113 protein-coding genes and 1 pseudogene (2 of these 114 running past the window's edge) are annotated in these 114,939 nt (G+C 58.7%); 67 read left to right on the top strand and 47 right to left on the bottom strand.

Annotation, left to right across the window (positions count from 1 at the left end):
* From D109_RS0113260 to mtnA, 14 genes are all read right to left on the bottom strand, one after another.
* Positions 1–328, bottom strand: the start of a protein-coding gene (locus tag D109_RS0113260; RefSeq protein WP_017477324.1) for a mannose-1-phosphate guanylyltransferase/mannose-6-phosphate isomerase. 1,121 nt of this gene lie to the left of the window's left edge; the window shows 328 of its 1,449 coding nt (coding positions 1–328); it begins with the start codon at positions 326–328; its stop codon lies off the left edge, out of view.
* On the bottom strand, positions 325–1,590 hold the full coding sequence (gene wecC / locus D109_RS0113255) for a UDP-N-acetyl-D-mannosamine dehydrogenase (RefSeq protein ID WP_017477323.1): 1,266 nt from the start codon (positions 1,588–1,590) through the stop codon (positions 325–327). The genes D109_RS0113260 and wecC overlap by 4 nt, the downstream gene beginning before the upstream one ends.
* Before the next feature lie 9 nt (positions 1,591–1,599).
* Complete coding sequence (gene wecB / locus D109_RS0113250) at positions 1,600–2,730, bottom strand: non-hydrolyzing UDP-N-acetylglucosamine 2-epimerase (protein ID WP_017477322.1); 1,131 nt, start codon at positions 2,728–2,730, stop codon at positions 1,600–1,602.
* 783 nt (positions 2,731–3,513) lie between these two features.
* Positions 3,514–4,887, bottom strand: a complete 1,374-nt coding sequence (locus D109_RS01000000131905) for a Wzz/FepE/Etk N-terminal domain-containing protein (protein WP_177325517.1) — start codon at positions 4,885–4,887, stop codon at positions 3,514–3,516.
* Between the two features lie 395 nt (positions 4,888–5,282).
* Positions 5,283–5,528 carry a LapA family protein gene (locus D109_RS0113240; protein WP_017477320.1) on the bottom strand — a complete coding sequence of 82 codons (246 nt, stop codon included), beginning with the start codon at positions 5,526–5,528 and terminating at the stop codon, positions 5,283–5,285.
* 24 nt (positions 5,529–5,552) lie between these two features.
* Positions 5,553–5,849, bottom strand: a complete 297-nt coding sequence (ihfB, locus tag D109_RS0113235; RefSeq protein ID WP_003218804.1) for an integration host factor subunit beta — start codon at positions 5,847–5,849, stop codon at positions 5,553–5,555.
* A gap of 339 nt (positions 5,850–6,188) precedes the next feature.
* Positions 6,189–7,883 carry a 30S ribosomal protein S1 gene (gene rpsA, locus D109_RS0113230; protein ID WP_003218806.1) on the bottom strand — a complete coding sequence of 565 codons (1,695 nt, stop codon included), beginning with the start codon at positions 7,881–7,883 and terminating at the stop codon, positions 6,189–6,191.
* A gap of 119 nt (positions 7,884–8,002) precedes the next feature.
* Positions 8,003–8,692 carry a (d)CMP kinase gene (cmk, locus tag D109_RS0113225; protein WP_003172653.1) on the bottom strand — a complete coding sequence of 230 codons (690 nt, stop codon included), beginning with the start codon at positions 8,690–8,692 and terminating at the stop codon, positions 8,003–8,005.
* Complete coding sequence (locus tag D109_RS0113220) at positions 8,689–10,899, bottom strand: bifunctional prephenate dehydrogenase/3-phosphoshikimate 1-carboxyvinyltransferase (protein ID WP_017477319.1); 2,211 nt, start codon at positions 10,897–10,899, stop codon at positions 8,689–8,691. Before D109_RS0113220 ends, cmk begins: the two co-directional genes overlap by 4 nt.
* A gap of 28 nt (positions 10,900–10,927) precedes the next feature.
* Positions 10,928–12,040, bottom strand: coding sequence for a histidinol-phosphate transaminase (hisC, locus tag D109_RS0113215; protein ID WP_017477318.1), 1,113 nt, complete (start codon positions 12,038–12,040; stop codon positions 10,928–10,930).
* Between the two features lie 9 nt (positions 12,041–12,049).
* Positions 12,050–13,144: a prephenate dehydratase gene (pheA, locus tag D109_RS0113210; protein WP_017477317.1), complete on the bottom strand. Its 1,095-nt coding sequence runs from the start codon at positions 13,142–13,144 to the stop codon at positions 12,050–12,052.
* Positions 13,144–14,229, bottom strand: a complete 1,086-nt coding sequence (gene serC, locus D109_RS0113205) for a 3-phosphoserine/phosphohydroxythreonine transaminase (RefSeq protein WP_026077939.1) — start codon at positions 14,227–14,229, stop codon at positions 13,144–13,146. The genes pheA and serC overlap by 1 nt, the downstream gene beginning before the upstream one ends.
* Positions 14,230–14,339: 110 nt before the next feature.
* Positions 14,340–17,003, bottom strand: a complete 2,664-nt coding sequence (gyrA, locus tag D109_RS0113200) for a DNA gyrase subunit A (RefSeq protein ID WP_017477315.1) — start codon at positions 17,001–17,003, stop codon at positions 14,340–14,342.
* 302 nt (positions 17,004–17,305) lie between these two features.
* Entirely contained in the window at positions 17,306–18,382 is a 1,077-nt protein-coding gene (gene mtnA / locus D109_RS0113195; RefSeq protein ID WP_017477314.1) for an S-methyl-5-thioribose-1-phosphate isomerase, read from the bottom strand.
* Between the two features lie 108 nt (positions 18,383–18,490).
* Here mtnA and D109_RS0113190 point away from each other — a divergent pair, with 108 nt between their 5' ends.
* From D109_RS0113190 to D109_RS0113175, 4 genes are all read left to right on the top strand, one after another.
* On the top strand, positions 18,491–19,822 hold the full coding sequence (locus D109_RS0113190) for a TRZ/ATZ family hydrolase (RefSeq protein WP_017477313.1): 1,332 nt from the start codon (positions 18,491–18,493) through the stop codon (positions 19,820–19,822).
* Between the two features lie 63 nt (positions 19,823–19,885).
* Positions 19,886–20,584: a bifunctional 2-polyprenyl-6-hydroxyphenol methylase/3-demethylubiquinol 3-O-methyltransferase UbiG gene (gene ubiG, locus D109_RS0113185; protein WP_017477312.1), complete on the top strand. Its 699-nt coding sequence runs from the start codon at positions 19,886–19,888 to the stop codon at positions 20,582–20,584.
* A gap of 4 nt (positions 20,585–20,588) precedes the next feature.
* On the top strand, positions 20,589–21,260 hold the full coding sequence (gene mupP / locus D109_RS0113180) for an N-acetylmuramic acid 6-phosphate phosphatase MupP (protein ID WP_026077938.1): 672 nt from the start codon (positions 20,589–20,591) through the stop codon (positions 21,258–21,260).
* Between the two features lie 199 nt (positions 21,261–21,459).
* Positions 21,460–22,200, top strand: coding sequence for a YciK family oxidoreductase (locus tag D109_RS0113175; protein ID WP_003218829.1), 741 nt, complete (start codon positions 21,460–21,462; stop codon positions 22,198–22,200).
* Positions 22,201–22,340: 140 nt separating this feature from the next.
* On the opposite strand, the gene D109_RS0113170 is transcribed toward D109_RS0113175, so the two are convergent.
* From D109_RS0113170 to D109_RS0113145, 6 genes are read right to left on the bottom strand one after another with little or no spacing between them, the layout of a single operon-like run.
* On the bottom strand, positions 22,341–23,855 hold the full coding sequence (locus tag D109_RS0113170) for an ABC transporter substrate-binding protein (RefSeq protein WP_017477310.1): 1,515 nt from the start codon (positions 23,853–23,855) through the stop codon (positions 22,341–22,343).
* A gap of 51 nt (positions 23,856–23,906) precedes the next feature.
* Positions 23,907–24,878 carry an ABC transporter ATP-binding protein gene (locus D109_RS0113165; RefSeq protein ID WP_017477309.1) on the bottom strand — a complete coding sequence of 324 codons (972 nt, stop codon included), beginning with the start codon at positions 24,876–24,878 and terminating at the stop codon, positions 23,907–23,909.
* On the bottom strand, positions 24,875–25,831 hold the full coding sequence (locus tag D109_RS0113160) for an ABC transporter ATP-binding protein (RefSeq protein WP_026077937.1): 957 nt from the start codon (positions 25,829–25,831) through the stop codon (positions 24,875–24,877). Before D109_RS0113160 ends, D109_RS0113165 begins: the two co-directional genes overlap by 4 nt.
* Positions 25,828–26,685 carry an ABC transporter permease gene (locus D109_RS0113155; protein ID WP_017477307.1) on the bottom strand — a complete coding sequence of 286 codons (858 nt, stop codon included), beginning with the start codon at positions 26,683–26,685 and terminating at the stop codon, positions 25,828–25,830. Before D109_RS0113155 ends, D109_RS0113160 begins: the two co-directional genes overlap by 4 nt.
* Positions 26,682–27,629, bottom strand: a complete 948-nt coding sequence (locus D109_RS0113150; RefSeq protein ID WP_010176243.1) for an ABC transporter permease — start codon at positions 27,627–27,629, stop codon at positions 26,682–26,684. The genes D109_RS0113155 and D109_RS0113150 overlap by 4 nt, the downstream gene beginning before the upstream one ends.
* A 3-nt stretch (positions 27,630–27,632) precedes the next feature.
* Positions 27,633–28,520: a proline iminopeptidase-family hydrolase gene (locus D109_RS0113145; RefSeq protein ID WP_017477306.1), complete on the bottom strand. Its 888-nt coding sequence runs from the start codon at positions 28,518–28,520 to the stop codon at positions 27,633–27,635.
* Between the two features lie 182 nt (positions 28,521–28,702).
* Between D109_RS0113145 and D109_RS0113140 the strand changes: the two genes are divergently transcribed.
* Positions 28,703–29,467 carry a LuxR family transcriptional regulator gene (locus tag D109_RS0113140; protein WP_026077936.1) on the top strand — a complete coding sequence of 255 codons (765 nt, stop codon included), beginning with the start codon at positions 28,703–28,705 and terminating at the stop codon, positions 29,465–29,467.
* 94 nt (positions 29,468–29,561) lie between these two features.
* Positions 29,562–30,494, top strand: a complete 933-nt coding sequence (locus D109_RS0113135; protein ID WP_017477304.1) for a proline iminopeptidase-family hydrolase — start codon at positions 29,562–29,564, stop codon at positions 30,492–30,494.
* A 116-nt stretch (positions 30,495–30,610) separates the two neighbouring features.
* On the opposite strand, the gene D109_RS0113130 is transcribed toward D109_RS0113135, so the two are convergent.
* Positions 30,611–32,122 carry a nucleobase:cation symporter-2 family protein gene (locus tag D109_RS0113130; RefSeq protein WP_017477303.1) on the bottom strand — a complete coding sequence of 504 codons (1,512 nt, stop codon included), beginning with the start codon at positions 32,120–32,122 and terminating at the stop codon, positions 30,611–30,613.
* Positions 32,123–32,294: 172 nt separating this feature from the next.
* Here D109_RS0113130 and D109_RS0113125 point away from each other — a divergent pair, with 172 nt between their 5' ends.
* Together D109_RS0113125 and D109_RS0113120 are read left to right on the top strand one after the other, a co-directional pair.
* Positions 32,295–33,245 (top strand): LysR family transcriptional regulator, encoded by a 951-nt coding sequence (locus D109_RS0113125; RefSeq protein ID WP_017477302.1) that lies wholly within the window; start codon positions 32,295–32,297, stop codon positions 33,243–33,245.
* A gap of 144 nt (positions 33,246–33,389) precedes the next feature.
* Positions 33,390–34,223, top strand: a complete 834-nt coding sequence (locus tag D109_RS0113120) for a hypothetical protein (protein WP_017477301.1) — start codon at positions 33,390–33,392, stop codon at positions 34,221–34,223.
* Here D109_RS0113120 and punC read toward each other — a convergent pair.
* Positions 34,220–35,413, bottom strand: a complete 1,194-nt coding sequence (gene punC / locus D109_RS0113115; protein WP_017477300.1) for a purine nucleoside transporter PunC — start codon at positions 35,411–35,413, stop codon at positions 34,220–34,222. The genes D109_RS0113120 and punC overlap by 4 nt on opposite strands.
* Before the next feature lie 122 nt (positions 35,414–35,535).
* Between punC and punR the strand changes: the two genes are divergently transcribed.
* Positions 35,536–36,468 carry a DNA-binding transcriptional activator PunR gene (gene punR / locus D109_RS0113110; protein ID WP_017477299.1) on the top strand — a complete coding sequence of 311 codons (933 nt, stop codon included), beginning with the start codon at positions 35,536–35,538 and terminating at the stop codon, positions 36,466–36,468.
* A 64-nt stretch (positions 36,469–36,532) separates the two neighbouring features.
* Here the strand turns inward: punR and D109_RS0113105 are convergent, their stop codons facing one another.
* A complete protein-coding gene (locus tag D109_RS0113105; protein WP_017477298.1) occupies positions 36,533–37,702 on the bottom strand; it encodes an aspartate aminotransferase family protein in 1,170 nt (389 codons plus the stop codon).
* Between the two features lie 103 nt (positions 37,703–37,805).
* Here D109_RS0113105 and D109_RS0113100 point away from each other — a divergent pair, with 103 nt between their 5' ends.
* Positions 37,806–38,711 (top strand): LysR family transcriptional regulator, encoded by a 906-nt coding sequence (locus tag D109_RS0113100; protein WP_017477297.1) that lies wholly within the window; start codon positions 37,806–37,808, stop codon positions 38,709–38,711.
* On the opposite strand, the gene D109_RS0113095 is transcribed toward D109_RS0113100, so the two are convergent.
* Positions 38,708–39,331 carry an HAD family phosphatase gene (locus D109_RS0113095; protein ID WP_017477296.1) on the bottom strand — a complete coding sequence of 208 codons (624 nt, stop codon included), beginning with the start codon at positions 39,329–39,331 and terminating at the stop codon, positions 38,708–38,710. The two genes, D109_RS0113100 and D109_RS0113095, sit on opposite strands and share 4 nt — an antisense overlap.
* 100 nt (positions 39,332–39,431) lie before the next feature.
* A complete protein-coding gene (gene fabV / locus D109_RS0113090) occupies positions 39,432–40,625 on the bottom strand; it encodes an enoyl-ACP reductase FabV (RefSeq protein ID WP_017477295.1) in 1,194 nt (397 codons plus the stop codon).
* Between the two features lie 384 nt (positions 40,626–41,009).
* On the opposite strand from fabV, the gene D109_RS0113085 reads away from it, so the two are divergent.
* Together D109_RS0113085 and ppnN are read left to right on the top strand one after the other, a co-directional pair.
* On the top strand, positions 41,010–41,834 hold the full coding sequence (locus D109_RS0113085) for an aspartyl/asparaginyl beta-hydroxylase domain-containing protein (RefSeq protein ID WP_017477294.1): 825 nt from the start codon (positions 41,010–41,012) through the stop codon (positions 41,832–41,834).
* 147 nt (positions 41,835–41,981) lie between these two features.
* Positions 41,982–43,355: a nucleotide 5'-monophosphate nucleosidase PpnN gene (gene ppnN, locus D109_RS0113080; protein WP_017477293.1), complete on the top strand. Its 1,374-nt coding sequence runs from the start codon at positions 41,982–41,984 to the stop codon at positions 43,353–43,355.
* 1 nt (position 43,356) lies between these two features.
* On the opposite strand, the gene D109_RS0113075 is transcribed toward ppnN, so the two are convergent.
* Positions 43,357–43,749, bottom strand: a complete 393-nt coding sequence (locus D109_RS0113075; protein WP_017477292.1) for a RidA family protein — start codon at positions 43,747–43,749, stop codon at positions 43,357–43,359.
* 217 nt (positions 43,750–43,966) lie between these two features.
* On the opposite strand from D109_RS0113075, the gene D109_RS0113070 reads away from it, so the two are divergent.
* Entirely contained in the window at positions 43,967–44,308 is a 342-nt protein-coding gene (locus D109_RS0113070) for a hypothetical protein (protein ID WP_032868549.1), read from the top strand.
* A gap of 15 nt (positions 44,309–44,323) precedes the next feature.
* Here the strand turns inward: D109_RS0113070 and D109_RS1000000132840 are convergent, their stop codons facing one another.
* Entirely contained in the window at positions 44,324–44,653 is a 330-nt protein-coding gene (locus tag D109_RS1000000132840) for a YXWGXW repeat-containing protein (RefSeq protein ID WP_026077934.1), read from the bottom strand.
* Positions 44,654–44,814: 161 nt separating this feature from the next.
* Positions 44,815–45,711 (bottom strand): LysR family transcriptional regulator, encoded by an 897-nt coding sequence (locus D109_RS0113060; RefSeq protein WP_177325516.1) that lies wholly within the window; start codon positions 45,709–45,711, stop codon positions 44,815–44,817.
* Between the two features lie 97 nt (positions 45,712–45,808).
* Here D109_RS0113060 and D109_RS0113055 point away from each other — a divergent pair, with 97 nt between their 5' ends.
* On the top strand, positions 45,809–46,462 hold the full coding sequence (locus D109_RS0113055; protein WP_017477288.1) for an NADPH-dependent F420 reductase: 654 nt from the start codon (positions 45,809–45,811) through the stop codon (positions 46,460–46,462).
* Between the two features lie 86 nt (positions 46,463–46,548).
* On the opposite strand, the gene mqo is transcribed toward D109_RS0113055, so the two are convergent.
* Positions 46,549–48,195, bottom strand: a complete 1,647-nt coding sequence (gene mqo / locus D109_RS0113050; protein ID WP_017477287.1) for a malate dehydrogenase (quinone) — start codon at positions 48,193–48,195, stop codon at positions 46,549–46,551.
* A 437-nt stretch (positions 48,196–48,632) separates the two neighbouring features.
* Between mqo and D109_RS0113045 the strand changes: the two genes are divergently transcribed.
* From D109_RS0113045 to D109_RS0113020, 6 genes are all read left to right on the top strand, one after another.
* Positions 48,633–49,211: a fimbrial protein gene (locus D109_RS0113045; protein WP_003218890.1), complete on the top strand. Its 579-nt coding sequence runs from the start codon at positions 48,633–48,635 to the stop codon at positions 49,209–49,211.
* Positions 49,212–49,277: 66 nt separating this feature from the next.
* Complete coding sequence (locus tag D109_RS0113040) at positions 49,278–49,973, top strand: molecular chaperone (protein WP_017477286.1); 696 nt, start codon at positions 49,278–49,280, stop codon at positions 49,971–49,973.
* Between the two features lie 41 nt (positions 49,974–50,014).
* On the top strand, positions 50,015–52,591 hold the full coding sequence (locus D109_RS0113035; protein WP_026077933.1) for a fimbria/pilus outer membrane usher protein: 2,577 nt from the start codon (positions 50,015–50,017) through the stop codon (positions 52,589–52,591).
* Between the two features lie 274 nt (positions 52,592–52,865).
* Positions 52,866–53,504: a fimbrial protein gene (locus D109_RS0113030; RefSeq protein ID WP_256219496.1), complete on the top strand. Its 639-nt coding sequence runs from the start codon at positions 52,866–52,868 to the stop codon at positions 53,502–53,504.
* Between the two features lie 10 nt (positions 53,505–53,514).
* Positions 53,515–53,982 (top strand): fimbrial protein, encoded by a 468-nt coding sequence (locus tag D109_RS0113025; RefSeq protein ID WP_017477283.1) that lies wholly within the window; start codon positions 53,515–53,517, stop codon positions 53,980–53,982.
* Positions 53,979–54,473, top strand: a complete 495-nt coding sequence (locus tag D109_RS0113020; protein WP_017477282.1) for a fimbrial protein — start codon at positions 53,979–53,981, stop codon at positions 54,471–54,473. Before D109_RS0113025 ends, D109_RS0113020 begins: the two co-directional genes overlap by 4 nt.
* Here D109_RS0113020 and D109_RS0113015 read toward each other — a convergent pair whose 3' ends face one another.
* The 4 genes from D109_RS0113015 to D109_RS0113000 form a co-directional block, all read right to left on the bottom strand.
* On the bottom strand, positions 54,474–55,121 hold the full coding sequence (locus D109_RS0113015) for a response regulator (protein ID WP_017477281.1): 648 nt from the start codon (positions 55,119–55,121) through the stop codon (positions 54,474–54,476). It lies immediately after the preceding gene.
* Positions 55,122–55,149: 28 nt separating this feature from the next.
* Entirely contained in the window at positions 55,150–58,047 is a 2,898-nt protein-coding gene (locus D109_RS0113010; protein WP_026077932.1) for an ATP-binding protein, read from the bottom strand.
* Between the two features lie 124 nt (positions 58,048–58,171).
* A complete protein-coding gene (locus tag D109_RS0113005) occupies positions 58,172–59,371 on the bottom strand; it encodes an EAL domain-containing protein (protein WP_017477279.1) in 1,200 nt (399 codons plus the stop codon).
* Complete coding sequence (locus D109_RS0113000; protein WP_017477278.1) at positions 59,368–62,175, bottom strand: ATP-binding protein; 2,808 nt, start codon at positions 62,173–62,175, stop codon at positions 59,368–59,370. Before D109_RS0113000 ends, D109_RS0113005 begins: the two co-directional genes overlap by 4 nt.
* Positions 62,176–62,346: 171 nt before the next feature.
* Between D109_RS0113000 and D109_RS0112995 the strand changes: the two genes are divergently transcribed.
* Entirely contained in the window at positions 62,347–63,534 is a 1,188-nt protein-coding gene (locus D109_RS0112995) for an MFS transporter (RefSeq protein WP_026077931.1), read from the top strand.
* 87 nt (positions 63,535–63,621) lie between these two features.
* Here the strand turns inward: D109_RS0112995 and D109_RS1000000134950 are convergent, their stop codons facing one another.
* The 4 genes from D109_RS1000000134950 to D109_RS1000000132835 form a co-directional block, all read right to left on the bottom strand.
* Positions 63,622–63,843, bottom strand: coding sequence for a hypothetical protein (locus D109_RS1000000134950; protein WP_017477276.1), 222 nt, complete (start codon positions 63,841–63,843; stop codon positions 63,622–63,624).
* A 145-nt stretch (positions 63,844–63,988) separates the two neighbouring features.
* Positions 63,989–64,354 carry a DUF6124 family protein gene (locus D109_RS0112985; protein ID WP_017477275.1) on the bottom strand — a complete coding sequence of 122 codons (366 nt, stop codon included), beginning with the start codon at positions 64,352–64,354 and terminating at the stop codon, positions 63,989–63,991.
* An 821-nt stretch (positions 64,355–65,175) separates the two neighbouring features.
* Complete coding sequence (locus D109_RS0112975) at positions 65,176–65,646, bottom strand: hypothetical protein (RefSeq protein ID WP_081585345.1); 471 nt, start codon at positions 65,644–65,646, stop codon at positions 65,176–65,178.
* Positions 65,647–65,659: 13 nt separating this feature from the next.
* Complete coding sequence (locus D109_RS1000000132835) at positions 65,660–66,418, bottom strand: winged helix-turn-helix domain-containing protein (protein WP_177325515.1); 759 nt, start codon at positions 66,416–66,418, stop codon at positions 65,660–65,662.
* A gap of 2,350 nt (positions 66,419–68,768) precedes the next feature.
* Here D109_RS1000000132835 and D109_RS0112970 point away from each other — a divergent pair.
* The 5 genes from D109_RS0112970 to D109_RS0112950 all read left to right on the top strand — a co-directional run bounded on the left by D109_RS0112970 (position 68,769) and on the right by D109_RS0112950 (position 73,306).
* Entirely contained in the window at positions 68,769–69,263 is a 495-nt protein-coding gene (locus tag D109_RS0112970) for a hypothetical protein (protein ID WP_256219495.1), read from the top strand.
* Between the two features lie 89 nt (positions 69,264–69,352).
* The gene (locus D109_RS0112965) at positions 69,353–69,847 is read left to right on the top strand and encodes a hypothetical protein (RefSeq protein ID WP_152416361.1); all 495 of its coding nucleotides are present in this window, start codon (positions 69,353–69,355) and stop codon (positions 69,845–69,847) included.
* A gap of 328 nt (positions 69,848–70,175) precedes the next feature.
* A complete protein-coding gene (locus D109_RS0112960) occupies positions 70,176–71,414 on the top strand; it encodes a hypothetical protein (RefSeq protein ID WP_017477270.1) in 1,239 nt (412 codons plus the stop codon).
* An 844-nt stretch (positions 71,415–72,258) separates the two neighbouring features.
* Positions 72,259–72,597, top strand: coding sequence for a hypothetical protein (locus D109_RS0112955; protein WP_026077930.1), 339 nt, complete (start codon positions 72,259–72,261; stop codon positions 72,595–72,597).
* A 28-nt stretch (positions 72,598–72,625) separates the two neighbouring features.
* Entirely contained in the window at positions 72,626–73,306 is a 681-nt protein-coding gene (locus tag D109_RS0112950; protein ID WP_017477268.1) for an SOS response-associated peptidase family protein, read from the top strand.
* Between the two features lie 132 nt (positions 73,307–73,438).
* On the opposite strand, the gene D109_RS0112945 is transcribed toward D109_RS0112950, so the two are convergent.
* From D109_RS0112945 to D109_RS0112930, 4 genes are all read right to left on the bottom strand, one after another.
* Complete coding sequence (locus tag D109_RS0112945; RefSeq protein WP_152416360.1) at positions 73,439–74,266, bottom strand: hypothetical protein; 828 nt, start codon at positions 74,264–74,266, stop codon at positions 73,439–73,441.
* Between the two features lie 110 nt (positions 74,267–74,376).
* On the bottom strand, positions 74,377–75,171 hold the full coding sequence (locus tag D109_RS0112940; RefSeq protein ID WP_017477266.1) for a DNA adenine methylase: 795 nt from the start codon (positions 75,169–75,171) through the stop codon (positions 74,377–74,379).
* 156 nt (positions 75,172–75,327) lie between these two features.
* Complete coding sequence (locus D109_RS0112935; RefSeq protein WP_017477265.1) at positions 75,328–76,380, bottom strand: phage portal protein; 1,053 nt, start codon at positions 76,378–76,380, stop codon at positions 75,328–75,330.
* Entirely contained in the window at positions 76,380–78,137 is a 1,758-nt protein-coding gene (locus tag D109_RS0112930; RefSeq protein WP_017477264.1) for a terminase ATPase subunit family protein, read from the bottom strand. Before D109_RS0112930 ends, D109_RS0112935 begins: the two co-directional genes overlap by 1 nt.
* Positions 78,138–78,288: 151 nt before the next feature.
* On the opposite strand from D109_RS0112930, the gene D109_RS0112925 reads away from it, so the two are divergent.
* The 27 genes and pseudogenes from D109_RS0112925 (at position 78,289) to D109_RS0112800 (ending at position 98,345) form a co-directional block, all read left to right on the top strand.
* Positions 78,289–79,167 carry a GPO family capsid scaffolding protein gene (locus D109_RS0112925; RefSeq protein ID WP_017477263.1) on the top strand — a complete coding sequence of 293 codons (879 nt, stop codon included), beginning with the start codon at positions 78,289–78,291 and terminating at the stop codon, positions 79,165–79,167.
* 45 nt (positions 79,168–79,212) lie between these two features.
* Positions 79,213–80,220 carry a phage major capsid protein, P2 family gene (locus D109_RS0112920; protein WP_017477262.1) on the top strand — a complete coding sequence of 336 codons (1,008 nt, stop codon included), beginning with the start codon at positions 79,213–79,215 and terminating at the stop codon, positions 80,218–80,220.
* An 11-nt stretch (positions 80,221–80,231) separates the two neighbouring features.
* Positions 80,232–80,948 (top strand): phage terminase small subunit, encoded by a 717-nt coding sequence (gene gpM, locus D109_RS0112915; RefSeq protein WP_017477261.1) that lies wholly within the window; start codon positions 80,232–80,234, stop codon positions 80,946–80,948.
* Between the two features lie 104 nt (positions 80,949–81,052).
* Complete coding sequence (locus D109_RS0112910) at positions 81,053–81,514, top strand: head completion/stabilization protein (protein ID WP_017477260.1); 462 nt, start codon at positions 81,053–81,055, stop codon at positions 81,512–81,514.
* On the top strand, positions 81,514–81,726 hold the full coding sequence (locus D109_RS0112905; RefSeq protein ID WP_017477259.1) for a tail protein X: 213 nt from the start codon (positions 81,514–81,516) through the stop codon (positions 81,724–81,726). Before D109_RS0112910 ends, D109_RS0112905 begins: the two co-directional genes overlap by 1 nt.
* 45 nt (positions 81,727–81,771) lie before the next feature.
* Positions 81,772–82,095, top strand: coding sequence for a phage holin, lambda family (locus tag D109_RS0112900; protein ID WP_017477258.1), 324 nt, complete (start codon positions 81,772–81,774; stop codon positions 82,093–82,095).
* The gene (locus D109_RS0112895; RefSeq protein ID WP_017477257.1) at positions 82,092–82,934 is read left to right on the top strand and encodes an N-acetylmuramidase family protein; all 843 of its coding nucleotides are present in this window, start codon (positions 82,092–82,094) and stop codon (positions 82,932–82,934) included. Before D109_RS0112900 ends, D109_RS0112895 begins: the two co-directional genes overlap by 4 nt.
* Positions 82,931–83,134 carry a hypothetical protein gene (locus D109_RS0112890; RefSeq protein ID WP_017477256.1) on the top strand — a complete coding sequence of 68 codons (204 nt, stop codon included), beginning with the start codon at positions 82,931–82,933 and terminating at the stop codon, positions 83,132–83,134. Before D109_RS0112895 ends, D109_RS0112890 begins: the two co-directional genes overlap by 4 nt.
* The gene (lysB, locus tag D109_RS1000000134945) at positions 83,131–83,574 is read left to right on the top strand and encodes an Rz-like lysis system protein LysB (protein WP_017477255.1); all 444 of its coding nucleotides are present in this window, start codon (positions 83,131–83,133) and stop codon (positions 83,572–83,574) included. The genes D109_RS0112890 and lysB overlap by 4 nt, the downstream gene beginning before the upstream one ends.
* Positions 83,489–83,674, top strand: a pseudogene (gene lysC / locus D109_RS1000000134740) (Rz1-like lysis system protein LysC); the annotation flags it as partial. The gene lysB and the pseudogene lysC, both read left to right, overlap by 86 nt.
* Positions 83,671–84,153 (top strand): phage tail protein, encoded by a 483-nt coding sequence (locus D109_RS0112880; RefSeq protein ID WP_017477254.1) that lies wholly within the window; start codon positions 83,671–83,673, stop codon positions 84,151–84,153. The pseudogene lysC and the gene D109_RS0112880, both read left to right, overlap by 4 nt.
* Positions 84,143–84,619, top strand: a complete 477-nt coding sequence (locus D109_RS0112875) for a phage virion morphogenesis protein (protein ID WP_017477253.1) — start codon at positions 84,143–84,145, stop codon at positions 84,617–84,619. The genes D109_RS0112880 and D109_RS0112875 overlap by 11 nt, the downstream gene beginning before the upstream one ends.
* A gap of 51 nt (positions 84,620–84,670) precedes the next feature.
* Positions 84,671–85,561 (top strand): hypothetical protein, encoded by an 891-nt coding sequence (locus D109_RS0112870; protein ID WP_017477252.1) that lies wholly within the window; start codon positions 84,671–84,673, stop codon positions 85,559–85,561.
* Between the two features lie 97 nt (positions 85,562–85,658).
* On the top strand, positions 85,659–86,231 hold the full coding sequence (locus D109_RS0112865; protein WP_026077928.1) for a phage baseplate assembly protein V: 573 nt from the start codon (positions 85,659–85,661) through the stop codon (positions 86,229–86,231).
* A complete protein-coding gene (locus tag D109_RS0112860) occupies positions 86,228–86,572 on the top strand; it encodes a GPW/gp25 family protein (RefSeq protein ID WP_017477250.1) in 345 nt (114 codons plus the stop codon). The genes D109_RS0112865 and D109_RS0112860 overlap by 4 nt, the downstream gene beginning before the upstream one ends.
* Positions 86,569–87,480 (top strand): baseplate J/gp47 family protein, encoded by a 912-nt coding sequence (locus D109_RS0112855; protein WP_017477249.1) that lies wholly within the window; start codon positions 86,569–86,571, stop codon positions 87,478–87,480. Before D109_RS0112860 ends, D109_RS0112855 begins: the two co-directional genes overlap by 4 nt.
* Positions 87,480–88,097, top strand: coding sequence for a phage tail protein I (locus D109_RS0112850; RefSeq protein WP_017477248.1), 618 nt, complete (start codon positions 87,480–87,482; stop codon positions 88,095–88,097). The genes D109_RS0112855 and D109_RS0112850 overlap by 1 nt, the downstream gene beginning before the upstream one ends.
* The gene (locus tag D109_RS1000000134940) at positions 88,094–90,043 is read left to right on the top strand and encodes a phage tail protein (protein WP_017477247.1); all 1,950 of its coding nucleotides are present in this window, start codon (positions 88,094–88,096) and stop codon (positions 90,041–90,043) included. The genes D109_RS0112850 and D109_RS1000000134940 overlap by 4 nt, the downstream gene beginning before the upstream one ends.
* Before the next feature lie 12 nt (positions 90,044–90,055).
* A complete protein-coding gene (locus tag D109_RS1000000134055; RefSeq protein ID WP_017477246.1) occupies positions 90,056–90,490 on the top strand; it encodes a phage tail assembly chaperone in 435 nt (144 codons plus the stop codon).
* Between the two features lie 120 nt (positions 90,491–90,610).
* Positions 90,611–91,786 (top strand): phage tail sheath protein, encoded by a 1,176-nt coding sequence (locus D109_RS0112835; RefSeq protein WP_017477245.1) that lies wholly within the window; start codon positions 90,611–90,613, stop codon positions 91,784–91,786.
* A 57-nt stretch (positions 91,787–91,843) separates the two neighbouring features.
* Entirely contained in the window at positions 91,844–92,359 is a 516-nt protein-coding gene (locus tag D109_RS0112830; RefSeq protein ID WP_017477244.1) for a phage major tail tube protein, read from the top strand.
* A 46-nt stretch (positions 92,360–92,405) separates the two neighbouring features.
* Positions 92,406–92,741: a phage tail assembly protein gene (locus tag D109_RS0112825; protein ID WP_017477243.1), complete on the top strand. Its 336-nt coding sequence runs from the start codon at positions 92,406–92,408 to the stop codon at positions 92,739–92,741.
* A gap of 8 nt (positions 92,742–92,749) precedes the next feature.
* Positions 92,750–92,869 (top strand): GpE family phage tail protein, encoded by a 120-nt coding sequence (locus D109_RS1000000132830; RefSeq protein WP_017477242.1) that lies wholly within the window; start codon positions 92,750–92,752, stop codon positions 92,867–92,869.
* On the top strand, positions 92,859–95,480 hold the full coding sequence (locus D109_RS0112815; RefSeq protein ID WP_017477241.1) for a phage tail tape measure protein: 2,622 nt from the start codon (positions 92,859–92,861) through the stop codon (positions 95,478–95,480). The genes D109_RS1000000132830 and D109_RS0112815 overlap by 11 nt, the downstream gene beginning before the upstream one ends.
* 5 nt (positions 95,481–95,485) lie before the next feature.
* Positions 95,486–95,926: a phage tail protein gene (locus D109_RS0112810; RefSeq protein WP_017477240.1), complete on the top strand. Its 441-nt coding sequence runs from the start codon at positions 95,486–95,488 to the stop codon at positions 95,924–95,926.
* Positions 95,923–97,194 (top strand): phage late control D family protein, encoded by a 1,272-nt coding sequence (locus D109_RS0112805; RefSeq protein WP_017477239.1) that lies wholly within the window; start codon positions 95,923–95,925, stop codon positions 97,192–97,194. Before D109_RS0112810 ends, D109_RS0112805 begins: the two co-directional genes overlap by 4 nt.
* A 128-nt stretch (positions 97,195–97,322) precedes the next feature.
* Positions 97,323–98,345: a DUF6161 domain-containing protein gene (locus D109_RS0112800; RefSeq protein ID WP_256219494.1), complete on the top strand. Its 1,023-nt coding sequence runs from the start codon at positions 97,323–97,325 to the stop codon at positions 98,343–98,345.
* A gap of 727 nt (positions 98,346–99,072) precedes the next feature.
* Here D109_RS0112800 and D109_RS0112785 read toward each other — a convergent pair.
* On the bottom strand, positions 99,073–99,483 hold the full coding sequence (locus tag D109_RS0112785) for an XRE family transcriptional regulator (protein ID WP_371103570.1): 411 nt from the start codon (positions 99,481–99,483) through the stop codon (positions 99,073–99,075).
* 21 nt (positions 99,484–99,504) lie between these two features.
* Here D109_RS0112785 and D109_RS0112780 point away from each other — a divergent pair, with 21 nt between their 5' ends.
* The 10 genes from D109_RS0112780 to D109_RS0112735 all read left to right on the top strand — a co-directional run bounded on the left by D109_RS0112780 (position 99,505) and on the right by D109_RS0112735 (position 107,101).
* Complete coding sequence (locus D109_RS0112780) at positions 99,505–99,705, top strand: DNA-binding protein (protein WP_017477234.1); 201 nt, start codon at positions 99,505–99,507, stop codon at positions 99,703–99,705.
* A gap of 29 nt (positions 99,706–99,734) precedes the next feature.
* Entirely contained in the window at positions 99,735–100,208 is a 474-nt protein-coding gene (locus D109_RS0112775) for a YmfL family putative regulatory protein (protein WP_017477233.1), read from the top strand.
* Complete coding sequence (locus D109_RS0112770) at positions 100,205–100,492, top strand: ogr/Delta-like zinc finger family protein (protein WP_026077925.1); 288 nt, start codon at positions 100,205–100,207, stop codon at positions 100,490–100,492. Before D109_RS0112775 ends, D109_RS0112770 begins: the two co-directional genes overlap by 4 nt.
* Positions 100,492–100,863, top strand: coding sequence for a hypothetical protein (locus D109_RS0112765; protein ID WP_017477231.1), 372 nt, complete (start codon positions 100,492–100,494; stop codon positions 100,861–100,863). The genes D109_RS0112770 and D109_RS0112765 overlap by 1 nt, the downstream gene beginning before the upstream one ends.
* Before the next feature lie 72 nt (positions 100,864–100,935).
* A complete protein-coding gene (locus D109_RS0112760; RefSeq protein WP_017477230.1) occupies positions 100,936–101,169 on the top strand; it encodes a hypothetical protein in 234 nt (77 codons plus the stop codon).
* Between the two features lie 12 nt (positions 101,170–101,181).
* Positions 101,182–103,899, top strand: a complete 2,718-nt coding sequence (locus D109_RS0112755; protein ID WP_017477229.1) for a toprim domain-containing protein — start codon at positions 101,182–101,184, stop codon at positions 103,897–103,899.
* A gap of 43 nt (positions 103,900–103,942) precedes the next feature.
* Complete coding sequence (locus D109_RS0112750; RefSeq protein WP_017477228.1) at positions 103,943–104,254, top strand: hypothetical protein; 312 nt, start codon at positions 103,943–103,945, stop codon at positions 104,252–104,254.
* Positions 104,255–104,312: 58 nt separating this feature from the next.
* Positions 104,313–104,579: a hypothetical protein gene (locus D109_RS0112745; RefSeq protein ID WP_017477227.1), complete on the top strand. Its 267-nt coding sequence runs from the start codon at positions 104,313–104,315 to the stop codon at positions 104,577–104,579.
* Entirely contained in the window at positions 104,576–106,567 is a 1,992-nt protein-coding gene (locus D109_RS0112740; RefSeq protein WP_017477226.1) for a DNA cytosine methyltransferase, read from the top strand. The genes D109_RS0112745 and D109_RS0112740 overlap by 4 nt, the downstream gene beginning before the upstream one ends.
* A 258-nt stretch (positions 106,568–106,825) precedes the next feature.
* Positions 106,826–107,101: a pyocin activator PrtN family protein gene (locus tag D109_RS0112735; protein WP_017477225.1), complete on the top strand. Its 276-nt coding sequence runs from the start codon at positions 106,826–106,828 to the stop codon at positions 107,099–107,101.
* On the opposite strand, the gene D109_RS0112730 is transcribed toward D109_RS0112735, so the two are convergent.
* Complete coding sequence (locus D109_RS0112730) at positions 107,076–108,227, bottom strand: site-specific integrase (RefSeq protein WP_026077924.1); 1,152 nt, start codon at positions 108,225–108,227, stop codon at positions 107,076–107,078. The two genes, D109_RS0112735 and D109_RS0112730, sit on opposite strands and share 26 nt — an antisense overlap.
* Positions 108,228–108,330: 103 nt before the next feature.
* Here D109_RS0112730 and dusA point away from each other — a divergent pair, with 103 nt between their 5' ends.
* Both dusA and tal read left to right on the top strand, forming a co-directional pair.
* Complete coding sequence (dusA, locus tag D109_RS0112725; RefSeq protein ID WP_026077923.1) at positions 108,331–109,341, top strand: tRNA dihydrouridine(20/20a) synthase DusA; 1,011 nt, start codon at positions 108,331–108,333, stop codon at positions 109,339–109,341.
* A gap of 302 nt (positions 109,342–109,643) precedes the next feature.
* The gene (gene tal / locus D109_RS0112720) at positions 109,644–110,570 is read left to right on the top strand and encodes a transaldolase (RefSeq protein WP_017477222.1); all 927 of its coding nucleotides are present in this window, start codon (positions 109,644–109,646) and stop codon (positions 110,568–110,570) included.
* 199 nt (positions 110,571–110,769) lie between these two features.
* Here the strand turns inward: tal and rssC are convergent, their stop codons facing one another.
* The 3 genes from rssC to D109_RS0112705 form a co-directional block, all read right to left on the bottom strand.
* Entirely contained in the window at positions 110,770–111,252 is a 483-nt protein-coding gene (gene rssC / locus D109_RS0112715; RefSeq protein WP_003218919.1) for an anti-sigma factor antagonist RssC, read from the bottom strand.
* Entirely contained in the window at positions 111,252–112,433 is a 1,182-nt protein-coding gene (rssB, locus tag D109_RS0112710; RefSeq protein ID WP_017477221.1) for a two-component system response regulator RssB, read from the bottom strand. Before rssB ends, rssC begins: the two co-directional genes overlap by 1 nt.
* Before the next feature lie 346 nt (positions 112,434–112,779).
* Entirely contained in the window at positions 112,780–113,469 is a 690-nt protein-coding gene (locus D109_RS0112705) for a VacJ family lipoprotein (RefSeq protein ID WP_026077922.1), read from the bottom strand.
* Between the two features lie 195 nt (positions 113,470–113,664).
* Between D109_RS0112705 and D109_RS0112700 the strand changes: the two genes are divergently transcribed.
* Complete coding sequence (locus D109_RS0112700) at positions 113,665–114,276, top strand: hypothetical protein (protein ID WP_017477219.1); 612 nt, start codon at positions 113,665–113,667, stop codon at positions 114,274–114,276.
* Between the two features lie 110 nt (positions 114,277–114,386).
* Complete coding sequence (locus D109_RS0112695) at positions 114,387–114,653, top strand: DUF4404 family protein (RefSeq protein WP_017477218.1); 267 nt, start codon at positions 114,387–114,389, stop codon at positions 114,651–114,653.
* A gap of 126 nt (positions 114,654–114,779) precedes the next feature.
* Here D109_RS0112695 and queF read toward each other — a convergent pair whose 3' ends face one another.
* Positions 114,780–114,939, bottom strand: the 3' end of a protein-coding gene (gene queF, locus D109_RS0112690; RefSeq protein ID WP_017477217.1) for an NADPH-dependent 7-cyano-7-deazaguanine reductase QueF. It continues 671 nt past the right edge of the window; 160 of the gene's 831 nt are visible here — the last part of the coding sequence; its start codon lies off the right edge, out of view — the gene reads right to left on this strand; it ends in the stop codon at positions 114,780–114,782.

The following is a 114,939-nucleotide window of genomic DNA, read 5'->3' as shown; positions in this document are numbered from 1 at the left end:
GACCCACTTCATCACGCGCATAAAGCGCCGCCAACGTCAGCGCAGGGGCCGTATTGCGTCCTACCGGTTCAAGAATGACAACAGCTTTAGAGACACTCATTTCCCGGATCTGGTCGAGGCACAGGAAACGATGTTCATCGTTGGCAACGATGCAGGGTGCCAGTAAATCCGAGCCTTGACCGTCGATCTTCAACAGTCGGGCAATAGCCTGCTGAAACAATGTCTCCCGCCCTGAAATTGCCAGAAACTGCTTCGGGTAAAGAGTTCTGCTAAGCGGCCAGAGTCTCGTTCCCGAGCCTCCAGACATAATAACCGGAAGAATTTTCATACAAACCAGATTCCCCGAGTATCAACAATCTGACGCCCTTGGAGAAGTGAAGAAGGCACGCTCTTGAATGGTTTGTGATCCACTAACAACAACAAGACATCCGCGCGCTCGAACGCTTCTTCAATTGAGCATAACTCAACGTTCGGCAACGTCGCAGGGAGAGAATCAATGTTAGGTTCTACGACAATAACTTTCCCGGCGTGACGGTTTGAGATATTTTTCGTAATTTCCAGCGACGGACTTTCACGCAGGTCATCAATATCGGGTTTGAACGCCAGACCGAAGCACGCAATAACAATGTCTTTTTCCGACTTCTCGGGGTGACTCGACAGATGATCGGCCACCGCAGCATCAACTTTTTCAATAACCCATGACGGTTTCGAGTCGTTGACTTCACGTGCAGTTTTTATCAGTTTCGCCTGGCCATCAGCCTGACTGACAATGAACCAAGGGTCGACGGCGATGCAATGCCCACCTACGCCAGGTCCTGGCTGGAGGATATTAACGCGGGGGTGCCGGTTGGCGAGTTTGATAAGCTCCCAGACATCGACATCAAACTTATCGCATATCATCGACAATTCGTTCGCGAAGGCGATGTTGACATCGCGAAAGCTGTTCTCAGTCAACTTGCACATTTCTGCAGTTCGGGCATTGGTGATAATACACTCGCCCTCTACAAACAACTTGTAGAGACGTGTCGCCGCTTCCGAGCACTTGGGGGTCATCCCGCCAATGACGCGATCGTTCTGTACCAACTCACGCAGCACATGACCGGGAAGTACGCGCTCAGGGCAGTGCGCAACGCGAATGTCCGACGCCTCGCCATGGGTCTGCGGGAACGTCAGGTCAGGGCGTGCGTCAGCCAGCCATGAGGCCATCTTTTCGGTCGCCCCCACCGGTGAGGTGGACTCGAGAATGACCAAGTCACCCTTTTTCAGTACTGGCGCAATAGATTTGCTTGCTGACTCGATGTAAGAAAGATCTGGAGCATGGCCATCCTTGAACGGAGTCGGCACGGCAATCAGGAAAGCATCCGCCGGCTCTGGTCGAGTACTTGCGCGCAGATACCCCTCGGTCACGGCCGCATGCACGACTATGTCCAAATCAGGCTCAACGATATGAATCTGTCCGCCGTTGATCGTGTCGACGGCCTTTTGATTAACGTCGACACCTATGACCTTTAACTTTCGCGCAGCAAAAACGGCTGCGGTTGGCAAACCAATATAGCCCAAACCAATGACAGAAATAGTGGAAAAATCCATGACCAAACCTTAATTTTTGAAAGTGGCTAGAGCATTAACAATGCGCACGCAGGCGTTACCATCACCATAAGGATTATGAGCAAAGCTCATTTCCTCGTAAGCCTTTTTATCAAGTAAAAGCTCACGCAAATGGTGAACTATCTTGTCCTTCTCTGTACCGACCAACCTGACGGTACCGGCCTCAATTGCCTCGGGCCGCTCAGTAGTGTCCCGCATTACCAAGACAGGCTTACCCAAAGAAGGCGCCTCTTCCTGAACACCACCGGAATCTGTCAGAATCAAATACGACCGATTCATCAAATATACGAAAGGCAGATAATCCAATGGCTCTATGAGATGAATATTTTTAATGCCTGCCAACAAACGATTAACCGGTTCACGGACATTTGGATTTAAATGAACAGGGTATACGATCTCCACATCATCAAACTCATGGGCAATCGAAGCCAGTGAACTGCAGATCCTTTCGAATCCGTCGCCGAAGCTTTCACGCCGATGCCCTGTCACAAGGATGACGCGGCGCTGAGTTGGCAAAAATGCGAACTGTTGAGAAAACTTCTGTTTTAACTGCTCGTCAGACTCGAGTTTCTGTACGACCTCAAGCAGAGCGTCAATGACAGTATTTCCCGTCACATGAATTGCGCTAGGCGCCACCCCTTCACGTAGTAAATTCTGCTCGGATCTTTCAGTCGGGGCGAAGTGAAGACGCGCGAGCGCTCCCGTCAACTTTCGATTGGCCTCTTCAGGCCAGGGAGAGTATAGATTTCCGGTGCGAAGCCCTGCTTCGATATGAGCCACAGGAATTTGCTGATAGTACGACGCCAGTGTAGTTGCAAAGGTCGTGGCGGTATCACCATGCACCAATACAATATCCGGCCGATAAGTCCGAAAGATCTCCTTCATTCCCTGAAGAATACCTGTTGTCACATCGGTAAGGTCTTGCCCTGACTTCATGATATTAAGATCAAAGTCAGGTTCAAGTTTAAATAACTCTAACACTTGATCCAGCATTTCACGGTGTTGACCCGTGACGCAGATTTTGGCCTCAAAACGCTCATCTGCATTCAACGCTAAAGCTAATGGAGCCATTTTTATAGCTTCCGGTCGCGTACCGAAAACACTCAAGATCTTTAAAGTCATTAGATTACCAACGATTCCATATCATTATTTAGTCAGAGAATCAGTCTGGAAACCAGCAATGTTGCCATGCTCCTGCCTGACCTACCGATTACGCGTAAGCGAGCTCTCGCCGCTCCAGCTGCAACCGCTTCTGCTTTGCAGCATATCATCAACAAGCATGCCAACATAACGCCAAGCTGGGTCAACCATACGCCGTATGAGACCCCACCATCCCCTACTCAGTTCAGGGCAGGACCACGTTTTACCCAACATTTACGGTGAGTCGTTTCACCGCAACGGCGCGTCGCAACCACTCATCGAAATTAGGCTTTTGGTCTTTACCCCATAAGAATGCCGACCTATCTGAATATTCACGCGGCGGCGACTAAACCAACGCTCGATTGTGCCACGCTGCTCACTGGTCATCGCCAAGCGCACTCCGCACATCCAGCCTGACCGAACGGTACACCCTATCCAAATCCAAACGAATAGTGGCCACAAGCTATTAATCTGAACATCACACGCAAAACAGCAAATTTATTAGCCGGCACAACCATCAACTATTAATCCAACAATACAAACCTGTGCAGGACGCTCGACCGCACGCACAAGCAAATACAGATAGAATATCGAAACATCATGAAGATCCGACGCAAAGTCTTAGTAACTTCCGATAGCCGAGAAGCCACCCTAGAGTGGCCCTCGGAGGTTCGCAGCCGGGCAACGCAAGTTCCGTATGAAAAACAAGAAATACGGCCCAGGGGGAGGGGAACACGTGAAGCTAAAAGCTTCACGACCTTGGAATTATTTTTGGAGCGACTTATTGCCGGACTCTTGTTGCCGATCCAACTGAGCGACCGACTGCAGAAGTGTCGACCCTGCCGGGTCATGCTTGTCGCCCTCCGCATTAACACGAGCAGCACGTAACGCCTCCCTGACCAGCGCAATACATATCGCGACAACAGCACCGAAGAGCAGGCCAAGTAAAATGATCAATGGGCGATTAGGACTTGATGGAACCAACGGCTCAAGGGCTTGCTGGTCAATGCTCACCAGCCTCAGCTTCGACATGTCGATATTCAGGCCACCCAAACGAAAAATCTCTGTCCGCAACGGTTGAACACCCGCAAGAAAGATATCTTCATTTTTTCGAGCATCCAGCACTTCAATCTCGCGGTTGGATGCGAGCAACTGAAGCTCCTTGGCGATTTGAGCGATGCGCGATTCGGTAAAATCATCCGATCTACGCGACTGCAATGCAGCAAGTTCGGCCTTAAGTGCATCCACCCCCATAAAATAAAGCGGGATCTGCTGGTTGTTCACCTCAGTACGCATCACGCTACCAGCACTCGTTACGGCCGATTCGCCGAGCGAAGAAGGCGTAGCTGGCTTCTGAATACCCAATGAACGAGCAATCCCTATAGCCTCATTCAGTTGAGCAATACGGTCGCTACGCAAGTTCTTCAGCTGAGAACGCAGCGCCTTCAACTCATCCTGCAATTGCGCCCGCTTCAATGAGTCAGCCTCTCGCAATGACGCTATTTTGGCTTCTTTTTCAATATCGTAGTTCGAGCGAGCCGAATCGAGCTTGCCGTTAAGCTCCCTCAAACGGTTTTTGACGATCACATTCAAATCAGCCGTGATGCGCTCGCGCTCAGTTGCGATAGCGTAGTCGACAAAGCCATTAAGAATAGAGACGCCGTCGACGCCTTTCGGATACATCATCTCGAGCTTGATGTAGGCACTCAGCGAATTTTTCTTATCTGCTTCGGGAAGAATCAACCGAATCGAGTCATGATTGAACTCTTGAAAACTCTGCTCCAGAGTCTGCCCAGGACGAACAAACTTTTCGAAGAGTTTCTGGTTTTTCCTGAAATAGCTTAGACGGGTATCATAGGAGTCAAGCGCGGCGCCTACTTTGAGGAGCGCTTCAGCTGGAGGAAGCTGATAAATCTCTGATCGATTTAGCGCATCCAAATCATTAATAGCAGCAGGACGCAAAACACTGCTGACTTTATATACAGGAGCAGCTAAAAATGCGTAGGACGCAGCAATCAGTCCCGCCCCGAGAGTAACAATAAACAGAAGTTTTTTTTGTTGCCAGACAGATGCAAAAAGCCGCACAAAATCAATTTCGTCGGACGATCGAACCGGGGGAGCACGGAAGCTACTACTCACAACAAAAACCTGCCTTCAAAGAGAAACTGCGGGCTCGTTATGCAGACAAGATTGTGTAATTTTTATTCTAGTTATGTGACCGAAAAAAACCAGCGTCGCTGCCGAGTTTTGAGCGCACAAAATGCCTGTTATCGAGAACAGATTCCATTTTGCCATCTCGCTGACATATTACAAGTCTTGACATATCTGTAGGGTGCTTCCTAGACAGCTGGGGGCAACCCCGATAATGGTCGTCCGAGAAGGACAATAAAGAAAATTTCGTAGCAACGAGACAATATAATTCAGTGGTATTACCGGATTTACCACCCGTTAGACCACTCCACGCAACTGATACATACCGCACAAGAAACGTCCGACGAACGGTTAACAAGCTCACTGCGATGCAGATGAAAGCTCTACCCGCGCCTTGCGGGTATCGACTTTTTTCGCCAACTCCAACCAGCGATAACACTTAATAGCGGCCCCAGCAGCATTCCGATTATCAGAGCCAGCACCACAAACACCGACACCGGCATCTGCCCGGTCACCAACCCCAGAAACGAAAGAGACACGCCCTGCTGGTTTTCCAGCACGAATCCCAACACCACCAGCACAACAATCAGCATAGCCAGAATCAGCACAACGCGCTTAACCCCACGCATAACCTTCTCCTACCCCAAAAACACTCAGACGCCTTCTTCCTCGTCTTCGTTCACCCGGTCACGCAATTCCTTGCCCGGCTTGAAGTGAGGCACGAACTTGCCATCGAGGCTAACGGATTGGCCAGTCTTCGGATTACGCCCCACACGCGGCGCCCGATAATGCAGCGAAAAGCTACCAAACCCACGAATCTCAATCCGATCGCCGGTGGCCAGGCACTGTGACATCTGTTCAAGCATGGTCTTGATGGCCAGCTCCACATCTTTGGATGAGAGCAGCCCTTGATGGGTGACAATTCGTTCGATCAACTCCGACTTCGTCATATTTTTCCCTTCTTTTTCAAGCAGCTAGGAAAAGCGCTTCGAAGGTTTTAGCATGACCGGAGGAATTTGAACAGCCCATGTATTGACTTATATTCAAAGACTTGGGGTGTAACTCGAAGAGAGTTGTCACTGTGCCCCACGACAGCCAGCTCTCGCTCAGCCTCACTGGAGCCACTCCAGCGCGGTCACTGCCAGATAGAGCCTACAATCGCGAATGCGCTGCCAGCGCGACGACAGCGCTCCTGCCGCAGAACGCCAAGGAGACGCTGCGCACAGCACCAAATCCCAGGCACAAAAAAGGGCGACCGAAGTCGCCCTTTTTCTATGGTCTGACAGAACTTAGTTCTGCTTTTCCATTTGTGCACGCAGCAGGTCGCCCAGAGTGGTAGGACCAGCAGAAGGCTCAGAGGTAGCTGGCTTGTCGCGCAGGCTCTGGATGGCTTCTTTCTCTTCAGCATCGTCTTTCGACTTGATGGAGAGCTGGATTACGCGGCTCTTGCGGTCAACGCTGATGATCTTGGCTTCTACTTCTTCGCCTTCTTTCAGAACGTTGCGCGCGTCTTCAACGCGGTCACGGCTGATTTCGGAGGCTTTCAGAGTCGCTTCGATATCGTCGGCCAGAGTGATGATGGCGCCTTTAGCGTCAACTTCCTTCACGATGCCTTTAACGATTGCGCCTTTGTCGTTCTCTTGAACGTACTCGGAGAACGGATCGCTTTCCAGTTGCTTGATACCCAGGGAGATGCGCTCGCGCTCTGGGTCAACCGACAGGATAACGGTGTCCAGCTCATCGCCCTTCTTGAAACGACGAACAGCTTCTTCGCCAACTTCGTTCCAGGAGATGTCGGACAGGTGAACCAGGCCGTCGATGCCGCCGTCCAGACCAATGAAGATACCGAAATCGGTGATCGACTTGATGGTGCCGGAGATTTTATCGCCCTTGTTGAACTGGCCAGAGAAATCTTCCCATGGGTTAGATTTGCACTGCTTGATGCCGAGGGAGATACGACGACGCTCTTCGTCGATGTCCAGAACCATAACTTCCACTTCGTCGCCGACTTGTACGACTTTCGAAGGGTGGATGTTCTTGTTGGTCCAGTCCATTTCGGAAACGTGTACCAGGCCTTCCACGCCTTCTTCCAGCTCTGCGAAGCAGCCGTAGTCGGTCAGGTTGGTAACACGCGCGGTGACGCGAGTGCTTTCTGGGTAACGAGCTTTGATAGCGACCCATGGATCTTCGCCCAGCTGCTTCAAGCCCAGGGAGACACGGTTGCGCTCACGATCGTACTTCAGAACCTTGACATCGATCTCGTCGCCAACGTTGACGATTTCCGATGGATGCTTGATACGCTTCCAAGCCATGTCGGTAATGTGCAGCAGGCCATCGACGCCACCCAGATCGACGAATGCGCCGTAATCGGTGAGGTTCTTAACGATACCTTTGACTTGTTGGCCTTCCTGCAGGGATTCCAGCAGAGCTTCACGCTCGGCGGAGTTCTCTGCTTCCAGGACGCTGCGACGGGAAACGACAACGTTGTTGCGCTTCTGGTCGAGCTTGATGACCTTGAATTCGAGTTCTTTGCCTTCCAGGTGCGTGGTGTCGCGCACAGGACGAACGTCGACCAAAGAACCTGGCAGGAACGCACGGATGCCGTTAACGTCGACAGTGAAGCCGCCTTTAACCTTACCGTTGATAACGCCCTTGACCACTTCTTCAGCTGCGAAGGCTGCTTCGAGAACAATCCAGCATTCAGCGCGCTTGGCTTTTTCACGGGACAGCTTGGTTTCACCGAAACCGTCTTCAACCGAGTCCAGAGCAACGTGAACTTCGTCACCGACATTGATAGTCAGGTCACCAGCATCGTTGTAGAACTGTTCCAGCGGGATCAGAGCTTCAGACTTCAGACCAGCGTGAACGGTTACCCAGCGAGCTTGGTAATCGATATCAACGATAACACCGGTGATGATGGAGCCTGCCTGAAGGTTCAGGGTTTTTAGGCTTTCTTCAAAGAGTTCCGCAAAGCTTTCGCTCATTTTAATTCCTGTTGATAAGGGCGAAGAATACGCCCATCTCCACACCCCAGACGGTGTGGGTCAGTTTCAATTAAAAGAAGCACCACAGGACTATGACTGGTCCCCTGCGGCCTTCTTGGTCACCCGGCGATATCGCGAATGGCGATCTCACTCAAGATGCGTTCCAGCACCTGCTCGATGGACAACTCCGTGGAATCCAGCTGTATAGCGTCAGCCGCCGGCTTGAGCGGGGCTACCGCACGCTGGGTATCACGCTCATCGCGTGCACGGATCTCATCTAGCAGACTCGACAGACTAACACCATCGACTTTGCCCTTCAACTGCAAGTAACGGCGGCGGGCTCGCTCCTCGGCGCTGGCCGTGAGGAAAATCTTCAGCGGCGCCTCGGGGAAGACCACCGTGCCCATGTCGCGGCCATCGGCCACCAGACCCGGCGGCTCCTGGAAAGCCCGCTGGCGCTGCAGCAAAGCGTCGCGCACCGCCGGCAATGCGGCGACCTGGGAAGCCCAGGAACCGACCTGTTCGTTACGCAGGTCATCGGTCACATCGTCCCCTTCCAGGATGATGCGCTGGGGATGACCTTCCGTCGCCCCGACGAACTGCACGTCGAGATGCGCAGCCAGCAGCTTCAGCGACTCTTCGTTGGTCAGGTCGACGCCATGGTTGCGTGCAGCAAAGGCCAGCAAGCGGTACAACGCCCCGGAGTCCAGCAGGCACCAGCCCAGGCGCTTGGCCAGGATGCCGGCGATCGTGCCTTTGCCCGAGCCACTTGGCCCGTCGATGGTAATCACCGGTGCTTTGATATTCACAATTGAGCCTCTTGGGCAACACGGATGCCGACTTGGGCACACAGTGTAAGAAAATTCGGAAAAGACGTAGCCACGTTGGCACAGTCATGGATACGAATCGGCGCAGCCGCTCGCAAGGAGGCCACGCTGAAGGCCATGGCAATCCGGTGATCGCCATGGACATGGACTTCGCCGCCGCCTATCACGCCACCGTCGATGATAATCCCATCAGGTGTCGGTTCACACTTCACGCCCAGGGCGAGCAGACCGTCGGCCATGACCTGGATCCGGTCGGACTCCTTGACCCGCAACTCCTGCGCCCCGCGCAATACCGTCCGGCCTTCGGCGCACGCCGCAGCCACGAACAGCACCGGGAACTCATCGATAGCCAGCGGAACCAGAGCTTCAGGGATCTCGATCCCCTTCAACGGCGCCGCGCGAACACGCAAATCAGCAACCGGCTCGCCACCCACTTCCCGCTGGTTTTCCAGGGTGATATCCGCACCCATCAGCCGCAGGATATCGATCACCCCGGTACGGGTCGGATTGACGCCCACATGCTCAAGCAATAGCTCGGAGCCTTCGGCAATCGACGCCGCCACAAGGAAGAACGCCGAAGAGGAAATATCCCCCGGCACTTCGATATGCGTTGCGGTCAGCGCGTGACCGGACTCGACCGAAGCCGTAGCACCCGCCACCTCCACCGGATAACCAAACCCACGCAACATCCGCTCGGTATGGTCACGGGTCGGCGCCGGCTCGGTAATCGAGGTTTTACCGTCGGCGTACAACCCAGCCAGCAACAGGCAGGATTTAACCTGAGCACTGGCCATCGGCAATGCGTAGGTCAGCCCTTTAAGCTTCTGGCCACCGCGAATCGTAAGCGGTGGGCGCCCTTCCGGCCCGGTCTCGATCACCGCGCCCATTTCGCGCAATGGCTTAGCCACGCGATTCATCGGGCGCTTGGACAACGAGGCATCCCCCGTCAACACACTGTCAAAGCTCTGGGCTGCCAGCAAACCGGACAACAGCCGCATGGAGGTGCCGGAGTTACCGAGATAGATCGGACCTGGCGCCGACTTCAAGCCATGCAGACCAACCCCGTGAATGGTGACGCGCCCATGATGCGGGCCTTCAATCACTACACCCATGTCGCGAAACGCCTGCAAGGTCGCCAGGGCATCTTCACCCTCCAGGAAACCCTCTACCTCGGTGACACCGTCCGCCAGGGAGCCGAGCATGATTGAGCGATGGGAGATCGACTTATCCCCAGGCACCCGAATCTGCCCGTTCAAGCGGCCACCGGGGTTGGCGAGAAACACCAGGTCATCCGCACTTGCAGCCGCATCCATGTAAGCCCGACGCGCCAGAATCTTGCTGAAATGCTCCCGCGCCACCCGCGCACGGGTGAACACGCCCAACAACTGGTGCCCGTCGCCCGCATCCACCGCGTCGCGCAAGGCGTCGAGGTCGCTGCGGAAGGTATCCAGGGTGCGCAACACTGCATCGCGGTTGGCGAGGAAGATGTCGTGCCACATCACCGGGTCACTGCCGGCGATCCGGGTAAAGTCGCGAAAACCACCGGCGGCGTAACGGAAAATCTCGAGGTTCTCGTTGCGCTTGGCCAGCGAATCCACCAGGCCAAACGCCAGCAAATGCGGCAGGTGACTGGTCGCCGCCAACACTTCATCGTGGCGCTCGACCTGCATATGCTCGACATCCGCCCCCAGCTCGCGCCAGAGCCGATCCACCACGGCCAATGCCGCAGGATCAGTCTCCTCCAGCGGCGTCAGAATCACTTTATGGCGACGGAACAGCTGCGCATTGGACGCCTCTACCCCACTCTGCTCGGACCCGGCAATCGGGTGCCCGGGCACAAAGCGCGCGGGCATGCCACCAAAGGCCAACCGCGCCGCACGCACCACATTGCCCTTGGCACTGCCCACGTCGGTCAGGATCGCCTGCCCCAGATCCATACCAGCCAACAGCGCCAGCAACTTCTCCATGGCCAGGATCGGCACCGCCAACTGAATGACATCCGCCCCCTGACAGGCAACGGCGAGGTCCGCCTCACAGCGGTCCACCACACCCAACTCCACCGCCAACTTGCGCGACTGCGGGTCCAGGTCCACACCGACCACTTCGCCACACAGGCCGCTTTCCCGCAGACCCTTGGCGAAGGAGCCGCCGATCAATCCCAGACCGACCACCACCAGGCGACCGATCATAGGCACAGCAGGTTGCAATGCAGTGACATCAACCACGAGCCAGAACCTTGGCCAGCGCCTCGAGGAAGCGGCTGTTTTCAGCAGGCAGACCGATGGTGATGCGCAGGTGGTTCGGCATGCCGTAATTGGCCACCGGACGCACGATCACACCTTCACGCAACAGGCCTTGGAACACAGGAGCGGCCACTTGACCCAGGTCGACGCAAATGAAGTTGCCCTTGGAAGGAATCCAGCCCAGACCCAACTCACGGAAGCCTTCCTGCAACTGCAGCATGCCGCTTTCGTTGAGGCGACGACCTTCTTCCAGGTACTCAGCGTCCTGCACCGCGGCGCAAGCCGCCGCCAGCGCGAGGCTGTTGACATTGAATGGCTGGCGGACGCGGTTCAGCACATCGGCCACCACCGGGGTGGACAGGCCATAGCCGACCCGCAGCGAAGCCAGGCCGTAGGCCTTGGAGAACGTACGCGAGACCAGCAGGTTTGGATAAGCCGCGAGGAAGTCCAGGCCATCCGGCAGGTCGCTGCCTTCGGCGTACTCGATGTAAGCCTCGTCCAGCACTACCAGCACGTGCTCCGGCACGTCTTGCAGGAAGTTGTCCAGCACCTCGGCGCTGAACCAGGTACCGGTCGGATTGTTCGGGTTGGCGATAAACACGACGCGGGTCTGCTCATCGATGGCCGCCAGCATGGCCTGCAGGTCATGGCCCCAGTCTTTCGCAGGAATCACGCGCGCCTCGGCACCAACGGCCTGAGTGACGATCGGATAGACCGCAAACGCATGCTCGCTGAACACGGCGTTCAGGCCCGGCGCCAGATAGGCACGGCCGACCAGCTCCAGAATGTCGTTGGAGCCGTTACCCAAGGTCACCTGACTCAGCTCAACGCGGCACTTTTCCGCCAACAAGGACTTGAGTTCAAAACCGTTCCCATCCGGATACCGTGTCAGTTCAGCCAGCGCATCACGAATCGCAGCCAAAACCTTGGGGCTTGGGCCCATCGGATTTTCGTTACTGGCCAGCTTTACGATCTTCGACGGATCCAGATTCAACTCACGCGCCAGCTCGTCCACAGGCTTGCCCGGAACGTAAGGCGACAGTTGTTGCACGCCCGGCTGTGCCAGGGCGAGGAAGTTGCCACTCATGTTAAAGCCTCACAAAACCGCTTTCGGGTAAGAGCCCAGCACCTTGAGTGCCACGGCTTCCTGACTGATTTTCTCGAGCACACCCTTGACCAGTGGGTCGCGGTGATGGCCGACGAAGTCGATAAAGAACACATAAGTCCATTTACCGCTGCGCGAAGGACGAGTCTCGATTCGCGTCAGGTCAATCCCGTTGTCGTGGAACGGCACCAGCAGCTCATGCAGCGCGCCAGGCTTGTTGCTCATGGAAACGATGATCGACGTCTTGTCGTCGCCGGTCGGCGGCACTTCCTGGCTGCCGATCATCAGGAAGCGCGTGGAGTTATCCGGGCGGTCCTCGATTTTCTCGGCCAGGCGCGTCAGGCCATACAGGCCAGCGGCCATGTCGCCGGCAATGGCCGCCGAATTCCACTCACCCTTGACCCGCTTCGCCGCTTCGGCGTTGCTGGACACCGCCACGCGCTCCACATTCGGGTAGTGCGCGTCCAGCCACTTGCGGCACTGGGCCAGGGACTGGGCGTGGGAATAGATGCGGCTGATGCTGTCGGTCTTGGTGCTTTCGCCCACCAACAGGTGGTGGTGGATACGCAGCTCAACTTCGCCGCAGATCACCATGTCGTGTTCAAGGAAGCTGTCGAGGGTGTGGTTGACGGCACCTTCGGTGGAGTTTTCCACCGGCACCACGCCAAAATTCACCGCCCCCGCAGCCACTTCACGGAACACTTCGTCAATCGCCGCCATCGGCTTGCTGATCACCGCGTGGCCGAAATGCTTCATGGCTGCCGCTTGGGTGAAGGTGCCTTCAGGGCCCAGGTAAGCCACTTTCAGCGGCTGTTCCAGCGCCAGGCACGAAGACATGATTTCACGGAACAACCGCGCCATCTCTTCGTTGCCCAACGGGCCCTTGTTGCGTTCCATCACGCGCTTGAGCACCTGGGCTTCACGCTCCGGACGGTAGAAAACCGGCACTTCGCCTTCAGCCAGGGACGCCATTTTCACCCGCGCAACTTCCTGGGCGCACCGCGCGCGCTCACTGATCAGCTCCAGGACTTTCTCGTCCAGGCTGTCAATGCGTACGCGCAGGGCCTTGAGTTCTTGCTCAGACATTAGCCGTGTTCCTTTTCGAACTCTGCCATGTAAGCCACCAGCGCCTTGACGGCGTGGATATCGACAGCGTTATAGATGGAGGCGCGCATGCCACCTACCGAACGGTGGCCCTTGAGGTTCAACAGGCCGCGCTCGTCGGCGCCGGCCAGGAATGGCTTGTCCAGCCGGTCGTCAGCCAGACGGAACGGTACGTTCATCCACGAGCGGTCGGTCAGGTTGATCGGGTTGCTGTACAGGTCGCTGGCGTCGATGAAGTCGTACAGGGTACGTTTCTTCTCTTCGTTGAGCTTGCCCATGGCAGCCACGCCGCCCTGCTCTTTCAGCCATTCGAACACCAGGCCCGACAGGTACCAGGCGAAGGCCGGCGGGGTGTTGTACATCGAGCCGTTATCGGCCGCGACCTTGTAGTTGAGCATGGTCGGGCACAGCGAACGTGCACGACCCAGCAGGTCTTCACGGACGATGTTGACCAGGATGCCGCTCGGGCCGATGTTCTTCTGCGCGCCGGCGTAGATCATGCCGTACTTGGACACATCGATCGGGCGCGAGAGGATGTCCGAGGACATGTCGCACACCAGCGGAACATCACCCACTTCCGGCACCCAGTCGAACTCCAGGCCGCCGATGGTTTCGTTCGCTACGTAGTGAACGTAGGCCGCATCCTTCGACAGCTTCCATTCGTTCTGACCAGGAATGGCGAAGTAGTCGTAAGGCTTGGCAGTGCCCGCCACATTGACGCGACCGTAACGGGAGGCCTCTTCGATGGCCTTCTGCCCCCAGATACCGGTATCGATATAGTCGGCAGTGCCACTTTCCGGCAGCAGGTTCAGCGGGATCTGGGCGAACTGCTGGCTCGCGCCGCCTTGCAGGAACAACACTTTGTAGTCAGACGGGATGTCCAGCAAGTCGCGCATATCCTGCTCGGCCTTGGTGGCGATGGACACGAACTCATCGCTGCGATGGCTCATTTCCATCACGGAGAGGCCTTTTCCATGCCAGTCGAGGAGTTCACCCTGCGCGCGCTGCAGGACTGCTTCAGGAAGCGCCGCGGGACCGGCACAGAAGTTATAGGCTCTCTTGCTCACATCCAATCTCACTCTGATCTGGTGGGGTGGTGCAATAAATCGGGGTTTCAATATTTCAAAAGGGACAAACAACAAGGGGGCGAATCTTCATCCGCCCCCTGTGTGTCCGCTTATTCCTGCGGTTCTTCTTCGTCTGCGGCAGCGTCGAGTGTTGGCTCGTCGACGCCGTCATCGGCATCGCCGATCACTTGCCCCTCGAGCGCAATCCCCTCTTCGCCTTCCAGCTCCTCGCCTTCGACTTCCGATGGCTCCTGGACACGCTCAAGGCCGACCAGTTTTTCGTCCTTGGCCAGCTTGATCAAGGTCACGCCCTGGGTGTTACGCCCCAGGCTCGACACTTCATCAACCCGAGTACGTACCAGGGTGCCCTGGTCGGAAATCAGCATGATTTCCTCGCCGTCGAGCACCTGGACCGCGCCGACCAGGCGGCCATTGCGGTCGTTGCTGACCATGGCGATAACGCCCTGGCCACCACGCTTGTACTCCGGGAACTCGCTGATAGCGGTGCGCTTGCCATAACCACGCTCGGAAGCGGTGAGGATCTCGCTGCCTTCTTCCGGAATCAGCATCGAAATCAGCTTCTGCCCTTCCGGCAGACGCATGCCGCGCACACCGCGGGCGGTACGGCCCATGGCGCGAACGTCGGATTCCTTGAAGCGCGTGACCTTGCCGCCGTCGGAGAACAGCATGACTTCACGCTCGCCGTCGGTGATGGCCGCGCTGATCAATACGTCGCCTTCGTCCAGTTCGAGGGCGATCAGGCCCACGCTGCGTTGACGGCTGAAGGATTCCAGCGGGGTCTTCTTCACGGTGCCCTTGGCGGTGGCCATGAAGATGAAGTGACCTTCGGTGTATTCGTCCACCGGCAACATGGTGGTGATGTATTCATCACTGTCCAGCGGCAGCAGGTTGACCAACGGACGACCACGGGCGGCGCGAGACGCTTCCGGAATTTCGTAGGTTTTCAGCCAGTACACCTTGCCCTTGCTGGAGAACAGCAGCAGCGTGGTGTGGCTGTTGGCAACCAGCAGGTGAGCGATGTAGTCCTCATCCTTGACGCCGGTAGCCGACTTGCCTTTACCGCCACGACGCTGGGCCTGGTACGCAGCCAACGGCTGGGTCTTGGCATAGCCGCCGTGGGAGATGGTCACGACGCGATCTTCTTCCGGGATCATGTCACCCAGGGTCAAGTCGAGACGGGCATCGAGAATCTCGGTGCGGCGCACATCGCCGTATTCGGCGCGGATCACTTCCAGTTCTTCGCGGATCACTTCCATCAGGCGCACGGCGCTGTTGAGGATGCGGATCAGCTCGCCGATCTGGTTGAGAATCTCCTGGTACTCGGCCAGCAGCTTCTCGTGCTCCAGGCCGGTCAGACGGTGCAGACGCAGTTCCAGAATGGCCTGGGCCTGTTCCGGGGACAGGAAATACTTGCCGTCGCGCAGGCCGTACTGTGGATCCAGGGTCTCCGGACGGCACGAATCGGCACCGGCACGTTCAACCATCGCCACTACGGCGCTGGATTCCCACGGCATCTTGATCAGGGCTTCCTTGGCTTCCGACGGGGTCGGCGAGGCCTTGATCAGGGCGATAACCGGGTCGATGTTCGACAACGCAACCGCCTGGCCTTCCAGGATGTGGCCGCGTTCACGGGCCTTGCGCAGTTCGAACACGGTACGGCGGGTCACCACTTCGCGGCGGTGACGCACGAAGGCTTCCAGCAGATCCTTGAGGTTCAGGATGCGCGGGCGGCCGTCGATCAGCGCAACCACGTTGATACCAAACACGCTTTGCAGCTGGGTCTGGGCGTAGAGGTTGTTGAGGATCACCTCAGGTACTTCGCCACGACGCAGCTCGATCACCACGCGCATACCGTCTTTGTCAGACTCGTCGCGCAGTTCGGTGATGCCTTCCAGTTTCTTCTCTTTAACCAGCTCGGCGATCTTCTCGATCAGACGCGCCTTGTTCAGCTGGTAAGGCAGTTCGGTGATGACGATCTGCTGACGGCCACCGACCTTGTCGATGTCTTCAATGATCGAGCGAGCGCGCATGTAAATGCGGCCACGACCGGTGCGGTAGGCTTCGATGATGCCGGCACGACCGTTGATGATCGCGGCAGTCGGGAAGTCCGGACCGGGGATGTATTGCATAAGCTCATCGACGGTCAGCTCAGGGTTGTCGATGAGGGCCAGGCAACCGTCGATCACTTCACCGAGGTTGTGTGGCGGGATGTTGGTGGCCATGCCCACGGCGATACCGCTGGAGCCGTTGACCAACAGGTTGGGAATACGGGTCGGCATGACCGCAGGGATCATTTCGGTGCCGTCGTAGTTCGGCACCCAGTCCACGGTTTCCTTGTGCAGGTCAGCCAGCAGCTCGTGCGCCAGCTTGGTCATGCGCACTTCGGTGTATCGCATGGCCGCAGCGTTGTCGCCGTCGACCGAACCGAAGTTGCCCTGGCCGTCTACCAGCAGGTAGCGCAGGGAAAACGGCTGGGCCATCCGAACGATGGTGTCGTACACCGCAGTGTCGCCGTGAGGGTGATACTTACCGATCACGTCACCGACAACACGGGCAGATTTCTTGTACGGCTTGTTCCAGTCGTTACCCAGCTCGCTCATCGCGAACAGCACACGCCTGTGCACGGGCTTCAAGCCATCGCGCGCATCAGGCAGTGCCCGACCGACAATTACGCTCATCGCGTAGTCGAGGTAGGACTGTTTCAGCTCGTCTTCGATATTGACCGGGAGGATTTCTTTGGCCAGTTCGCCCATGAGAAGCCTGATTCCTTTTTCGGGTGAAACCTCGTCACATCCTATGGGACGAACGAAGCTCGCCGCTGCCGGCATGATGCCTGGCAACGACTTACGACAAATCAACGAGTTATGACACGGATCTGCGCATTAAAGGTTACCCCTTGGGGTGACCCTGGAAACCGCCGGATGTTATCACAATCGCCGCCACGCACCTATCCCCCTGATGCGCATGGAGCATAGTAAGTTGACGGATGACAGGCTTGACGGCGACGAGAGGGGCTTAGAACTGGATCCCGGATGTTTTTTGGAGGCGAATTGCCTTAATGCAGGCGTTTACGACACATCAATTGCGCCATCTTCGCCGTGTCCGGGCGTTCGACGATGCCTTTTTCAGTGACGATCACATCAATCAGGTCCGCTGGCGTCACGTCAAATACCGGATTGAAGGCGTCTACATCGGCGGCTACACGGGTGCCGCCGACTTCCAGCAGCTCCCGGGCGTCGCGCTCTTCAAGCGGCACGTCATCACCACTGGCCGCCATCAGGTCGATGGTGGAGCTGGCTGCCACCACCATGAAGCGCACGCCGTGGTGCATGGCGCACACCGCCAGCTGATAGGTGCCGATCTTGCTGACCACGTCACCATTGGCCGCAATACAGTCGGCACCGACGATCACCCAGGTCACGCCCTTGGTCTTGAGAATATGCGCGCCGGCCGAATCGGCATTCACGGTGACAGGGATGCCCTCATTGGCCAACTCCCAGGCCGTCAGCCGCGAGCCTTGCAGCCAGGGCCGGGTTTCGTTGGCGTAGACCCGCTCCACCATGCCTTCCAGGAACGCCCCGCGAATCACGCCGAGGGCCGTACCCACGCCGCCCGTAGCCAGCGCGCCTGCATTGCCATGGGTCAGGATCGCCTGGACGTTGCCCTGGTGCTTGCGGATCAGCTCAACACCCAGCTGCGCCATGGTCAGGTTGGCTTCGCGATCACTTTGGTGAATCGCTACCGCCTCGGCTTCCAGTACCGCCAGTGGATCGGCGTGTTTCTTGAGGCGATCGAGGCAGTCACGCATGCGCTTCATGGCCCAGAAAAGATTCGACGCCGTCGGACGGGTATCCGCCAGCAATGCGTAGCCCTCCTCCCAGGCAGCCTGCCAGTCGTCGCCCTCGGCGATATGAGCGCGAGCGGCCAGCACCAGGCCATATGCCGCACTGATGCCAATGGCCGGTGCACCGCGCACCACCATCAAGCGAATGGCCTCGGCCACTTGCGCCGCACTGGTACAGGCGACCCAGGTTTGCGCAGCTGGCAAAACACGCTGATCGAGCAGGTACAGTGCGCCATCACGCCAGTCGATGGCCTTCACTTTCTCCGCAGCCAACAGTCGATCGCGCATCCCTCACCCCGCACTCATGAACAAAAGCCGCCGATTATAGCGATCCGCCAGCCAGGACGCTCGGGTATACTTCGCCGTTCTTTATAGATGCTTGGGAAACTGCCCTCGATGACACCGACTGCCGCCCCGCTCGACTTATTGCTGCTGCCCACCTGGCTGGTACCTGTCGAGCCTGCCGGCGTAGTGCTCAAGGAGCACGGCCTGGGCATTCGTGACGGGCGTATTGCGTTTATCGGCCCACGCGCCGCGGCCCTGAAGCTTGCCGCGACCGAAGTGCGCGAACTGCCGGGCATGCTGCTCAGCCCTGGCCTGATCAACGCCCACGGCCACGCGGCCATGACGCTGTTTCGCGGCCTGGCCGACGACCTGCCGCTGATGACCTGGCTGGAAAACCATATCTGGCCCGCCGAGGCCAAGTGGGTCGACGAAGCCTTCGTGCGCGACGGCACTGACCTGGCGATCGCCGAGCAGATCAAAGGCGGCATCACGTGTTTCTCGGACATGTACTTCTTCCCGAAAGTCGCCAGTGAACGCGTGCACAACGCAGGCATCCGTGCGCAAATCGCCATCCCGATCCTGGATTTCCCGATTCCCGGTGCCGCTGACGCCGACGAGGCAATTCGCCAGGGCGTCGAACTGTTCGGCGACCTCAAGCATCACCCACGGATCAAAATCACCTTCGGCCCCCACGCGCCGTACACCGTCTGCGATGAAAACCTGGAAAAAATCCGCATGATCGCCGAGGAGCTCGACGCCTCGATCCACATGCACGTGCATGAAACCGCCTTCGAAGTGCAGCAGTCCGTTGAACAGCGCGGTGAACGCCCGCTGGCACGGCTTGGCCGCCTGGGTTTGCTGGGGCCGCGCTTCCAGGCCGTGCACATGACCCAAATCAGTGATGACGACCTGGCTTTGCTGGTAGAAAGTAACACCAGCGTGATCCACTGCCCGGAATCCAACCTGAAACTGGCCAGCGGCTTCTGCCCGGTGGAACGCCTGTGGCAAGCCGGCGTCAATGTGGCAGTAGGCACCGACGGCGCCGCCAGTAACAATGACCTCGACCTGCTGGGCGAAACCCGCACCGCCGCGTTGCTGGCCAAGGCCGTCGCCGGCTCGGCCACCGCCCTGGATGCCCATCGCGCCTTGCGCATGGCCACCCTCAACGGCGCCCGGGCGATGGGCCTGGAAAGTGAAATCGGCTCGCTGGAAGTCGGCAAGGCCGCGGATATCGTGGCCTTCGACCTGTCGGGCCTGGCGCAACAACCGATCTACGATCCGGTCTCACAGCTTATATATGCCACCGGGCGCGATTGTGTGAAACACCTTTGGGTCGGCGGCAAGCAATTGCTCGACGACCGGCAACTGACCCGCCTGGATGAACAACAGGTGTGCGCCACGGCCATCGCCTGGGGCCAGCGCATCAGCGGACACAGCGAATAACGCCCACCCTGGCGGCGCATGCCAGGGCCGGCAAAACGTTTTATCAGATTTAGAGGATTCCCCATGAGCAACGTCGACCACGCTGAAATCGCCAAATTCGAAGCCCTCGCCCATCGCTGGTGGGACCGCGAAAGCGAGTTCAAACCCCTGCACGACATCAACCCGCTGCGGGTCAACTGGATTGACGAACGCGTCAACCTGGCCGGCAAGAAGGTACTGGATGTGGGTTGCGGCGGCGGCATTCTCAGCGAATCCATGGCCCAGCGCGGCGCCACCGTGATGGGTATCGACATGGGCGAAGCCCCCTTGGCCGTGGCCCAGTTGCATCAGCTGGAATCCGGCGTGAGCGTTGAATACCGGCAGATCACCGCCGAAGAGCTGGCCGAAGAGATGCCCGGGCAGTTCGACGTGGTCACCTGCCTGGAAATGCTCGAGCACGTGCCGGACCCATCCTCGGTGATCCGCGCCTGCTTCCGCATGGTCAAGCCCGGTGGCCAGGTGTTCTTCTCCACCATCAACCGCAATCCGAAGGCCTACCTGTTCGCGATCATCGGTGCCGAATACATCATGAAGCTGCTGCCTCGCGGCACCCATGACTTCAAGAAATTCATCCGCCCTTCCGAGCTGGGGGCCTGGAGCCGCCAGGCCGGGCTGACCGTCAAGGACATCATCGGCCTGACCTACAACCCGCTGACCAAGCACTACAAGCTGGCCAGCGACGTTGACGTCAACTACATGATCCAGACCCTGCGCGAGGAGTAAGCCTGTGAAGTTGCGAGCGGTTCTTTTCGACATGGACGGTACCCTGCTGGACACCGCGCCGGACTTTATCGCCATCTGCCAGGCCATGCGGGCTGACCGCGGCCTGGCGCCGATGAACGACCAGCACATCCGCGATGAAATCTCCGGCGGCGCCCGGGCGATGGTCGCCGTGACCTTTTCCATGGACCCCGAGTCCCCAGGCTTTGAAGAGCTGCGCCAGGAATTCCTGGAGCGTTACCTCAAGGGCTGCGCGATCCACAGCAAGTTGTTCGAGGGCATGGAAGAGCTGCTGGTGGATATCGAGAAATCCAAGCTGATCTGGGGCGTGGTCACCAACAAGCCACTGCGCTTTGCCGAACCGATCATGCAGCAACTGGGCCTGGCGGAGCGCTCGGCGCTGCTGATCTGCCCGGACCATGTAAAGAACAGCAAGCCGGACCCGGAGCCGTTGATCCTGGCGTGCAAGATGCTCAACCTGGACCCGGCCAGCGTGCTGTTTGTAGGTGATGACCTGCGGGACATCGAATCGGGCCGCGACGCCGGCACCCGCACCGCGGCGGTCACCTACGGCTATATCCACCCGGACGACAACCCGCGCAACTGGGGCGCCGACGTGGTGGTGGATCACCCGCTGGAATTGCGCAAAGTGCTGGATAGCGCGCTGTGCAGCTGCTGATCGGGACTGCCTGAGGTTGATGCAACGTTGTGGCGAGGGAGCTTGCTCCCGTTCGACTGCGCAGCAGTCGCAAAATGCTGGGGCTGCTTCGCAACCCAACGGGAGCAAGCTCCCTCGCCACAGAAGCCTTAGCCAGCCTTAGCCAGCCTTAGCCGCAATCAATCACATGGATTTTCTGTGAACTTTGTCGAGGTTGTTTATGTTTGATTACTCCGCACGTCCAGAACTGCTCAAGGGCCGGGTCATCCTGGTCACCGGCGCCGGTCGCGGAATCGGTGCCGCAGCGGCAAAAACCTATGCGGCCCACGGCGCCACCGTGCTGCTGCTGGGCAAGACCGAAGCCAACCTGGCCCAGGTGTATGACGAAATCGAAGCCGCCGGCCAGCCACAGCCGGTGGTGATCCCGTTCAACCTGGAGACCGCCCTGCCCCATCAATACGATGAGCTGGCAGCTATGATCGAAAAGGAATTCGGCCACCTCGACGGCCTGCTGCACAACGCCTCGATCATCGGCCCGCGTACGCCCATCGAGCAGTTGTCCGGTGAGAATTTCATGCGGGTGATGCACGTGAACGTCAACGCGATGTTCATGCTGACCAGCACGCTGTTGCCGCTGCTCAAGCTGTCCCAGGATGCGTCGGTGGTGTTCACTTCCAGCAGCGTGGGCCGCAAGGGCCGGGCTTATTGGGGGGCGTACGGGGTGTCGAAGTTTGCCACCGAAGGCCTGATGCAAACCCTGGCGGACGAGCTGGACAACGTCGCACCGGTGCGTGCCAACAGCATTAACCCGGGCGCCACCCGCACCAGCATGCGGGCCCAGGCGTATCCAGGGGAGAACCCGACCGATAACCCGACACCGGAAGAAATCATGCCGGTGTACCTGTACCTGATGGGGCCGGACAGTACGGGCATCAATGGGCAGGCGTTTGACGCGCAATAACTATCTGGAACACAGCGCAACCTAATGTGGGAGCGGGCTTGCTCGCGAAGGCGGTGGATCAGTCGATATCTCTGTTGACTGACACTCCGCCTTCGCGAGCAAGCCCGCTCCCACATTTGTAGTGCGGTGCTCTCTAGAATTTAGTTCTTCACCACTTCCTCAAGGGTGAAGCGCCCCAGCGGGTTTTGCAGGAAGTTGCTCACATTCTTGCGTGAGATGTTGATGTACGGGCTGTAGTACAGGTCGATCCAGTTCACATCCTGTTTCGCCATTTTCTGCAGGTCCACATACATCTGCTCACGCTTGACCGGATCCGCCTCGATCCGTGCGGCCGCCACCAGGTCCTTGACCTTGTCGTTCTTGTAGCGAGTCATGTAGTTCTGGTTGGTGTCGTGGCCCAGTACGAAGGTGGTCTTCTGGTCCGGGTCGAGGATGTCGTTGGTCCAGTACATCACCGAAATATCGTAATCACCGTCCACCAGCATCTGCCAGCTTTGGGTCGGGTCGACCTTTTGCAGGTTGGCCGTTACGCCGACCTTGGCCAACTGATCCTTGATCATCACCGCAATCTGCTCGTCGGCTTCGTTGCCGGCGTTGACCACGTAGTTCAACTTCAAGTCCTGGGCGCCGGCAGCAGCCAGCAGTTTCTTGGCTTCGGTCGGGTCATACGGGCGTTGCAGGTTGTTGGCGTAGTGGTACAGCGAGCCTTTGGGAATGTAGGAATAAGCCACGGTGCCTTGGCCGAAGGTGGCGGTTTTCACCAGCGATTGTTTATCGATGGCCATGTCCAGCGCCTGACGCACTTCCGGCTTGGCCAGCAGGCCGTGGGCGTGGTTGATCAACAGGTGATCTTCACGGGTCGACGGGTCCGAGTGGACTACCACGTTCTTGTCTTTTTTCAGCTCTTCAACCCGGGAAAACGGGACGAAGATCGCCGTGTCCAGCTCGTTGTTCTGCACCATGCGCATGCGCGTGTTGTCGTCAGTGACCGACACCCACTCCACGCCATCCAGGCTCACGTGACTGGCCTGCCAGAAGTTCGGGTTCTTCTTCAGGATCACCCGATCGCCCTTGCGCCACTCGTCCACGGTAAACGCGCCGGAGGTCACCGGGTTTTCCGAGTAGGCGTCTTCTCCCATCTTGGTCATGGCTTTTTCCGACAGGATCGACACCGTCGGCGAAGCGAGTTGCGAGAGGAAGGCGACCGCCGGGGTTTTCAAGGTCACGACCAGCGTCTGCGGATCAGCAGCCTTGGCGGTGTTGATCAGGCTGAACGGGTCGCTCCACAGCGAGGCCTTGTTGTCGCGAATGCGCAACAGGCTGAAGGCGGCGTCGTCAGCAGTGATCGGCGAGCCATCCGAGAACTTCGCAGCCCGCAGTTTGAAGGTGTACGTCAGGCCGTCCTTGGAAATGTCCCAGCTTTCGGCCAGCCCCGGTTCCATCTTGGTGCCCAGGTTGTCCACGCGCACCAGGGTGTCGTAGACGTTGGCGAACACCCAGGTGTCGCGGTTCTGCGCGCTTTTGATCGGGTCAAAGGTGGTGCTGTCTTCGCGGCAACCGATGGTGAGTACACCGGCCGCGTGGGCGATACCGGCGGTCAGCGACCACGCGGTGAGTGTGGCGGCGGCGAGCAACTTCAAGTGACGGGATTGCATGTCATAACTCCTTGTCTATAACGGCGGTTGTTCATGATCGGCAGGAAGGGTTCAAAGCAAAGGTTCTTCAAGCACGCAACTGTACCGATGCGTTTGCACAACGTGAGTCGGCGGCAATACCTCGGCACACACGGCTCGTGCATGCCGACAACGCGGGTGAAAGGCGCAGCCACCGGGCAATTTCAGCGGGCTCGGCGGCTCGCCCGGCAACGGTTCGCTGGGCAACGGGCGGTACGGATCAATCTCCGGGATCGCCTGGATCAACGCTGCGGTGTAGGGATGGCGCGGCGTGGTGAACACCGCTTCCACCGGGCCTTCCTCGACGATCTTCCCCAGGTACATCACCGCCACCCGATCGCACAGGCGGCGGACGATAGCCAGGTCGTGGGCGATAAACAGGATCGCCAGGTTCATGCGCTGTTGCAGTTCCAGCAGCAGGTTGATGATCTGGCCCTGAATCGACACATCCAGGGCAGCCACGCATTCGTCGGCGATGATCAGCCGTGGCTCCACTGCCAGCGCCCGGGCGATGCCGACGCGCTGGCACTGGCCGCCGCTGAGAGAGCCGGGCTTGCGGCTGGCGAGTTCGGGCCGCAGGCCTACAAGGTCGAGTAATTCGTCGACCCGGCGTGGAATGTTTTCTGGCGCCACCTTGCGCTGCACCCGCAGGACTTCGGCGATGGTTTCGCCGACCGTCAGACGCAGGTTCAGGGCAGCGTAGGGATCCTGGAAGATCATCGCCGTCTCGTGCCGCAAACGCGCGATGTCGACAGGCCCGGCGTGGGCCATGTCGATGCCGTCAAACACCACCTGCCCGGCGCTGATGGGATTCAGGTGCAGGATCGCCCGCCCGAGGGTGCTTTTCCCGCTGCCGGACTCGCCCACCAACCCAAGGGTTTCGCCGGCCGCCAGGGTCAACGACACGCCGTTGACCGCCCTCACCCACTGTTTATTCAGGCCAAACAAGCCACTGCCAGCGGCGGCAAAACGCACTTCAAGGTCATTCACCTGCAAAAGCGTCATGGGCGAACTCCCAAGGGGTAGTGGCAGGCAACCCGCACACCTTCCGGCAACAGCTCGGTGCACAAGCTCCCGACTTGCGGGCAACGCGGGTTGAACCGACAGCCCTTGGGCAAGGCATCGAGCAACGGCGGCTGCCCGGCGATGGTGCGCAACAGGGCGTGCCCACTGCTCGTGGCGGGCTGGCATTCGATCAGGCCGGCGGTGTACGGGTGTTGCGGGTGCGCCAGCAGCTCGTATTTGCTGCCGTGTTCGCACAGGCGGCCGGCGTACATCACGGCGATGGAGTCGCAGGTTTGCGCCACCACGCCCAGGTCGTGAGTGATCATGATGATCGACAGGCCGCGCTGGTCCCGCAGGTCCAACAACAAGCGCAGAATCTGGGCCTGCACGGTCACGTCGAGGGCGGTGGTCGGCTCGTCGGCGATCAGCACTTTGGGATTGCAGCCCAGGGCCACGGCGATCATCGCCCGCTGGCGCATGCCGCCGGAAAACTCGTGGGGATAATTGTCGATACGCGCCTGAGGATCCGGAATGCCGACCTGGCGCAGCACCTCGATGGCCTGCAAGCGCGCGTCTTTTTTCGACGCGCCCTGATGCAGGCGGATGCCTTCGGCGATCTGCTCGCCGATGCGCATCAACGGGTCGAGGTGACTGCTGGGGTTCTGGAAAATCATCCCCAGTTGCCCGCCGCGCACCGCACGTATCCCGGCATCATCCAGCGTGAGCAACTCCTGGCCGGCCAAACGTACCGAGCCGCCCTGCACCCGCAAGCTCGGGGACGGGAGCAAGCGCATCAGCCCGCGACAGGCCATGGTCTTGCCTGAGCCGCTTTCGCCCACCAGGCCGAGGATTTCACCTTCGGCCAGGTCGAAGGAGACTCGGTCCACCAAGGTCACATCGCGCCCGGTGTTGTTGGCGATCACGCTCAGGTCGCGCACTTGCAGAAGACTCATGAGCGATCCCCCAGCACTTGCGCCACACCATCGGCCAGCAGGCTGAACCCCATGGCCAATGTCACGATGGCCAGGCCCGGGAAGGTGCAAATCCACCACGCGGTGGTAATAAACGCCTGCCCTTCGGCAACCATGGTGCCCCACTCGGCGGTCGGCGGTTGCACGCCCAGGCCAAGGTAGCTGACCGCTGCGCCGTTGAGCAGCACCAGCACCGCGTCAGACATCGAGAACACAATCGAGCCGAACATCGCGTTAGGCAACAAATGCCGAAACAGAATGCGCCCATGGCCAAAGCCCAGGCTTTTGGCGGCCAGGGCGAAGTCGCTCTCCTTGAGCACCAGGATCTGTGAGCGGATCAGCCGCGCGTAGGACACCCAGCCCACCAGCGCCATGGCGATATAGAAGCTTTTCAAGCCCGGGCCGAGAATGGCCATGATCGCCAGCATCAGCACCAGGAACGGAAAGGCGAGGATGACGTCGATCACCCGCATGCAGAAACTGTCAAAACGCCCGCCGATATAGCCGGACACCGCGCCAACAAAGGTGCCGATCAGGAACGGGAAGATCACCCCGACCACCGCCAGTTGCAGGTCGATGCGCGCGCCCCAGATCACCCTCGAAAGAATGTCTCGACCGTAGTTGTCCGTGCCAAATGGATGGGCGAGGCTGGGGCCCAGCAAACTGATGTCGGTGTTTTGCGCAATTGGATCGAACGGTGCGATCCACGGGGCGAACACGGCCAGGGCCAGCCATGTCACGAGGATCAACAGACCCCAGGCCGCCGTCAGCCGGCCATTGCGGAAACCAAAGCGCAGGCGCAAGCGCCACGGGGCAATCAATGGGCGGCTGCTCATTGCATCTTCACTCGCGGGTCCAGCGCGACGGTCACCACATCGGCAACAAAGTTGACCAGCACGGTGGCACAGGCCAGCACCATCGCCACGCCCTGCACCACCATGTAGTCGCGGGTGAAAATCCCGCGCACCAGCAACTGGCCAATGCCGGGAATCGCGAACAGGCTTTCGATCACCACCGTACCGCTGATCAGCCAGCCAATGTTCACCGCCAGCAGGTTGACCGCCGGCACCAGGGAATTGGGCAGTACGTGGCGACGAAACACCGCCGCCTCCGACAAACCGCGCGCCCGGGCGGCGGTGACGTGATCGGCCTGCAATTCCATCAACATGCTCGCCCGCAGGTTGCGCACCAGCACCGCCGACAGCGCCAGGGCGATAGTCAGGCACGGCAGAACCATGTGGTGCGCCTTGTCCAGCCAGGTGCGCCCATACCCGGAGACCGGGAACAGGCCCCATTGCACGCTGAGCAACAGGATCAACATCAAGCCCAGCCAGAACGCCGGCATGCCCAGGCCGACCGTGGTAAACAGCCGGATCAGGTTATCCGCCCATCCACCTTTATTACGCGCGGCCACGGTGGCCAGCGGCACAGCGATCAACAGCGCCAGCAGCACGCTGCCGAGTACCAGGAACAGGGTCGGCTCGATGCGGGTGACTATCAGTTTCAGCGCGTCGACCTTGTACAGCAGGGACTGGCCGAGGTCGCCCTTGAGCAGGTTCTTCAGGAAGTAGAAATATTGCAGCCACAGTGGCTGGTCGAGGCCGTACTGGGCGCGGATCTTCAGCAAGGCGTCCGGGGTGCTGCGCGAACCCAGCAGCGCCCGCGCCGGGTCGCCGGGAATCGAGCGCACCAGTACAAAGGTGATCAGGCTGATGCCAAACAGCACCGGCAGTAATTGCAGCGGCCGGGACAGCACAAAACGGTAACGCGCCAGGTTCATCCGTCAGCCTCGGTGACGAGCAAGGAAGTCCAGCAGCACCGGGAAGTAAGCCTGGGGCTCTTCGTAAAACGGCATATGGCTGCTGTTGGGAAACACGTGCAATTCAGCGTGCCTGGCCGCACTTTTCATACGCATGGCGCAGGCCGGGGTCAGTTCATCGTGCTGGCCGGTGGTGATCAGTATCGGCATCTTGAATTCGGCCATCTCGGGGATGCGGTTCCAGTCCTTGAGGTTACCGATGTAGAGGAATTCGTTGGGGCCCTGCATGGTTTCGTAGGGCCCCATGTTCCAGTCGCCGAGGGAACGCTGGACCGGCGCCGGCCACTCGTCCAGGCGGCAGACATGGCGATAGTTGAGCAAGGTAATAGCGGCCTGGTACTGCGGATGGTCGAGGGTGCCCATGGCTTCATGGCGTTGCATCATCGCCACGGTCTCGCTACCGAGGGCGCCGCGCAGGCGTTCCAGTTCCAGTGACAGGTGCGGAATATCGCCGACGGTGTTTTCCAGGATCAGGCTTTTCAGCGCGTCGGGATAGTGAATGGCGTACTCGATGCCCAGCCATCCGCCCCAGGAATGTCCCAGCAGGTGCACGCGCCCCAGGCCGAGGGCCTGGCGCACGGTCTCGACTTCTTCGACATAACGGCTGATTTCCCACAGCGAAACATCGGTCGGTCTGGCTGATGCGCCCGTGCCAAGCTGGTCGAATGCAACCACTCGCAGGCCGTTGTCCTTGAGCCAGCCATGGGCGTCGCGTAAGTAGTCGCAAGGCAGGCCAGGGCCGCCATTGAGGCACAGCAACACCTCGTCGCCTTCGCCAAAGCTGTAGGCCACGAGGTTGTGGCCATCGACTTGCACGTTGTACTGCTGGTCGGGGGCAATTTCACGCCACATGCATACATTCCTTGTTGTGTGTCGGCCCTGCAGAGAGTGGCCGTTTAAAGGCCAACACTACCGAGGATGCCGCGCATCCATAACCTGGTAATTCTTATAGGTTTGGTCTGGCAGTCCTTCGCCGGGGCGTGGCATTCTACTTGCAGCAAGACGAGATTCAAACGAATTCGGGAGCAGAACGGATGCTGGCCAGGTTAACTGCCTTTAATGACCGTCTCATCCCCGGCAGGAGCCTGGATGAACAGATGGACAACACCCTCGTATTGGCCCAGGACCTGGGTTTTGATGCGTTGGTCTACGACTACACCCCCGTGCCCATTGACCATAATGGTGCACTGATCACCCCGTCAGTGCTGCAACTGCGCAATACGCCGCCAGACTGGTACAGCTTGTGGTGCAGTTCCGGGTTTTATCAGATCGATCCGGTGCAACACCTGGCGCTGTCGACGGTTTCACCCTTTGTCTGGTCCTACGAGGCCAAGGCCGACACCGCACTGCAAAAGGTCATCGACGCCTGCCACGCCCCCGTTTCCAGCTACCTGCACGACCGACAGATGACCTGCGGCGTCAGTGTGCCGATCCATTTGCCCCGGGGCGGTTTCGCCTCGCTGACCGGCCTGCGCACCGGCAAGGCCAGCACGGTGCTGGAGGACGCCCGCCAGACCCTGTCGGAATTCAGCCTGATTACCCACGCGTTGCAGGAAGCGGCCTACCCGCTGTTCAGCAAGGAACTGCGCTCCTACCCGCATATCCGCCTGACCAAGCGTGAGCGCGAATGCCTGAAATGGGCCGCCGACGGCCTGACCGCCGCCGAAATCGCCACGCAATTGAGCCGCTCCCTGGCAGTCGTCACCCTGCACCTGGCGTCGGCCATGCACAAACTGGGGGCCAAGAACCGTGTGCAAGCGGTAGTACGGGCCACCCATTACCGGTTGCTGGAAGACTGATCCGAAGGAAAAACCTAGCTGTTTTGCTAGTTACTTAAACTTTGCGTGCCGACTATCGTGTACCTGATCACTTTTTCTCATGGCAGGGCACGAAATGGAATTCATCGACACCATCCGCGAAGGCTATGCGGCTTTTCGCGACTACCAGACCTGGTACCGAATCACCGGCGACCTGGACAGCGGCCTCACGCCACTGGTCATCCTCCATGGCGGCCCGGGCTGTACCCATGATTATGTCGACGCCTACAAGGACGTGGCTGCCAGTGGCCACGCGGTCATTCACTACGACCAACTGGGCAATGGCCGCTCCACGCACCTGCCCGACAAAGCCCCTTCCTTCTGGACCGTCGGCTTGTTCCTGGAAGAACTGGACAACCTGCTGGACCACCTGCAGATCAGCAACAACTACGCAATCCTGGGACAATCCTGGGGCGGCATGCTTGGCAGCGAACACGCCATCCTGCAACCCAACGGCCTGCGCGCGTTTATCCCGGCCAACTCGCCAACCTGCATGCGGACCTGGGTCGCCGAGGCCAACCGCCTGCGCAAGTTACTGCCAGAAGGGGTGCACGAGACCCTGCTCAAGCACGAACAGGCCGGCACCTACCAAGACCCTGAATACCTGGCCGCCTCACGAATTTTCTATGACCAGCACGTGTGCCGGGTCAATCCATGGCCCGAAGAAGTCGCGCGCACCTTCGCCCAGGTGGATTCGGACCCGACGGTGTACCACGCCATGAGCGGCCCGACGGAATTCCATGTGATTGGCAGCTTGAAAGACTGGAACGTGATCGGCCGGCTGTCGAAGGTCAATGTGCCGACCCTGGTGATTTCCGGTCGCCATGACGAGGCCACGCCGCTGGTGGTCAAGCCGTTCCTGGATGAGATTGCCGACGTGCGCTGGGCGCTGTTCGAAGACTCCAGCCACATGCCCCATGTTGAAGAGCGGCAGGCATGCATGGGGACGGTGGTGCAGTTTTTGGATGAGGCTTGCTCGGTGCCCCACAAAACGCTCAAGACTGGCTGAGATCAAAATGTGGGAGCGGGCTTGCTCGCGAAGGCGGTGGATCAGTCAGCATATTTAGCGACTGACACACCGCCTTCGCGAGCAAGCCCGCTCCCACATTGGACTCTTTGTGGCTGTTACACCTCGCTGGTCTGCGCCCTGCCGTGCACCGCCGCTTTCTTCGGCACCTCTGCCAGCAACGGAATTTCCTTGCCCTCGGCATCAAACAACTTGCCGCCGCTGAAGTAATCCCCATCCCGCAACGCCGCCACATCCTGGAAGCACAGGCTGCGCTCAGTCCCCGCAACAAACACCGACTGCTGGTCCGAGTTGCCGGTGGTGAAGTGGTTGAACGCCAGGTTCAACAGGATCGCCATGATCGCCGACGAACTGATCCCTGAATGGAAAATGGTCGCGAACCAGCTTGGGAAGTGGTCATAGAAACTCGGTGCCGCAATCGGGATCATGCCAAAACCGATGGAAGTGGCGACGATGATCAGGTTCATGTTGTTGCGGTAATCCACCTTGGACAAGGTCCGGATACCACTGGCAGCCACGGTGCCGAACAGCACGATCCCGGCACCGCCCAGCACTGAAGTCGGCACTGCCGCAATCACCCGCCCCATAAACGGCAGCAGGCCGAGGATCACCAGGAATATCCCGCCGGTAGCGACCACGTAGCGGCTCTTGACCCCGGTCACCGCCACCAGCCCGACGTTCTGGGCAAAGGCACTTTGGGTAAACGAGCCGAAGATCGGCGCAAACATGCTCGACAGCATATCCGCGCGCAGGCCATTGCCGAGGCGCTTGGAGTCGACCTTGGTGTCGATGATTTCACCTACCGCGAGAATGTCCGCCGAGGTTTCCACCAGGGTCACCATGACCACGATGCACATCGAAATGATCGCCGCCAGATGAAAGGTTGGCATGCCGAAATGGAAGGGCGTGGGAAAGCCGAACATCGGGCCCTGGGTCACGCTGGAGAAGTCAGCCATGCCGAGGAACACCGCGATCACTGTGCCGATCACCATTGCCAGCAGGATCGACAGCCGCGAGATGGTCGCGCTGCCGATTTTGCTCAGCAGCAGCACCAGCACCAGGGTCAACGCCGCCAGACCGATGTTCGGCATGCTGCCGAAATCCGCGGCGCGGCTGTTGCCGCCCATGGCCCAGCGGGCGGCGACGGGCATCAGGGTCAGGCCGATGGTGGTGATCACAATGCCAGTGACCAGCGGCGGGAAGAATTTGGTTATTCGTGAGAACACCGGGGTGATCAGCAAGCCGATCAAGGACGCGGCCATCACCGCCCCGAGTATCGCCGGGATACCGCCCGCGCCGTCGCTGCCGACGATCGCCACCATGGTCGCCACCCCGGCAAAGGACACCCCTTGCACCAGCGGCAACTGGCAGCCGAAGAACGGCAACCCCAGGGTTTGCAGGAGCGTGGCCAAGCCACCGGCAAACAGCGACGCGGCGATCAGCAGGCCGATATCGGCGGGGGACAACCCGGCCGCCTGGCCGACAATCAACGGCACGGCCACGATGCCGCCGTACATGGTGAGCACATGCTGCAGGCCGTAAGCCATGTTGGCCGCGACGCCGAGATTCTCGTCTTCTGGCCGCTGCGGTGACGCCTTCGGGATAGTCATGGTGAGGGGTTCTCTGTTTTTGTTGTGCGCTCACTGTATGCAATAGAAAGATTGGATGTCCATAGAGTTGTATACAATCAGTTTCACAAAGAGGCCACAAACGGCGTTACAAAAATCCATTCAGCCGCCCTGCCCCGTGGCTCGAAGTGCTGCGCACAAGGACTTGAAAAAATTGCTCAACCGCAAGCTGCGCATCCACGCTCCGGCGATTTACTACTTCGACATGGTTCGCCGTTGCCACTCGATCCGCGAAGCCGCGCGCCGCTTGAACGTGGCGTCTTCGGCGGTGAACCGGCAGATCCTCAAGCTGGAGGACGAAGTGGGCGCGGCACTGTTCGAGCGCCTGCCCGGCGGCCTGCGCCTGACCGCTGCCGGGGAAATCCTGACCCGTCATGTGAGTGTCCTGTTGCAGGATGTGGAGCGTGTGCGCGGCGAACTGGATGGCTTGAACGGCGTGCAGACCGGCCATGTGGAAATCGCCACGGTGGAAGGCGCCACCGTGGAACTGCTGCCCGCCGCCCTCAAGCGCATGCGTGAGCGCTATCCGAAAGTGACCGTTGGCGTCACGGTGCAAGGTTCGCAGTCGATTCCCGGCGCGGTGGTCAACGGCCAGGCTGACCTGGGGTTGGCCTTTGCCTTACCGCGCAGCAGCGAAACCATCCAGGTGTGTGTCGGCCATTTCCGCCTGGGTGCACTGATGGCGCCGGGGCACCCCTTGGCTGGCGAGGCCAGCGTGAGTTATGCACGCTGCTGTGAGCACGGGGTGATCCAGGCCAAGAGCGAACTCTCGGTTCATCACCTGATCGCGCCGCTGCACAAGCGTGCGGCGGCGGCGAACAAGCCACTGCTGCAGAGCAACTCCATGGAACTGGCCCGGCAACTGGCGCGCCAGCAACTGGGCATCGCGTTCCAGACGCGCATTGGCGTGGAGGCCGATTTGGCCCGTGGCGAACTCTTGCACATCCCACTCAGCGACCAGGGCGGGATCTTCAGCGACCTCGGCTTGTACGCCCGCAAAGATCGGGACTTGCCGATGGCGGTACAAGCGATGGCCCATCTGCTCAGTGAAGAAATCAACTTGCGCGAACATCAGGAAACGCCCTCCGCACCGCGTATTTCCTGACTCTCAGGCCAGCTTCAGTGCTGCCGTTTCGGCATCGGCCCAGGCGAGATTCTGTTCTTTGGAACCCATAACGGATGTGCCGATACTGCGCCCGGCGACCCTTGCGCGGTCGCCATGAGCCAAAACGCCAAAGGAATTAAAACAATGAAAAAGGCACTGCACGGCGCAACCGTATTACTCACACTGTTCGGCGGCGGGGAGGCTGTCGCGCTGGAATGGATGAACAACAGCGTAGGATTTCGCTACGGGCAACAGTTCACCAATCCGAACAACCCGGATGAATTCAGAAAGCGTATCTACAGCTTCACCCACGCCAGCGGCTACCAATACGGCAGCAACTACCTGAACCTCGATGTGTTCCTGTCCGACAGCCGCGACCCACGCAAGGGCACCGACCACGGCGGCAGCGAAGTGTATGCCGTGTACCGGCATCAGCTGTATGCCTCACGGGTACTCGATGTGCCGCTGGGCACCGGGGTGATCAAGGATTACGCCCTCACCTTCGGCTTTGACGCCAACCGCAACAACAACCTGGCCTCGGCGAAAAAACGTGCACTGGTGATTGGCCCGACCTTGAAGTTCAACAGCGTCGGCGTGCTGGACCTGAGCCTGATGTACTACAAGGAAAAGAACCATTCCGGCATTCCTGGCGCGAAAGAACCCGATCACACCTTCGACGATACCTACATGCTCAACCTGACCTGGATGCGGCCTTTCGAGATCGGCAACCATGGGGCGAAGTTTCAGGGGTTTATCAATCACGTCGGGGAAAAGGGCGAGGACTTCCATGGCCGCGATACGGCGCCGGAAACCCTGATGCGCACCGCGCTGATGGTGGCGGTGCGCCCGGGAAAGAGCGTCAAGCCGAACCTGTATCTGGGGGTGGGTTACGAGTATTGGCATAACAAGTTCGGCGTGGACGGCGGCCGGGGCAGCCGCACATCAACGCCGACGGTGAACATGGAAGTGACGTTCTAGCGGGCGCGCACCAGGTCGGCATCCGCATCGTCAACCTTCGGCCGCGCCAACCAATAGCCCAACACGGCCAATGGCGCGGTCGCCAGCATCACGATCGCGGTGATCAACAGCGGCTGGTCGATCATCGACGACACAATCAGGCTCCCGAGAAAGCACAGGCCCAACTGCAAGGTGTTCTGCAAGGCTGCCGCTTTGCCGGAATTTTCTGCAAACGGCATCAGCGCATTCGCCACCACGATCGGGTAGCTGGCGCCATTGACCAGCGCCATCAGGCAGAACGGAATCAGCAAGGTCGCGAGCGTCGGCACCGTCAAGGTCGCGACCAGATACAACGCGACCATGCTGACGCAGTACGCCAGCAGCAACCACGGCAACAAAGTCTTGCCCTGGAACCGCTGCAACGCGCTGCGGCAACTGTAGCCACCAATCAGGAACGACAGCGTCGGCAGCACGTAACTCAAGCCGATGTCATTGGGGCTGTAGCCCATGCCGCCGAGGATGAACGGCGAAGCGGTAAGCCAGGCGAAGAAACTGGCCGAGCACGCGGCAAAGATCATCACGTTGCCGGTGAACACCCGCGACTTGAGCAATTGCCCATAGCCGAGCCGGGAAGGTTCGGCATCAGTTGTCAGGCGTTTCGGCAGCGGTCTGAGAAACAACGTAGGCAGCAGCAGGAGCAACGACACCACCAACAACACACCGAAGATCGCCTGCCAGCCCCAGTGATTCAACATCAGCGCCCCCAGCAGCGGCGCCAGGGCCGGTGATAGAGACATCAGCGGCATGATGCCGGCGAACACCCGATGCGCCTTGTCCGCCGGGTAGCGGTCGATCACCAGCGCCTGCCAACTGACAGCGGCGGAACACACGCCAATCGCCTGGACAAAACGCAAGGCCAACAGTTGCGGTGCAGTCTCGACCCAGAACATGCCCAGGCAACCGAGCACAAAAAGGGAAAGGCCGGTGAGCAGGACCGGCTTGCGTCCCATGCGGTCGGACAGCGGCCCCCACAGCAACTGCCCTACGGCAAAGCCGGCGAGGAAAATACTCAGGCTTGCGCCCACCGCGCCGGGGGAAATCTGCAGTTGCTCGCCCATGGCGCCAAACGCCGGCAAGTACATATCCATGGCCAGATAGCCGAGCATGCTCAGCCCCGCCAGGTACCAGGTGAATCCAAAAGAATTTTTCATTGAAGCCTTGTATAAACTGCCATCAAACTATTTGCTGACTGGCACCTATTATGAAGCTGAGCATTTCCCTGTGAAGCGATAATAATTGAACACTCTTATCAATATTTTTGAAGGCAAACCCCATGTGGTCTGAATACTCCCTGGATGTCGTGGATGCGGTGGCCCGCCACGGCAGCTTCAGCGCCGCCGCCCAGGAACTGCACCGCGTGCCATCGGCCATCAGCTACACCGTGCGGCAAATCGAAGAGTGGCTGGCAGTGCCGCTGTTTGTCCGACGTCATCGGGACGTGGAGCTGACGCCCGCCGGTAAATTGTTCGTCGACGAAACCCGTGGCGTCATGAAAAAAATGCTCGGCACCCGCCGGCTGTGCCAGCAAGTGGCCAATGGCTGGAGTGGCCAGTTGAAGGTCGCGGTGGATTCCATCGTTAAACAGCAGCGCTGTCGGCAACTGGTGCTGGATTTCTATCGGCAGTTCCCGGAGGTGGAATTGCTGATGGAATACGAGGTGTACAACGGTGTGTGGGATGCCCTGGCCGATGACCGCACCGACATCGTGATCGGCGCCACCAGCGCGGTGCCGGTGGCCAGTCAATTCACGTTTCGCGACATGGGCCTGCTGAACTGGCTGTGCGTGGTCAGCAGCCGGCATCCGCTGGCGGCGGAAGAAGGCCTGCTCAGCGATGACCAATTGCGGCCCTTCGCCTCCCTGTGCATGACCGACACCTCGCGCAACCTGCCCAAGCGCGACACCTGGACCCTGGATAACCAGCGTCGCTTGGTGGTGCCGCACTGGGCTTCGGCGATTGATTGCCTGCGGGACGGCCTGTGCGTCGGCATGGCACCGGCGCACCTGGTGCAGCCATGGATCGACCGCGGCGAGCTGAGTGCCCTGCAACTGTCCCGGCCCTTCCCCGCCAGCCCGTCTTGCGTGGCGTGGGCGCAGAACAAACTGTCGCCGGCCATGGCCTGGTTGCTGGACTACCTGGGGGATACCGAGACCCTGAACCAGGAATGGCTGAACGGGGTGCAGGTGGGCTCCGGCTACCCCGTTTGAGGATCGTTCCCACGCTCTGCGTGGGAATGCAGCCAGTGACGCTCCGCGTCAGCCTCATCCATGTCTAGTCCAGCAACCGGGAAAGTGCGCGCACGATCATTTCCACTTCCTTGGCATCGAGGGTCAGCGGCGGCAGCAGGCGAATGATCTTGCCCCGCGTGACGTTGATCAGCAGGCCATGCTCTTGCGCCGCACGCTGGGCCAGGTCGCGATGCGGGCTTGCCAGCTCGATGCCGATCATCAGCCCTTGCCCGCGGATCGCCAGCACCTGGGGATGTTCGCTCAATTCCACCCGCAGGCGCGCCAGCAACCGCTCGCCCTGTTGCGCCGCGTTGTCCAGCAAGCCTTGCTCTTCAATGATCTCCAGCACCGTACACCCCACGCGGCAGGCCAGCGGGTTGCCGCCAAAGGTGCTGCCGTGGCTGCCGGGGGTGAACAACTGCGCAACGGAGGCCCGAGCCAGGCACGCGCCAATCGGCACGCCGTTGCCCAGGCCTTTGGCCAAAGTCATCACATCCGGCACGATGCCTTCATGCTGGAAAGCAAACCAGCGGCCCGTGCGGCCGATCCCGGTCTGGATCTCATCAAGCATCAACAACCAGCCTTGCCGGGTGCAGTGCTCGCGCAAGGCTTTCAGATAACCCGGCGGCGCAACCTGCACACCGCTTTCGCCCTGGATCGGCTCCAGCAGCACCGCCACAATCCGCGCACCAAACTTCTGGGTCACGGCTTCCAACGCCTTCAAGTCCCCAAAGCCAATCTTGATAAAATCCCCCGGCAACTTTTGAAACCCCAGCCGCACGGAAGGCCCGTCGCTGGCGGACATGGTGCCCAGGGTGCGCCCGTGAAAGGCATTCTCCATCACCACCACCAGCGGCTGTTCGATGCCCTTTTTCCAGCCATACAGCCGGGCCAGTTTCAGTGCCGTCTCGTTGGCTTCGGCACCGGAGTTGTTGAAGAACGCCTGGTCCAGACCAGAAAGCTGGGTCAGTCGTTGGGCCAGCCGCTGCTGCCAGTCGATGCTGTAAAGGTTGGAGGTGTGCAGCAGTAAACCCGCCTGCTCACTGATGGCCGCCACCAGCCGTGGGTGGGAATGACCGACGTTGGTCACCGCCACACCGGCCACCGCGTCCAGGTATTCACGGCCCTGCTGGTCCCACAGGCGCGTGCCAAGGCCACGGGTAAAGCTCAGGGGCGACGGTTGATAAGTGGTCATCAGGCAGGCGGCGGTCATGGCGTCAGGCTCCAGTGCATCGTAGTGATGGCACCAGTATCGTTAGCCACCTGAGCTGGATAAACTGCACAACACTGCAATCACTTTAAATCAGGGCTTGATAATGGATCTGTTCCAGGCGATGACGGTGTACGTGAAAGTGGTGGAAGCCGGCAGCATGACGGCGGCGGCGCAGGCGTGCGGCATGTCCACCACCATGGTCGGCAATCACCTGCGCGCCCTGGAACAACGCCTGGGGGTCAGCCTGCTCAAGCGCACCACCCGCAAGCAAAGCCTGACCGAGTTTGGCGGGATTTATTACCAGCGTTGCCTGGAGGTGCTGGGCCTGGTGGCCGACTCCGAGCAGATGGCCGAACAAGCCAACAGTGACGTGCCCAAGGGCCTGCTGCGGATCACCGCACCACCGGCCTTTGGCACCGAACGCCTGGCACCGGCGCTCAGCGAATTTTCCCGGCGCTACCCACAGATCAAGCTGTACGTGGTGCTGAGCAACCAGCGGATGGACATGGTCGACAGCGGCTTCGACGTGGCCATCCGCTTGGGCGAGCTGGACGCTCCAAGCCTGATTGCCCGCCCCATGCAGGATTACACCATCACCCTCTGCGCCTCTGCGGAGTACCTGGCGCGCCGTGGCACACCTCAACGCCCCGATGATCTGCAGCAACATGACTGCCTGGCGTTCGCTTACCCGGCGACCGACGATTGGCGCAACGCCGACAAGTTGTGGCGAATGCGCGGCGCAGAAGGCGAAGTGGAAATTCCGGTTTCCGGCTCATTGACCATCAACAGTTCGCAGGCCTTGCGCCAGGCTGCCCTGGAAGGCATGGGCATCGTGATGTTGCCTGACGCCCTGGTCGAGCCAGACCTGCGGGCCGGGAAACTGGTGGCATTACTGACGGACTACCAACTGCCCAGCCGGCCCATGCATTTGCTGTACGCCCAGGACCGCTATCGCCTGCCCAAGCTGCGGGCATTCGTGGATTTCGTCATGGAGAAGTGGGCGCGCTAGAGGTCCACACCGAGTTCGCGCAAGCGCTCACGGGTCTGCGCGGCAGATACGTGGTGAATCCCTTGCCAACCAAGCGCAATGGCCGCCTCGATATTGCCGGCTACGTCGTCAATAAACACCACTTCAGCCGGCTGGATATCCGGCAGATGGGCGCGCACCTGAGCCAGGCTGGCGTGGTAGATCGCGGGATCGGGCTTGATCAACTTGATTTCGCCGGACACCACGATGTCGCGAAAATATTGCAGGAAGGGATAGTTGGCGCGGGCATAGGGAAAGGTTTCGGCGGACCAGTTGGTGAGGCCGAACAGCGGCATCTTCGCCTCATGCAAGGCTTCGAGGATCGCCACACCCTCCGGCAATGCGCCCCGCAGCATCTCGTGCCAGCGGTCGTAATACGCCTGGATCAATGGTTCGTGCTGTGGATGCTCGGCAATCAGCGTGCGGGTCGCCTCGGCCAGGCTGCGCCCGGCGTCCTGCTCGGTGTTCCAGGCCTGGGTGCAGACCGTGTCCAGAAACTGCTGGCGCTCATGGTCGTCGGCAATCAGTTGGCGGTAGAGATGGTGCGGGTTCCAGTCGAACAGGACACCGCCGAAATCAAAAACGACTGCACGAATCGTCATGAAGATCCTCCGTTAGCGTGGGTGTGATAACGGCCGCAGTCTGGCATGACGCGCACAAAAAAGCGGCCCCTGGAGGCCGCTTTTTCATTACCCGAAGCGCTTAAGCCTGAACCAGGCCCTTGATCTTCACGGTCGGATTGACGTCAGCATCGTAGTCCACGCCGTCGATCTCGAAACCGAACAGGCGCAGGAATTCCGCCTTGTAGCCGGCAAAATCGCTGATCTCGTTGACGTTGTCGTCGGAGACCTGATTCCACAGGGCCGCTACTGCGTCCTGAACCTTCGGCTCAAGTTCCGCGAGGTCCGCACGCAGGCGGCCGTCGGCGTCGAGCTTGGGCTCTTTGCCATACAGGCTGTCCTTGAACAGGCCGTAGACCTGCTCGATGCAACCTTCGTGGGTGCCCTGCTCTTTCATCACTTTAAACAGCAGCGACAGGTACAACGGCATGATCGGGATCGCCGAACTGGCCTGGGTCACCACGGCCTTGAGTACCGACACACGGGCGTCGCCCTTCAGTGCCGCCAGGTTTTCGCGCAGGGTCAGGACTTTCTTGTCGAGGTCCTTCTTGGCTTCGCCGATGGAACCGTTCCAGTAGATATCCTGGGTCAGCTTCTCGCCGAGGTAGGTGAACGCGGTGGTCTTGGCGCCTTCGGCCAACACGTCGGCGTCGCGCAGGGCGTCGATCCACAACTGCCAGTCTTCGCCGCCCATGACTTTCACGGTACCGTCGATTTCTTCCTGGGTGGCCGGCTCAAGGGTGGTGTCGACCACGACGCCCTTGTCGGTGTTGATGCCGCGCAGGGTCACGGCCTTGCCGATCGGTTTCAGGGTGGAGTTGTGCACCACGCCTTGCGGGTCGGTACGGCGTGGCGCGGCCAGGCTGTAGACCACCAGGTCGATCTTGCCCAGGTCTTTCTTGATGGTTTCGATGGTCAGGCGCTTGATCTCGTCAGAGAACGCATCGCCGTTGATGCTCTTGGCGTACAGGCCTTTTTCCAGCGCAAACTTCTCGAAGGCGGCGCTGTTGTACCAGCCGGCGGAGCTGAGCTTGCCTTCTTCGCCTTCTTTCTCAAAAAACACGCCCAGGGTGTCGGCGCCGCAGCCAAAGGCAGCGCTGATGCGCGCAGCCAGGCCATAGCCGGTGGAAGCCCCGAGGACCAGCACCTTTTTCGGGCCGCCTTCAATGGCACCGTGTTCGGTCACGTAGTCGATCTGCTCTTTGACATTCGCTTCACAGCCAACCGGGTGAGCGGTCACACAGATAAAGCCACGAACCCGCGGTTTGATGATCATAAAATTTCTGCCTCTTCCAAGGTGCCGAAGGCCAATGGTGGCCATTACAGCGTCAATCGTACCGGTCTATGACGCCCGGAAAACCGAAGCGTCACGATAGTCGCAAATCTTCTGTTCACAAAATGCTATCCGCAACACCGCCGACCTGACCATCCGCCGAGGCATTTTAGGGGGACAACGGTAAAAATCTGTGCAGCAACTTCACAAATTTCCAGCATTTAAAACGCCACGTGAGGGCGATAACACCCTATCATGACCATATTATTTCGATATGTTTCGGCTCGGGCATGATGCCCACGGGTTGACTGATGCCTTTACCTGGCCTGCCAGTCAACCGCGGACGGTTTTGAAGCAATCGAAAACCGTCCGATGGAGCCCAGTTTCATGAGTAAGAGTGTCATCCGCAAACGCCTGGCATCCGCCGCTTGGGTCCTTGGCGTATTGCTGTTCATTTATTGCTTCCCGAAGACCACCCTGGTGTTTCTGCTTCTTGTGGTGTTCTGTGGGCTGTATGACTTCCTGCGCAATGGCCTGTATGACAGCGCGACCATCAAGAAGTATTTCATCGGCAACGGCCGCAATACCTGGCTGCTGGCGCCGTTCAACACGCTGTTCGATTTGTTGAGCCAGCGTAATCGCCACGTTTATAAAATGAACGACCTGCCGCCGGCCTGGCGTGAAGACCTGCAAAAGGTGATCGACGACGCCATGGCCAACAAAGACGAGATCATCCAGTACCTGGATGAGCGCATGGCCGAGAAAAAACGCGGCATGCTGTTTTTCCAATGGTACGGCCGCCCGATCGAGACCACCCTGGATATCCCTCAACTGCGGGAAAAACTGCCCTACGTGAAAACCATCGGCGTGTCGGTGTTCAACGAAAACCGCTCCACCTCGTTTCACTTCGGCCCGCTGCGCATGATGTTCCGCGTCCTCTACAACATGGCACCGGCGCCCCATCACGACGGCGTGTACATCCAGGTCGGCAAGCACAAGCACTACTGGCACGATGACCCGCTGTTTATCTTCGATGACACGCTGATGCACGCCTCCTTCAACAAGAACGACGCCAAGCGCTACTGCCTGTTCATCGATATCGTGCGGCCAACCCTGGTGCCGTCGTTGCTCAACGGCCTGATCGCGGGCTTTGCCGGAGCGGTCTTTACCTTGCGGCGGTTTTTCTACAAAAACTGGAAGCTGATTCAGTAACTTCTGCGGCATGATGGTGCGCGACGGTGTTTGCGCTCGGCTCCAGTGCCGGGGAAAATGCCAGTCCAATGCGACCGAACACGGCGCGCACTATCCTCAAGCCACTGGCCCTGCATGGTCCGGTGGCCGTGCTTTCAGGGAATCAGAATGCCCCAAAGACAAGTCATCAATGCCTCCGTAAGCCCTAAAGGCAGCCTTGAAACGCTGTCGCAACGTGAAGTCCAGCAACTGAGCGAAGCCGGTACCGGCAGCATCTATACCCTCTTCCGTCAATGCGCCCTGGCCATTCTCAACACCGGCGCGCACATCGACAACGCCAAGACCATCCTCGACGCCTATAAAGATTTCGAAGTGCGCATCCACCAGCAGGACCGTGGCGTGCGCCTGGAACTGTTGAACGCTCCGGCTGACGCTTTCGTCGATGGCGAAATGATTGCCAGCACCCGGGAAATGCTGTTCAGCGCCCTGCGTGACATCGTCTACACCGAAAACGAACTGGACAGCCAGCGCATCGACCTGAGCAGCTCCCAGGGCATCACCGACTACGTGTTCCACCTGCTGCGCAACGCCCGCACCCTGCGCCCGGGCGTGGAGCCGAAGATCGTGGTGTGCTGGGGCGGGCACTCGATCAATACCGAAGAATACAAATACACCAAGAAAGTCGGCCACGAACTCGGCCTGCGCAGCCTCGACGTGTGCACCGGCTGCGGCCCCGGCGTGATGAAAGGCCCGATGAAGGGCGCGACCATTTCCCACGCCAAGCAACGCATTACCGGCGGGCGCTACCTGGGCCTGACCGAGCCTGGGATCATCGCCGCCGAGGCGCCGAACCCTATCGTCAATGAGCTGGTGATTTTGCCGGACATCGAAAAGCGCCTGGAAGCCTTCGTGCGCGTCGGCCATGGCATCATCATCTTCCCGGGCGGCGCCGGCACTGCCGAAGAGTTCCTGTACCTGCTGGGCATCCTGATGCACCCGGACAACCACGACGTGCCATTCCCGGTGATCCTCACCGGGCCGAAACACGCCGCGCCGTACCTGCAACAGCTGCACGCGTTTGTCGGCGCAACCCTCGGCGAAGCGGCTCAGGCCCACTACCAAATCATCATCGACGACCCGGCTGAAGTGGCGCGGCAAATGACCGCCGGCTTGAAAGCGGTCAAACAGTTCCGCCGCGAGCGCAATGACGCGTTCCACTTCAACTGGCTGCTGAAGATCGACGAAGGCTTCCAGCGCCCGTTCGACCCGACCCACGCCAACATGGCCAGCCTGCAACTGAGCCACGCCCTGCCGCCCCATGAACTGGCGGCCAACCTGCGCCGAGCGTTCTCGGGGATTGTGGCGGGCAACGTCAAGGACAAGGGCATCCGCCTGATCGAACAGAACGGGCCGTATGAGATCCATGGCGACCCGGCGATCATGAAGCCGCTGGACGAGTTGCTGAAGGCGTTTGTGGAGCAGCACCGGATGAAACTGCCAGGCGGCGCCGCCTACGTACCGTGCTACCGCGTGGTGCAGTGAGTCAGCGCTGAACCGCTACGCACTTGATCTCCAGCAGCAAGCCTGGATTGGCCAGTTCTGATACGCCAATGACCGTCCAGGCGCACAACCCTCGGGGGAACACGCGGTTTTTCACTTCACGGAAAACCGCCATGTGTTCACTCAGGTTCACGTGGTAGGTGGTCATGTCGACCACGTCTTCGAAGGTGCACCCACCCTCCTCCAACACCAGCCGCAGGCTCTCCCAGGCTGCGATGAATTGCGCCTCGGGGTCGGTGATGACTTCCAGGTTCTCCGTGCGACCGACCTGCCCGGCGCAGTACAGGGTCTTGCCGACTTTTACGGCCGGGACGTAGCCGGCGCGTTCGACGATGGGGTGCATGGAGGTAGGGATGATGAGGTGGCGGTCGGTCATATGTTGTATCTCTTTGAGCAGCAGTATTCGATGCCGGGAAGAAAGCGGTTGGGCTATCTTTTTACCGCCTGGCGCTACTCAGCGCATCCAAAAGTTTGCCCAAGGCACCTGGTCAATGAACAAAAAACCTTTGGCCTATCCCCGTCATATGCATGACGACTGACCCAAATCTGGAAGAACCAAAGTGCGCAAACTTCCGCTACTTTTCCTGACGCTGATGCCCTCCCTCGCCCTCGCCGAAGCCATCACCTGGCCCGACCTGCCCGACACCTGCTTCGTCAGCGGCCGTTCCGCTACCAGTCAGGATGTGGACAGCGGTTGTGCGGCGTTTCTGATCAATGTGAAGGGCAAGGCGGCAGGCACGCCGATCAAGCTGGATATCCCGCAGTACGCCATGCATATCGACGAAGGCACCGGCAAGGAAACACCGGTGATCCTCATCCAGGCGGAAGAGAATGGCGATGTTAAAGCTGTAGGTTACAAAGAGCTTGGCACCGGCCAGTTAGGCGCGGCGCTGCTCAGGGAAGTTCGGCTTCTGGGTACACAGAAGCCGATTTAAGCCATTGGAAAACGGTCAGCGAACCCAACCGCCGCCTTGCCAGTGATAGCCATCATTACGCTGCTCCCAATGCGGGTGAACGTAACGATAACCCGGTCGCACCGGCTCCCAGTGGCCGCGGACTGCCACATAGCGTCCGCCTTCCCAACGCCAGTAACCGCGCGACCACAAATAACCTGGCCGCCCTTCCGGCTCGACCTCGATGACCTGCACCGGCGGCGGTTGCGGTGCGACGACTTCTACATATTCACGCTGCACCGGTCGTCGATCATGCACGACCCGCTCCTCTACACACCCGGAAGCCGCGACGACCAGAGCCGCCAATGCCGCATAACGTAACAACATACAGAATCCTCGGGCGTCACCGCCCAGCGTTTATATCGGTAAAAAAATGCCCCCTTGTTCCAGCCGCGCTCCTGCTTGGCTATAAGACTTTTTAGCAGGTGCCAACTGTCAGCTTGCTGAACCCACGGGTGGACGGTAGGTAAAGAAAAACTGACCTTGGATCAAGGCGGACCGAAACGCAGTAGCACCGCGTCGACAAATTTCCGCAGCTTGGCGGTGCGCTGGCGGTTCGCGGTGTACAACAGATGCATCTGCCGGCTGGGCGCTTCAAACTCTGGCAGCAAGCGCACCAGTTCGCCACGCTTCAGGGCCGAACGTAAAAAATCTTCTGGCCCCAGGACAATCCCAAAACCATCCAGCGCCGCAGTCATCAACGCCCGGCTTTCATTCACGTGCAGGCGGCTGGCAACCGGGGCCTTGTGCAGGGTGGAGCCTTGGTAGAACGACCATTCGCGATCAGCCGGGCGTGACCAGTAGGCGTATCCCAGGCACTCGTGGTGTTCAAGGTCTGCGGGCGTGAGTGGCGTGCCTCGCTCGGCCAGGTATTCCGGGGACGCGCAGACCACCAGGCGGTAGGGCTGCAGCGGCCTGGCGGTAAGGCTGCTGTTCGCCAGCGGGCCGATGCGAAACGCCACCTCGTAGCCCTCCTCCACCAGGTCGACAAACCGGTCGGTCAGGTGCAGGTCGATTTCCACCTCGGGGTTGTCGCGTAAAAATTCGGTCACCAGTGGCATCAGGCTGTAGGAGCCAAAGGTCACGGGAGCGCTGACCTTGAGCTTGCCCCGTGGCGTGTCGTTCATGATCTGCGCGAGGGAGTCCGCCGCCTCTGCTTCCGTCAGGATATGTTTGCAACGCTCGTAGTACGCGCTTCCCAGCTCCGTCAGGCTTTGCCGGCGCGTGGTGCGGTTGAGCAAGCGTGCGCCCAGGCGCTGCTCCAGGGCCGCCACATGCTTGGCCACCATCTGTGGCGACATTTCCAGGCGCTCGGCGGCCCGGGCGTAGGACCCCAGCTCGGCAGCCATCACAAAGGCACTCATGCTTGAAAGGCGATCCATCATTCACCACTCCCAGTAACAACACTCAGACCAGAACGGCCATTTATCCTCATCCAGTAGCCAATCATCATAACGACTCTCTCAACCAAGGAGCACCGACATGAAAATTGGCATCATCGGAGCAGGCTTTATCGGACGCGCTGTTGCGCAATTGGCGTTGGCCGCCGGCCATGAAGTGATGTTGAGCAACTCCCGTGGCCCGCAGTCCATGAGCAGCGTGCTGAGTGGCATTCGTGGGGTTCAAGTGGGCACCGCGCAAGAGGCGGCGCAATTTGGCGAATTGGTGCTGCTGGCCATTCCGTTCGAGCATTACCGCAGCGTGCCGGCGCAATGGCTGGAGGGCAAAACCGTGATGGATGCCAATAACTACTACCCGAATCGCGACGGCCATATTCCCGTGCTCGACCGTTTCGAAACCACTACCAGCCGATTGGTGGCCGAGCATCTGTCGCAGTCGAATGTAGTGAAAGTGTTCAATGCCATCCTGGCGCCGGACCTGACTCAGGACGCCCGCACCCGCGGTGCGCCGGACCGACGTGCGCTCCCGGTCGCAGCGGATGACCCGGCAGCCAAGGCACAAGTCATCGCCCTGCTGGACGAGATCGGCTTCGACGCCGTAGATGCCGGTGGGCTGGATGAGAGCTGGCGGTTTGAACGCGCCAAGCCGGCGTACTGCATACCTCTGGATAAAGCGGGACTGAAGGCAGCGTTGGCAGCTGCAGAGCGCCAGGTCGAGTTGCCCGCGCGCTGGTAACACCTGCAAAAAGCCCGCTGACCGTTACCGGTTCAGCGGGCTTTTTTTACATCGGGTTGATCCTGAATCAGGACCTCGCCAACGTCTTACAGCGCGATGTCAGAAGCTGGCTTGCTCGGCTCAGCCGCAGGCTTGGCAGCCTCGGTGGCTTTTGGAGCAGTCAGTTGCGGAATCGCTGGCGGAGGCGTCAGCTGCAGAATGTTGGCGGTGTAGGCCCATTCTTTAGCCACAGCTTCCGGGCTGTCGTTCAGCTTGGTGCCGTAGCTAGGCACGATCTGGTGCAGCTTTTCCTGCCAGGCCGGCGAAGCAACCTGTTCCTTGAACACTTTCTGCAGCACGGTCAGCATGATCGGAGCCGCGGTGGAAGCGCCTGGCGATGCACCCAACAGGCCTGCAATGGTGTTGTCAGCCGAGCTGACCACTTCGGTACCGAGTTTCAGGACGCCGCCCTGCTCTTCGTCACGCTTGATGATCTGCACACGCTGACCGGCTTGCCACAGGCGCCAGTCTTCTTTCTTGGCGTTCGGGAAGTACTCTTGCAGCGCCTTGAAGCGGTCGTCATCCGACAGCATCAGTTGGCCAGCGAGGTACTCGACCAGTGGGTATTCGCGGATACCGACTTTGGTCATTGGCCAGATGTTGTGGGTGGTGGTGCTGGTCAGCAGGTCCAGGTACGAGCCTTCTTTCAGGAACTTGGTCGAGAAGGTCGCGAATGGGCCAAACAGAATCACGCGCTTGCCATCCAGCACGCGGGTGTCCAGGTGCGGAACCGACATCGGCGGTGCGCCAACGGAAGCTTTACCGTAGGCCTTGGCCAGGTGCTGCTCGGCAATCGTTGCGTTATCGGTCACCAGGAACGAACCGCCAACAGGGAAGCCCGCGTATTCCTTGGCTTCAGGAATGCCCGACTTCTGCAGCAGGTGCAGTGCACCGCCGCCCGCGCCGATGAATACGAACTTGGCGTCGGTTTCAGTCTTGGTGCCGTCTTTCAGGTTCTTGTAGCTGACGCGCCACGAACCGTCGGCGTTCTTGGTGATGTCCTGCACTTCGCTCGACAGTTTCAGGTCGAACTTCGGCGTGGTTTGCAGGTGAGCGACGAACTGGCGGGTGATCTCGCCGAAGTTCACGTCCGTACCGATCGGGGTCCAGGTGGCCGCGATTTTCTGGTTCGGGTCACGCCCTTCCATCATCAGCGGGACCCACTTCTTGATCTGAACCGGGTCTTCGGAGTACTGCATGCCGGCGAACAGCGGGCTCGCTTGCAGCGCTTCGTAACGCTTCTTCAGGAACTTGATGTTGTCATCGCCCCACACGAAGCTCATGTGCGGAGTGGAGTTGATGAACGAACGCGGGTTCTTCAGGACGCCCTGCTGAACCTGCCAGGACCAGAACTGACGGGAGATCTGGAACGCTTCGTTGATCTCGACCGCTTTCGGGATTTCCACGTTGCCGTTCTTGTCTTCCGGGGTGTAGTTCAGCTCAGCCAAAGCCGAGTGACCGGTACCGGCGTTGTTCCAGCCGTTGGAGCTTTCTTCGGCCACGCCATCGAGGCGCTCGACCATCTCCATCGACCAATCCGGTTGCAGCTCATTAAGCCACACACCCAGGGTTGCACTCATGATGCCGCCGCCGATCAGCAGCACATCGACTTTCTTTGCCTCTTCCGCGTGAACGGAAGTGATCCCCATCGACAAAGCCAGCCCCAGCAGGGCAGTGTTTACTTTTTTAAACATCAGTAGCACCTATGATAAAACGCCATCCGCCCCACCGCCCCTGATCATGGGCAACCCTCAATCACGCTGCGCCAGGCAACGCACCGCGGGGTTTGCACATTCATTCGGGGACCGCAGGGTGGGCACACAAGGCCGACGTATCGACCTCACTTTTATGTCCCTTCTGCGCTGACTTCTTATCATTATTGGCTTCAGCTACCTGGGCGACAGCCAACCGCCGGGACGTATACGGATGTACGTACCCGATAGAGACTAGACCAAGATGGCGCGCAGAATATCATGCTCGGCGCCTTATATGGACTCACCGGTCGGGCGGCCATCAGTTCGCCAGTTTTTAAGATCCGTCTCATGTGCCTCTAAATCACAGCATTGCACTATGGATTGGCTTACCTGACGGGTAGGCAGACAACCTTCCTTCTCTTAAAAGAGGCACTGCAATGCTGAACAAACTGAGCCAACTCACCCTCGCCTGCGGCGCTTGCTGGTTGCTGGCCGGCACCGCACAGGCGGCGGACGGGCAGATCGAATTCACCGGTTCCGTCACCGATAACGCCTGCACCATCACCACCGGCGACGTGAACAAGTCGGTGACCCTGGACCCGGTGCGCATCGCTGACTTCGCGCCCACCGTGGGTTCGGTGCTCACCGATAAAGCCAAGCCGTTTTCCATCAGCCTGGATAACTGCAGCACCGCGACCCGTAAAAACGTCGCGATCACCTTCAGCGGCCAGCAAGACGCCAGCGACCCGACATTGCTGGGCCTGACCGGTGAAAACCAGGTGCGCGGTATCGCGATCCAGATCACCGACTCCCGTAACGGCAACAAGCTGCCACTGAACACGCCGACCGCCGATTACGACCTGCGTGCACAGTCCAATACCTTCGACTTCACCGCTGCCTACGTGCGCACCGTCGCCGACACCACCACCGGTGAAGGCGACGACGCGGTGACCACCTCCGGCATCAGCACCGGTCAGGTGCACGCGCTGGCCAGCTTCGACGTTACCTACAAGTAATTGCTCGTCAACACCGTGGGCCTGGCGTTTGCGCGCCGGCCCGCGGGCTTTCGGAGGTCCCCTGTCATGCGTTTGAAAGTCTATCTTCTGCTCGCCCTGCTGCCGCTCTGGCACAGCGCCGCCAATGCCGCCGTCACCGTCGGCGCCACGCGGCTGATCTACGACGGCGCTTCCAACGAAGCCAACCTGACCGTCAGCAACCGCGACGACACCTCGCCTTACCTCGTGCAGTCCTGGGTCAGCCACTTCGGCAGTGGCAACGAGGAAAGCGTCGATAATTTTATCGTCACGCCGCCGCTGTTCCGCCTGGATGCCGACAAGGAAAACATCCTGCGCATCATTTTTACCGGTGGCCCCGAGGTGCCCCAGGACCGCGAAAGCCTGTTCCTGATGAACGTCAAGGCAATCCCGGCCATGAGCGACGATCAAAAAGGCAAGAACGTGCTGCAGATCGCGCTCAAGACCACGATCAAACTGTTCTACCGCCCGGCCGGCCTCAAAGGTTCGCTCAAGGACGCGGTGGCGCAAGTGAACTGGAAGGCCCAAGCGGGTGCATTGGCCGTCAATAACGCCTCCAAGCTGCACGTGGTGGTCAGCGAACTGAAGCTCAACGGCCTGCCGATCACCCAGGCGCCGGATGTGCTGCGCCCAGGCGAAGCGCGTGAGCTGCCGATCCAGGCAAAGGCCGGCGATGAAGTGCAACTGAGCTACATCGATGACTACGGCAGCATCGTGACCGCCCCCGTCATCCGCATTCACTGATACCCACGCGACAACCCCGGAACGCCTTTTCAGGAACGACCATGCTCCGTTCATTCCCATTCATGCGCCGTTGCGCCGTGAAGGCTTTCGGCTGCCCGCTCGTGGCCGCCGCCGCCTTGCACTTGGCCCCCGCACACGCCGGCTACGAGTTCGATGCGTCGTTTCTCGAAATCGGCGGCGGGCAGAGTTCGGCCGCTGTGAAACAACAGGTCAGCGCCATGAGCGACGGCCAGTTGCCGGGGATTTACCGGGTGGATATCCAGCTCAACCAGCGCTCGATCGAACAGCGTGATGTGCGCTTCATCCGCGCCACTGGCACCCAGGAACGCTCGAGCACCGGCCTGTTCCCCTGCCTGGATGTCGAGTTCTTCCGCGCCCAGGGCGTGGCCGACACGGCCCTGCAAAACCGCACCGACGCCGACCCCACCTGCATTGCGTTCGATCAGGGCCTGGCCGGCGTGAGCTACGACTACGACTTCAACCGCCAGATCCTGTCGATTGAAATCCCACAGGCCTACCTGGGCAGCATCCCTTTTGAAGTGCGCCGTCGGCAATGGAGTAACGGCGAACAGGTGGCCTTCACCAACTACACCTTCACCGGCAGCACCGTGGAGTCCGATACCGGCCGCCGCCAGGACCAGTTCGGCAGCCTGCGCAGCGGCGTGAATGCCGGGGCCTGGCGCCTGCGCAATTTTTCCACCTGGCAAAAAGGCAGCACCACGCCCGGGCGCTGGGAGTCGCTGGAAACCTATGCCCAGCGCGACATGGGCAACATGATGGCGATCGCCACCCTGGGCGATTCCACCACCGAAGGCGACCTGTTTGACGCCATCCCCTATCGCGGGCTGGGCATCGCCTCGGACCTGGACATGCTGCCCGACCAGGCCCGCGAATTCGCCCCGGTGATTCGCGGTATTGCCAATGGCCGCTCGCGGGTGATCATCCGCCAGCGTGGTTATGTGATCCATGAGCAATGGGTGCCGTCCGGGCCGTTCGCCTTGACCGACCTGTACCCCACCGCCAGCAACGGCGACATCGAAGTCACGGTGGAAGGCCCGGATGGCCAGCGCCAGGTCTACACCCAATCGTTCTCGGCGGTGCCCTACATGCTGCGAGAAGGCCAGCAAAGCTATTCGGTGTTCGCCGGCCAGTACCGCCCGGCGCAATCGTCTTTTGCGCAGGACACGCCCACCTTTATCCAGGCCTCCCTGCGGCGTGGTTTGAGCGGTGGCACCACGCTGTTTGGCGGCAGCCTGATCAGCGACCAATACAACGCCGGCCTGCTAGGTTTTGCCCACGACTTTGCCGGCTTTGGCGCGATCTCGGTGGACGTGACCCACGCCCGCAGCGACGCCATGGGCCGGGAGAAAACCACGTCCAGCGGCCAGTCGTTTCGCTTTCGCTATTCCAAGTCCCTGGCGGCCACCGACACCAACTTCAGCCTGATCGGCTACCGCTACTCCACCGGCGGCTACTACTCGTTCAACGAAGCGCTGAACAGCCGCAGCACCGAGCAAACCCTGGACACGTACCGCAGCGGCCACATGAAAAGCAACTTTACCGCCAACGTGTCGCAGCAATTGGGCGGCTACGGCGGGGTGTACGCCAACGTGTCGAAAACCGCCTACTGGGACAAGAGCAAGGCCGACACCTCGATCCAACTGGGATACAGCGCGAGCGTCGGGGACATTTCCTACTCCCTTGGGCTGGGCCTGAACAAAGGCGCCAACAGCGACGATCGCAGCCTGTCTCTGAGCATCAGCATGCCCCTGGGCGGCACGCGCAGCCAGCGCGTTACGGCCAACATGAACCAGAGCGCGCGTGGCTCGGCATCACGCACCGCGACCCTGAGCGGCAACGCGTTCGAGGACGATACGCTGGCCTACAGCGCGGGCGTGTCGCAGCAAGTCAGCGGCGCGCAACGCCAGACCGGCGGCACCTTCGCCGCGCAATACGACGCGCCCAACGCAATTGTGCGCGGCGCCTATAACGAGACCAGTGGCAGCCGCCAACTGGACATGGGCGTCGAAGGTTCGGTGGTGGCGTATGACACCAACCTGATGTTCAGCCAGCCATTGGGCGAAACCAATGTGATCGTCGCCACACCGGGCGCCGCCGACGTGGGCATCAGCAACAAGCGCGGTGTGCGCACCAACAGCAATGGCTACACCGTGGTGCCACAGGCCCTGCCCTATCGCAAAAACCGCGTGTCGCTGGACACCCAGTCAATGCCGTCTGACGTCGACATTGCCGAGCCGGTGCAGGAAGTCACGCCAAACCGTGGTGCCTTTGTGCTGGCGGACTTCGACACCCGGCGCGGCCAACGCATCCTGTTTCGCATCAGCGACACGCGGGGCGAAGCAGCGCCCTTTGCCGCCCGCGCCGAACTGTTCGCGCCGGACGGCCGTGCCTTGGGCAACACCCTGGTAGCCGACAAAGGCCGCGCGTTCCTGACCGGCGTGCCGCCCGAGGCGCGGTTGTTGGTCAGCGTCGACGGCCAGCCGTGGTGCAGCCGCGAATTGAAGCTGGACGAAACAGAGCCTGCCGAGGGCGGCATCACCCAAATGAATATTCAATGTGAGCGCGCGGCCGGTGGGTCGGGTGCCAAGGATTCCTGACATGATCGTTAAAGCAACACATAAGGTACGTGGACGGCTGATGCTTGCGCTGTTGTGCGCAGTATTGAGCTGCCTGTCACAACAGGCGCACGCGTTGGTCGAAGGGAATCTCAACTGCACAGTGCCGGGTTTTCCGAGCGGCGGTTACACTTTTACGCCCGGTCAGGCGATCAGAATCGTCTACGAGGGTACGTGCACCGTTCGCCGTGCATTCCCCTATTCCGCCGGCTTAAATTCGCAAGTCAATTACCTGAGCGGCCCGGATCAAGCCCCGTTGAGATTGACCGACCCGTATCACAACATCTACTTATCCAATCTGCCCATTGGCCAATACAGTAACAATTGCCTGGGTGGCTATTGCCGGCCTCTGCCCCTGAATACCGTGGTGCCTTACCGCTACATTCTGGTGGGCACTGCGCCCCGAACAGCAGGTACACGATTTGTAGCTGTAGCGCTGGGCGTGACCTCGCAAAACTGGCTGGGTTATGGCGAGTGGTTCATGCAAACACTATTTCAATACACCGTCGTTCCACCGGCGTGCAGCCTGAGTTCACCCGGCAGCGTCGACCTGCGCTTTGGCTCCATCAGTAACGCCGACCTCAGCAACCAGATGCAATCGACCACTGTGTCGATCAACTGCAAGTCCGCGATGCGCGCCAACGTCTACCTGCTGCCCAACCAGGCGGTAGTCAACGCCACCACCGGCGTGACACGCACCTCACTGGCAGGTTTGAACATGCAGGCGCTGTGGACCGACACCCTGAACCCGGTGAACTTCACTACCCCGCGCTTTATGCAGTTAGGCGTGGGCAGCAATGACGTAAACCTGAGCTTCAAGCCACAACTGGCGGCCGGGCAATCGCCGACGGGTGCGTTTCAGAGCCAATACACGCTGAACATCGACTATCAATGAGGGCCTTGCCATGAAAACTCCGCTGCTCGCCCTGGTGCTGCTCAGCAGCACCGCTCACGCTGCCGACGTGGTGAATATCACCGTCAGCGGCACCCTCACCCGCCCACCGTGCGTGCTGAGTACCGGCACCACCCTGACCGCCGCATTTGGCGACGTGCGTACTGACCAGGTGGCGACCACCGGCACTGTGGAAGTGCCGGTACGCTTGAAGTGCTCGTCGGGTTCTTCGCTCAACGTCAGCTTCACGTCCAATTACGGCACCTACACCTCCACCGTGGCCAAGACCACGGCGGATAACCTCGGTGTGTCGTTGCTGTGGGCGGACAACACGGCGGCAAACCTCAATGGCACCGTCAAGAAATACACCAACCTCAGCGGCGACGTGGATATCAGCCTCAAGGCGCAACTGGTCGAACGCGGCACGCTGGCGCCCGGCGCGTTCACCTCGTCGATGGTCATGACCCTCAATTACCTATGAAAGCGCTCGCCTGGATACTGCTGGCCATGGCCGGCACCGCCCTCGCGCAAGCGGCGGATGAAGCGCAGATCGACATCAGCGGCAAGCTGACCGCGCCGCCGTGCACCGCGAGGTTTCCGAATACGCAACAGGTGGACCTGGGCAAGGCCAACCTGAGCCAGTTGGCCGACGACAGCGCCGTCGCCACCGACGTGCCGCTGGTCTTCGACTGTCAGGCGGGCGTCCAGGTCGAGCTGAGTTTGTCGGCGAACATGGCCCGGGCTATCACCGTCAACCCGGTGTTGCTCACCACTCTCCCATCCCTGGGGTTGCAGGTGCAATTGCGTGACAAGACCGACAAGCCGGGGATCGGCCTGGGCCAAACCAGCACCTGGCCGGTAGAAGACGAACCGTTGGCGCTGACCCTGCGCGTCAAGCCCGTGTCCCTGGGCGAGCTGCCCGAAGCGGGTAGCTACAAAGCCACCCTGTTGATGCAGATGACGTACCGCTGATTACTGAAACTGCCGGGCTTCGATGCAATAGGTCAGCAGCGCCTGGTCACTGTCCACCTCCAGCTTGCGCATGGCCGAAATCTTCTGCGCGCTGACGGTCTTGTTGCTGCGGCTCAACTGCCGCGCGATATCGCTCACGCTCATGCCCGTCACGAATAAACGCAGCACTTCCATCTCCCGTGGCGACAGACTCTGGAAGCGCGCCTGCACCTGGGTCACATTGGCCAAGACCGAAGTCGCGGCGGGCTCCGGTGCGCGGTAACTGCGCTGGGCACTGATCGCGCCGAGGGCTTTTTCGATCTCGCCGTGCAGGTGGTTTTTCTGGATCACCCCGGCCACGCCCAGCTCCTGCAAACGCGTGAGAATCAGGCTGTTGGAAATCATGGTCAGCACCAGCACCTGGGTCGCGGGAAAGTGACGCAGGATGTACTCGATCAGCTTCAACCCATCGCCATAGGTGTCGTCACCCGGCATGTTGAAATCGGTGATCAGGACTTGCGGCCGGTGCTTGCGCAACTGCTCGATCAGTTGACTGGAACTGACCGCTTCGCCCACCAGGCTGTAGCGCGAATCACGCTGTACGATTTCGCGTACGCCCACCAGCACGATCGGGTGGTCATCGGCGATCACAACGTTCATTTCTCGCATTTTTTATCTTCCTTGTAGTGGGCATTCATCAGGTTTGCGACTCTGCGAGCAAGCACTGCGCCACCGCCGTCAACCGTGCGCACAAGCCCCGGATCCGAGTGGTGGCGTGGGTATCCAGCGGCGCGTCGTACAGCGCGTTCTCCCATTCCTGGCAGGCGCTGGACAGTTCTCCGGCACGCACGCTGGCCAGCGCGCCGTTAAGGCTGTGCAGGCGCTCACGCACGAGGGTGGCATCACCGGTCGACAGGCCTCGTTCGATCTGCTGCACATCCACCAGCAACGTATCGGCCATCAATTGGCGCATGGCCGCGGACAGCTCGATCCAGCCTTCGCGATCCCGGTCCACCTGCACCACCGGCAAGGCCGTGGCCCGCCGGCAGTGCGCCATCAACGCCTGGCGCAGCATGCTCAGGCTCAGCGGCTTGACCACCCACGCGTTCATGCCCACCGCCAGGCAGCGCTCGCCCTCCTCGCGCAGGGCATTGGCGGTGACGCCGATAATCGGCACCTGCACACCTTGTTCACGCAGCGCGCGGGCCAGGTCGTAGCCGTTGAGGCGCGGCATGTTGATGTCGGTGATCACCAAATCGAATGGCTGCGAGCCCCAGATTTGCAGGGCGTGCTCACCGTCACGCGCTACGGTGGGATGGGCACCGAGGGCTTCGAGCTGCTCTTGCAGCACGGCCTGGCTGACCGGGTTGTCTTCGGCTACCAGTACGCGCACGTTCAAACACGGGGCGTCCAGGCACAGGGGCATTGACGGTTGCACCGCGTAGGGCAAGGTTTCCTCGAGTATCGGCAAGGTGATGAACAACGAAAAACTGCTGCCCAACCCCGGTTCGCTGACCACGCGCATGCTGCCGCCCATCAACTCACTCAAGCGCGAGCAGATCGACAGGCCAAGGCCGGCGCCATTACCATCCTGCCCACCCGCCACCTGATAAAACGGCTTGAACAACTGGTCCAGCGCTTTTTCCGGAATGCCCACGCCGGTATCGGTGACCTGCCATTGCAGGGTCACCTCATCCTCAAGCAGTTGCTGCACCGTCAGGCGCAAACGCACGCGCCCCGAATCGGTGAACTTGATCGCATTCCCCAGCAGGTTATGCAGGATCTGCCGGATGCGGCCAGCGTCGCCGAGCAGTTGCGGCGGCAACTGCGAGTCGATTTCGGCATCAATCTGCAAGCCTTTGTTGCGCGCGGTCGCGCTGAATGCCAACACCGATTCTTCCACCAACTGGCTCGGGCTGAACGGCGCCGCTTCCACGGCCATTTGCCCGGATTCGATTTTCGATACATCCAGTACGTTGCTGATCAACTGGAACAGCACGGTAGACGAGCCCTGGATAATCTCCAGGTAGTGGCGCTGACGCTCACTCATGTCGGTCAGGGCCATCAGTTCCAGGTTGCCGAGCACGCCGTACAACGGGGTGCGTATTTCATGGCTCATGGTTGCCAGGAACACAGTCTTGGCCTCATTCGCTTCGGTCGCTTCCTGGCGCGCCTGGGTCAGCAACTGGGCTTCGTCCACGTGCCGGGTGATGTCGTTGCAGCCGCAGAGGAACACGTCCTCGCCCTCGTAACGTGCCGCCACCACCACGACTTGCAAATAACGCCCTTCGACCGCCAGGCACATCTCGCCTGGCGTCTGCGGGCCATCGTTGGTCTTGAGCACGGCGAGCAAGGGTGCGGTGCCGCGCAGTTGCAAGGCACGCTGGTTTTCGAGGAGCAACTGGTGATCGCTGCGGCGCACCACGCACAAGCCCACCGGGGCGTTGTGCAGCATGATGCGGTTGAACGCCTCGCTCTCGAACAAGCGTTCCTGGGCGCGCTGCGCGGGGCTGACGATGCGGGTCTTGTACCAATGGTTGATCCACCAGCCCAGCAGCACGGCCGCCAAAAACGTCAGGCCGAGGCCCAGCAGCGGCCATTTGGCATAGCGCAGAAAGTCCTGATAGCTGATGGCGTACAGGCCGGTCCAGTGCTCGCCGCCCTCGCTGAGCATCTTGAAACGCAAGCCCTGGCTGTTGAAGCTCAGGCCCAGCGGCGCCATCTGTTCATCGCCGAGGCTGCCGAGCAACACATCGCCCAGGGGCGAGATCAGGGTGAACTGGTTGTAGACCGAGAGCCTGAGCACCCGCTCGAATTCATCGACCTGCGAGGTGTCCACCACCACCGCCAGGGTCAGCAGGCCCTGGGGCTGATTGGCCGGTAACACGGCCGCGGGCGCGTCGAGGCCGATCATCGCGACCACACTACGACTGTTCTGATACAGCTTCGGTGGCGCACGCATCCAGCGCACGCGACTGTCGTTCAGCAACGGGCGTTGACTCTGTTGCAGTTGGTGCAAGCGGCTCACCACGTCGCGGTACTGTTCGCGCAGCAACGGTTGATGCTGGCGCAGACCGCCCACACCGGGCACGGCCAGGCTAGCGACATCATTGGGGGTGAACACGAACATTTGCGGCGAGGCGTAAAACGAGCTCGCCCAATAGCCGCCATAGTAGTCGGTCAGTTGCACGCCAAATGCCAGCGCCCGGCGCGTGTCATCCGCAGAGAACGTCTCGGCGTGGGACAAGGTAAACGGCAGCGACAAGGCAAACCCCTTGGCCTGCACTACCACTTGCCCGGCATCGTGCTGCAACTCCATCACCGAGGTCGACAGCACCGACGGCAGCGGCGGTGCGTTGCTGCGGTTGTAGCCGCTGGCCACGTTGCGCAGGAACGCCTCGTGCTCATGGATAATCTCCACCACGCGGGCGAAGTGGAACTCGACCTTTTCCTGCTCGGCGTCGAGCAACCGCGATACCGCCCAATAGCAACTGCTGGACAGCAACAAAGCGAGCCCCGTGAGCAATAACAGGGCTTTGTTCAGGCGTTGAGAGCTTTGCGCCAGCTTGTCCAGGCGCAGACTTGCATGTTTCATCGTCAGTACCGCAGAAGCCTGAATCAGGACGTTGGGCCTATGCTTGATCCCGGCATTGGCCAATAACGCCCGGCTGACCGGGCGACCCTTCCTTCGGGCTTCTTGACTGTGTGACCCTGGCCACTCACATAAGTGCTGGCGCAGGGCCATCCTCGATTAACAGGGCGCTGAATTTTTCCGCCGCCACGGCGTGGGAGATCAAGAAACCCTGCACCTGATCGCAGCGGATACGCCGCAACACCGCCAGCTCCGCCTGGGTCTCGGCGCCCTCGGCGATGGTGGTCAGCCCGAGTTTGCGGCCCAGCTCGACAATGCTTTGCAAGGCCGACGCCAGGCTTTCGTTCTCGGCACAGCCATGCACCAGTGACCGGTCGATCTTGACCTCGTTAAACGGCGTCGACACCAGGTTGAAGTAGGAACTGAACCCCTTGCCGAAGTCATCCTGCGCCAACCCAAAGCCCATCATGCGCAAGCGACATGCTCCAGCGTAGTAGTTACTGGGCAACTGTGTGGTGGAGCTTTCCATCAATTCGAAGGTGATTTGCCGGGGTTCGGCGTCGCGACTTTGCACTTGGGCGAGCAGGCGGTCGACCAGGTCGCTCTGGTCGAGCAAATGCGTGGGCAGGTTGATCGACACCGGCAGCCGGTAACCCAGTTGCGCCCACTGCGCCTGGGCGCTGAGAGCCTGGCCCAGGATGCAGGTGAGCAGCCGGGTTTCCAGGCCAAGGCGCTCGATTTCGTCGAGAAACACGCCGGGCATCAATAATCCTTCCTCCGGGTGTACCCAGCGCGCCAGGGCTTCGGCGCCGACGATCCGCCCGTCATGCAGGGATTTTTTCGGCTGGAACCAGGCCTGGATCTCACCGTTGGCCAAGGCGCGCACCAGGTTCTCGCGAGCGTGACTGACGCCCCGGTGGCAACACGGCGTACGCGCCCGCTCGGCGAGTTTGTCGAGGCAATCGCGCAGGGTGCGCACCTCGCGTTCGCGCACCGGCTTGGAGATCAGCCCGGCGACGGTCAAGCCAAGATTCCCGGCCACCTGCCCGGCGCCCACCAGCATGCGCCGCGAGGCCACGCTCATCAGCGCCAACGCGGGCGGCGCGTGCATCCGCGCCAGTTGCTGGATGAGTTGCACGCCGTCCATTCCCGGCATCATCAAGTCGCTGAGCAGCAGATCGTAGCGCTGGCGGGCCAGGCGTTGCAGCGCGGCGGCGCCATCCCAGACCACATCGACGTCAAACCCGCCGATGGCCTGGAAGACGTTGATCAAGTACTCATGCTGGAAAGGATGGTCTTCCACGATGAGTACGCGATAGGCGCTCAAAGCACCCTCCTCTGATAGCGGTGCAGGCACTGGTAGAGGGCGCGCAGGGTGAACGGCTTGACCAGGCAATGATCCATGCCAGCGTTCAGGCAGCGCTCGGCTTCGTCGAGCATCGCGTTGGCGGTGGCCCCGATGATCGGCAGTGAGCAACCCAGGCGACGCAGTTGCTCGGTGAGCTCATAGCCGTTCATGCGCGGCATGTTGACGTCGGTGAGAATCATGTCGAACGCGGTATCGCCCCACAGTGACAGCGCTTCAATGCCGTCGCCGGCCAGCACCACGCTGCAGCCGAGCTCTTCCAACTGGTCGCGCAGGATCAACTGGTTGATCAGGTTGTCTTCGGCCACCAGCAGGCGCAGGTTGAGGCTGAACTCAGTGGGCTTCTCGCAGATCCTCGGCGACAACAACTCTTCGCTGCCCTGGGCGCGGCTGACCGCACGGTTGAGCGCCTGCAGGTTGTTCAGGCCGATCTGCCAGGGATAAGCGCCATGCTCGTCGACCGCGGCCATCACCCGCGGCCCGGACCAATGCAGCAACTGGTCGGGCTCGGTCGGGCCCGGATACAGCTCGACCAGCACCGCGCCGGGATCGGCCTCGGCAGACTCCGGCGCACCGAGCTGCGCCCGCGCGCCCCAGCGGCGCAACCAGCCGCCGACACTTTCTGCCAGCTCACGCACCGGCGACACCACATACACCCGCTCGCCGAGCAGCGGTTGCGCCCAAGGAGCCCGGTCGTCGTCGTTGACTTGCTCCAGCGGCAAGGTGAAGGAAAAGCTGCTGCCCAGGCCTGGCTCGCTGACCACCCGCAAGGTGCCGTTCATCAAGTGCATCAGGCGCTTGCAGATCGACAGGCCAAGGCCACTGCCGGCGACCACATTCGCATTGCCGCTGGCCTGGAAGAACGGCTCGAACAGGTACCGCTGGTCTTCCTCGGCGATGCCCTTGCCGGTGTCGACTACCTGCCACTGCAACATCGTGCGCTCGCCTTCACGGCTTTCCAGGCGCAGACGCAAGACAATCCGGCCGCTTTCGGTGAATTTCAGCGCGTTGTTCAGCAGGTTATTCAGGATCTGGCGGATGCGTGTGACATCCCCGCGCACGCGGTCGGGCAACTGCGGGTCGAGGCAGGCGAACAACTGCAGGCCCTTGCTTTGGGCGGCGCCTGCGTAGCCCTGGATCACTTCCTGCACCAACTCGATCGGTGAGAACGTGCTGAACTCAAGGGACAGTTGCCCCGCCTCGATTTTCGACACGTCCAGCACATCGCAGATCATTTGCAGCAAGTTCGCCGACGAGCCTTCGATGGCATTCAGGTAGCCGCGCTGCTGGCTGTTAAGGTCGGTGCGCGCAAGCAATTCCAGTGTGCCCAGCACGCCATACAACGGCGTGCGGATCTCATGGCTCATGGTTGCAAGGAACAGGGTCTTGGCCTCATTCGCCGCGTCCGCCAGCGTGCGCGCCTGCTGCAAGGCCAACTCCACCTGCTTGCGTTCGGTGATGTCGCTGAAGGCGCAGATCAGCACCTCCTCACGCTGGTAACGGGTTGGCGCGAAACTCAGGTACAGGTGACGACCGTCGGCCATTTGCAGCTCGTCGGTGCTGCTTTGTTCCGACTCATCGAACGCGCGGCGAATCCAGCCGTGGCACAGTTGCTGGCGCTCGTGGCCGTTGCCCAGCCATTGCCGGGACAGGGGGTTTTCCAGCACTACCTCGCCGTCGCTGCGGCGCAGCACGCACAAGGCCACTGGCGCGATGCGAATCACCGCACTGCTGAATGCCTCACTCTCCACCAGCGCTTCGATGCGATTGGCTGCCGGGATAATCAAACGCTGATCGATGCGCCGCACCAACCGCACCATCAACAAGCTGGCCACTGCGCACAACAGCAGGCACAGCAGCAACGGCATGGCCAGGCTGGGCAACAGTGAACTCAGCTCCAGGCTGTAGACGATCTGCCACTGGGAGTAACCCAGGTGCTTGCGAATGGCCAAGCGATCCGGCAGCCAGCGGCTGCCTTCCCAACCAAAGCTGGCCGTGGCGTGATACTGGCGCAGCACCTGCGCAGCCGACGGTTGATGAGGCGTGCTGCTGAAAATCAGCTGCCCGGCACCATCAAGCAACATGAAGTCCCCGGCTTTTTCATGCTGCAGGGCGTTGATCAGGTCCGGGCCGTCCACCTCCAGCCCGAGCCAACCCGACGTGGGGCTACGGTCGTCGAGGCGGGTGAAGATGTATAGCGGTGAATCCAGGCGGCTCTGCTCAGTCAGCCACAACTCATCGCTGACCGAGACCTTGCCGGTGTCCACCGCCATCAACCGCTGCAATACTGGCTGCGGCACATTCTCCGGGGCCGCCCCAACAGTAAACAGGCGCTCCACCACCGGCTCGGCACGCTGGGCGACGTAGATCAGGTTGACCTGATTGACCTGCAGGTAATCAAGCAGGCGCCTAGTCAGCCAAAGGCTCCACATATTGCCCGCCTCGCCCAAGGTGATGTGCACCTCTTCGGCCGGCACATTATTGAGGTTGCCCACGGGTGGCGTGACATGGCGAACCGTCGACAGGCCGAGGCTTTTGAGCAGCGTCTGGCGGCTGACAAAAAAACTCTGCGCATCGGAAATCGCCTCATTCATATAACTGCGCCGTAGCGAAATTTCCTCATTCAACGCCGCACGTAAGTAGCTATAGGCACCCACATACACGCCGAGCACCAATGCCAGGGCGAACAGCCGCAACAACTTGCGCGCGGCCTTGGGCGTCGAAAAAGAAGAGTCGAGTGGTTGCAGGAAATGTTTGAGCTTCATCACCAAAAGAGTAAGCGTGGCGAGAGGGTAGTTGAATAAGACGGATCTCAAAGCCTCGCACTGCTTACGCCGATGGAACTCTCGCGCAACACGCTGTTCTAGACACCTTCGCCGCTGCTTGCGTAGCATCGGCGGCTCTCCACCGTGTCATCCATCCAAACAGAGCGATCCATGTCTATCCACCAAACACCCGGGCACGTGTTGCCCGCGCGCAGCGCCGCCAAAATGGAAGCGGCCATGGCCGTGGGCGCGTTCGCTATCGGCACCGGCGAATTCGCCATCATGGGCCTGATGCCCGACATCGCCCACAACCTCAACCTCAGTGAGCCGCAAGTGGGCCACGCCATCAGCGCCTACGCATTGGGCGTGATGGTCGGCGCCCCGCTGCTGGCGATCCTCGGCGCCAAGTTGCTGCGTAAACACATGCTCCTGCTGCTGATGGGGCTGTATGCCCTGGGCAACCTGGCCACGGCGTTTACCCCAACCTTCGGCTCGCTGGTGGCCTTCCGCTTTATCAGCGGCCTGCCCCACGGCGCCTACTTCGGCATCGCCGCCGTGGTCGCCTCCAGCATGGTGCCCAACAACAAACGTGCCGGCGCCGTCGCACGAGTGATGATGGGCCTGACCCTGGCCATGCTGCTCGGCAACCCCATCGCCACCTTCCTCGGTCAACACCTGGGCTGGCGCTCGGCGTTCGCACTGGTCAGCGCTATCGCCCTGTGCACCATCGCGCTGGTCTGGCAATTCGTACCGGACCGCCACGACGAACCCCGCAGCGACCCGCGCAAAGAACTGCGCGCCTTCACCAAACCGCAGGTGTGGATGGCGCTGTCCATTGGCGCTATTGGTTTTGCCGGGATGTTCTGCGTATTCAGCTACCTGGCGCCGACCATGCTCGAAGTGACCAAAGTCTCGCCGCAGTGGATTCCCTTCGGTCTGGCCGCGTTTGGCGTAGGCGGCATCATCGGCAACATCGCCGGCGGCAAGCTGTTTGACCGCCTGCAATTTCGCGCAGTGGGCTGGATTATGGTGTGGTCGATGGCCGTGCTGATCTTCTTCACCTTCGCCGCGAGTTCGCTGTGGAGCGTACTGCTGGGCATCGGCCTGGTCGGCACCATGATCGCCATGGCCGCGCCGCTGCAAATCCGCTTGATGGACATTGCGCATGAAGCACCGAGCCTCGCGGCGGCGTCCAACCACGCGGCGTTCAACCTGGCGAATGCCCTGGGGCCATGGTTTGGCGGGATGGCGATTACAGCCGGGTATGGTTGGACTAGCACGGGCTACATTGGCGCTGCCACGGCACTGGTGGGCCTGGGCATCTACCTGATCGCCCGACGTATGAAAGGCGGTCACTAACGCCCTCCCGCGATCCAATGTGGGAGCTGGCTTGCTCGCGAAAGCGGTGGGTCAGTCACTGAGTAACTGGCTGCCCCACCCGCTCACTCAATCATCATGCATCAACCCCGAACCATACTCCCCGTAACTACTCCCCAGCGCATTGCCCCCAAAATTCATCTTGGCGGCCTTGCTGGGGCTATGGTCCCCAAAGGCCTGGCATCCCCCTGAAAAACACGGGTCGCTACTCACGTCAGACGAACCCGTCGAACAAGCGGCCAACAGCAACGTGCCCGCGACCATCACGACTTTGACGAGATTGGAGATCATTTTTCAGTTCCCTTTGGGCTGGAGGCGTATAGGTCCTCTCTTAAGGAGGATCGTAGACCTCAAAAGCGCAGGGAATTATGAAACTTTGCTGGATGACAGGATGGGTTCAGGTTGCCGCCTTGGGGTAAGGCGGCAGGGTTCGGCGTCAGGCGGTGGCCGTACTACCTACAGGCGCGACTTGCTCCAAGGCTCGGTCAACGAGTAGAGCACTCAGGTCGATTAGCTGCTGGATGCCCAAGACTATGGCGCGATGGGGCTCATCGAGGTCGAAAGCCAAGGTCGCGGCCATTTGGTTAGCGGATTCCAGGTTTTCAGCGGCGTTGGCTAGGAGAGTTTCGGTGTCTATGTCAGGGCTGACGAGGAATAGGTTGTTGCTTGACTGGTCGGCGGGTGCATCTTCATCAGATGACGGCAAGTAATGATGGATAGCACGCTGAGCCGCAGCTTGAAGCTTGGCGTCAGTGGGTGCAGCAGTTGAGGCATGAGGCGGATTCGGCGTGACTTTGTACATGGCGAAGCTCCTTAACTATTCAGGAACTGCCAATCTCACTTCCACATGAGGGTGGCAGCTGTACGCAGGTGTGGAAGACCAGGGCTAAGGACCCGGCGCACCGAAGTGCCCCGCGCACAGCCGCCATAACACATGATACAGGCGTAAAAAAACGCCGGCAGGTGTTTATAGGCGATTGCGTCTTAGCTGGTACGGACTTCCACATCCGGCCGCTGGTTTTCCAGCGGTTTGAGGAGGTTAGCGATGCGAGGTCTGAGGGACAAGCTGAGAAAAGCGTGGGAAATTTCTCAAGGAATATTGGAGACTCCCATGGTCTTCCACCGCATGATCACCGTGAAAGACGTCGTACAAATCCTACAGTTTGAATAAACGGGACGGTTTTATTTAAAATTGAAACTAGATTATTAGGCGTCAAATAAATCTGCCCCATTTACCCGAACTGATAAATGACGTGGGCGCATGATCCCAAAAGTCACGAGTGGACGCCCGCTTTGGGTCGACTGCTGCCGGTCATGAGCGAAAAACATAAGCCTTTTCGGTGATGGATTGGAGCTATTAACTCTACAGGCTATGAAATACGCGGCCTCCAACGCTTTCCGGAAAAACCCGTACCACTTTTGCACCACCTATAGTTATATGCCCCGCTTTTGAATAAGCCCAAATCAATTGTAAGCTTTGAACCTAGCGAGCTATCGGTCTTTTGTGTTTGACGTCAAGCGTAAGCAGATCCCGACTGCGGACGATCCCAACACATTTCTTCATGCGCACTATAAAAACGCCCGGCCCGTAGGCCGTGCGACATCTCAACACTGTTCGCGGCCCTACCTGAGACCAAAACAGAACAAGCCGTTATTATCGTAGTGATAAAAACACATTCCTGAGGAGTCGTTCTTTAGTAGACGAACATATGAAGAGCTACCTTCCGCAAGCTCAAGCTGCCTGTCCAATATAACAGGAACACCAAACTCGCTTAATAGATCGTCCAATCCTTTTGTGACAACTTCCTTTTCTATGCTCATAAAAGCATAGGCGCCCCAGATAGGAGTAATATCTCCGGTCACATATAGATATTCAGTTCTCCCTGAATCCTGCCACGTTGACGTATATTGAAACGAACGGTGTCCAAGCGTCATCGTCTCAATATTATTTATCACACGACCCTCTTTCATAGCAGCATCTTTTTCGATATATAATGAGGTAATCATTCTGTATTCGACGTTTTTCTCCAGCCCCCACTCTCGCAAATAAGCGACGAGCACAATCAATATCAAGCTACAGATCACCACACTCAAAACTAAAGCTCTCTTAATTACCACCAGCCATCCCTCCCGCGCTCGAAATACAGCGCACAACAAGAAAGTGCAATGGGACATTTATTGGCACAGCATAAGAACTCGACCCTACGGGGGTATAGCATACAACTCTATATCTTTCATCTTGAACTCTAATCATTATTCTTCCATGGAGATTCACAGGAATATTCTTTAACTGTGACACCAAAGTCGCTGCGACATCTTTTTTTACCGATGTAATGAATTCAATATCTAGGCCACCCACTTTAAAACTCTTAACCTGTAGAGGATCATCCGTTAAAATCTCAATCTCTGGCTGAAAAAAATAAGTTAAAGCAACTATAAGCACCAATACGCCCAACAACTTATACGCAAAAGCAATAATCGTTTTCCGCTTAAACCCTTTTATAACGGGCTCGATAAACCCCTCATTAGCTGGAGAAAAAAGACTTGTACTATCGATTAATTCGTTCACATCCTTAAGCGGCTGTTCATCACCATCTAGAGGACTAGCTAAATAATCAGTGTTAAACATGTAGCCCGCTTTAGGACTGGTAACTATGACGCTATGCCCATCCACACCAAAAAAAGATCTTACATTAAAAATAGCTTGATTTAAGCTACCAACCGTCACCACGCGCCCAGGCCAACCAAATGAAATTAACTGTTCCTTACTGAGAATTTCTCCCGGACTGGAGATAAGTTTATATAACACTCTAATCTCGGCGCCCCCCAAATGACAGACTATAGGGCGCTCGTCACGATCGCTCACCTGAAGTCTCCAGCTTGGACAATCAAAAAACAACCGAGCCCACCCCCTACTCCCAGAGACCATGTAAACATAATAGATTTCGACCTCGACACCTAACTTTGTATCAGGCATATCCCCCCCTCACTTTAGATCGGAATAACGCCAATATAAACGACACTGTAGTACGAAGCACGCACTGCCTACCCACCCCCACACAAACCGCCCTCAATTATTGAAAAATAATTAATAATTTATCAATAATTTGACTGCACACCAAGCAAACGGCAAATTCACGACATATGACCGTGGAGCCACGACCTTGCATTATAGATCAGACATTAACGACGCCAGCGAGTTTATCGAATACGATCCTTTATCAAAGGATCACCAACAGCAAATCCTTGATTTGAATACTCGACAGTTAAGGCCAAAAATAGTAAAAGACTATTCTTTTAATAAGATCCTTTCGGCCGCGCTTGGGGACAGGATTATCATAAATAATTTCCCGTCAAACCCAACTCATGGATCTTCGAATTTCTGTGACAAAGTTTCTATTGAAATAATTTCTGCCAGCAAAGATTCTGTTGATTTGAGACTAACCATAAGCAATAACACTTTTATAATTGAGAAGGAATTGCCAGCAAAGAGTTAGGCCAGCTTCGAGAGCTGGCCCTAACCTATAAGCCTACACTGACTCCCCACGACAAGCTGACCGCCTTATCTAAGTATTTAGAGGTCAGAGATTCCTCCACAAAATTAAAGTCCGAGGCGGTAAATACTTACGCTTAAACTTTTCAGTAACCACTCTGAGCAATGCACTTCGGGGGACACAAATCCAACGCTACTAACTGCTGGAAATAAGGAGCCACGTTTAATCAGCGGCCCCACGAACGGTCTGCAGAAGCAACACAGCGACCAGCATTTATCCCTGCGGCTAGATGCAATCATAGAGGCTGCTGTGACGGAATCAGCACGCTGATGGGTGACTTAACTTCCTCAGCGATTTAGGCGCCAAGCTAGCCGATTTCCCCGTTTTGATAAGCCCTACACTTCTGCCTCACCCATTCAGACTTTCACAACGCCCTTGATCACAGCTGTGCCTCAAACGTACTCCCGTCGCTTCTACGAAGAAAAGGGGACAGATTTATTTAATATTGATCTAGCCTCGCACGATCTACCCCAGCCCCTCTAACCCATTCCTGATAAACTGCTAAACCTTCGCAATCTCCGTCCCAGATCCCAATGCCCTCAGACATAGCGCCACCGCAAGCCCTGTCCCGTCGCTTCAGCGTTGCACCCATGATGGATTGGAACTACTGAACGAAAGAGCCTTTAAAACAAAGGCCTACAGCTGATTTCTCTTTATCTCGTACCATTTATGTACCATTGGACCCCAATCGGTCCATACCTCCGACCTGAAGAGCCGCCATAGGCATCAGGCAGAAAACGGCCAGTAGCTGCCGTTTGACCTCATCCACTTACGGCTCAAAGCGACTATCCGAACATAGGGTCAACATTGATCAGGATCCCCGACTTGCAGAACCATTTTCAATGACCCTTCAGTCAAGTCATGAAGAAATTCAATTTCTGAGGCATTGATGAAAAAAATCGATCCCGAGAAGGTTTCGGCAGGCATTGCGAAACACGGAGACAGTCGACCTCGTAGCTTTTCCGGGTAAGCAATGAACAGCGCACCCTCCCTGTGGCCAATAGCAAAGGAATCGTTGGTACACCTGATTTCCAATGAATTACTTTGAGACTGGCTACCTCTCAGCGGTAGGTGGATGCTCGTACCCACCTTACATTTTCGAATAGCTCGCGAAACGGTGTTGAAATCTGCTGGTGTACCGAGCAGTCGGGCTTCGTCCACTGTGATAAGTACCTGCAAATTGATGCCTTTTATCAATGCTGTTCCTCCTGATATCGCACACAGCAGTATCGGTGAATTGCCCCGGGTTTCGTAGACGTTTTTGGAGTCCGTTTTTTGGACGGCAGAAGCCACTCATGAGCGGCCGCTTCGGGCCTAAAGGGGTCGTTCATGAGCGTCAGCTACCGGCCAAAAGCGGCCGCTCGCTATCTAAGAAATCTGGGACGATTCATTCCCAAAAACCTTTAGCTCGTCCATATCGCTCCAGTTATACAACGTACTTATTTGAACATTGGCCCCGCGGATGAAATTTACATTTTTTGCACAACGAGGTGCGTCAGACGCTTACTGTCGTGGTGCATTGCTGCGCGCCGAAAAGACAGATGGCCATTTGTCATCACGCTGACTATTATTGACCTTCACTATCTGCCTACCAGGGAAATCGCCGAGTCTCCCCGTTGAGCGGGATCGACAGGCAGTGGGCTTATGAGCCAAGGAGTTTACGTGTTCAAAACTTTCGCTTTAGCGCTTACCCTCGCGTGTCTGTTCGGCTGCGCTCAACAACCCCTTGTCCATAGCGTAAAACCCCTCGCGACACTTCAGGGACAGCAACACGCCCTGTTGATCGGTAAGTGGTACGGCGAAGCTACAACCCTCGACGGTAAACGTACACAGCAACTGACTGAGCGCCGCGCTGACGGCGTCTTCGCTGTGAAGTTTCGCGTGACCGACAAATCTGGCCAATCGATTGAGCAAAAGGAATTCGGCCTATGGGGAGTGTCTGGCAAGATCTACTTCACCATCACAACCGGGAGGCATGTGGGGGGGCAGACCACTTTCGCCAACCCAGGAGACCCTTACCTTAATGACGCGTATGAAATCATTGAGCTCACCCCCACTACGTACCGCAGCAAGGCACAAGACTTCGGCGACGAATTCACGCAAAAGAGAGTGGACGACGGGTTTCTGTTTCCCGAGATTCCTGTGGTCAAGCCTTGATGATCGCTCCCACGCTCTGCGTGGGTATGCCGCTCACTCCCTGTTGAGCGGGATCGACAGGCAGTGGGCTTATGAGCCAAGGAGTTTACGTGTTCAAAACTTTAGCTTTAGCGCTTGCCCTCGCATGTCTGTTCGGCTGCGCTCAACAACCGCTTGTCCATAGCGTAAAACCCCTCGCGACACTTCAGGGACAGCAACACGCCCTGTTGATCGGTAAGTGGTACGGCGAAGCTACAACCCTCGACGGTAAACGTACACAGCAACTGGCTGAGCTTCGCGCTGATGGCGTCTTCGCTGTGAAGTTTCGCGTGACCGACAAATCCGGCCAATGGATTGAGCAAAAGGAATTCGGCCTATGGGGAGTGTCAGGCAAGATCTTCTTCACCATCACCACCGGGAGGCACGTGGGGGGGCAGACCACTTTCGCCACTCCAGGAAACCCTTACCTTAATGATGCGTACGAAATCATTGAATTAACCGCCACTACGTACCGCAGCAAGGCGCAAGACAGCGGCAACGACTTCACCCAAAAAAGAGTGGACGACGGATTTCTGTTTCCCGAGATTCCTGTGGTCAAGCCTTGATGATCGCTCCCACGCTCTGCGTGGGTATGCCGCTCTGGACGCTCTGCGTCCGGCCGTTGCACAGGTTTTATCCCGTCCCATAGTGCCGATCCCATTTGTCCGCTTTGGGTCGACTGCTGCCGGTCATGAGCGAAAAACATCAGCCTTTTCGGTGATGGATTGGAACTACTAATCCTACAGCCCTTGTAGATCAAGCTTTCTAGAGCTACTCAGAAAACCTCGTACCTTTTTCGTACCACTACTCTTCCAGAAACGAAGGCCCGGCCTTTAATAGCCGGCGCCAGTGGCACACTGCTATGCTTGACCGCTTTACCCAAGGATGACCTGCATGAGTCTCGAAAATATCGCTAATCGATTAATTAGTCTGGGCTGTTCGGCCGAAATCGATAAAAAATGCATAGTGTTAAAGCTAGATGACACGGAGACAACAATAAAATTCGATGAGGAATGGGAAAACTCCATCACGTCCTTTTACAAAGCAAGACAGTTTAATTTTGACGTTGAACGGAGAATGCTAACATCCAATCGATCGGTAGAGCTTCTTGTCGCAAGGCTTGATCCTGGTTTTTACTACCAGGTTGAACATAAATTCAATGACATCAAAGGGAATACAGTAGAACTTAGTCTAGCCACTCAAAATTATTTACTTGCCTACTTCGAATCAAAGCGATACGAAGATGCATTTGACATAATAAAGCAAAGATTGACTGGTCGCTTATCAAGAAGAGCGGGAGTAAGAAAACAACTTCCCATTAGATTTGATGAACTACTATTTAGACTTCACACTATAAAATATTCTGCAAAGCGAAAGCCAACCAATCAAAGCATTTACGATATTTCAATACAACCTATCAAAGCCTGCTTATTCTCCTTAGTCTATAAAAAAGACGAGAGCTGGGAATTAAGCCATGAAATAAAATCAAAAAGATTGAATTATCCTCAGGCAGGCGATAAGAGTGATGAGCCCTTAGAGATACCGCGAGCTAGCTATGATGATGCCGCGGTGACCTTCTATAAGGTAGCGAAAAGCAGTCAATTTCCAAGTCAGGCTTTCATTGCCTATTACCATATTCTTGAATTCCACTTCCTTAGAGTAGCTGACGAGTCATTATTCAACGCTGTTTGCACCCAGTTAAACAATCCTGATTTTCGATCCACTTACGAAAATGTTACTCGTCTATTAGCGGCAATCAAGCGAAACGACAACACGTCGAGTGAAAAGGAGATGCTTCTTGCAGTGTTAAGAAAGTATGTTGCAGAAGAAGAGTTTGTCGAATTCGTGACGAGCGTAGAAAAATCTGCCGGTGACAATATCTTCACAAAATTTAAACAGCCAATTTTTGGCGAAAAATTCTCATTCAACCTAGAAAAGGGGCATGCTTTAAATAGTGCTTCCGCAATAATAAAACACATTCGAAACGCGCTCGTACACTCGAGTGATAGATACTCGAGAGAAGATTGCTTCCTACCGCTTTCCGAATCTGAGGATTTAGTAGTTAGGTATATACCTATTGTTAAATTCTTTGCTGAACGAGTGATATTCGCTACAGCACAGCGTCAATTTTGAAATAGACAACAAAACAAAGCCAGAATCATGAATTCGATAGTCCCCCCTAGATCTCTTAGCAGAGACTCACGAATACCAGCGATCCAGCGGTACCAGTCGCGAGAAGAATTCTCACGGCAATCCCCACAAGCATCTGCGTGCACCTCTATACGCGTGCGCATCACGCGTATAGGGACCTGACGTTTGGGGTCTGGAGGGGGGCAAAAAAAAGAGTAACATAAGTAATCTTGACCGTTTTTTACGCTCAAGCCGTTGAAATCAAATGATTTTATTTTTAGAGCAAAAGGTAATTTTTAAGTAATATTGAAGTAATCTGATTACTCTTTATAAATGTAATTCCCTACTTTTATAAAAACCTTTAAAATCAATAGGTTGACAGAAAATTACCTTTTCCATTACTTCTCTGTTACTCCTTTTTGTAATCTCAACCCCCACGGAATAAGTGGCCTCCAGACCGTTTCTGTGGGGAGATTACTGAAATTACTCTTTTTGATACCTCCCCCCTCCCCCTCAACAGCAGAGCCTCTAGACGCCTTCAACGAAATACCCTCTCGGTGCAGGGTTCCGCAGGCTTTTGACCACCCTACAACCCCGAGCAGCCCCCCAGTCGGTGCCGCGTTGAGATGTCCGCAGGGCCGCAGAAAAAACCACCCATTTAGCCCGCAGGCGTGGTGGGGGGACGACGGCGCGCGCCAGGTGATGAAGCACGTCACAGCCCCACATGTAGCACGTCAACTCCCCGAATTGCGCCACTGGCCCAACCTCCTACAGCTCGTCGCCCAAAGTCCCACAACCTGTCAACCTCGATTACTGTATGCACATACAGCATTCGGAGCTACACCCCATGAACATCGACGAAGAAACCTGCGGGTGGCTTGGCATCCCCACGCCTCTCGAAATGCACAAACAGCACGCCCGCCTACTGGAGAATGAGATCCAGGAACTGAACCTGCAGCTGCGCAAAGCGAGGGAGGACATTCATGGCTTGGTGCAGATGCTGGCTGAGGCCGAGGCAGTCAAGACGCAGTTCCGGGGATACCTCACCGAGAGAAGTACTGAAGCCGCCGCCATGCGCAAACAGATCAACGATCTGACGACCTCATCAAGAGCTGACAAGAAACGCGCGGATCAGCTGAAAGAGCTGCTCGATAGCCTCGTCACTCGACCAAAAACCATCGTCTAAGCTCAGGTTTCAGATTGAGGGCCCAACCATGTGCGGAAGACTTTCCCAGTACAGCGGCATCCACGACTTCGTTGCGGCGCTGAGCATGCCCAACGCCCTCGCGAACTCGGTCGGTGAATTGCCACTCGAGCGCTACAACGTCGCCCCGACAACCCAAGTCGCCCTGCTCCACCTGCAGGGCGACATGCTGCGCGCCGACCTGGTGCGCTGGGGATGGCGGCCGCACTGGGCCAAGGATCGCGCCGCGCCGATCAATGCCCGCGTCGAGAAGGTGGCCCACGGCCCCTTCTTCCGCGCGATCTGGCCGCACCGGGCAATCACGCCCATCGACAACTGGTTTGAGTGGGTCGACGAAGCCGGACCGAAGAAGCAGCCCTACCTGATCCGGCGGCGGGATGGCGCGCCAGTGCTGTGCGCGGCCATCGGCCAACTACCTGACGCCGATGAAGGGCCGGACGAGCATGAAGGCTTTGTGATCATCACTGCCGACAGTGCCGGCGGCATGGTGGACATCCACGACCGAAGGCCCGTGGTACTGGCGCCGGATCTTGCTCGTGAATGGCTTGACCCGGCAACGCCGAAAGAGCGTGCCGAGCAGATGGTGCTGCACCAGGGCGAGCCGGCCGAGGCCTTTGAATGGTTCAAGGTCAGCGCCGCCGTGGGCAACGTGAGAAACAAGGAGCCCGATTTGATTCAACCAATACCCTAAGACTGCCCGCCCAGTGCCGACGTCCACCAAACTTACCTCTGGACAACCTATCGCGGAAAGTCACCGGCAATCCGCAAAGAGGTTCTCCGCCATCGGCAGCACATTGATCACTTACCCGGAGTACGGAAGTATTTAAAGTAACTTATCTATGGGGCGAAGGCTAATATACTTAGGATTGTCAACGATTGATATTTTCTTGCCATCAAAGGTTAGCCAATAAGCAATACGGACTTCCTGCTCATCCTTGAATACTTCAGGCTTTATAAATGCAACTCTATCCCTTAGCGTCTCAACGTGTGAAACCTGTAATTCTTCCTCCCCCCCAATAACAACAAACCGGTCAACATACTCAATATCTCTCGTCTCAATAAACAAGCCTAATCGTTGCTGAATCTCTTGAAGACCATACTTACCTGTCAAATCATCGGGTAGATCCCGAACAGTTAACTCACTCCACAATATGGCCCCAAGATGATTTGCAAAGGCGGCCAGCTTTTCAGCCGCTATAGTCCATTTATCTTCATGAGTATCAGTAACGCTTCCCGCACTTTCGCTACTTTTAGAAATACAATAAATCCAGCAGTTATGCGTCGAACCACTTAAGCTGACGCTTTTAACTTCCACACGCCCGTTAACAATCCGTATATCGCCTATCTCAGCAACACCTCCTCCCTCCACCTCAAAAGCGGATAGCCACTGAGGAGATGGCGCAACATAATCGGGAAAATTTAGCGAATATGAAAACGTCCCCTCTCCCTCATCCCTGAGCTTTTCATTCTCAATCGTTCTATACCCATATAAAGTCCCGAGCCGCACTGTATTGCAACCTGACTTAATATTGTATTTCGGATCACAAAATTTCGCATAATCTGGAGCGCTAAACCCGAAAAGCTTCATAAACTCGTTCCTTCCATATGATAAATCAGTAGGACTTTTGGCGTAAAATTCAGGGGCGCTCACCGCATACTTCCCTTCCATCTCTAAGCGCATATAGCCACAAAAGTCGCTAGACGACTATTAGGAAATTCGACAAACCCCCAGCAGGCAGGCCCGAGCTTCCTCATGGTTGCTTAGAATAATCCCCCGAAAGCATTCGGCTCCCAATTCATGATCACTAGCTCTCCGCTGAACTCGGCCTTCCCCTGCCTCTGATTGGTAGTGCTGTACCGAATGTCCACAGTTTCAAAGTGAAACCCCTCAAACACCCGTCGAATATCAGGGTGGTCGTTGATACTCACCATCACCTTGCCCTTGCAACGCCGCATAAACTCGGCCATCCGCTCGTAGTTTTCAAAGGGGAAGTCCACGCCATAGCCGGCGGTCTGCCAGTAAGGCGGGTCCATGTAATGGAAGGTGTGCGGCCGGTCGTAGCGCTCAGCACATTCAAGCCAGCTCAGGTTCTCGACATAGGTGCCAGACAACCGCTGCCAAGCAGCAGACAGGTTCTCCTCGATCCGCAGCAAGTTGATGGCAGGGCCAGTGGTTGCGGTACCGAAGGTCTGCCCGCTGACCTTGCCGGCGAAGGCATGGTGCTGCAGGTAGAAAAACCGCGCAGCCCGCTGGATGTCGGTGAGCGTTTCCGGTCTGGTCATCTTCTGCCATTCGAACACCTGGCGGGAGCTGAGCGCCCACTTGAACTGGCGCACAAACTCCTCCAGGTGGTTCTGCACCACGCGGTACAGCGTCACCAGATCGCCGTTGATGTCATTGAGGACTTCGACCGGCGCGGCCTGGGGCCGCATAAAGTAAAGCGCGGCGCCGCCGGCAAAGACCTCGACGTAACATTCATGCGGCGGAAATAGCGGAATAAGACGATCTGCCAGGCGACGCTTGCCGCCCATCCACGGGATTATTGGTGTGCTCATAAGTGATCCTTGTTTCGACAATTGGATTCGCTTAGGCTTCGCACCCCCTGCGCAGTGGGGCGAGGCCTTGGTTGGAGCACTCGGCGTGTTCGAGTGATTCAGCGTCGAGCGGGTGTTAGCGCACCAGCTCGTCGCCTCGTTTACTGCGCGGGGGTACTACTTCCCCCCCGTTGGAAGCTCAAACTCCTTGAAGCTGACAACCTCTTCACCCAGCCACTCGTTTACCTGGGCCAGCCTTGCCTGCAGCGGCTCCAGCTCGTTAACGGCCCAAACCTCAGCAGCCTCCCGCAACGATCCAAAACCGCCCGCGTTCTGCGGCACGATGCCCATCAACTGCGGTGGAATGCGCAACGCCGCGAGCAAGTCGTCGCGGCTGATGTTCTTGATCGAGCTGAATTCGTCCTTGGCAGCGACCTCACTCACCGGGATGAGCTGAATGCCGTCCTTCTTCCCGGCCGGCGCGTACACGAACAGGTTGCGAAAGTTGCCTGGCCCTTTCGAGTTCTTCAGCGCGGTGCGCAGTGAGTCGATGTCCTCCTCCTTCTGCGCCGCGTCGGTCATGTACAGGATGAAACCGGCGTGGCTGCCGTTGTTGTAGTACTTGCGTCGGAACAGCGTGGCGCTCTCGTTGAGCAGCGCACTTTGCAGCGCTGCCAGCCACTCCGGCAGGCCGTAGATCTCTTGGTTGATATCAGCCTCACGCAGGTGGCAGATCGAGCCGGGGGCAAACTCGTGCTCATCCTTCCAGCCACGCACCTGGTAATAGGTTTCCATGTCCACACCCCGGCGCATGTACTTCGCCAGTGGGGGCAACAGGCCCATGGTGTTGCGGAGCATGTTGTTGCGCTTTTCCAGGTAGCAGTTGCCACACCAGAGCCAGTCCAGGGCGAACTGCTCAAAGGCCTGGCGGCTTAGCAGCCGGTGAGGAACGAACGTTCGGGCGAGCATGTTGCGCTTGAAGTTCAGCCCCGACTGTAGGTACACGCTGGCACGGGTCGTTTTCGCCAGGCCGTCCATGGACATCGGTGTTTCAAACCAACGCCCATTGGCCCAGCACTCCAGGTAGTCGAGGATCTCCCGGCTATCCAGCACGGGAGCGGGATCACCGAAAGTGAACGCTTCAACCGGCCCGGACTCAGGCGGCAGCAAGTCCCCTTCAACGGGTGGCTGAGCGGTGGCCAGCTGGGTTCCGCGCTTACGTCTGCTCATCAGTAGGACTCCATAAATCCGGTATTCGCCGTGGTCTGCCCTTCAAGGGGTTCGTTGTGCAGTGCGTGGAACAGCGCCCACGCCAGGTCGGCATGGCCCGTCTCGTCTGTGCGACCGGCCGTGTAAGTGAACATGCGCCCGGAGGCGGTGATTGTTTTGCGGATAGCCATCAATGACTGCGCCATATCCGTCCAGCCTGCATCGAACTCCAGCCGGCCGTTTTTGATGACGTCGTATGCCTTCAGCACCAAGCGGGTTTTGACTTCGGGCGAGTAGCTGAACGTGGTGATGTTCGGGAAGAACTGCTTCACCAGCTGCGCCACGCCGGAACCCATGCCGGTGATATCGATCCCGATGTAGGTCACCCAGTAGCGTCGGGTGACCTGGCGAATCGCTTCGGCCTGGGCGGCAAAGTCCATGCCGCGGAACTGGTGTTTCTCCAGCAACCTGAACTTGCCGCCAGGCACCATGGGCGGGCCGATCACCACCAACCCTGCGCTATCACCATTCTCTGCAGGGTCGTAACCAACCCAGACCTGCCTATCCCCGAACGGCCGCGCGGCAAATGGCTTGTAGTCCTCGGCCCAAAGGTCCCAACTGTCCACCATGCACGGCTGCAACATCGCAAGCGGGAAAATGCTCGCCCCGTCGTCGATGAACTGGCACATCAGCAGGTTCTGGAATGCCTCGGCGTCGTACTCCTGGCGCAGCTCGTCGAGGTCGAACAGGTCGCAGCCACGGTCTTCCGCGTCGAGGATGGTGACGATCTGCCGCCAGACCCGGTCTTCACAAAGCCGCCCCTGTTGCAGAGCGTCGTGGGACACGTCGATTTTTACCCTTTGCGCCGCCGGCTTGCCCTTGTTGAACCGCTCGCCCGTCCAGAACGTGTAGGCCTCGTGCGCCATGCTGGAAGGCGTCGAAAAATAGGTCCGGCGGTACTGCTTCTGCATCGCCATGCCGCTGGCGACCTTGTTCAGTTCCTTGAACTTGAACGTCCAGAAGAATTCGTCGAAGTAGAAATTGCCATGGTAGCCCTGCGCGGTCCGGGCGTTGGTGCCTAGGAAGTGCAGCTCCGCACCATTCCCCAGAATGATCGGATCGCCCGTCAGCTCTACACCCACCACCTCGCGGGTAAAGGCCTGGATGTAGGCCTTGAAGATATGCGCCTGGTTTTTCGAGGCCGACAGGAAGATCTGGTTTCGACCAGTCGTCAGCGCATCGATCAGCGCTTCGCGGGCGAAGTAGTATGTCGCGCCGATCTGCCGTGACTTGAGGATCGCCCGGGTCCGCTGGTTACCCGCCTTGTACCAATCCAGCTGATAACCAAAACAGCCATCAATGAACGCCTCAGTCAGCTTTTCGATATGTTCTTCGTCGAACTCGTTGCGCTTCGGCGCCTTCTTCGGCCCCTCGTTGCGCTTGGCCAGATTAGGATTCAGCTCGGTTTCAGTACCGCCGTCGCTGAAGCGCTGAATGCGGGCCTGCCGCTCCAGCTGCCGGTGCAGCAGGTCAATTTCCTTGTAGTCCGATCCTGATTTGGGGTCCTTGAGGATCAACTGCACCAGGCGGGCCTCGGTCGCCGCCTGGATACGCTCCAGAGGTGTCGCCCGGTCCCATTCGTCGCGGGCCTTCCAGCTGTGCAGGGTCTTTTCCTTCTCCCCTATCAGCTCGGCGATCTCGCAAACGCGATAGCCCTGCCAATACAGGTGCTTGGCATGGCGGCGGTGATCAGTAGGCAATTCGACGATGGCATTCATGGCGCAGATGCTGCCGCCCGCGCGCGTACAGTTCTCGCTCCGGTCCTTGTAGTCCCTCGATCTACAACAGCGCCTCGTTGCTCGTCGCGCTCGCGCTCAACAACATGCGCTCATCGCCAAGGCACACAGCCACCGCTCTGAGGATTCACGCATGGCCGGCAAAACCGACAACCCAGGCAAAAAACAGCTTTCCAAGTTCTTCCGCGTCGCCGTCGAAGGCGCCACCACTGACGGTCGCCAGATCGAACGGCAATGGCTGGTCGATGCCGCCGAGACCTACAGCCAGAACACCTACGGTGCGCGGGTGTGGATCGAGCATATGCGCAGCCTGCTGCCCGATAGCCCATTCCGTGCTTACGGCGATGTGGTCGCACTGAAGACCGAAGAAGTCGATATTGCCGGCGCCAAAAAGCTCGCCCTGTTTGCACGGATTGAACCGACCGCCGACCTGATCACGATGAACAAGGCCCGGCAAAAAATGTACACCAGCATCGAGATTCGTCCGAAGTTCGCCGACACTGGGCGGGCCTATCTGGACGGCATCGCGGTCACCGACACCCCGGCGAGCCTGGGCACCGAGATGCTGACGTTCAGCGCTCAACACCCGGATATGAACCCACTGGCAGCCCGTAAGCGCGATCCTGGCAACCTGTTTTCCGAGGCTGTCGAGATCGAACTTGAATTCGAAGAAGTTGAGGACGAAAGCGGAAAAGTCACGGGCCTGTTCACCCGCGTTCTCGAACTTCTCGGCAAGAGCAAGGACAAGGAAGGCAAGGACGCCGCTCTATTCACTGAACTCGGCGAGGCCGTCGAGGCCATGGCCGAGCATGTCGCCAGCCAGGGCGAAACCTTCGCCGCCGAAAAGTCCGCCCGCGAAAAGTTGCAGATCTCCCACGACAAGCTGTCCGCCGACTTCACGGCACTGGTTACCCAGCTCGAAAAAACCCCGGACACCACCGGCCAAAAACCGCAGTACTCCGTTCGCCCGCCGGCTACGGGCGGTGACGGCGCGCTCGTCACCGACTGCTGATCCACCACACGGACAACACCCCGCCAAGGAACATCGGAGAACACCATGCGTAACGATACCCGCGTCCTGTACAACGCCTACCTGCAACAACTCGCGCAACTGCACGGCGTGAGCGACGTCACCACCAAATTTACCGCCGCACCGAGCGTGGCCCAGACCCTGGAAACCCGAATCCAGGAGTCCAGCGCCTTCCTCAGCGCCATCAATGTGTTTGGCGTGTCCGAGCAGTCCGGTGAAAAAATCGGCATCGGTATCGACGGCACCATCGCCAGCACCACCGACACCACCCTGAAGGATCGTGAGCCGCGCGACCCGAGCGGACTGGACAACCGTGGGTACGTCTGCACCCAGACCAACTTCGACACCGGCATCCGTTACCAGAAGCTGGATCAGTGGGCCAAGTTCAAGGACTTCCAGGCACGCATTCGCGACGCCATCATCAAGGCTCAGGCCCTCAACCGGATCATGATCGGTTGGAACGGCACCAGTCGTGCCGCGACCTCCAACCCGACGCTCAACCAACTCTTGCAGGACGTCAACATCGGCTGGCTGGAGAAAATGCGTCAGGAGAACGCGGCTCGCGTACTGCACGAAGTAGTCGACGGCAGCGGAAAGATCCAGATCGGCGACGGCAAAGACTTCGAAAACATCGACGCCCTGGTCGTGAGCATGGTCAACGAGTTCATCGAGCCCTGGTATCAGGAAGACACCGACCTGGTGGTGATCTGCGGTCGCCAGTTGTTGGCCGACAAGTACTTCCCGATCATCAACAAAACCCAGGCACCGACCGAAATGCTCGCGGCGGATATCGTCACCAGCCAGAAGCGTATCGGCAATCTGCCGGCCGTTCGTGTACCGCATTTCCCGGCCAACGGCCTGCTGGTGACCCGCCTGGATAACCTGTCGCTGTACTGGCAGGAAGGCACCCGCCGCCGCACCGTCGTCGACAACGCCAAACGCGACCGCATCGAAAACTTCGAATCAGTCAACGAAAGCTATGTGATTGAAGACCTGGGCTGCGCTGCCATGGCCGAAAACATCACCCTGAGCTGAGGCCGGCGATCATGACCAACCCTTGCCGCCGTCACTTCCAACGCATCACAGCAGCCGTTGCAGCGGCTGCAGTGGCAGGCCCAGCCATGACTATGGAAGGCGCATCCGTTTATGAGCTGCACCTCGCGAAGCTCCAGCAGGACTATCTGCGCCTGAAACAGGTGCAGTCGACCGAAGGCAAGGCGGAACTGAAACGGCAATTGCTGCCGGAGTATGTCCCCTATGTGGAAGGTGTTCTCGCCGAAGGCAAAGGCGCCCAGGACCAGGTGCTGACCACATTGATGGTCTGGCGCATGGACGCCGCGGACTTTGCTGGCGCCCTGGACATTGCGGAATACGTGATCCACCACGCGCTGCTGATGCCTGACCGCTTCGAACGCACCACCGGCACCATCGTCGCAGAAGAAATCGCCGAAGTGGCACTGAAAGCGCAGAAGGCCGGTGGAACCTTTGATCTGGGCCTGCTGCTACGCACTGAGCAGATCGCAGGTGACGAGGACATGCCTGACCAGGCCAAGGCCAAGCTGCACCTGGCACTGGGTAAGGCATATGCCGAGAAAATTTCCGACGAGGATCCAGCAGAAAACCGCCTGATCGCCCTCGGCACTCTGGAGTCCGCCAAAACTCACTTAGCCCGCGCCATCGAGCTGAACACCAGCTGCGGCGGCAAGAAGGATCTGGAGCGCGTTGAGCGCCTCCTCAAGAAATTCGCTGCTCCCAGCAGCTAACCGAGCGTCCCCACGCACCCCGCCGGCTCGGGGCGGATCGGCCAGGCCGCTCCTCCTGAACGTGAAGCCCCGACCACCGGCGACCCATTTTTGAGTGCTGTTCCATGAGCGCATTTGTAGCCAGCGGCCCAGTCACCGGCGGTCACATCAACACCGACCCGTTCTGGCCCTCAATCGACCTTGAGCAGCTCCGCGCCACTCTACGCATCGACAACAGCGTCACCCCCGCTCGCCTGGAAACGGCCGTCATCGCTGCAGCGATCAATCTCAATCGCGAGCTGAAGTTGTGGAAGGCCCAACAACTGGCTGCCGGTTACACCACGCTGGCCGACGTCCCTGACGACAAGATCAACGATGTATCGGTCCAGGCCCACCTGTACCGGCGTGCGATCGAGGCCGGTACCGGCGCAGAAGTTTGCGAGCGGTACCGCGACTACAGCGCGACCAACACCGGCAACGATAAAGCCGAAGAAAAAGCCTCGACCATCGACGACTACCGCCGCGATCTGCGTTGGGCAGTCCGTGACTTTCTCGGCATCAGCCGCACCACCGTGGAGCTGATCTGATGCCTGTCGCCGTCCGCGCCAATCAGAACGACACCGTCGACGCCCTCTGCTGGCGCCACTACGGCCGCACTGCAGGCGTCACAGAGGCAGTACTTGAAGCGAACCCAGGCCTGGCCGACCACGGCCCAATCCTGCCGCAAGGCCTTGTCGTCAACATGCCCGAAGTCCAAACCAGCGCGCCCCAGCGGCAGATGGTGAACCTATGGGACTGACACCGCAGCACCAAGCCCTTGAACCCACCAACCCTGGACAACGGAATGAAGCGCATGCCTGACCGTCCCGACACCTGGGCCTGGCTCGCCGCCTGGCTCGAACAGAACTGGCCGACTCTTTACGCCGGAGTCCTCGCCCTGATCATCGCCGCCCTGCGGATCATGTACGGCGGCGGCACCCTGCGCCGCATGGTGGTCGAGGCTCCGCTGTGCGGATCTTTGGCACTGGCCGCCAGCCACGGCTTGGCGCTGCTGGGCATCCCGACCTCCACCGCGCCATTTTTCGGCGGGGTAATCGGCCTGCTCGGCGTTGAAGGCACCCGCGCTGCGGCCAAGAGGTTTTTCAACCGAAAGGTAGAGCAACTATGACCACCCTTCGCCACGGTAACCGCTCGCAAGCGGTGCTGATGCTACAAAAGAACCTGAACAAGCACGGTGCCAACCTGGTGCCGGATGGTGACTACGGCGACGCCACCGAGGCCGCCGTCCGCGCTTACCAGGTCAAAGTCGGTCTGGTCGCAGATGGTGTAGCCGGTAACAAGACGCAAACCAGCCTTGCCGGCGGCGACTGCGCCCAGCTGCTGTGCAACAATGACCTGGTGACCGCTGCCGAACGGCTCGGAGTGCCGCTGGCGAGCATCTACGCGGTCAATGAAGTGGAATCCAAGGGCAAGGGCTTCCTCGACAACGGCAAGCCGGTAATTCTGTTCGAACGCCACATCATGTACCGCCAGCTCGCCAAGGCTCGAAACGCAAGTGATGACCCGGCCGAACTCAAGCGGCACGCCGACCAGCTCGCCACGGCCAACCCCGCCCTGGTCAACCCGAAGCCCGGCGGATACATCGGTGGTACCGCCGAGCACCAGCGCCTAGCCATGGCCCGACTGATCGACGACACCGCCGCCCTAGAGTCGGCTTCCTGGGGCGCCTTCCAGATCATGGGGTTCCACTGGAAGCGTCTCGGCTATGCCAGTGTGCAGGACTTTGTGGCGGCAATGAGTGCCGGCGAATCACAGCAGTTCGACGCTTTCACCCGCTTCATCGAGACCGACCCGACGCTACACAAGGCCCTGAAAGCGCGCAAATGGGCCGAGTTCGCCAAGCTCTACAACGGACCAGACTATCTGCGAAATCTCTATGACACCAAGCTCCAGCGTGCCTACGAGCGGCACGCCGGCTGTGGGTGCGGACAAGGGGTGGCGGCATGATCGACTTCGACGCGGTAGAAAAACTACGGGTGCAGGACGGTGACGTGCTGGTGGTGCCTGCGTCGTCCGAACATGAGGACATGCAGCTCCTGGCCGAGTCCATTCAGATAATGAACGGTGCCAGAGCGGTGATCGTGCGCGGCCCCATCAAGCAGCTCAACATCGACGCGATGAACAAACTCGGCTGGTACCGCGCGTGAGCACCCTGCGCCAGGCCCTATACGGCTTCGCCCTGCTCGGTGCACTGGCGCTGCTGATCTGGGGTCAGCAACAGCGCATTAATGTCGCTGAAGGCAAAGCCGAGCTGGCGAGAGATGCGGCCAAGACCGCACGCGCAGACGCCGACCGCAACCTGGCGACCGCCAATACTCTCACCGCCACTTTGAAACAGGAGCGCGACACCCAGAGCACCCTGCGCATCCAACAGGATCAACTGCGCCAAGGCCTGGCAAAACGCGAGCGAACCATAGAGGACCTGAAACGTGAAAACTCCGAACTACGCGACTGGGCTGCTCAGCCTTTGCCTGACGCTGCTCGCCGGTTGCGCGAGCGCCCCGCCCTCACCGGCGCCGCAGCTTACCGTGACTGGCTGTCCGGCCGTGGTGCCGTGCCAACTACCGGCGACCAGCCCGCGCAATAACGGTGACCAGTTGACCGATGAGGACCGCGCAGAAGCTGCATGGGCCGATTGCGCCGCCCAGGTAGACATGGTCTACAAGCACCAGCAGGCCCATCCATGAATAAGCCCGAAAGCCTTCGCGCCCATCTGCTGGCCACCGTTGCGGAGTTAAAGCACAACCCCGACCGCCTGCTGATCTTCATCGACAACGGCAGGGTTCGTTGCACCGCTGCTCGTACCCTGTCATTTGAATACAGCTTTGACCTGCAGATCATACTTACCGAGTTCGCCGGCCACCCCGACAGCGTGATCCTACCGATCCTGGGCTGGCTCAGCGTCAACCAGTCCGAGCTGCTGGAAAACCTCGACAAGGTCAAAGACGGCATCCAGTTCGAGGCCGACATCCTCGACAAGGACAAAGTGGACCTCAGCATTACCCTGCTGCTGACAGAGCGGGTGGTCGTGGGCAGCGACGACCAAGGCCACACCACAGTCAAACACCCGAATGAACCGCAGCGAGTGGCTGGCTATCTCGATCCGAACTGGAAGCCTGGGGCACAGGGCAACGCCAGTGAATGGATAGTGCCTGATGGCCAGTAACCTGGAAGCACTGGAGACCTGGGCGGCGGTGCTGCTGGCACGGCTGGAGCCTGGGGAGCGAAGCAAACTTGCACGGAGCATCGGGCAAGAGCTTCGCCGCAGCCAGCAGAAGCGAGTGATGGCGCAAGAAAACCCAGACGGGAGCAAGTATTCCCCTCGCAAACACCGAGACCTGAGAGGGAAACAGGGAAGGGTTCGTCGGAAGTTGGCGATGTTTCAGAAACTGAGAAACACGAAATACCTGAAGGCCCGTGGTGATAGCAATACTGTGACGGTGGGCTTCACCGGACGTGTCGCCCGGATCGCCAGGGTTCACCAATATGGTTTGAAAGACCGTGCAGAACGTGGCGCCCCCGAAGTGCGCTATGCGCAGCGTGAAACGCTAGGGTTCACCGAATTTGACCTCGATCTTATACGAGACCGTTTACTAGGCCATCTGACAACGGAGAATCCGTGGCAACCATAGACTCGGCTCCTATACAATCCCAAAAATGGAATTACCCACTAGGAGCTGCACATGGAGTCAGTGATCAAACTAATTTCAGCCTTAGCCCAAATTCTTTGGCCTATTCTTGGATTCACAACTCTTTTTCTTTTCAGAAAAGAGATCGCCGAGATACTGCGAAGGATAAAAAAAGGCAAAATGCTCGGTCAAGAGATAGAACTCTCGGACTCCATTGAAACTTTAAGAGTTTCTGTTGAAACCGTAAAAGAAACGACGCCAAAACTTGCTACTACTGATACCCCACCGATTAACAACGTTCTCAACAACGTTGAACATGACGAGATCAAGGAGGTACTAGATGAAGCATCTAGATCACCTAGAGTTGCGCTCATAACTTTAGGTGGATATATCGAAATCGCAGCACGACGAGCATTAGCCAGCATAGGGACTGCGATGAAACCTCTCCGAAAAATCTCGGCGGTTGAGGCAGTAGATAGACTCAATCATCAGTATGGCGGACTGCCTGGCGATGTTGTAAATGCTATGAGAATTTTCATGGATGTGAGAAATAAAATTGTTCATACCAGAGAGGCAACCGACGAAGACATTATTAGCGCACTCGACTCGGGAATTACCTTATTACGCACCCTTAAAGCGCTGCCCTATGAAACACTCACTGTACTTCATCATGGAATTCCTCTTTACGCTGATGAACAATGCAACTGCCAAGTAATCGGCACCGGGGTAATCATTGAATTTATGGGGCCAGGCAAAATAAGAAAACGCCAACATATCCTTCCAACGATGTGTGAAGACTACGAAAAAGGCCAGAACTTAACGTTGGAGTGGGATTTGACAAACATCTGGGGAGAAACATGGTACGTCGACCCAGAAAGCGGGCATCAAACTAAAGCATGGATCAGCTCAGGGGAGTTTAAAGGACGTCCACTCGATTCAATGTAATCTAAACGCCCTATCCACTGAATCCGCCCCCTGTAAAAAGCCCGCCTACAATCCGAGTGTGCTGCACTCCCACGCGCGTGGCGCCACCATCGGCGCCATGAACGATCTCGCCGCCCTCGCCCGCATGCTCGAAAACCTCATCCGCTTCGGCGTAATCGCCGCCGTGCAGATGGTGCCCCCACGCGTGCAGGTTAAAACCGGAACATTGATCACCGCCTGGCTGCCGTGGGTCACCCTGCGCGCCGGCGCTGATCAGGAATGGGACCCGCCCACAGTCGACGAACAAGTGGTCCTGTTCAGTCCATCCGGCCAGCTCGCCAACGGCTTCGTCATCGCCGGGATTCCCAGCGACAACATCCCGGCCAATGGCGACCGTGCCGGCCTGCACCGCCGCACCTACGCCGACGGTGCGGTGATTGAATACGACAGTATCACCCACCACCTGAATGCCACATTGCCCGACAGCGGCACCACCAGCCTGGTCAGCAAGGGCGGGATCAACATCATCGGCCCCATCAATCACCAGGGCAACTACAACCAAACCGGCAACCAGAATGTGGTCGGCCGTGTGGACGTCTCCGAAGACGTGGTCGCCGCTGGCATCAGCTTGGTGAACCACCCCCACGGCGGTGTGATGCCAGGCAGCGGCAAGACGGGGAAACCAGAATGAACCGACAAACCGGCGCTGCCATTGATGAGCTGGACCACATAGCCCAGTGCATGACCGACATTCTCACCACCCGCATCGGCACCCGCGTGATGCGCCGCGAATACGGCAGCCTGCTACCCGAGCTGGTGGACCATCCATTCAACGACGTCACCCGCTTGCGGGTGTACTCGGGCGCAGTCATGGCGTTGATGCGCTGGGAACCACGGATCAGCCTCAGCCGCATTCAGTTCGTCGGCGCCAATCTGCAAGGCCAGTCCGTGCTGGACGTGGAAGGCAGTGTCGTCGACAGCAACGAGTCGTTCAGCCTGAGCATCCCGCTGCAACTGGGAGGCAGTGTATGAACTCCTTTGCCGCGATTGATCTCAGCCAGCTCCCGGCGCCGCAGATCGTCGAGCAGATCGACTACGAACTGATCCTGGCGGAACGCAAGGCCTACATGATCAGCCTGTGGCCGATTGAGGAACAGGCCGAGATTGCCGCACGCCTCGAAATGGAATCGGAGCCACTGACCAAGCTGCTGCAAGAAAATGTCTACCGCGAAACCATCTGGCGCCAGAGGGTCAACGAGGCGTCGATTGCCAACCTGCTGGCCCTGGCGAAAGACGCCGATCTGGACCAACTGGCGGGCAACTTCAACGTCAAGCGTCTGGTTGTCCAGGAAGCCAATCCGCAGGCGAACCCGCCCTTAGCGCGGTTGATGGAGAGTGACGACAGTCTGCGTGAGCGGGCACAAATGTCCTGGGAAGGGCTGAGCACCGCCGGGCCACGCAACAGTTACATCTTCCATGCCCGAGGCGCGGACGGCCGGGTTGCAGACGCCACAGCTGAAAGCCCGTCCCCTGCCGTGGCGGTGATCACCGTGCTATCGCTCTTGGGTGATGGCACGGCGCCGGCCGACCTGCTCGCCATCGTCAAGACGCACCTGAGCGACGATGACCGCCGCCCAGTGGCTGACCGCATCACCGTTCAGGGCGCGCAGATCATCCGCTACCAGGTCAAAGCCAAGCTGTACCTGTTAACCAGTGGTCCCGAGTCTGAGCCGATTCTGGCGGCAGCTGAGCAGCGCTTGCTGACCTATGTCAGCCAACGTCGGCGCCTGGGAATGGAAGTGTCGGAGTCGGCTGTTCACGCCGCGTTGCATGTCGAAGGCGTGCGCAAGGTTGAACTGGAAAACTGGGTCGACATCGTCGCGACCAAAGCCCAGGCGCCCTACTGCACTGGCGTCACCGTCACCCGGGGTGCCGAATAATGGGCGCTCAGCACCTGCTACCCGGAAACTCCACACCGCTTGAGCGCCAAGCTGCGCAGGCACTCGCGCAAATTCAGCGGGTACCCATCCCACTGCGACAGCTGTGCAACCCGAACACCTGCCCGGTGCCGTTGCTGCCTTACCTGGCCTGGGCCTTTTCCGTCGACCGCTGGGACAGCAATTGGACCGAGGCCACCAAACGCGCGGCCATTCGTTCATCCCGCTACATCCACGCTCACAAGGGGACCATCGGCGCTCTGCGCCGGGTGGTTGAGCCGCTGGGTTACCTGATCGAGGTGGTGGAGTGGTGGCAGACCTTGCCAGAGGGCGTACCCGGCACCTTTGCCTTGAAGGTCGGCGTGCTGGACACCGGTATCACCGAAGAAATGTACCTGGAGCTGACCTGGCTGATCGATGACGCGCGGCCGGTCAGCCGTCACCTGATCGGCTTAGCAATCAGTTTAGAAACCACCGGCCGCGTCTATGTCGGCGCTTGTGTCACCGACGGCGATGAAATTGACGTGTACCCGCCAACGCAACGCGACATCGAGGTTAGCGGCTACGTCCGCCTGGGTGGTCGTGAACACAATATCGACACCATGGACATTTACCCATGACAGACCAAAACAGCCAGTTTTTCGCCATTCTTACTGCCGTTGGTAAAGCCAAACAGGCCAATGCCAGCGCCTTGGGTATTCCTTGGACCTTCGCGCAGATGGGCGTCGGCGATGCTAACGGCGCCGATCCAATCCCTAGCGAGCAACAAACAAAACTGATCCACGAGAACCGCCGGGCTCCGCTGAATCAGGTGAAGGTGGACCCCGCAAACGCCAACATCATCATCGCCGAGCAGGTTATTCCTGAAAATGTCGGAGGCTGGTGGATTCGAGAAATCGGGCTCTACGATGCTGCGGGTGATCTGGTCGCTGTGGCGAACTGTGCGCCGAGCTTCAAACCCCTACTGACTCAGGGCTCCGGACGGACCCAGGTCATCCGTATGAACCTGATCGTAAGCAACACCGCCAACATCGAGTTGAAAATTGACCCGAGCGTCGTGTTGGCTACTCGCGCCTATGTCGACTCCACTATCACCACGATATTCCCCCCCAATAAAGCCCCTGGCACATACACCAAGGTACAGATAAACAGCCGGGGCATAGTTGTTGCGGGTTCAAACCCGACAACGTTGGCCGGGTACAGCATCACAGACGCACTGAGTAATACCGGCGGCGATGTCACCGGGACGATCAATATGATTAATTCGCGCAGCATCACAACCGTCGCGACGGACTCGGACAGCTGGGCGGGAGGTCTGCATGCGGTATCCCGGGAATCGAGAGCGATCCTGTCGGGCTTCGGCGCCTGGGGCACAAGGGATGCTGTACATACGGTCTACATGGGGCTCAGCAGCGCGCCTTGGGAATATGGCTACGGTATTAGGATAAAAGCGGAAGGCGTGTACATCTCGGGACCGATTACTGGTAACGGCGCAGGGTTGAGCGGCATTCCCTGGAATGGCCTCACCGACACCCCGACAACGCTTGCTGCGGCCGGGATCACAGACGCACTGTCGATTGATGGAGGTACCCTTAAAGGCAATGTCCAACTGACGGAGAACAGCAGATTCTACATTTCCCCGGGAAATTCGCCCTCATGGGGATTGGGAATGTTCGCCGGGGCTCCTGGATCGATTAAGGGGGGCGTTGGCTTTTGGGGCGGAGCTGATGGTGTGTTCAAGACTGCATTTCTGGGGCTTGGAACTGATCCATGGTCCAGCGGGCCGGGTATCCGGGTCACATCGGAAGGCACTGTACAAATCACCGGCACTATCTACGGCAACGGCGCAGGCCTGAGCTCCATACCTTTTACCGGATTGACAGGCCTGCCGACGACATTATCTGGCTACGGCATCATCGCTGCGAGCCAAACGGAAGCCGAGCAGGGCTCTGACACAACCAAACCAATGACGGCGCTGCGGGTCTGGCAGGCAATCGCTGCCAAAGTTGTGCAGGCGACAACAAGCATTGCAGGTATCGCTCGTTTCGCTTCGCAGACGGCAGTCAAAAACGGTACTGACCCATCGACGATAGTCAGCCCTTTGACTCTTGCCACACGCTTGGATGAGTTGTGGCAAGCCGCCAAAGAAGGCGTACTGGGCGTTGTACAACTTGCCACGCAACCGGAGGTCAATGCCGGGACCGACGACACAAAAGCCGTGACGCCCAAAAAGCTGCGCGCTGGTGTTTCATGGGTGCTTGGCGCCAATGGCTACATCGCAATGCCAACCTGGCTGGGCGGCTGGATTCTGCAATGGGGGCTAGCGGCCGGGGTTGGGCAGGCGACTAACAGCGGTACCTCCCAAGGCCCAGGCCGTGACGTGTCTCTTTCCGTGACGTTCCCGACCGAAATCATGTGGGTGGGCGCCTGCATGGCCTTTACGACGATGATCACCGGGGCAGCTTTTGCGCCTGGAGCAGGGTACGTATCCAGGTCTGTGATCCGCGTTCAGAACAACTACACCCAGTCAACAGGCGACATCGCTTGGTGGGCGCTTGGCCGATAAAGAGGTACACCTATGGCAATGTTTTACAGCCCTTCAGAGCGCGGTTTTTTCGACACTGCGCTCAATAGTAAAAAGCAGATTCCCGCCGATGCGATTGCGGTCAACGAGTCGCAGCGCCGGGAGCTTGTGGCAGGGATATCGCGCGGTCTGCTCGCGCAAGTGTCCGAGGATGGTTCGCTGGAGCTGGTCGAACCGACGGTTGATCCCGCTGCCGTGGCCCTGGCTGAACGCGCTTGGCGTGATGCAGTACTGACGTCGGCGGCCTGGCTGCGTGAGCGGCACCGCGACCAGCTTGAAATTGGCGCGCCGACAACGCTCACCGCCGAGCAATTCGAAGGGCTGTTGATATTCATGCAAGCTCTGCGCGACTGGCCGCAATCGCCGGAATTCCCGGATAGCACACATCGCCCTATCGCGCCCACCTGGATTGAGGAGCAGGCTCAGTAAGAACCGTTGAACGGTGGCGCGCCTTGTAGCGTGTCCACCTACAACGCCCACCACTCGCCGAACTGCCGCGCGCGCGGCAGCCTGTGCACTGTCATTCCATCACAGCGCAGGCAACCACCCATGGCCGGTTCAGACTATCTCCACGGCGTGCGGGTCATCGAACTCAACGATGGCACCCGCCCCATTCGCACCATTGCTACCGCAGTCATCGGCCTGGTTTGTACGGCTGAGGATGCGGACCCGCTTATGTTCCCACTGGACACGCCCGTCCTGCTTACTAGCGTGCAAGCCGCCATCGGCAAAGCTGGCGTCAAAGGCACCCTGGCATCCAGCCTGAAAGCCATCGGCGACCAGACCAAGCCCTACACCATCGTGGTGCGGGTCAAGGAAGGCGCCGACGAAGCGACCACTACCAGTGCCTTGATCGGCACCACTACCCCTGACGGTAAGTACACCGGCATGAAGGCTCTGCTCGCCGCCAAGGCCCGAGTGGGCATGACGCCGCGCCTTCTCGGGGTGCCAGGCCTCGACAGTTTGCCGGTGGCCACCGCCCTGGTGTCTGTCGCCCAAGACCTGCGCGCCTTTACGTACGTCAGTGCCTGGGGCTGCAAAACTAAGGAAGAGGTGGTCGCTTACCGCGCGAACTTCGGCGCCCGCGAAGTCATGGTGATCTGGCCGGAGTTCCAAAGTTGGGACACCGTCACCAACAAAACGGTTACAGCTTCGGCAGTGGCCCGTGCCCTGGGCCTGCGGGCGAAAATCGATCAGGAAACCGGCTGGCACAAGACCCTTTCCAACGTCGCCGTCAACGGTGTTACCGGCATCAGCGCCGACGTGTTCTGGGATCTGCAAAACCCCGCTACCGATGCCAACTACCTCAACAGCAACGAGGTCACCACCCTGATCAACGAGGGCGGCTTCCGCTTCTGGGGTAGCCGTACGTGCAGCGACGACCCACTGTTCGCCTTTGAAAACTACACCCGTACCGCGCAGATCCTAGCCGACACCATGGCCGAGGCGCACATGTGGGCCGTGGACAAGCCCATGCACGCTTCCCTGGTCAGAGACATCATCAACGGGATCAACGCCAAGTTCCGCGAGTTAGTTTCCCAGGGCTACCTGATCGGCGGCAGCGCCTGGTACCCGGAAGATGTCAACGACAAGGACACCCTCAAGGCCGGCAAGCTGACGATCGATTACGACTACACGCCAGTTCCGCCTTTGGAAGACCTCACCCTACGCCAGCGCATCACCGACAGCTACCTGATGCAGTTCGCTGCTGCCGTCAACGCTTAAACCTGGCCTCCCCGCAAGGGGAGTTAACCCCGTGCCATAACCCCGGAGAACACCGCCATGGCCCTGCCCCACAAACTCAAAAACATGAACCTGTTTAACGACGGTGGCAGCTATACCGGCAAAGCCAAGACCGTCACCCTCCCCGCGCTGGGCCGCAAGATGGAAGCCTATCGCGGCGGTGGCATGAACGGCCCGGTGAAATCCGACCTTGGCTTCTCCGACGACGGCATCCAGCTGGAATGGAAGCTCGGCGGCCTCGATCTGATCGTTCTTAAGCAGTTCGCTGCGGTGAACGCTTCGGGCATTGCTTTGCGCTTCTCAGGTGCATTTGAGCAGGACGACACCGGAGAAGTCAGCGCTGTGGAGATCTCCGTGCGCGGTCGTCACGAGACTATCGAAATGGGCGATGCCCAGCCAGGTGAAGACACCGAGCACTCCATCACCACCACATGCACCTACTACAAGCTGACTGTCGACAACGAAGACATCATCGAAATCGACCTGCTCAACTTCATCGAGAAGGTCGGCGGTGTGGACATGCTGGAAAAACAGCGCAAGGCCATCGGCCTCTGACCCCTTCAATCGCTAACCGCATACCTTCATCACCAGGAGCTTTCCCATGGAAACTTTAAATACAGAACAAACCGACGTGCACGAACTGGCCGACGACAATACCGTCATCCTCGACACTCCGATCCGCCGTGGCACCAGCACCATCGAGAGCATCACCCTGCGCAAACCCAACTCGGGCGAGCTGCGCGGCGTGAGCCTGGCCGAGCTGCTGCAGATGGACGTCAACAGCTTGATCAAGGTGTTACCGCGCATCAGCTCGCCAACCCTCACCACCGTTGAAGTCACGTCCATGGACCCCGCCGACCTGGTCGCGCTCAGCACGAAGATCACCGGTTTTTTGCTACAGAAATCGACGAAGACGGATGCATCCCTCGTTGCGTAGAGGAGGCCATGGCCGATCTGGCCGTGGTTTTTCACTGGGCACCGGCTGACATGGATCAGTTGGGCCTGCAAGAACTGATGGACTGGCGCGAGCGCGCCAGGGTGCGGAGTTCCACCGATGGCAAATGATCTGCGGCTACAGGTGGTGCTGGATGCCATCGACAAAGCCACCCGCCCGTTGAAGCAAATCAACAACGGCAGCCTTGAGACCGCCCGCGCGCTTAAGGCTGCACGCGACCGCCTGAAAGAACTCAACACTCAGCAGAAAGACGTCAGCGCCTGGCGCGCTCAGCGTGCCGCCGCCGATCAGACCGGCACCGCGCTCACCGCCGCACGCGATAAAGTCAAAGCCCTCAGCCAGCAGTTTGCCGCGACCGGCGCGCCGACCAGGGCAATGACGCGCGAGTTTCAGTCAGCGGTACGCGAGGCCACAAAGCTCAAGCAGCAACATCAGCAGCAGAGCGTTCAACTGCAAGGCCTCCGGTCAAAGCTCAATGACGCCGGCATCAGCACTAAAAATCTAGTGGCCCACGAACGCCAGCTGCGCGAGCAGATCACAGCCACCAACGCCAGCATCAGCACGCAAGGCAAGCGCATGGCGGAGCTGAGCGCCCAGCACAAGCGCGCGGCCATGGCCCGGGGCAGCTACGACAAAGGCAAGCAGTTCGCGGGCAACGCGGCCGTGGCCGGGGGCTCCAGCTTGGGCGTTGCGTACGCAGCCAGCCGCCCAATCATCGGCGTGGTAAAGGAATACGTCGACTTCGAAACCGCCATGATGGGCGTAGCCAAGCAGGTCGACGGCGCGCGGGACGACAACGGCAAACTCACAGCCACCTATTACGAGTTTGCGGACGCGATCAAAGCGGCCAGCAACGAAATGCCCATTGCCACCACCGAGTTCGCCGCCCTGGTCGAAGCACAGGCCCGAGCCGGTATTCAGGGCAAAGAAAACCTATTGACCATGGCAAAGGTATCGGCCACCGCCGCAGTGGCGTTCGACCTGCCGGCGGAACAGGTGGGCGAGGACATGGGCCGGATCGCAGGTTTGTACAAGGTGCCCATCAAGAACATCTCCGAGTTGGGTGATGCACTCAACTACCTGGACGACAACACCCGTTCCAAGGGTGGCGACATCATTGAAACGCTGACCCGCATGAGCGACGTAGCCGACAAGCTCGACTACCGCAAGGCGGCAGCGCTGGGCAGTACGTTCCTGTCGCTGGGTTCGGCACCAGAAGTCGCCGCGAGCGCTTCCAGGGCGATGGTCCGTGAGCTTTCCATAGCCACCATGCAGAGTAAGAAGTTCCAGGAAGGCATGGCCATGGTCGGCCTTGACTCAAAGGCTGTGCAGAGCGGAATGAGCAAGGACGCCATGGGCACAATGATGAGTGTCCTTGAGCGGATCAAAAAGCTGTCGCCTGAGCAACAGACAGAAGCGTCAACGCGGATATTCGGCAAAGAATTCGGCAAGGACGCTGGCAAGCTGGTCAACAACCTGGACGAACTGAAACGTCAGCTCGACCTGGTGAATGACGCCGCAGCCAATGGCTCGATGCAGCGGGAAATGGATATCCGTGCTGATGCGATCGAAGGTCGCTGGCAAGTGCTGCAGAACAAGTTATTCAACACCAAAAGCGGCGCGGGCGAAGCCGTACGGTCGACCATGGTAGACGTCATGGACGCCATCGGCGGTGTGCTGGACAAGGTCAATGCCTGGGTCAAAGCCAACCCGACGTTGACGGCGACCTTGCTGAAGATCGTAGCCAGTGTGGCGGTGTTGTCAGCGGTTTTCGGCGGGCTCGCCCTCACACTCGCCGGCATCTTGGGGCCGTTCCTGTTCTTACGCTTCGGCCTGGCCATGTTCGGTGTTCGCCTGCCCGGCATCATCGGTATTTTCAAGGTGTTCGGCACGGTTCTGCGAACGCTGGGCGGGATTTTGATTGGTCCCCTGGTGACCGCACTTCGTACGGTTGGCATAGCGTTGTGGGGGCTTTCCGCTAACCCGATTGTCCTGGTCATCGCTGCTGTTGTCGCTGCACTGGCCGGCGGCGCGTACCTGATCTACAAGAACTGGGACGCGGTAAAAACCTACTTCGCCAACGCCTGGACCGAAATCAAATCGGGGTTTGACGGCGGGATCATCAGCATCATCAATACCCTCACTAACTTCAGCCCCATCGGCCTCATTTACCAGGCGTTCGCTGGAGTATTGAGTTACCTGGGCGTGGATCTACCAAACCGGTTCACCGAATTCGGCAACATGATCGTCAATGGCCTGGTCAACGGGTTGATGGCAGGACTTGGCAGCGTCAAAACGGCCATCAGCTCAATCGGCGACGCCAGCATTGGTTGGTTCAAGGAAAAGCTCGGCATCCACAGCCCGTCGCGGGTGTTCGCAGAGCTGGGGGGGTTCACCATGGCAGGCCTGACACAGGGCCTGGAAGGTGGACAGAAAGGCCCACTGGACGCCCTGACCAGCATGAGCAAGCAGATGACAGCGGCGGGCACCCAGGCACTGAGCACAACCGCCATACCGGCGTTTTCCGTGGACACTGCGCCGCCGATCAACAGCGCGCCCGCAGCAGCCGTCTACGACAGCCACGACACCTACGAATTCACCATCACGGCGGGGCCTGGCACGGACATGCAAAGTTTGGAAAAGAGCGTGCGTGTATTGATGGCCCGCATCGAAAACGAAAAGAAAGCGCGTCAGCGCAGCAAACTTTCTGATCTGGAATAACCACCATGATGATGGCCCTCGGCATGTTCGTTTTCAGCCTCTCAACTGCCGCCTACCAGGAACTGCAACGCCAAACCGATTGGCGGCATGCCACCAACAACCGCGTCGGCGCGCCGCCTGCGCGGCAGTTCGTAGGCCGTGGCGAAGATGCCATCACCCTCCCCGGCATCATCTTCCCCGAGCTGGCCGGTAGCGCCCTAAGCCTCGACGCGATACGCCTGATGGCGAATACCGGCAAGGCCTGGCCCATGGTCGAAGGCACCGGCCGGATATACGGCCTGTGGGTGATAGAGAGCCTGAGCGAGAACAAGACCATTTTTTTCAGCAACGGCACCCCACGGCGCATTGAATTCACCCTGAGCCTCAAGCGCATCGACGACGACCGCATCGACCTACTCGGCGCCGGTACCAGCATTGGCGTCAACATCTTGCGAGGCCTGCTGTGATCGACTCCATCATTTCCAAGGTCACCGGCTACGTGCGCAGTACCGCCGAGCAGTACGTCCGTGACGCGGCCTATCCCGTGCCGGCCTTTCGGCTCACCGTCGACGGCCTGGACATTGCCCAACTGATAAGCCCACGGCTGATGAGCTTGGAGCTGACCGACAATCGCGGCGTTGAGGCCGACCAACTCAGCATCACCCTTAGCGACCATGATGGTCTGCTTTCGATCCCACCCAAGGGTGCGGTGCTGCGTTTGTGGTTGGGCTGGAGCGATACCGGCCTGGTGGATAAGGGCACCTACACCGTCGACGAAACCGAACACAGCGGCGCACCGGATGTACTCAGCATTCGTGCTCGATCGGCAGACCTGCGCAAGGGCTTGAAAACCAAGCGGGAGCGTAGCTGGAGCAACACCACCCTCGGCGACGTCCTGGGCGATATAGCCATCGGCAACGGTCTGACCGCGACCATCGCAGGCGCCCTCGACGGGTTGCCCATACTGCAGCTCGACCAAGCCAACGAGTCCGACGCCAACCTGATCAGCCGCCTGGGTGAGGAATTCGACGCGGTGGCCAGCGTGAAAGCGGGTTGCCTGCTGTGCCTGCCGGCGGGCGGCGGCAAGACCGCCAGCGGCCTGGACCTGCCACACATCACCCTCACCCGCGCCGACGGCGACCAGCACCGCTATCTGCAAGCCGACCGCGACAGCTACGACGGCGTGCGCGCCTATTACTACGACGTCAATAGCGCCAAGAAACAGGAGGCCATTGCCGGCGGCGGCGATAACCTCAAGGACCTGCGCCACACCTACAGCGACCAGCAGTCGGCCCTGCGCGCAGCCCGGGCGGAGTTCCGGCGACTGCAACGTGGCAGCGCCACTCTCAGCTACAACTTGGCCATGGGCCGACCAGATCTGATCCCCGAGCTGACGTACACACTTCAGGGCGTGAAGGCGGAAATCGACGAGATCATTTGGTACGGCGGGAATGTGCAGCACAGCCTGAGTGCTGATGGTGGCTATACCGTCAGCTTGGAGCTGGAGAGCAAGCTGCCCGAGGATAACGTTGAAGAGCTGGCGGAAGACAACAAGGGTGATTACACGGGGATCATCGCGTATTACCGCGATCAGAAAACTGGAAAGGAGAAGACGACTACGGCAGGGGATCAGTCTAAGCCGAGGCGGTTGCGGTGGTTGTATGCCAGTGAGAAGACAGCCAAGCGGGCGGTGGATCGGGAGTTTGCACGAATGAAAGCATCAAAGTATTCGTAAATACAACTGTCATCACGAGACAAATTTGATAGCATTTCAATATCAAACTAGCAAATCAGAGCATAGCGGAAATGCAAACAGAGCCTAAAAACTTCAACAACGACGAGCGCTTTCAGAAGCTCAGAAAAATGTCTGACAAAGTTTTATCCGGATGGCTTGAAGATGAAAATGAATTTTGGACCGAAATCAACGTCACGTTAGACGATATCCCCGAAGATGCGGAGAGCAAAGGTTTAGTTGAACAATATCTTAATATCCTTAACGAAGCACCAATGCTGTTTGGCGGGCTCGACGAATTAGAGAGTTTTCAAGCGATCACCCCGATTCCTTTTCATGATGACGCCCCCCTAAGCTATAGACTTTTAGAACTAACAAAAAAAGGGCAATTCACTTTAGCAATATGCACATTCCAACTATCTCTAAACAACATAAGCAACACTTACACTAAAAGCTACGAAACACATCTAAAAGAAGTTGAGCGATCTTTTTTTGAAAAAATGGATCAAGAAAAAAATAACTTCACTACCGACCTCGAAAATAAAATCTCAAATCTCAATAATTCTATCCAAAGCTCACAAAAATCCACGTTACATCAATTGGAAGAAACACTAGAAGCCTCGAAAGAAGAAATTTTTAATACCGTCTCCGCTACAAATAGCGCTATTTACTCTGCCGAACCCGTCCAATATTGGGTTGAACGAGAAGCCAAACACAAGAAAAAGGCGAATACATATTTCTGGTTTATTACTGCCGCAGCAGTATTATTTACTGCAACATTAGTACTTCTAACTATATCAGTATATAAAAATGGCGAAACTTACGAAATTGGCGGAATACCTATTACACTACCTGCCGAGAAATTCAGCATAGCTCTACTGATCATTGCGACTACTGCATCCATTTGGCTTGTTAGAGTACTAGTAAAACTAATGATGACAAACCTTGCGCTTGAAATTGAGGCTCTGGAGCGTTCGACAATGATAAAAACCTTTATCGCGATGGACAAAACAAAAGCCGAGCATGCCTCAGAGATTAGAATGCTTTTTTACTCGACTTTGTTTAAACCTTCAAACAATAGTCTTACCGATGACTCAACTTCTCCCGAGTACATTAGGATCATAGAGGCAATGCTTCAGAAAAAAAGCACATAAAATAAATGGCTTTTCTACAGCGGACTCCAACCTCCAATCCATGCTACGAGAAACACTCAAGCACAAAAAACCCGGCTAGAAGCCGGGTTCTTTTCAATCATCCGAAACTTGCGAAAGCACCTCCGCACAGCGAAGAACCCGGTCCTGATTGGCGCCTGAGAGACGCCGGAACAACACCAACAGTATCTGCTCCTTTAGATTGAGCACTCCGTCTTCTTGCTCCGATTGCGATCCGCTTTTCCCCTGTTGATCCAACATGTCGCTATTACTCCTGTCGTCCGTAATATGCATGTGCTCATGCATGTAAAGACCTTACGGACAGACTGAAAAATGCAACCTTCGACCAAAGGAATGCACGCGGGTGGCTCTATCCAGCGTAGGAAGGGCAGAGTTTCATGGCGCGCACGATGATCTCGCCGTAATCCATTTTGATGCCAGGCATGCTTGCGTTTGGCTTGGTAATCGATTGCCCATCGAGCCAGCCATTCTTTAATGCTTTGGAGCGTGCGCTCCCATTCAGCGCGTAAAGTTTCCCGTCTTCTGTTCTCACCAAGGCCGAAGGTGGTCCTTCCTAGAAGAACAAATCGACTTTCTCCACAGTGAAGGGGAACTTCTCGCCGTACTCGGCTCGACCGACTGTCTCGGTTTTTTCTCCCCCGCAACCATCCAGAGCCAGCAAGGCAGAGATCATCAGGTAACAACGCATCGTTTCCTCCTTGGAAGTGATTCATTTGTCATCCGGCTTAGAGACCTGCGCCATAGCGAACGCAAGGTGCGCGAGGGTCGCACGGTCAGCATCGGACATTTCCCGCATCTGCCCCAACACAGACAACTCGGTATCACTCATGTTGTTGGCGTCAGCGTCGACCCGCGAACCGGTCAGCACGTAATACACGTCAACTCCAAGCGCTTGGAGGCCAGAGAGATAGCGCACGTCGGGCGAACTGGACTCAAGCTCATAGGCCTTTTGAGTCCCACGGCTCACACCCGCAGAGACGCCAAAGTCGGTCTGGTTTTTGCCCAGCCGCTCGCGTTCTTCCCGTAGGCGTTCACCTACCCCTAAAGAAATGAGCATTTTTTTGATCAAAATAATTTGACTTGAGCAGAAATCTGACCAAGAATCCTTGTCGTCGAACACGATTAAACACGGACGAACACTATGCATGCCCTACAGACCCCCGAGCAAGCCCGCGCGGTTCTTGATCGCGAGGGTAAAAGCATTGCCGAATTTAGCCGCCAACATGGCTTGAACAAAAATCTGGTCAGCGACCTGCTGAACGGCCGTAAGAAAGGCCGTCGCGGCGAAGCACATCGAGCAGCTGTATTGCTCGGGATCAAAGACGGCCAGATCACAAACTAGGGCCTCTGGCTCCAAGGGGAAACCAGAAGATGAAACGCCCAGTTCTAGACAGCAGAAAGAGCGTCGTCATGGCCGTAATCGGTGCCTATCCTGGCGGTCGGTCGTACGCCTCGGCAGACCTCGGTATGCCACTTAAGAAGTTCGACAACCAGGCCTACGAAAATGCAGGCAGTCGCCCGCTGACCGACGAGCACATTCATCGCTTGGAAAAGGTCGCCGGTACCACCTTCCTGCCCGACTACATCGCCTCAATGTATGGCGGCATGTTCGTGCCGCTGAGCCTCCCGGAAACCCTGGACAACGTCGAGCTGTACAGCCGCTCGCTCAAGGCCTCGGCCAAGCGGGGCAAGGTCGACCAAATCATGTCTGCCGCCCTGGATGACGGGATTATCGAAAAGCGCGAAGCGGACGCAATCATCGCCGCCCTGATCACCTACATGTCCGCCCGGTATGCCGAGGTGTTCGCGACCATCCAGCTTTACAGCGAGGGAGCTGTCCAGTGAGTACTTACAAACTGGTATGTCCCCACTGCCACGGCCGAATGCGGATTCGCACGAGCGAAGGCCAGCACATTTTTCTGCGCATTGCTTACATGCAATGCACCAACGAGGCCTGCGGCTTCGTGGCGCGTGCAGAGTTTCAAATGACACATGAAATGAGCCCCAGCGGCATGCCCAATCCGGCTGTACGCCTGCCGGTGGCAGACGTGGTCATTCGACGCCAGGCAATGCGAACCGCTGACGATCAACCCGACCTGCTGGACCAAATGGAAATGGAGCGTGCGTGATGAATACTGCTATCGACACCGATTATCAGGAATACCAGGCGACCATGCAGGCCGCCGCTCTCGCATTCCTGCTACGCCATCAAGGCGAACACCTGGGCAACGACCAGTTGCTGTTTTGCCGCGCGGTACAGCACCTCGTCAGCAGCCTGGAGGTACCGCTGCACATGGCTGAAAAACTGGTCAGCCGTGCATACGGTGAACTCAAATCGAGCAACGATCGCCACCAACTCGACGTCAACGCCAGCTCCGGCGCCGTAGCGGTCATAACCGACCCGGCCAGCGGCCTGACCTGGGCCGTGCCGGTCAGCCTGATCTACCAACGCATCATCAACGCACCGGAAAACCGCCGACTGCGCCTCGTAACACCGTAACCCCCGACTAACCCCGCCCGCCCCCGTTTCCAATGGGTTTGGGTGAGCTTTGCCCGCAATCCGAGGTGGACCATGGAAATCGACATCGCCATCACCGCAAAACTGCCCCGCGACCAGGCAGAGGCCCTGCTACAGGACCTGCGCGTGCAGTACTCGGCACTGCTCAACGAGCACTGGTATGACGATCGGTTTCGCATGATCCCCGAGGGTTTGCGGCACGGCTCGTTGCTGTTGGCCTTCCCCGGGTTGGCAGCAAGAAAAAGCCTGATGGGTGCTCTTAAACACAGTCTCGACGAAGCGAAGTAAGCCACGATGGAAATGAAAGAAAGGCTGCGCGCCGACGTCATCCAACGCATTGAGCGGGACTACCAGCTCAAGCACATGCGCGGCACCGACTATATGCGTAAGGGCGTTTGCCCTGCCTGCGGCCAGAAGACCCTCTACACCTTCTACGACTCGCCCTGGACACTGATCTGCGGACGGCCGGAAAAGTGCGACCACCGCGTCCACGTTAAGGACGTCTACGATGATTTGTTCAACGACTGGAGCAAGACCGCCCCGTCGACGCCAGACAACCCCCTGGCCACGGCACGCGCCTACCTTGAATTTGCGCGGGGCTTCAAATTTGAGCTGATTGCCGGTTGGTTCACCCAGGACAACTACTGGGATGGCCGGCAGAACATCGGCAGCGCCACGGTACGTTTCGCCCTGGAAAAAGGTGGGTATTGGGAACGGCTGATCGATCGGCCAGACCGCTTCGGCAAGATGAAAGCGCGCTTTCGCCCTACTGGTGAAGGATCGCCCGGTTACAAAGGCGTCTGGTGGTGCCCGCCGTGCGTCGACCTGCTGGAAGTCGACGAGCTGTTCATAGTCGAGGGAATTTTCGACTCCATTGCACTGGTGCACAACGACGTGCCAGCCGTGTCGATGATGTCCAGCGCGCCCTGCCCCATCGACTCACTCAAGGCCCTGGCCAAGCTGCGCCACGATGCCGACAGGCGCTTGCCGGTACTTGTGTGGGCATTGGATAACGAGCCCGTCGCCAAGGCCAACATGCGCCGTTGGGCGAAGGAAGCGCGCGAGCTGGGCTTCACCTGCAAGGCTGCGGTGATCCCACAGCCCAATGGAAAAAAGGTTGATTGGAACGACCTGCACCTACGGTGGAAGCCGATCGAGGGCGACGACAAGCGTGCCGAGCGGATCGAGCAGGATCTGGACGAAGCCCGTCACCACGGCGATTTGCTGCTGGCTGACTCGGCTGAAGAAAAGGGGTTCCTCATTTACCTGCGCGACGAGCGCAAGGAATTCAACTTCACCTTCCGCAAGCGCCTTTACTGGTTTCGGCTGGACCTTGAGCGGTACGACCGTGCCATGGCCGATCTGGAGAGTTCAGACCGCCATGAGGACCAACTGCTCAACGACGACCAAAAGCGCTACAAGTCCCTGCGCCAATCCGGCTCAGTGACCAGCATCGCCAACTGCAATTTCCAGGCGCTGTACTACATGCGCAACGACCTGACCGATGAGGCCTGGTACTACTTTCGTATCGAGCGCCCGCAAGGGCCGGCCATCAAAAGCACGTTCACCGCTAAGCAGCTCACTTCGGCGCCTGAGTTCGCGAATCGCCTGCTCAACGTATCCAACGGCGCGATGTTCGAGGGTAGCGCCCAGCAGTTGAAACGGATCCTGGCGCCGCAGCTCGACTGCCTGAAAACAGTCAACACCATCGAATGGATCGGCTACAGCCGCGACCATGGAGCCTACGTCTTCAACGACCTGGCTTTTCACGGCGGCAAGGTACAGGTGCGCAACAAGGAGGACTTCTTTGACCTCGGCAAGCTGAGCATTAAGTCGCAGAGCCAGTCGCCTGTATTGCACATCAATACCGACCTCAATGCCTACAACGAAGGTTGGTTCGACATCTACTGGCGCTGCTTTGGCGTACAGGGCCTGGTGGTGCTGGCCTGGTGGCTGGGCGCGTTGCACGCGGAGCAAATCCGGCAGATCCACAAGTCACTGATGTTTTTGGAGCTGGTGGGTGAAGCCGGCTCAGGCAAGACCACCTTGGTGGAACTGCTGTGGAAGTCGGTCGGGCGTACTGATTACGAAGGCTTCGACCCGTCCAAAGCTACTGCCGCGAGCCGTGCGCGCAACTTCTCGCAGGTCAGCAACTTGCCAGTAGTGCTGATCGAGTCCGAACGCGAACAGAAGGAAGGCCAGCCGGTTAAGCACTTCGACTGGGACGAACTGAAAACCGCCTACAACGGCCGCAGCGTTCGCTCCACGGGCGTGAAAAACAACGGCAACGACACTCACGAACCGCCCTTCCGCGCCGCCTTGCTGATCGCTCAGAACAACCCGGTGAACGCTTCGGAACCGATCCTGCAGCGTATCTGCCATGTGCATCTAACACGCGAGCACCACACCCCGGAAACCAAGCAGTATGCGGAACAACTGGAGCGCATGCCGATGGACAGCATCAGCGGCTTCCTGGTCAAGGCGCTGCAACGCGAAACCGAAACCATGCGCCTGATGGAGGAAAACACCTCCGGCTACGAGCAGGAGCTGCTGGCCCAGCCTGGCGTGCGCACCGTGCGTATCGCCAAAAACCACGCCCAACTGCGCAGCCTGGTGGATGCACTGGCCGGAGTGGTGCCCCTCGGGGAGCGCCGCAAGGCTCTGGCACACGCCGAAATTAGCCGTATGGCCTTGGAGCGGCAGCAGGCAATCAACGCAGACCACCCGACCGTGCGCGAGTTTTGGGACCTGTACGAATTCCTCAATGGCATGGACGAGAAAAGCGCGCTCAACCATGCGCGACGCGATGGCCTTATCGCCGTGAACCTCAATGAGTTTGTGGAGATGGCTGCCAACAAGCGGCAGCAGGTACCCCCGCTGAGCGATCTGAAGCGGCTGCTCAAGACCAGCAAGTCACCCAAGTTTCTGGAGTCGAACAAGCCCGTCAACTCGGCGCGGTCGCTCGACGCCTTCGACAAACCTAAAACCATTCGCTGCTGGGTATTCCAGGGCGCGTAGGGGCTGCAACCCCTCGACACCAATCACCCAAAGGAGAAGCACCATGCATATACAAGTCATCACCGGCGAGGGACCGAACGGTGCCACGAAACAGCTTAAGCATTTGAAGGAACTGCATGAGTGGATCGGCGAAGCAACCCAATTGGTACATGCCGAGGCATACAGCGCCGCTGGCCTGGTCGAGATTCTGGAAGTCCGTAGTGCCACGGAACAGGAGCTTCTCGTGCTGGAGTGCAGCCGAGAACAAATCCAGGCAGTCCTGGAATGGCAGTCAGCAACAGATGAAGTTGTCGAGTTTGAAAACCTGCTACTGCACCTGGTGCGGAAGCAAAACCCAACCGGCGAATGCCAGTAAGAAGATGGTGTCGAGGGGCTGCAACCCCTCGACACCGACCACCCAAAGGAGAAGCACCATGCAAGTGAATCAACCCCAAGGCGGCACCGCAGAGGCTATCACAACCCCGCTGGCAATCGGCGATACGGTCAGCTATGTCGAAATGAGCGGCGGTGGCCGGGAATACCGTCTCACCGCTCGTAAAGGCGTACTGGTAGGGATCGATGGCAACATCGCCACCTTGCGCGCCGCGAACGGCCGCAGCATCACTCAGCCACTCGACAAACTGACGCCGGAAGGACAGCCCAATGCTCTGACACGCATGCTCATGGAGGGACGCTCATGATCAAGCGCACCCTCACCCACTTCCACCTCTGCTGCGGCCTCGGCAGCGGCGCCGCTGGTTTCAGCGATTCCAAACCAGTCCTCGGACCTGTGCAAGCCGAATGGCGCTGCCTGGGCGGCGTCGATGTCGACCCTGCCGGCCTGCGCGATTTCCAAATGATGACCGGAGTGCCTGGCACGCTGATGGACCTGTTCACCCGAGAGCAGTTCACCGCATTCCACGGCCAGCAGCCGCCCGCAGGCTGGAAAGAGGCCACCGCCGAAGACCTGCGACGCGCCGCCGGCAACGAAGACCCAGACGCCGTATTCATCAGCAGTCCCTGCAAGGGAGCCTCGGGCCTGCTGTCCGAAACTATGAGCCAGACGCCCAAATACCGGGCGCTCAACGAGCTGACGTTGCGCTGTGTGTGGCTGATGTGCGAAGCCTGGAAGCACAACCCGGTGTCACTGATCGTGTTCGAAAACGTGCCGCGTCTGGCCACCCGGGGCCGGTATCTATTGGACCAAATCACCAAGCTGCTCAGGCATTACGGTTACGCGGTGGCTGAAACCACCCACGACTGCGGGGAAATCGGCGGTCTGGCCCAGAGCCGTAAGCGCTTCCTATTGGTGGCCAGGCACGTCGAGAAGGTGCCGGCGTTCCTGTACGAACCGGAAAAACGCAGCTTGCGCGCAGTCGGTGATGTGTTGAGCCGCATGCCGTTGGCCGGCGATATCGATCAGGCTGGGCCGATGCATCGGGTACCCGCGTTGCAGTGGAAAACGTGGGTACGCTTGGCACTGGTCGAGGCCGGGAAAGATTGGCGCAGCCTGAGCCGGTTTGCGATCAAGGACGGGTACCTGCGCGACTTCGTGATCGTGCCGGAATACCGCGCCGGTTACATGGGAGTGCATGACTGGCAGGACACCGCAGGCACAGTCGCCGGCCGGTCTAGCCCAACCAATGGGAAGTTCTCGGTGGCCGACCCTCGCCCCACCAGCAAATTTGAATACACCCAATACGGGGTGCTGCCCTACGACCGCCACTGCGGCGTCGTCACCGGGCAACGGAGCCCAGGACAAGGAACGTTCAGCGTCGCGGATCCGCGCATGGGCGGCGAGCGCCACAACAACGTGTTCCGCGTGGTACACAACGACCAAGCCGCGGGCACTGTCACCGCAGGGCATGGCCCCAGCTCCGGCGGGCAAGCTGTGGCCGATCCTCGGCAGCCATCCAAGGGGTTCGGCAAGTACATGGTCACCGACTACAGCAAGCATGCCGGCACGGTCATCGCCGGCAGTACCACCGGCCAGGGCGCCTTTGCCGTGGCCGACCCGGCCTACAAGAACTGGCACCCGGCGGCCAGCACGCAAAAGCTGCGAATCACGCCGTGGTGCGATAGCGCCAAGACCGTGACCGGCTCGCAGCAGGTTGCCAGCGGCGCATTATCGATCGCAGATCCGCGTCCGGGCATGTCACGCACCAAGGGCGACGCTTACCTGACTGGCGGACATTACGGAGTAGTCGACTACAACACGCCGGCCGGCGCCGTTTCCGCCAGTGCCTGCCACGACAACGGGCGCTGGTCGGTTGCAGACCAGCGAATGCCGGCGCCCAACGACCGGCTGACCTGCATGATCACCAGCCTCGACGGTACCTGGCACCGCCCGTTCACCACCCTGGAGCTGGCCGCGCTGCAATCGCTGTTTGATCCAGAGGACCACTGGTCAACTGATCCACAGACAGCCCATGAAATCCAGGTGATGCAGCGGGTGCGCAAGATTGAGCAGTCACGGTTTTTCCTGCTGGACGGCATCAACGACGGCAATCACCGGGAACGGATCGGCAACGCAGTACCCCGCGCGGCGGCAAAGGCCATGGCGGATGTGTTCGGTATGACGCTGCTGCTTTCCGAGGCTGGGGAGACGTTCATGCTCAGCAACGTGTCGATTTGGGTGCAACCGGTTGCGATTGCGTTGAGCGTGGCTCGGCCGGAGGTTAGCGTATGACCGTATTTCTTCTGCTTTACCTGTGCGCGGATGCGACACGAACGGATTGCCAGGTGGTGAGGGCTGAAAGCTGGAGCGGGCCTCACGCCTACGAGCGATGCACCAATGTTGTACCGGGCCTCACCGCCGCCCTGAGTAAGACTAATCGGGAACGACACCGGTTTGTTTGCGAGATCCAGGATGACGGAGCACAACCTGCAGAACTCACGGTCCAGCCGAGGTTCACTCATCAATCGTTTCGGATGTAAGGGGAACATCATGAACACAGCGTTTATCCTGATGGCCCAATACGAGGGCCAGGCTATTATCTCGCTGGAGCTGGTTTGCCGGGACTACTTCACACACCTGACGCCAGACATGTTCCAGCGCAAGGTGATGAGTGGTCAGATCAAGTTGCCGATCACTCGGCTGGAACCGAGCCAGAAGTCGGCCAAAGGCATACACCTCACCGACCTCGCTGCCTACCTCGACTTGCAGCGCGCCGCCGCTGTGAAGGAACACAACCAGCTCAACGGGATAAAACGCGCCGTTTAAGCCACTTCTCTGATGCGGCGCCCAGTTGGACGGGCGCCCTCAGTATCTTTTCGTGCCATTCCCAGCCCACATAGCGGTCACCCTTGCCACGCAGGTGGGTGTAGCGCCGCATCGAATTCCAGTCCCGATGGCCAGACACGCTCGCCACGCGTGGGATGTCCCAGTCCATTTCAAACAGGCGGCTGACGCCTTCATGCCGAAGGTCGTGGAAGTGCAGGTCCGCAATTTCCAGGAATTTGCAGGCTTTGGCCCAGGAGGTGGAGATGGATTCAGGGCTGTAGGGGAAGATGTCCTCGCCCGCCTTCGGCATGGCCTGGAGGATCTGCCACGCCTCGTCTGGAAGGTAGCACCACACGTCGTTGCCGATCTTCTGCCCCGGGTTTTTCATATCGCGCACCAGCACTCGCTGGCCAGGCTCGTCTACGTCGGCCCAGCGGATGCGGGTTATTTCATCCAGCCGGCGTGTGGAGAACAAGGCAAAGCCCACGACCTTGAGCATATTGATGACGGTTGGGCGACGCGCCTGCATGGCCTGGTAGTGCGTCAGCACCCTGCCCAACTCGTCCAATGTCGGCCGGCGGTCACGCTCCCGGCTTTTGAGATTGTAGCCCAGCTTGCGCAGCACCCGGCGGGCGCCGCCCATGGCGAGCGGATCGACCTGGTAGCCCCAGGCATCCTTGGCGATCGCCAGGACAGCACCGAGGTGAGCCAGGTCGTTGCCGGCGGTTTGCGGCTGGACGCCGCCGCCCTCGCGGCTCATCCGAAACAGGGCAAAGTCGACCAGGCATTGAGTGGTGACGTCGATATCGTTTAGTTGGCCGATGTCCATCTTGCCGATGGCTTCGAGCGTGGCCTTCTTGGTTTTGCCCAGCGGCCGGGCCTTTCCCACTTCCAACAGGTACTGGTCGATCATGTCTTTGACGGTGACGCCCTTCCGGCTGGCCCGCTCGATCGCACCAGGCTGGTCCAGCTCCGATTCGCGCTTGCGCGTCCACGCCTGGGCGGCCTGTTTCCGGGCGAAGGTCTGGCTCTCTTGGTAGACTTGCACTCCGTCGCGTTTGATGCGGATTTGAGCCGTATAGCTCACAGTCCCATCCGCCAGTTTTCTTGCCCTGATAGTCGCCATATCGAAAGTGGTACGCGTCAGTTTTGAGGTGGTACATCGTACCACCGAGCCTTCAAAAACGCCTGAAAACGCCCTAAAACTCGCCAAGAACACGTTGATTAAAATGCTAGATAAACAGAGCTTTAGCCCAGCAGAATCAAGCCCCGCACTGTCTCGGCGCTTTAGCGTTGCACCCATGATGGATTGGACTGATAGGCACTGCCGCTTCTTCCTGCGCCTTCTCTCCAAACACGCCCTCCTCTACACAGAGATGGTCACCACCGGCGCAATCCTCCATGGCGACCACGAACGTTTCCTGCGTCACAACGAAGCCGAGCACCCGCTCGCCTTGCAGTTGGGCGGTAGCGTTCCCGCCGACCTGGCCGCCTGCGCCCGCATGGCCCAGGACGCTGGTTACGATGAAGTGAACCTCAACGTCGGCTGCCCCAGCGACCGGGTGCAAAACAACATGATTGGCGCGATCCTGATGGCCCACCCTGCGTTGGTGGCGGATTGCGTGAAGGCAATGCAGGACGCGGTCTCGATCCCGGTGACGGTTAAGCACCGCATCGGTATCAACGGCCGGGACAGTTACGCCGAGCTATGCGATTTCGTCGGCCAGGTGAAGGACGCGGGCTGCACCAGTTTCACCGTGCATGCGCGAATCGCCATTCTGGAAGGGCTGTCACCGAAGGAAAATCGGGACATCCCGCCACTGCGCTACGACGTGGCGGCCCAGTTGAAGCAGGATTTCCCTGAACTGGAGATCATCCTCAACGGCGGAATCAAGACCCTCGAACAGTGTCAGGAACATCTACAGACGTTCGACGGTGTGATGCTGGGTCGCGAGGCTTATCACAATCCGTATTTGCTGGCCGAGGTGGATCAGCAGCTGTTTGGCAGCACCGCGCCTGTGATCAGCCGCGCCGAGGCGTTGGCGCAGTTGCGTCCTTATATAGCCGAACACCTGGCGACAGGTGGCTCGATGCATCACATCACGCGCCACGTGCTGGGGCTGGGGACGGGTTTTCCGGGGGCTCGGAAGTTTCGGCAGTTGTTGTCGGTGGATATTCATAAGGCCAGTGATCCGTTGGCGTTGCTGGATAAGGCCGGGGCGTTGTTGGAGGGGCGGTGAGTTGGGGGTCAGTGGGTTTATTGGGTGGCTGACACTACGCCTTCGCGAGCAAGCCCGCTCCCACATTTGGATGGGGGGATGTCAGGAAGATGGGGGAAGCCTGCTCTCACCGTTTGATCGGGTGGTCATCGGGCAGTTGGGTTGAACCTGCCGGCTGTTTTGGCCTCCTATTCAGCAGTGGCCGGTGTTTCAAACGGCTGTTTTCAGGTTGTTGCCCTCGCAAACGATCGAATGCATTTGCGCCCTTGAGCGGCTGTCAGCGCTCGGGTAATGTCATCAGACCCACAGGACAGAGCACGCCCATGACTTCCAAGCTGGAACAACTCAAGCAATTCACCACTGTAGTAGCCGATACCGGCGATTTTTCTACCCTCGCCAAGCTCAAGCCGCAAGATGCCACGACCAACCCTTCCCTGCTGCTCAAGGCCGCGTCGATCCCAGGCTATGCCAAGCTGCTGGACGAGGCTGTTGCCGACTGCAACGGCGACGTAGGCCTGGCGAGCGACCGTTTTGCGGTAGCCGTCGGCCAGGAAATCCTGAAAGTGGTGCCCGGCCGCATTTCCACCGAGGTGGATGCCCGTCTGTCGTTCGACACTGACGCCGTACTCAAGCGTGCGCATCGTCTGATCGACCTGTACGACAAGGCCGGTGTTGGCCGCGACCGCGTGCTGATCAAGATCGCTTCCACCTGGGAAGGCATCCGCGCCGCCGAGCAGCTGGAAAAGGAAGGCATCCAGACCAACCTGACGCTGCTGTTCTCCTTCGCCCAGGCCGTGGCTTGCGCTGAAGCCGGTGTTTTCCTGATTTCGCCGTTCGTAGGCCGTATCTACGACTGGTACAAGAAGGCCAACGGTAACGACTACACCGGTTCCGAGGATCCGGGCGTGCAGTCGGTGACGCGCATCTACAACTACTACAAGGCCAATGGCTACAAGACCGTGGTAATGGGTGCAAGCTTCCGTAACCTGAGCCAGATCGAAGAGCTGGCCGGTTGCGACCGCCTGACCATCAGCCCGGACTTGCTGGAAAAACTGGCTGCTGACAATGGCAAGCTGGAGCGCAAGTTGGCGCCAGGCCATGCCGGTGAGGCGCGTGTGCACCTGACCGAAGCGCAGTTCCGTTGGGAATCCAACGAAGATGCAATGGCTACCGAGAAGCTGGCCGAGGGCATTCGTCAGTTCGCCCGCGACCAGGAAAAACTCGAAGCGCTGTTGGCCGCCAAGCTCTAAAAACGGCGGCGACAAAAAGGGCGGCACCTGTGAGGGTGCCGCCCTTTTTTTGTATTAGCCGATTTCGAGCCGAACTCAGTTAAAAATGTGGGAGGGGGCTTGCTCCCGAATACAGGGCGTCAGTCGCTACATTCACTACTGACCCGCCGCTTTCGGGAGCAAGCCCCCTCCCACACTTTGACAGTGTTTCAGCTGGAAATTAGTGCCGCTCCAGCGCGTTCACCAGATCGTGGAACGCCTCGCGGTTGGAGTCGTTCAAGCCCATCAGGATCTTGTGGGCTTCCAGCACCTTGACCCGTACCACTTCCTCGGACTGGTCCTGGGACGGCAGGTCGGTCAGGCATTCCGGGCACGGGATCGGGCGGTCAACGATGTTGAACACTTGATCAAAGCCCATGGACTGCAGCAGACGGGTGATGTCTTCGTGGGTGGTGACGACGGTCGGCAGCAGTCCGACCTTCTGCCGAGACAGAATGGACAACTTGGCCAACAGCCCAAGGGTGGTGCTATCGATGCTGCGGGTTTCGGTCAGATCGATCACGATCGCCGAGAAATTCAAGGCTGTGAAGATCCGCTCAATCGTCGCATCCAGCGCCGAACACAAGGTCAGGCGCACTTCACCGACAAACTTCAGGACAAACGTCCCGTCTTGCTCGGCGAATTGGATTCTTCCGGTACTCATCAAAGATTCCTGCTCAACACCAATAGGGCGATATCATCCGGCATCTCCCCTAGCGTGGCCAATCCAAAAACCTGCCGCAGGCCATCCAGGCTGCCGCCCGCCGACCTGACCCGTTGGGGTAAGGCGGCTTCTTTCTCTTTGAGTGTAGGCTCTGGCAAAAGGTCCAGGATACCGTCGGACATCAGCGTCAGGCTGAAGGTCGGCGGCAGTTCCAGGATGTGGTCTTCGTAGGTGGCTTCATTGAACAAGCCCACTGGCAAACCACGCCCTTCCAGGTAGCGCACACTGTCTGGAGTGTATAAAACCGGCAATGGCAGGTGACCGCCAATGCTGTAGGTCAACAGACCTGTTTCTTCATCAATCACGCCGCCGACCATCGTCACGTGCTTGCCCAGCTTGCAGCTGATCAGGCCCCGGTTGATGTGGCCCAGCACTTGCGAAGGGGTGAACTCCGGCAAGGTGCCATTGCGCTTGGATTCGAACAACAGCCGTGTGGTCATGAACTTCAACAACACGGTCACGAATGCCGAGGAGGCGCCGTGGCCGGAAACGTCGGCCAGGTAGAACGCGACACGCCGCTCATCAACGCGGAAGTAGTCGACGAAATCACCCGACAGGTACAGCGACGGGATGATCTGGTGGGCAAACTTGAACTCGTCGATGCTCCACGGGCTCACCGGCAGCATGTTCATCTGCACCTGGCGACCGGCGTTCTGGTCTTCCTGGAGCAGGTTCAGGCTGGCTTCGAGTTCGCGGTTGGCGGTTTCGAGCTTTTCACGGTAACGCTGGTTCTCCAGCAGCAACCGTGCACGATCCAGGGCACGGCGCACCGAGTGCTCCAGTACGGCCAAATCTTCCAGGGGCTTGATCAGGTAGTCGGCGGCGCCCAGGCGCAAGGCCTCGACCGCATCATTCATCACACCGGCACCGGACACGACAATCACCGGCGTCTGCGGGGAAAGGTCAGTCACCTGGCGGATCAGCTCGAGGCCGCCCACCTGGGGCATGCGCAGGTCGCAGATCACAAGGTCGGGCTTGTCGCGCTCGAATACCTGGAGACCCTGGAGGCCGTTGCTGGCCTGCAGGACGCTGAAGCCACTGTCTTCCAAATAGGCCGCGAGACTCGCGCGTACTACTTCGTCGTCATCGATTATCAGCAGCGTGGCACTGGTTTTCTGCATGTGGGCAAACGGCGCCAGAATTAGGTTGGCGTAGGCCGCTCGACAATGGCCGGGCGTACTACTGGATTCGCTTTCTAGCCTCTCTGTCCTACAAAGCGCCGGGATTTTGCCCATGCACAAAGGTAAAGCAGAGGTGCCCTTCTAAGGCGCAGACGGTACTCCCATCCGCCAGGGGTTTCAAGCTCATGGCGATGGTCGCCGGGCGTCTTTACATCGCAAATCACCGGTGGTTATAAGAACGCATAAAACTGCAACTTAAAGTAAGGACGTAACCTGCGGGGAAACCTCAAATTCCGCCCACGAAAAAGGCGACCCGAGGGCCGCCTTCTTGATTCAAGCCTGACGCTTAAAAATCGTCTACAACCTTGCCATCCTTGACCTTGAACTCGCGGTTCTGCAGGTAAGCGTTACGGATGAAGGTGTATTTGTCGCCGCTGATCAGCTTCTCGGAGGACAGCAAGCTGGCACGTGTGTCGACGATATTCAGGCCGAACGTGCTGTTGCGCCAGCCGATATCGTTCATGTAGCGGTACGGCTGGGTGTAGCTGTCCACATACTTGGACGGTGCGTCACGCAGGGTGCTTGGGCCCAGCAGTGGCAGCATCACGTAAGGGCCGCTGCCGACGCCCCAGTGGCCGAGAGTCTGGCCGAAGTCTTCGTCGTTGCGTTGCAGCCCCATTTTGGTGCCCACATCAACGAAGCCCAGCACGCCAAACGTGGTGTTCATCAGCAAGCGGGCAGTGTCGACGCCGGCGGCATGAGGCTTGAGCTGCAACACGTCGTTGGCGAAGTTGCCGACGTCACCGATGTTGCGGAAGAAGTTGTGGATCCCGTCCTGCACGAACTGCGGGGTCACGAACTGATAGCCTTGGGCCAATGGCTTGAGGGCGTAGGTGTCAACGGTATCGTTGAAGGTGAAGATAGGACGGTTGACGCTTTCCCATGGATCGTCTTCCGAGGCCGCCTGGGCCACGAAAGGAACCAGCAAAATACTCGCACATACCGATAGCTGAGCTAGACATTGGCTCCAGCGCATAGCTTGAACTCCTTGAATGGTCTGTCATGGGCGCTATGCCCTGAATGAGGCCGTCAGTATATGCCGGAAGTGCCAGATTAGGCAGCCTTGCAGAAATGTCATTCAGCAAATGCACAAAATTCCTACAAATGCCGCGAATGTAACTTGCTTGTCATCCACATTCGATAGCGTCACTGCTATTTCAGGGACGTCGAAATGCCACACGCCGAAATTGTTACTGCCAGCGCCCCGTCCCTGACGGCCGTACTGTTCGGGCTTAGTGGCTGCCTGGTGGACTTTGGTTCCCAGGCCCGCGCCGATTCCGCGCCTTCAAGCGATACCCATGCCACTGTCGGCGCCCTGAAGATTCTGCGCAGCCTCGAAGAACAGGGCGTGCCTTGTGCATGGCTGGATGAGCTGCCGGCGTCCGTTTCCAAGCCCCTGGCCGCCGGGCTACCCCGCTGGATCAAGGCCACCAAGCCCTCCTCCACCCGCTGGCCGGCACCCCACGCCTGTTGGCAGGCCTTGATGGAACTGAATATCGAACGCCTGGAAGGCTGCGTCCTGGTCAGCGGCGAACCCCGCCTGCTGCAATCGGGGCTCAACGCCGGCCTGTGGACCATCGGCCTGGCGTCTTGCGGCTCACTGTGCGGGCTGTCCCCGGAGCAATGGCAAGCACTTACCGAGAAGGAACGCGAGCACAAGCGCGCCAAAGCCACCGTCGCACTCTATGGCCTGGGCGTGCATTCGGTGATTGACCACCTTGGCGAACTGCACACCTGCCTGGCCGACATCAGTCTGCGCCAGCTCAAGGGCGAGAAGCCCTGATCGAGATCATGCACAGTCGGCGCCAGTGGATTAATCTACAGGTCAGCCCATAGACCTTTCCCGGCGTGCCGCGGTCTATGCCAGTGCCTATCGATAAAAGGAAGAACGCCATGGCTGCCCGCGAACAACTGCAAGAACAGGTCAAAATTTTGCGCGAGCAATTGGATCAGAATCCAGAAATGCCACTCGAAAAGCGCGAAGAGCTGCAAACATTGATCGCTGAACTGGAAGTTCAGGAGCCGCTGGAAGGTGCTATTCAGGACCCAAGTATCGCCGACGGTGTGAACCTGGCGGTAGAACGCTTCGAACTCGACCACCCAGGTATTGCCGGGACCTTGCGCAATATTGTGGTGACCCTGGGTAACATCGGGATTTAATAGCCCGACACCTAACAAATGTGGGAGCGGGCTTGCTCGCGAATGCGGTCCGTCAGCTGATACATAAGCTGGCTGATACACCGCTTTCGCGAGCAAGCCCGCTCCCACATTTATTTTGGGTGAAGGCTACTGACGAGCCAGGCGCAGGTTCTGGAACTGCAGCTCTTCAGTACTGCGATACGGGTTGATATCCAGCCCGCCACGCCGCACATACCGCGCATACACCGTCAGCTTTTCCGGCTTGAGCAAGCGCTGCAGGTCGAGAAAGATCCGCTCCACGCACTGT

This window comes from Pseudomonas sp. PAMC 26793 (assembly GCF_000313235.1).
GTDB classification, from domain to species: domain Bacteria; phylum Pseudomonadota; class Gammaproteobacteria; order Pseudomonadales; family Pseudomonadaceae; genus Aquipseudomonas; species Aquipseudomonas yamanorum.
Note: the sequence above shows the minus strand (reverse complement) of the source record. Positions and strands in the feature narration are given on the sequence as shown.

Excerpts from the sequence above, each read along its gene's own strand:
- wecC (WP_017477323.1), bottom strand. The coding sequence starts at position 1,590 with ATGGATTTTTCCACTATTTCTGTCATTGGTTTGGGCTATATTGGTTTG.
- wecB (WP_017477322.1), bottom strand. The coding sequence starts at position 2,730 with ATGACTTTAAAGATCTTGAGTGTTTTCGGTACGCGACCGGAAGCTATA.
- D109_RS0113240 (WP_017477320.1), bottom strand. The coding sequence starts at position 5,528 with ATGCGTGGGGTTAAGCGCGTTGTGCTGATTCTGGCTATGCTGATTGTT.
- ihfB (WP_003218804.1), bottom strand. The coding sequence starts at position 5,849 with ATGACGAAGTCGGAGTTGATCGAACGAATTGTCACCCATCAAGGGCTG.
- rpsA (WP_003218806.1), bottom strand. The coding sequence starts at position 7,883 with ATGAGCGAAAGCTTTGCGGAACTCTTTGAAGAAAGCCTAAAAACCCTG.
- D109_RS0113220 (WP_017477319.1), bottom strand. The coding sequence starts at position 10,899 with ATGATCGGTCGCCTGGTGGTGGTCGGTCTGGGATTGATCGGCGGCTCC.
- hisC (WP_017477318.1), bottom strand. The coding sequence starts at position 12,040 with ATGAGTGGCAACTTCCTCGCCCTGGCACAGCCGGGCGTGCAACAACTG.
- pheA (WP_017477317.1), bottom strand. The coding sequence starts at position 13,144 with ATGTCTGAGCAAGAACTCAAGGCCCTGCGCGTACGCATTGACAGCCTG.
- gyrA (WP_017477315.1), bottom strand. The coding sequence starts at position 17,003 with ATGGGCGAACTGGCCAAAGAAATCCTCCCGGTCAATATCGAAGACGAG.
- mtnA (WP_017477314.1), bottom strand. The coding sequence starts at position 18,382 with ATGCGCGATCGACTGTTGGCTGCGGAGAAAGTGAAGGCCATCGACTGG.
- D109_RS0113190 (WP_017477313.1), top strand. The coding sequence starts at position 18,491 with ATGACACCGACTGCCGCCCCGCTCGACTTATTGCTGCTGCCCACCTGG.
- ubiG (WP_017477312.1), top strand. The coding sequence starts at position 19,886 with ATGAGCAACGTCGACCACGCTGAAATCGCCAAATTCGAAGCCCTCGCC.
- D109_RS0113175 (WP_003218829.1), top strand. The coding sequence starts at position 21,460 with ATGTTTGATTACTCCGCACGTCCAGAACTGCTCAAGGGCCGGGTCATC.
- D109_RS0113170 (WP_017477310.1), bottom strand. The coding sequence starts at position 23,855 with ATGCAATCCCGTCACTTGAAGTTGCTCGCCGCCGCCACACTCACCGCG.
- D109_RS0113165 (WP_017477309.1), bottom strand. The coding sequence starts at position 24,878 with ATGACGCTTTTGCAGGTGAATGACCTTGAAGTGCGTTTTGCCGCCGCT.
- D109_RS0113160 (WP_026077937.1), bottom strand. The coding sequence starts at position 25,831 with ATGAGTCTTCTGCAAGTGCGCGACCTGAGCGTGATCGCCAACAACACC.
- D109_RS0113155 (WP_017477307.1), bottom strand. The coding sequence starts at position 26,685 with ATGAGCAGCCGCCCATTGATTGCCCCGTGGCGCTTGCGCCTGCGCTTT.
- D109_RS0113150 (WP_010176243.1), bottom strand. The coding sequence starts at position 27,629 with ATGAACCTGGCGCGTTACCGTTTTGTGCTGTCCCGGCCGCTGCAATTA.
- D109_RS0113145 (WP_017477306.1), bottom strand. The coding sequence starts at position 28,520 with ATGTGGCGTGAAATTGCCCCCGACCAGCAGTACAACGTGCAAGTCGAT.
- D109_RS0113140 (WP_026077936.1), top strand. The coding sequence starts at position 28,703 with ATGCTGGCCAGGTTAACTGCCTTTAATGACCGTCTCATCCCCGGCAGG.
- D109_RS0113135 (WP_017477304.1), top strand. The coding sequence starts at position 29,562 with ATGGAATTCATCGACACCATCCGCGAAGGCTATGCGGCTTTTCGCGAC.
- D109_RS0113130 (WP_017477303.1), bottom strand. The coding sequence starts at position 32,122 with ATGACTATCCCGAAGGCGTCACCGCAGCGGCCAGAAGACGAGAATCTC.
- D109_RS0113120 (WP_017477301.1), top strand. The coding sequence starts at position 33,390 with ATGAAAAAGGCACTGCACGGCGCAACCGTATTACTCACACTGTTCGGC.
- punC (WP_017477300.1), bottom strand. The coding sequence starts at position 35,413 with ATGAAAAATTCTTTTGGATTCACCTGGTACCTGGCGGGGCTGAGCATG.
- punR (WP_017477299.1), top strand. The coding sequence starts at position 35,536 with ATGTGGTCTGAATACTCCCTGGATGTCGTGGATGCGGTGGCCCGCCAC.
- D109_RS0113105 (WP_017477298.1), bottom strand. The coding sequence starts at position 37,702 with ATGACCGCCGCCTGCCTGATGACCACTTATCAACCGTCGCCCCTGAGC.
- D109_RS0113100 (WP_017477297.1), top strand. The coding sequence starts at position 37,806 with ATGGATCTGTTCCAGGCGATGACGGTGTACGTGAAAGTGGTGGAAGCC.
- D109_RS0113095 (WP_017477296.1), bottom strand. The coding sequence starts at position 39,331 with ATGACGATTCGTGCAGTCGTTTTTGATTTCGGCGGTGTCCTGTTCGAC.
- fabV (WP_017477295.1), bottom strand. The coding sequence starts at position 40,625 with ATGATCATCAAACCGCGGGTTCGTGGCTTTATCTGTGTGACCGCTCAC.
- D109_RS0113085 (WP_017477294.1), top strand. The coding sequence starts at position 41,010 with ATGAGTAAGAGTGTCATCCGCAAACGCCTGGCATCCGCCGCTTGGGTC.
- ppnN (WP_017477293.1), top strand. The coding sequence starts at position 41,982 with ATGCCCCAAAGACAAGTCATCAATGCCTCCGTAAGCCCTAAAGGCAGC.
- D109_RS0113075 (WP_017477292.1), bottom strand. The coding sequence starts at position 43,749 with ATGACCGACCGCCACCTCATCATCCCTACCTCCATGCACCCCATCGTC.
- D109_RS0113070 (WP_032868549.1), top strand. The coding sequence starts at position 43,967 with ATGCCCTCCCTCGCCCTCGCCGAAGCCATCACCTGGCCCGACCTGCCC.
- D109_RS1000000132840 (WP_026077934.1), bottom strand. The coding sequence starts at position 44,653 with ATGTTGTTACGTTATGCGGCATTGGCGGCTCTGGTCGTCGCGGCTTCC.
- D109_RS0113060 (WP_177325516.1), bottom strand. The coding sequence starts at position 45,711 with ATGATGGATCGCCTTTCAAGCATGAGTGCCTTTGTGATGGCTGCCGAG.
- D109_RS0113055 (WP_017477288.1), top strand. The coding sequence starts at position 45,809 with ATGAAAATTGGCATCATCGGAGCAGGCTTTATCGGACGCGCTGTTGCG.
- mqo (WP_017477287.1), bottom strand. The coding sequence starts at position 48,195 with ATGTTTAAAAAAGTAAACACTGCCCTGCTGGGGCTGGCTTTGTCGATG.
- D109_RS0113045 (WP_003218890.1), top strand. The coding sequence starts at position 48,633 with ATGCTGAACAAACTGAGCCAACTCACCCTCGCCTGCGGCGCTTGCTGG.
- D109_RS0113040 (WP_017477286.1), top strand. The coding sequence starts at position 49,278 with ATGCGTTTGAAAGTCTATCTTCTGCTCGCCCTGCTGCCGCTCTGGCAC.
- D109_RS0113035 (WP_026077933.1), top strand. The coding sequence starts at position 50,015 with ATGCTCCGTTCATTCCCATTCATGCGCCGTTGCGCCGTGAAGGCTTTC.
- D109_RS0113025 (WP_017477283.1), top strand. The coding sequence starts at position 53,515 with ATGAAAACTCCGCTGCTCGCCCTGGTGCTGCTCAGCAGCACCGCTCAC.
- D109_RS0113020 (WP_017477282.1), top strand. The coding sequence starts at position 53,979 with ATGAAAGCGCTCGCCTGGATACTGCTGGCCATGGCCGGCACCGCCCTC.
- D109_RS0113015 (WP_017477281.1), bottom strand. The coding sequence starts at position 55,121 with ATGCGAGAAATGAACGTTGTGATCGCCGATGACCACCCGATCGTGCTG.
- D109_RS0113010 (WP_026077932.1), bottom strand. The coding sequence starts at position 58,047 with ATGAAACATGCAAGTCTGCGCCTGGACAAGCTGGCGCAAAGCTCTCAA.
- D109_RS0113000 (WP_017477278.1), bottom strand. The coding sequence starts at position 62,175 with ATGAAGCTCAAACATTTCCTGCAACCACTCGACTCTTCTTTTTCGACG.
- D109_RS0112995 (WP_026077931.1), top strand. The coding sequence starts at position 62,347 with ATGTCTATCCACCAAACACCCGGGCACGTGTTGCCCGCGCGCAGCGCC.
- D109_RS1000000134950 (WP_017477276.1), bottom strand. The coding sequence starts at position 63,843 with ATGATCTCCAATCTCGTCAAAGTCGTGATGGTCGCGGGCACGTTGCTG.
- D109_RS0112985 (WP_017477275.1), bottom strand. The coding sequence starts at position 64,354 with ATGTACAAAGTCACGCCGAATCCGCCTCATGCCTCAACTGCTGCACCC.
- D109_RS0112960 (WP_017477270.1), top strand. The coding sequence starts at position 70,176 with ATGAGTCTCGAAAATATCGCTAATCGATTAATTAGTCTGGGCTGTTCG.
- D109_RS0112955 (WP_026077930.1), top strand. The coding sequence starts at position 72,259 with ATGAACATCGACGAAGAAACCTGCGGGTGGCTTGGCATCCCCACGCCT.
- D109_RS0112950 (WP_017477268.1), top strand. The coding sequence starts at position 72,626 with ATGTGCGGAAGACTTTCCCAGTACAGCGGCATCCACGACTTCGTTGCG.
- D109_RS0112940 (WP_017477266.1), bottom strand. The coding sequence starts at position 75,171 with ATGAGCACACCAATAATCCCGTGGATGGGCGGCAAGCGTCGCCTGGCA.
- D109_RS0112935 (WP_017477265.1), bottom strand. The coding sequence starts at position 76,380 with ATGAGCAGACGTAAGCGCGGAACCCAGCTGGCCACCGCTCAGCCACCC.
- D109_RS0112930 (WP_017477264.1), bottom strand. The coding sequence starts at position 78,137 with ATGAATGCCATCGTCGAATTGCCTACTGATCACCGCCGCCATGCCAAG.
- D109_RS0112925 (WP_017477263.1), top strand. The coding sequence starts at position 78,289 with ATGGCCGGCAAAACCGACAACCCAGGCAAAAAACAGCTTTCCAAGTTC.
- D109_RS0112920 (WP_017477262.1), top strand. The coding sequence starts at position 79,213 with ATGCGTAACGATACCCGCGTCCTGTACAACGCCTACCTGCAACAACTC.
- gpM (WP_017477261.1), top strand. The coding sequence starts at position 80,232 with ATGACCAACCCTTGCCGCCGTCACTTCCAACGCATCACAGCAGCCGTT.
- D109_RS0112910 (WP_017477260.1), top strand. The coding sequence starts at position 81,053 with ATGAGCGCATTTGTAGCCAGCGGCCCAGTCACCGGCGGTCACATCAAC.
- D109_RS0112905 (WP_017477259.1), top strand. The coding sequence starts at position 81,514 with ATGCCTGTCGCCGTCCGCGCCAATCAGAACGACACCGTCGACGCCCTC.
- D109_RS0112900 (WP_017477258.1), top strand. The coding sequence starts at position 81,772 with ATGAAGCGCATGCCTGACCGTCCCGACACCTGGGCCTGGCTCGCCGCC.
- D109_RS0112895 (WP_017477257.1), top strand. The coding sequence starts at position 82,092 with ATGACCACCCTTCGCCACGGTAACCGCTCGCAAGCGGTGCTGATGCTA.
- D109_RS0112890 (WP_017477256.1), top strand. The coding sequence starts at position 82,931 with ATGATCGACTTCGACGCGGTAGAAAAACTACGGGTGCAGGACGGTGAC.
- D109_RS0112880 (WP_017477254.1), top strand. The coding sequence starts at position 83,671 with ATGAATAAGCCCGAAAGCCTTCGCGCCCATCTGCTGGCCACCGTTGCG.
- D109_RS0112875 (WP_017477253.1), top strand. The coding sequence starts at position 84,143 with ATGGCCAGTAACCTGGAAGCACTGGAGACCTGGGCGGCGGTGCTGCTG.
- D109_RS0112870 (WP_017477252.1), top strand. The coding sequence starts at position 84,671 with ATGGAGTCAGTGATCAAACTAATTTCAGCCTTAGCCCAAATTCTTTGG.
- D109_RS0112865 (WP_026077928.1), top strand. The coding sequence starts at position 85,659 with ATGAACGATCTCGCCGCCCTCGCCCGCATGCTCGAAAACCTCATCCGC.
- D109_RS0112860 (WP_017477250.1), top strand. The coding sequence starts at position 86,228 with ATGAACCGACAAACCGGCGCTGCCATTGATGAGCTGGACCACATAGCC.
- D109_RS0112855 (WP_017477249.1), top strand. The coding sequence starts at position 86,569 with ATGAACTCCTTTGCCGCGATTGATCTCAGCCAGCTCCCGGCGCCGCAG.
- D109_RS0112850 (WP_017477248.1), top strand. The coding sequence starts at position 87,480 with ATGGGCGCTCAGCACCTGCTACCCGGAAACTCCACACCGCTTGAGCGC.
- D109_RS1000000134940 (WP_017477247.1), top strand. The coding sequence starts at position 88,094 with ATGACAGACCAAAACAGCCAGTTTTTCGCCATTCTTACTGCCGTTGGT.
- D109_RS1000000134055 (WP_017477246.1), top strand. The coding sequence starts at position 90,056 with ATGGCAATGTTTTACAGCCCTTCAGAGCGCGGTTTTTTCGACACTGCG.
- D109_RS0112835 (WP_017477245.1), top strand. The coding sequence starts at position 90,611 with ATGGCCGGTTCAGACTATCTCCACGGCGTGCGGGTCATCGAACTCAAC.
- D109_RS0112830 (WP_017477244.1), top strand. The coding sequence starts at position 91,844 with ATGGCCCTGCCCCACAAACTCAAAAACATGAACCTGTTTAACGACGGT.
- D109_RS0112825 (WP_017477243.1), top strand. The coding sequence starts at position 92,406 with ATGGAAACTTTAAATACAGAACAAACCGACGTGCACGAACTGGCCGAC.
- D109_RS1000000132830 (WP_017477242.1), top strand. The coding sequence starts at position 92,750 with ATGGCCGATCTGGCCGTGGTTTTTCACTGGGCACCGGCTGACATGGAT.
- D109_RS0112815 (WP_017477241.1), top strand. The coding sequence starts at position 92,859 with ATGGCAAATGATCTGCGGCTACAGGTGGTGCTGGATGCCATCGACAAA.
- D109_RS0112810 (WP_017477240.1), top strand. The coding sequence starts at position 95,486 with ATGATGATGGCCCTCGGCATGTTCGTTTTCAGCCTCTCAACTGCCGCC.
- D109_RS0112800 (WP_256219494.1), top strand. The coding sequence starts at position 97,323 with ATGTCTGACAAAGTTTTATCCGGATGGCTTGAAGATGAAAATGAATTT.
- D109_RS0112780 (WP_017477234.1), top strand. The coding sequence starts at position 99,505 with ATGCATGCCCTACAGACCCCCGAGCAAGCCCGCGCGGTTCTTGATCGC.
- D109_RS0112775 (WP_017477233.1), top strand. The coding sequence starts at position 99,735 with ATGAAACGCCCAGTTCTAGACAGCAGAAAGAGCGTCGTCATGGCCGTA.
- D109_RS0112765 (WP_017477231.1), top strand. The coding sequence starts at position 100,492 with ATGAATACTGCTATCGACACCGATTATCAGGAATACCAGGCGACCATG.
- D109_RS0112760 (WP_017477230.1), top strand. The coding sequence starts at position 100,936 with ATGGAAATCGACATCGCCATCACCGCAAAACTGCCCCGCGACCAGGCA.
- D109_RS0112755 (WP_017477229.1), top strand. The coding sequence starts at position 101,182 with ATGAAAGAAAGGCTGCGCGCCGACGTCATCCAACGCATTGAGCGGGAC.
- D109_RS0112750 (WP_017477228.1), top strand. The coding sequence starts at position 103,943 with ATGCATATACAAGTCATCACCGGCGAGGGACCGAACGGTGCCACGAAA.
- D109_RS0112745 (WP_017477227.1), top strand. The coding sequence starts at position 104,313 with ATGCAAGTGAATCAACCCCAAGGCGGCACCGCAGAGGCTATCACAACC.
- D109_RS0112740 (WP_017477226.1), top strand. The coding sequence starts at position 104,576 with ATGATCAAGCGCACCCTCACCCACTTCCACCTCTGCTGCGGCCTCGGC.
- D109_RS0112735 (WP_017477225.1), top strand. The coding sequence starts at position 106,826 with ATGAACACAGCGTTTATCCTGATGGCCCAATACGAGGGCCAGGCTATT.
- D109_RS0112730 (WP_026077924.1), bottom strand. The coding sequence starts at position 108,227 with ATGGCGACTATCAGGGCAAGAAAACTGGCGGATGGGACTGTGAGCTAT.
- dusA (WP_026077923.1), top strand. The coding sequence starts at position 108,331 with ATGCTAGATAAACAGAGCTTTAGCCCAGCAGAATCAAGCCCCGCACTG.
- tal (WP_017477222.1), top strand. The coding sequence starts at position 109,644 with ATGACTTCCAAGCTGGAACAACTCAAGCAATTCACCACTGTAGTAGCC.
- rssC (WP_003218919.1), bottom strand. The coding sequence starts at position 111,252 with ATGAGTACCGGAAGAATCCAATTCGCCGAGCAAGACGGGACGTTTGTC.
- rssB (WP_017477221.1), bottom strand. The coding sequence starts at position 112,433 with ATGCAGAAAACCAGTGCCACGCTGCTGATAATCGATGACGACGAAGTA.
- D109_RS0112705 (WP_026077922.1), bottom strand. The coding sequence starts at position 113,469 with ATGCGCTGGAGCCAATGTCTAGCTCAGCTATCGGTATGTGCGAGTATT.
- D109_RS0112700 (WP_017477219.1), top strand. The coding sequence starts at position 113,665 with ATGCCACACGCCGAAATTGTTACTGCCAGCGCCCCGTCCCTGACGGCC.
- D109_RS0112695 (WP_017477218.1), top strand. The coding sequence starts at position 114,387 with ATGGCTGCCCGCGAACAACTGCAAGAACAGGTCAAAATTTTGCGCGAG.